The following is a 106,405-nucleotide window of genomic DNA, read 5'->3' as shown; positions in this document are numbered from 1 at the left end:
TCTCATTTTTTGTGACTTTCGCCGCTTACATTTAAAAGCTACTACTCGCCACGCTACATGATCATTTCTTTAAAGAACTCTCTCGCCGCCGCATCGCGCTTTGGCCTTTTATTTCGTACCCTCTCAGGTTTGAATTTCTTTTTGTTTACCCTTCCTCTCGGTTGGGATTGCAAAGGTAGGAAACTTTTCTAATCTTGCAAATTTTATTTGAAAATAATTTTGAAGATCTTCCCCTTCTGAATCCAGTCGTTTTCTAAGCCTATAGCCCCAAAAACTCCCTTTTTCCATCTTTTCACTACCGTTCCTCCCTTGCGGAGTGGTGCAAAGGTAGAAACCTTTTTCATTCCCGCAAAACCTTTTTTGCTTTTTGCTGTTACCAAAGCGCTAAAACGCTGTAAAGCAAGGAGATTTTTTTACTATTATTTTAGATCTAAGATCGACTACCTGCTTTCAACATAACCCAATGCTTTTGAAATTGCGTTCAGCAAAGCATGCGAGGTATTTTTAAAAACGGAAATCTGCACCTGATATTGTGCAGATTTCCGTTTTTTTATTTCGAACTTCTAGAAGTTTACTTGATATATTTCCCAAAATAGGACTCCACGCGATGAGGACTGAGCATCTGCCACAGCGAAGCCACTGTCCACCCTGGAGCAAAAATATCATTATAAAAGCCTTTTCCATTTTTACCATAATCCCAATTCGTATGTTGGACTACTTCCGGATAATAACCTTTCTTCCCAATATCGAACATAGATCCTTCTTGCGGCATCAACTGAAGCATGCTGGTTTTGATGACATCCGAGAAAGCCGAGAAGCGCGGTGCCTTCTTTTCTTTTGCTAACCAATCAAGCACTGTAGCAAATTCAAAGATAAACACATCAATGTGGTTGTTCTCCACGGAAACATTGCCCCAGCCGCGAGATTTGAATCCTACATCGCCTAGCATCTGCCCCTGCGCAAAAGGTACGTCCCACAAATAATACCATGATAAACAGAAATAGGCTGACTTCTCCGACAAATCGACATAGTGCGCACGTTCTTTTCCTTTTGTTACCATCGCCAAATAATACATTGCAGTAGACGCGTATAAGGAAGCTTCCTTATCTTCGCAATTAGCATCCAGCGTAGATGAAAAATAATCTGCCTTCGCGATAATCTCCTTTTCTAAATAATCTCCGGAAAGCTTAGCATCGGCCAAATACTTTTTGTTTTTAAAGTAAGCGTAGCCCATAGTTAATGGCAAAATAGCAGATGGCGTACTTCCGCCGGAAGCATCTGTAATTTTGAAATCGCCATCAAATTTCCGCGGATAGCTTCCATCCGGCTGTTGCAATTTCTCGAAATTCGTAAACAATTGTTTCAATCTGGTTTCCCATTCCGGATGCTTACGATTTTTTGTTGCTTCGTAATTCAGATAATTCAACACCGCAAATAAACCTTCAGACTGACGACGAATGCTGTATTCTTGGGTTTCCGACTTTTTACCGAAATCCACGAATTCTCTAAAAAAACCTTTTGCCGTAAAGCCGTTTTTCAAATAGGAATCAAATACCGCGTTCGCTTTGGTTACCAAATCCTGATTGCCGACCTGCTCACCGTATTCCAACGCATTATACGCATTCAACAAAACCCGGCCGACGAATCCGACCTCAGTTATATCGGTGCTTGCAGCATCATCCGTCCGCATGTGCACTCCGGAAAAGTATTTCAAATCAAACTTATCCACGTAGCTTTCTGTGAAGAAATTCGACAAAGCTTCCTTCGCAGTCGCATCATTCATTGCTCCTTCATAAACCTTCGGTTGAAACAAATCGTATGCGTAATTCCAAACATCGGCTACGAAAGTGGAGTAATCTTTCGCTTTTCCTTTTTTGATTTCCCATGTAAGGTGACGTGTTTGACCAGCATCCAACTTCTCAAATGCTTGTACCGATGGTGCTAACGTAAGTTTACGAACGTATGTTTTTGGCGTTTCGTGATACGGAAATCCAAAAACCAAGGCAGAATGACCATCTGCATTTCGGAATCCGGTGAATCCAAGCGATGTTTCGCCGGAAAGAATCACTTCACCCGTTTGGTGCGTTGCCAAACTTTCTTTTTCGAAATCATCCAAACGAACCACCGAATAATATTCAGCATTCGGCTCATTATAGATTCCGGTCAACGGAATGCTCAATCGATCGTCGCGCACTTGCCAGCTATCACTCGTAGCGAAAGATGGTGCTTCCTTTGGCGATCTTAAATTTCGGCGATACCAAAATCCGGGCATGAGAAACTGACATTCTTCGTGTTTTACCGTAGGGAGATTATACACTTCTTCCAAATTGTAATAAACAGTTTTATTCGCCGTGATATCAAAAGTGATGCGAACAACATCTCCCGATTCTACCGTTTTCCGAGAAATCGTAAGCGGAAGACTTTCATTGGCTTGTAATCTACCCGCACCGTCATCCGTCAACGTGTAATGCTGCGCTTTGTTGCCCGGACTTTTTAAGGCGATGCTCCACTTGGAATTAGCTGGCGGATTGCTAGCGAAGATATTCGTCGCTAGCAAAAAACATGTAATAATTAAAAAAAATACTCTTGTCATAAATTTTCGTTGTGTTGCTTTTTATTAATACATCGGATTTTGAACAACATTCGGATTATTGTTCACGTCGTCCGACGGGATCGGCAGGCTTCTGTGTCGCCCGATCACGAAATTCGCAAAATCATTATCGCGAGATTTCAACTCATCAATTCCGGCTTGGTTATCCACCAATCCCCAACGTTTGATATCCGCCCAGCGATGACCTTCGCTTGCCAACTCGAAAACGCGCTCCATCTGCAAACGCTTTAAGAACGCTGCATTGTCCGTTGTTGCCGAAGGATGATTAACGGCCAACGCGGGCATATTTGCACGCGCGCGAACACGATCCACCGCAGCAACCGCATCAGCAAGTCCACCTCCAGATTGTGCCAAACATTCTGCATACATTAACAATACATCCGCGAAGCGAATGACGCGAACATTCGTTGGATTGTAATAATCATCAAATCCACGATCTGTGGAAGCATATTTCCGGAAGAAAACACGCCCTTGATAATTATTCTGCGCCCATAAAGCCGCGTTACTTTCTGTTGTATATATCAAAGAGTTGTCCGTAAAGTCGACTTCCATTCCTTGGTAAAATGCCGTCGATTTTAAACGAATATCGATCGCATTATTCAAATCGGCTTCTTTCTTAAATTCTGAAACCACCCACGGACGCATTTCTCCATCATTCCAACCTATTCCCGGAGGCGCAAAAAATTGTCCTCTATGCAACCCTAAGTTAGGATCGACTGCATACACATCATCGCCGGCAGGCGCTTTATTAACATCCGAATATTGAATCTCGAAAACCGATTCAATATTATTTTCGTTAGACGATGTGAAGTTATCTGCATAGGTCGGCACCAAATCGTAATAACTTTTGCCTTCGCCATCTACCAACCAACGCAAATCGGCCAGCGCATTATCCCACTGACGCAACTGCATGTAGCATTTTGCGCGCAACGCCAATGCCGCGCCCTTTGTGGAGCGACCTTTATCGGCGCCCGTCCATACGGCTGGCAACGCCTTTTCTGCTTCCGTCAAATCCGCAATCGCTTGTTGGAAAACTTCTGTTTCCGTAAATCCTTGCGGCTGCAAATCTGGCGTTGATGGTTCTAGCACGATGGGCACACTCTTGTTATCGCTTCCCCAAAGCACCGCCAAGTTGTAATAATATAATGCACGAAGAAAATAAGCTTGTCCTAGCAACTGGGATTTTTTGTCTTCGCTGGCAAACTCGATGGTCGGCACATTGGTCAAAACTTGGTTGGCACGGAAAATCGCTTGATAACAATCGCTGTAGGTATGTGCATTGCCCTCGCCGAAGTTATAGTTGTTGTATGTAAAACGTGTCCATTCACGCAATTCTGCCCATGGACTTTGGCTAAAACCTTCGTCGGACGTCAAGTCGTGCCTAAACCACATCCATCTGGCGTAGGTTCCGGGCTTGTAAAACATATTGTAAATGGCATTTACGCCCTGCTCTGCATCCGATTCCGTTCCCCAAAAGTTTTCTTTGGTGATGGAATTTGGGTTTTCTACATCCACATCACACGAAGCTAGCAGACATAATGAACAAATGGTATATAATATCTTTTTCATATGTAACTGATCTATTTTTTAATAGTCATATGGAATGTCCTGATCATTGCTATTTGTATTCGGCGATCATCGACATTTCATCTTTTGTTGATTATAAATTAGAAGGAAAGCTGCGCTCCGAATGTGAAACCTCGAGGATTTGGAAACGCTCCGCCATCATACGTACGATCCCAAATACTGGTATTTAAGAATTCCGGATCCAAACCGCGATATCCTGTAATCGTGATCAGATTTTGCACGTTCGCGTAAATCCTCGCTCCGCGAATGAATTCGCCCGTAAGTGATTTCGGCAGGTTGTATCCCAAAGCGATTTGCTTGATACGCACGTAGCTTCCATTTTCTAACCAACGATCTTGATCGGGGCGCGCATTGCGTGAATCGCCAAAGATTGGACGAGGATCCGTAGCATTTGGATTTTGTGGCGTCCAAGCATCGTAATCTGCTCGGTAGTTTGAGTTGTCATCATAACGATCGTAACCTGCTCTCGGTCCATTGTAAGACATGTGTCCAAATGCGCCAGTCGCCTGAATCTGTAAATCAAAACCTTTATAACCCAAAGAAATATTAGCTCCCAGGTTGTATTTTGGAATGGTTGATCCCATATATTGCCGGTCCGCATCCGTGATTTGTCCGTCGTCATTATAGTCAATGTATTTCACATCGCCCGGCTTTGCGTTAGGTTGAATCAATTGGCCTGCGCTATTGCGATGCGCTTGTACTTCATCCGCCGAACGGAACAATCCATCCGTTTCGATCAGATACCATTCGCCAATTGGGCTGCCAACCATGGATTTGGTGTTCCACTGATTGAATTCATTTCTTCCATATCCCAGCTCAATAATTTTATTCTTCAAATACGAACCGTTCAAATCGACGCCATACGTGAATTCCTCCCCGATTTTATCTCGCCAGCTCAGAGCCAATTCTACGCCTTTATTTTCTAAGGTTGCGGCATTTACGAACGGATTTCCGCCATTATTCCCTGTAGAAAGTAAAATCTGCATCGGCGTAAGGACATCCTTCGTGGTTTTGACGAAATACTCGAAGGAAACATTGAAGCGACTATCGAATAAGGATGCATCAAATCCGGCATTCATTTGTGCTAATCGTTCCCACTTCAAATCGGCATTTGCCAATTGAACTTGTGTCATCCCGGTTACGGATGTACTGTTGTCACCAAAAGATGCTTGCGGAAATGAATTGATTAATGATACCCAATCCCAATATTCGATGTTGGAAGTTCCCAGCAATCCGTAGTTAGCACGTAGTTTTAAATCATTGATCCAAGAAACATCGAAAAATTGCTCGTTGCTAATACGCCATCCTAATGCTACCGACGGAAAATAACCGACGTTATGTTGCGGAGAAAACCGCGATGATTTATCGCGACGAACCGTTGCACTCACCAAGTAGCGCTCATCGTAATTGTAGTTTACTCGGCCGAATAGCGAATACAGTTTCGCTTGTTGTTTCAAACTTCCGGTTCTCGGATCACGAAGTGCGGCATCCAGCTCCCCGTAGTACGAACCCGTATTACTATTTGTCAACACGCCGTTTTTCGAACCCCAAAGTTGCTCAAATACATAAGGCTGATAACTCATACCGACTACCGATCCAACGGAATGTTTGCCAAACTGCTTGTTGAATTCTAACGTATTATCGAACACAAATTCTCTAGATTGTTGCTGGCGACGCATCAATGAAGACGGATCGACTGGCTGGTTAACCGTCCAAGAGCCCAACTTGCGCAGGTAGCTATGATTGTCGTTATTGAAATCAAAACCGAAGCTAAATTTGTATTTAAACATATCCCAGAAATCCAACGAAGCGTATGTATTACCGCGAACGCGTAGGTTTCTATTTCGCGTATCCGTAAAATCTTCTTTCGCAAAAGGATTCGTTCCGAACGTGATATCATAAGCGCCAGCGCCCAATCCGTAACCGCCATAGTTTCTGTCATCGTAAATCGGAATAGTCGGCAACATTCTGTACACATCGACGATCGGATTGCTATCCATTTCTTCGACATCATAATGACTCAATGTGATGTTTTCTCCGATGGTAAACTTCACGTTATCTCCGAAATCGCGTGTTGCGGAAGTGTTGGAACGCAATGTGAAGCGTTCGCTGCTCGTTCCGATTGTCGTTCCGGAATTGGATTGGTAGTTACCCGAAATAAAATAACGGCTATTCTTTCCCCCACCAGAAAAGGAAACGTTATGATCGTCCACCACACCGGTTTTGAAAACTTCCTTTTGCCAGTCGGTATTGCCATCGAAATGATTTGCCAAACCTTTTAGATCGGTATTCCCGTCAGCGATCGCATTTCCAAATGCCATATCGTTCAACTGAATCCATTGATCGCGGCCTGTCAAATTATATTTTGGCAACCATTGCAAAGAACGACGAGAAGACAAATCAATCTTCATCGGGCCATCTTTACCTTGCTTTGTCGTAATAATGATCACACCGTTACCTGCTCTCGATCCATAAATCGCTGCCGCCGATGCATCTTTCAACACCTGAATGCTCTCAATATCATTGAAGTTGAAATCGCGGTTTGCTCCGGAAATCACGCCATCCACCACATATAGCGGATTGCTATTTCCGAACGTTCCTGTTCCGCGAATTTCTACTTTACCTTCCGAACCTGGCGCACCAGCCGTTCTAACATTCACTCCTGGCACAGTTACCAACGCGTCACCAACCGTTCCGGTCACTGTCGTGTTTTTCATTTCATCCGGTTTGAAGATGGAAACCGCGCCCGTTAAATCCGCTTTGCGTACCGTTTGATAACCGATGACAACGACCTCTTCCAGTTTCTGGTCGTCGACCTGCATCTGTACGTTCACCGAAGTTTGTCCGGTATAAATAACTTGTTGCGGCGCAAGGCCGACTTTTTGAAAATACAGCGTATCGCCCGCAGAAGCTTGAATCGTAAATTCTCCGCTTTCGTTCGTCGAGGTTGTTTCTTGCGCACCTCGAACCGTTACGCTGGAAACGGGCAACTGGTCTTTGTCCGTTACCTTACCTTTTACTGGCGCTTGTCCGTAGACAGCGAGCGAGCAAATGGCAAATAGCATCATGAACATCGTTCTTATCATAAAATTATATTTGTTTTTGGTTTTGAGTTATTGCTAACCCATGTTGTGTTGATTTATTCAATTAATAGTAAATGTGTGTGGCTCGTTAAAAACTCAAAGAGTTTCATGTGAAACGAGCAGCTATACCATGGTAATACGATGAGTACCCAAGTCCGATGACTTACGTACCAACGGACAATTCAATCGCTTTCATTATGCGACATGTGCTTACCCCAACGTGGAGGCTAATCTTAACAATGCCACGCGATAGTGGAAAATCACTGATATTTTACTCTGGAAACTACCCACGGTAAAAATTTAACGCTTATAATATATTATGGCTGCATGCTGCGCCAGAAGGCGCATGAACAAATATAGATGTTGCCACATATTCCTGACTTGCAGATTAAGGTCAATAAATTGCATATTTGTATCACGCAGCCCGATTAAACTATCAGTAAGCAAAATTTCGTCATGCATGTGACCATTTTATTTGTAAGTTTAGAGGAGCTTGTAGCAATCAAAATCTAAAATGGAAATGGATATAAATGTGAAGAAGCTATTTAATATGCGCTCCCCATGTCCTATCTCTAATTCGCTTAACCTCGAACTAAAATGACGATTATTTATACGCTCGATTTATTAGGAACGATGATGTTTGCCATTTCGGGAGCCATGGCGGCCAACCGAAATAATGTGGACGTTTTTGGCGCTGGCTTCACAGGATTTGTGACGGCGATCGGCGGCGGATCCTTGCGCGATATTTTTTTGAATATTCGTCCAGTTTGGGTGGAAGACGGCAATTACATTATTGCTATATCTTTTGGCGTGCTGATTGCGCTGACATTCAACAAGCAAATTTATACGCTGGCGCGAACGCTTTCGCTGTTTGATGCCATCGGAATTGGCTTTTTCACCGTGGTTGGTGTAGAGAAATCCCTTAATTACGAGAGCAATGCTATCGCCGCAGTATTATTAGGTATGTTTTCCGCGTCAATGGGCGGTGTAATTCGCGATGTGCTGCTGAACCGAACGCCCTTGATTCTCCGCCGGGAGATTTATGCAACTGCTTGTATTGCTGGTGCAACGTTATTTGTCATATTGCATAATTTAGAAGTGGAACCAGCGGTTAATGCTTTCATCAGCGCTAGTTTGGTGTTTTTGATTCGCATTATTTCTGTTCGGTACAACCTTTCCCTTCCAGCCGTAAAGCAAATCAACAAAAAAGCTCCTTAAACAGGAGCTTCGTGATCGTGTATATCCAGGTAATAAATTTACCGCTTCTTCTTTTGCTGAGGGAAACGCATCTTATACGATGTTCTCACCTCCCCTTTAGATATCGCTTCCAACTTTGATTTCAACATCGTTTTCTTAATTGGGCCGAGTTTATCTAAGAAAAGCTTTCCTTCTATGTGATCGTATTCATGCTGTACCACACGCGCTGCCAATCCGGTTAGTTCCATCTCGTATTCTTCGAAATTCTCATCCAAATAATTGATGATAATATTCTCCTTGCGCATCACATCCTCATTGATGTGTGGAATGCTCAAACAACCTTCGTTGAAAGCCCATTCTTTCCCGCTTTCCTCTACCATAATTGGATTGATGAAAACGTGCTTAAAATCTTTAGCGGTTGCATCACCAGGACCATCCTCATCATCTTCGCCAAACGGCGACGCATCAATAACAAACATACGAACTGGCAAACCTACCTGAGGAGCGGCCAAACCAACACCACTAGCTGCATACATGGTCTCAAACATATCGTTGATCAATTCCTTCAAGTTCGGATAGTCCTCTTCTATTTCTTTTGCTTTCGTACGCAATACAGGATCGCCGTAGGCTACTATAGGTAATTTCATGCTGTTTTAATTTTCGTTCCAAAGTTACCAATTTTCTTGCCCAATCATCACGAAGAAACTTAAGTTGACACAAATGACCAATGATTGATCCGTTAGAAAAGCCCAGAAATAACGTAAGTTTGTAGGGTGACGGAGTTAATAACAGGTTTTATAAATGCGCTGGCAGGTTGCGAAGATATTTCCATTAAACAGGAACTACTGAATGATGCCGTTGTTCATATCACGCTGACTAAACCTGATTCTTCGCAGACGCATCTTTTGATTTATCCTGATTCAGCACTCCGTCGGATTTCTTACCCGCAAAGCGACGAAAAAGTAATACATATCGACGAGCATTTACTTTCGAACGACCTAACCAAATTGTTAGCACGCATTCAAACCGTTTTAGGTTACGGAAAACGAATCTATGCAAGACAAACTGTTGCCGCTCGTGTAGACAAACGCATTACCAGATTTTTTCTTGAGGAACATCATCTTCAATCGGCGATGACGGGCAAGTATCGCTATGGACTATTTTATCAAGGGGAATTGGTCAGCTTGGCGGTGTTTAGCGGCGGTCGCCGAATGCGCGATCAACCCGATGATTACCGATCTTTCGAACTCATCCGTTTTTGTCATAAAAGTAATTTAATTACCGTCGGCGGGCTTTCCAAATTGATCAAAGCATTTCAGAAGGATTTTGATCCCGGAGATTTGATGACGTATGTCGATCGAGATTGGACACAAGATTCCTCTTTACAAAAAATTGGGTTTCGAGAAGAAGGCATTTTAGCTCCACAGATCGTTGCCGTTCCAACATTAGATTACGGTAAGTCTGATACAAAGCTCGATGAACCAAAAGAACGCATCACAAAAACCAACAGCGGTAGCATAAAATTGGTGTTGCGATTCGCGAAGACGATTTAGTTTTCGTTATATTTAAACCTCAAAAAACTTGAACTACATGACACGTAAACTACGCATGGGTATGGTAGGCGGTGGCCAAAACGCTTTTATTGGCGCGGTACATCGCATAGCGGCCTTCATGGATGGCAAAATTGATTTGGTGTGTGGCGCTTTCAGCTCAGATCCGCAACGCGCGGCAGAATCTGGAAAAGCACTATTTCTTCCTGAAGATCGCGTATATCCAGATTATAAAACGATGATCGAAAAAGAAGCGCAGCTACCAGAAGATGTCCGCATGGATTTCATCAGTATTGTAACACCTAATTCCGTACATTTTGGCCCTGCCAAATTAGCGATGGAAAATGGATTCGATGTGGTTGTGGATAAGCCGATGACCGTTTCCGTAGAAGAAGCGAAAGAATTGCAGGAAATCGTTACCCGCACAGGACGCACTTTAGCGCTCACACATACCTACTCGGGTTATCCAATGGTAAAGCAGGCGAAAGCAATGGTAAAGGATGGTCATTTTGGAAAAATCCGTAAGATCGTCGTAGAATATCCGCAAGGATGGTTATCGCGCTTAACAGATAAGGAGCAAAGCGGCGGTGCCGAATGGCGTGCTGATCCGGCGAAATCTGGAAAATCACTTGTTATGGGCGATATCGGAACACATGCTGCTCATTTGGCTGAATATATCTCTGGCTTGAAAATTATCGATCTATGTGCAGACTTAACATCGTTCGTAGATGGACGTACGATGGACGATGATGGCTCGGTTTTGCTTCGTTTTACCGACGGCGCGAAAGGCGTATTAATGGCTTCGCAAATCTCGGCCGGTGAAGAGAATGCGGTTAGAATTCGCATTTACGGTGAGCTGGGCGGACTAGAATGGGCGAACGAAGATCCGAATAACTTGATTGTGAAAATGCTCGATCAACCAAGACAACTTTACCGCACTGGAAATGCTTACGTTGCTCCATATACACTGAGTTCTTTTGCGACGCACAATACAAGAATCCCATCTGGTCACCCGGAAGGTTTGCTGGAAGCATTCGCAAATATCTACCGCAATTTTGCGGAAACTGTATCAGCAAAACGCGACGGACAAACACCGTCGGCTGAAAGTTTGGATTTTCCAACGGTAGAAGATGGTGTGCGCGGAATGGCTTTCATCGAAACTGTCGTAAAAAGCCACGAAAGTAATGAGAAATGGACTAAGTTTGACGTGTGATCACATTGTCCGAAATAAAAGCACATATTATTCAGGCGAAAGAACATCTTTCGCCTGATTCGTTATGGATCATCTTGGGTCCAACGGCTTCAGGGAAGACACGCACAGCCGTCGAGTTAGCTAAAGCATTTGATGGCGAAATTATATCAGCGGATTCGCGACAGGTTTACCGCCACATGGATATTGGTACAGGAAAAGATTTGGAAGAGTATCAAGATATTCCACATCACCTCATCAACATTGCTGACCCAGGAGAGCGTTATCAGGTAGACCGATTTCGCCAAGATTTTTTCGCCGCATACGATTCCATCATCGCGCGCGGAAAACAAGCTATTTTATGCGGCGGAACCGGATCGTACATTCAAACGATTCTTCAGCAATCGATTTACGCCCAGATTCCAAAAGACCCAACTGTTCAAGCCGAACTTTCTCTATTTTCTAAAGAACAATTAGAACTAAAAATCAGAGAAATCGGCATACCAACCGATTTTACAATCGACTTCCATAGCCATAAACGGTTGGTTCGCGCGTTAGAAATTTTGGGATATATTCAAATACATAAACCCGATTTAAAGCCGTTGCGTACTATTGAAAATTACCATGCCATAGGCATAAATCCCAACGTAGAAAATCGACGTGCTGCAATTAAAAGCCGTCTAGTAAAAAGACTTGGACATGGCTTGATAGGCGAAGTACAAGGCTTACTCGATGACGGGTTGTCGTTCGCAGATCTCCATTATTATGGTTTGGAATATCGCTATGTTGGCTTGTATTTGCAGGGAGAATTAACTTACGAAGGCTTTGTGGAAAAACTAACTACGGAAATCAATCGCTATGCTAAAAGACAGATGACCTATTTCCGAAAGATGGAAAAAGACGGGATCAAGATTAACTGGTTTTGAATGTTTCTTTTTGGATAAATTCATGTTTTCGATGTCATACACCAATATACATTTTGAGCTATATTTAAAACTATTCAATTGATATAAAATCTACTTTAAAAAGAAGACAAATGGAAATACTTGCTAGCATCCTAACCGCCGTGGTGGCGATCGAACATATCTACATTATGTGGATGGAAATGTTTGCCTGGGAAACGGTAGGAAAGAAAACATTCGGCAGCTCGTTGCCGGCAGAACTTTTTACACCGACGAAATCTTTGGCAGCCAACCAAGGATTGTACAATGGTTTCTTGGCGGCAGGTTTAATCTGGAGTTTCTTTATCAGCGATCCGATTTGGATGTACAATATACGTTTATTTTTCCTAGGATGTGTGGCCGTGGCCGCAACTTATGGAGGCATCACATCGTCGAAAAGCATTGCCATTAAACAAGGTCTTCCAGCATATTTAGCATTAGCTGCCGTGTTAGCTGCAAAATATTTGATCAACTAACATACTAAATTTGATGTTTCAACAGTTATTTTAGAACAAACATTTATTTAAACACATGGCATTAATAGAAGATTTGAATTGGCGACACGCCTGTAAAGCATACGATCCGGCTAAAAAGGTCAGTCCGGAAGATTTGGAAAAAATATTGGAAGCAGCCCGTTTAGCTCCGACTTCCTCCGGCTTGCAACCTTTCAAAGTAATAGTTCTGCAAGATGCCGCTTTACGTGAGCAAATTGCTCCAGCAGCTCTGAATCCGGATTGTGTTCGCGAATGTTCACACATTTTGGTATTTGCCGCTTGGGATCGCTACACAGCGGATCGAATCGACAAAGTATATGATCTTACAACTGACGAGCGCGAGCTTCCAAGAGGCAGATTCGTTAGTTACACAGACAAATTGAAAGAAATGTATCTGCCAGAAGAGCCGGAAGCCAATTTTGCGCACATTGCTCGCCAAACGTACATCGCTTTAGGATTGGCGCTTGCTCAAGCAGCAGAACTTCGCATCGACAGCACGCCGGCGGAAGGTTTCGACAATGCAATCGTTGATCAGGTTCTCGGATTGGGAGAGATGGGATTAAAAAGTGTGAGTTTAATGTACATCGGCTACGCCGACAAAGAACGCGATTGGTTAGGCACCATGAAAAAAGTACGAATTCCACGGGAAGACTTTATTGTAGAAATGTAGTCTCACTACTAACATCAACCATAACAAAAAAGGTCGCTCCCTTCATCGGGGAGCGACCTTTTTGTAATGTCTTTATGACTACAACTTGATTTCTTCTTCTTTAGCGTTGAAGAAATGAAATTCCGTCAAGTGATAAGATGCTACGGCTTGAACCTTGATCCATTTTCCGTAGTTAAGTAACCATTTTATTCGCCTGGAGATAAAACCCTTTTTGATGTATGCATCAATATACGGATGCACACGTAAGGTAATACCTTTTTCGTTTTGCTCGCGCAAGATGAAATCTAAATTCTTTTCGATATCATCAAGAAGCACGATGCTAGATCGAATCTCGCCGGTACCATCACACGTTGGACATTTTTCGTTCGTTACGACACTCATTTCTGGTCGCACGCGTTGTCTGGTAATTTGTACCAATCCAAATTTACTTGGCGGCAGAATAGTATGTCGGGCACGATCGCCAGCCATACATTCTTTCAGGAACACAAACAACTCTTTGCGATTGGCCGCTGCATGCATATCGATAAAATCGATGACTACAATACCGCCCATATCGCGAAGACGGAGCTGACGCGCAATTTCTTTGGCAGCTTCTTTGTTGACAAGGAGGGCGTTGTCCTCTTGGTTTTCCTTGTTAGCTATACGATTACCGCTGTTAACATCGATAACGTGCAAAGCTTCGGTGTGCTCAATCACAAGATAAGCGCCACCATGTAGGTTAACCGTCTTGCCGAAGGATGCTTTGATTTGCTTTTCTACGCCGTAATGCTCGAAGATTGGTTCCTTGTGTTTATAGAGCTTAACAATGCGCTCTAAATCTGGCGAGATTTCCTGGACGTATGACTTCACCTCATCGTAAATACTCGAATCGTTCACGTAAATATGACTGAATTCATCGGTTAAGATATCACGAAGAATGGTCGAAGCACGATCCATTTCACCAAGCACTTTCTGTGCCGGCTCAACATCTTTCAGGCGTTTGGTAAATCGTTCCCATTTGGAAATCAAATCCTGTAAATCCTTTTGCAACTCTTCCACACCTTTTCCTTCAGAAACGGTACGGACAATCACGCCAAAATTGGGTGGTTTGATGCCTTCAACAATTTTTTTCAGGCGGTTACGCTCTGCGTTACCTTTGATTCGCTTGGAGATGGAAACGGAACTGGAGAAAGGGACAAGGACCGCGAAGCGGCCTGCGATAGATAAATCTGAACTCAGGCGAGGGCCTTTCGTTGAGATTGGTTCTTTGGCTATCTGCACGGGAATGAGTACATTTTTGGACAAAACATCCGAAATCTTCCCCGCCTTATCGATCTCCTTCTCCAACTTTAAACTATTGAGCAGTTTCTCTTGATAACTGCCGTTCTTCACTATTCGAGCAAGCTTAAGTAGCGACTGTACCTGCGGACCCAAATCAAGGTAATGTAGGAAAGCATCCTTTTCGTAGCCTACGTCTACGAATGCGGCGTTCAGTCCCGGCATGATTTTCTTGATTCGGCCTAAATAGATATCGCCTACAGCGTAATGATTATCTACTTTTTCCTTGTTCAGTTCTACCAACTGCTTGTCTTGTAGTAAAGCAATAGTCACCCCCTTATCGGGAGTTGAATCGATAATTAATTCCTTTACCAACAGCTATTTCAATTATGGACAGACACAAACTCGCTCTGTGTCCTTTACTCGTCCAATAAAACAAAACGTTTAATTTAAAAAACAACGATTCCTTTGCTCCGTGTAGAGCAAAAGAATCGTATCAAGAAGTTTCTTATTTCTTCTTGTGTCTATTTTTTCTTAAACGTTTTTTACGCTTGTGAGTAGCCATTTTGTGTCTTTTTCTTTTCTTTCCGCTTGGCATAGCTTAATGTTTTTAATGATTATAAAATAATATGTTAATTACTTGCTCAATTCCTCAATCCTACGATCGATGAACTGGGATAGAGTCGGGTCTGCAGCCATCTCCTTACTTTTTTGAAAAGCAGCAATAGCTTCATTCTTCAACCCAATATTTTCATAGCTTGTCGCTAGATAAAAATACGATTCTGCATCGGGTTTAATCTCGATGACTGTTAAAAAGCGTTCGATAGCACGATCGAACTGACGCGACTGCATAGAGAACGCGCCCAATGTTTTGTTCGCTTCCAAGTTCTTCGGATCCGCCGCGATTACTTCGCGCAAAATTGCGATTCCGGCCATTGGATTGTTTGTTCCCGTAACCATTGCAGCGCCTAATCCGGTTTTCGCATCTAAACTTGTTCCATCTAGGTCAACCGCTTGTTGAAATGCGTTGATCGCCATACGATTCAATTCAGTAGCCAACACCGTGTCTTGAAGATTTGTGTATGCTTTGCGGTAATTCTGCCCAGCTTGCAACCAATATTCAAACTTCGGCGTAGTGTTCGCCATTTCCTCGTAAACGAATCCTTGCGGAGCGAATTTCGCTAAATCGTCCCATTTGTCGGCAATCTGTTGCAAAATTGCAATACGATCTGCACCTTCCGAATCAGGCAATTTGCTTTCCAACTCCGTGATTTCCGCGGCGAGGCTGTTGTTAATCCCTTGTTTCGACATGGCAGAAACGTCCGCCATCGTGAACTTCGGCATCCCAGCACCTTCGGTAGTTTCGGCCACTTGGGGCTCCGTTACTAAACCTTTGATAGGCTGTGCCAACAGGAAGCCCATCACTAGGACTACTGCCAGCACAACCACTATCTGTATCTGTTTAGTACTTTTCAAGCTAAATTATTTCTTGTTTCCGCTTTTTACTTTCTCAACAAACACTTTGGCAGGTTTGAAGCTAGGAACAAAATGTTCCGGGATGATGATAGCCGTATTTTTAGAAATGTTACGCGCTGTTTTCTCCGCTCTCTTCTTTACCACGAAACTACCAAAACCTCTTACGTACACGTTCTCACCACCTACCATGGCACCTTTTACTACTTTGAAGAATGCTTCTACCGTTTCCTGAACATCTACTTTCTCTAAACCTGTCTTGTTTGAGATTTCTGCGATGATTTCTGCTTTAGTCATATTGTGTTATATACTGAATTTTCGTTACAACCCCAAGGCGCACAGCACTTTGGGGACGCAAAGGTATCGCTTTATATTGATGTTTAAAAATAAATGTCGTTTTTTAACGAGGTGAATTTCACCAATCTGTTCGTTCGACAATACCTGCAAACAACGCCTCCTCTTAAAAAGGAATCGCAAAGATAAAATTTTATATCTGTATATCAAACAGTTGTTTCGCTTTGCTACAGGTCGATTTTCTCCAAAAAGAAAGATTCACTCATCGCGAAGAAATACCTGCATTAATATAAAATTGTAAATTTAAAATCTAGGGGATGAAAATATAGGATCAATTCATCAATCAATGCGTCGCCATGTTTTACGTACAGCGTTGCAAAATTTTCAGAGCGCTCTTGCAATCCTCCGCCCGGAAACAACCGATCTTTCACTCGCTCAATTTGTATTAACCCATCCTGATGATTTCTTTTATCCGACTTTAATAGCTTCTTTTCTAAATTGTTGATCGCCTTTTTTAATCGAGCTTTAACCGCTTCCGTACTTGGCCCGAGACTCGGATCAATTTTGTGCGTACGCAGCTTCATTTTGCCGAAGATAGCATTGAGCTCCATCCATTCATCCCGCAGCGTTAAGCGATGTTTCGTATAGCGACGAACATATTCGTTCTTCAAATTATCCAACGGTCTGAAAATACTTTTCAGCGTTAGATCCAAACGAAAGATTTTCCCAACGGTTGTATCGTCGGTAACAATTGCAGAATTTCTGGGAATAAGAATGGGAAATGGTACTTCAAATTGATCGAAATTTGCCTTTAACTGCAGCCAATATACAATCTCTGCACCTCCACCTACATACGCTAAATTCGGCAAAATTATTTCTTGATAAAGCGGTCGCATGACCACATTTGGACTAAAACGCTCCGGATGTTCGGCTATCTCGGCTTTGATTTCGGATTCCGTGAAGAAGATATTCTGATGCAAAACCTCGAAATTTCCATCTTCCGTGCGCACTAAGCGCTCTCGAAATTCATCTGTTAGATAGAAAAAATTGATTTCGCGCGCGTTCACTTGCGTCGCGTAGCCAGCTGAATTCAACGCCGCGGACGTTTTTTCGATCGCTTGAAAACTACGCTCCTGCAATATATCTTGCTCGATGTAAGGAGCGAAATACGTCTTTAATTCCGGACGATCGGCATCTAGGATTAGCAAAGCGTAATCTTTAAAAAGCCCATGCACCAACGTGCGTGTAGCATCTGCCAAAGACAAATTCTTTAGGTAAGCCGATTCTACCAATTCTGCCAATTCTTTCGAAAAACCGGATAATCCCAACATACCGACATATTGCCGAACCACTTCTGCCATATCATCTGTTGGCATTCGACCCGTAGCAGCAATAGCCGAGCGATCCCAACTGACTTTCTTGCCATGAACACGTGTGTGATTGATCTCTGCGAAATCGTGATCTTCAGTAGCCATCCAGTACACCGGTACAAAATGCTGGTCTGGGTATGCCTTTTTCAAATCCTGCGCCAACCGAATCGCTGATACAATCTTGAAAATAAAATAAAGTGGACCAGTGAACACATTAAGTTGGTGGCCGGTAACCACTGTAAATGCATTGGGTTGAGCCAAAGCATTTATTTGTTCAGCGACCAAAGGTGCGTCTTCCAATAATCCAGCATATTGCTGATTTAACACTTCAACAAGTGTTTGCCGTTGCTCCGAGCTAAAGGAAGATTTTTCTTGAATTTGCTTTTGAAAGCTTTCTATTGTCGGTCGATGACCGTAAAATGGAGCCAGCTCCGCATCGCCATCTAAATACGCCAATAATGTTTTAGAAAAACTGTTGGTATCTCTATAATCGATGTATGTAGCTTTCATTTACTTCCCAAAAATTTACGATGCACAAAAGTAGCGCATTTGACTTTGTATTGATGGAACTCAAGAAGATTTGACAAAGATATGAAAGGGCCAGCCTGTAGTCCTTGCCTAACTATCTCACCAATGTACCGTACAAATCGAAATCTTCTGCGCGATCTATGTGAACTTGTACGAAATCACCAATTCTCGCATATTCCGATGTGGCATCAATAAGTACCTCGTTATCCACTTCTGGTGAATCGTATTCGGTACGACCAACAAAGTAATCGCCATCTTTTTTATCGATCACCACTTTGTATTCTTGGCCGATCTTATCTTGATTTTTATCGAAAGAAATTTCTTGTTGAATTTCCATGATTTGCTCTACCCGAGATTCTTTCACCTCCTCTGGCACATCGTCCACTAAGGTATGAGCGTGTGTTTTCTCTTCATGCGAATAGGTAAAACAACCTAAACGATCGAATCGTGTATCTTCTACCCAGCGCGCCATTTCTTCGAAATCCGCTTCCGTTTCGCCCGGATATCCACAAATTAAAGTTGTTCTAAGCGCAATATCAGGGACTTTGTCGCGAATTTTATTCACTAAATCGACTGTTTTTTGCTTATCGATTCCGCGACGCATAGATTTCAACATATTATCTGTGATATGTTGCAAAGGCATATCCAAATAATTACAGATATTGCTTCGCTCATTCATCACATCCAGAATATCCATCGGAAATCCGGACGGATATGCATATTGCAAACGAATCCAATCGATGCCATTGACATCAGAAAGATGGCGCAGCAAATCGGACAAGTTACGCTTACCGTAAATATCCAACCCGTAGTATGTCAAATCCTGCGCGATAAGAATTAATTCTTTCGTGCCGTTAGAAGCTAAGAATTTTGCTTCCTTCACCAAATCATCAATGGATTTGGAAACATGTTTTCCGCGCATCAGAGGAATTGCACAGAAAGAACAAGGACGATTACAACCTTCAGCAATTTTAAAATAAGAGAAATGTGAGGGCGTGGTCAGCAAACGTTCCCCAACCAATTCATGCCGATAGTCGGCACCGATTGTCGACAACAATTCGGGCAAATCGTTTGTTCCGAAATATGCGTCTACATTGCTAATCTCTGCTTGTAGTTCGGGCTTATAGCGCTCCGAAAGACAACCAGTAACAATTACTTTGTTGACCTTACCTTGATCTTTTAGTTCGGAGAATTGTAAGATAGTATCGATAGATTCCTGCTTGGCATTATCAATAAATCCGCAAGTATTGATCACCACAATATCATCCGCTTGGATGTTGGATGATTCGTGTACGACTTCCATGCGATTGCCTTTCAATTGCCCCATCAACACCTCACTATCATGGATGTTTTTAGAACAACCAAGCGTCACCACATTTACTCTTGGTTTCTTAATGCTCGGACTAACTTTAATATCTTTCGTTCTCATACTATCTCTCTGCTATCACCGCACATCGCTTAAAATTAGAACAACGTACTAATGATGATACATTTTATTCAGAAACTCCGTTACTTGAATAAGGAGTCTACAAAATCTTTTTTGTGAAACAACTGCAGGTCGCCGATCTTTTCACCAACGCCGATATATTTCACTGGAATTTTAAATTGGTCGGAAATACCAATTACGACGCCACCCTTCGCAGTACCGTCGAGCTTCGTCAATGCTAGTGCATTCACGTCCGTTGCTTCCGTAAATTGCTTACATTGCTCAATGGCGTTTTGCCCAGTCGAAGCATCCAAAACCAACAAAATCTCATGTGGAGCACCTGGAATAACCTTTTGCATCACGTTCTTGATTTTTGTTAGCTCGTTCATCAACCCAACCTTATTGTGCAAGCGTCCAGCGGTATCTATAATTGCCACATCATCACCGTTGGAAACCGCAGATTTCACGGTGTCGAATGCTACGGATGCTGGGTCTGAACCCATCGGTTGTGCAACAACCCGCACATCGACGCGCTCACCCCAAAGTTTGATCTGATCTACCGCAGCTGCGCGAAACGTATCTGCCGCACCCAACACCACCTTATTACCTGCTTCTTTTAATTGGTGGGCTAACTTTCCGATTGTTGTAGTTTTTCCAACACCATTCACGCCAACCACCATAATAACATACGGTTTATGGTCTCCGTATTCTAAGCGCTCAAAATCGTTGCTGTTATTTTCTGCTAATAGCGATTGAATTTCATCGCGCAATAATCCATTCAGATCATCGGTGCTAACATATTTGTCTTTCGCTACACGTTTTTGAATGCGCTCTACGATTTTTAAGGTAGTTGTTACGCCCACATCCGACGTCACCAGAACTTCTTCCAGATTATCCAACACATCATCATCAATGGTCGATTTCCCAACAACAGCTTTCGTAATTTTGGAAAGAAATCCATCTTTGGTTTTTTCCAAACCTTTATCCAGCGCTTCGTGAGCCTCTGGTGTTTCTTGCTTTTTCTTGAAAAAATCGAATAAACCCATTTTGAAATACGTTTGTGCTATTAGTGATCTTTCTGCTACCGTTTTCTTCTCCATCACACATTGGCGCAGCAAAGCCAAATATACTAAAAAAGCCCTTTTGGCAAGGACCAAAACGGCTATGAATCTTTTAAAAGGATAATCCTAAAAAAGTAAGGCGCAATGCTTATTTAGAAGCTGATGCAACAACCTCTTTCACTTTGTCATTGTGCACCATACTCTCTTTGAAAGTATATGCTCCAGTTTTTGCAGACTTAGCTGTAAGAATTACTTTGGTAAATTCTTTACCACCACCTTTTTGTAACGATGCAACTGCTTTCTTTGCCATGGTATGTTATATTTTATGCGACCCAGCTATGCCACGAAGAACGCGTATAGCTGCGAACACAGATTCTTACTTAATTTCTTTGTGAACGGTTACTTTTCTCAATACAGGGTTGAATTTTTTCAACTCTAAACGCTCTGTAGTGTTCTTTTTGTTTTTAGTCGTGATGTAACGAGACATTCCTGGCATACCAGTTTCTTTGTGCTCTGTACATTCTAGAATAACTTGTACTCTATTTCCCTTTTTAGCCATTTTCTTATGCTTTATTTAGACCCTCACGGGCTTGAAATTTCTAATAAATATTGACTTCTGATACAACAGGCTGTATAACAGTATCTGCTATACGTATCCTTTTTTAATGAATTTATCGATAACCGCTGTAATACCGTTTTTGTTGATTGTCTTGATAGCAGCAGTAGATACTTTCAATGTAATCCAACGATCTTCTTCAGGAATGTAGAAACGTTTAGTTTGTAAGTTAGGGTAAAATTTACGCTTTGTTTTAACGTTTGAGTGAGAAACGTTATTCCCTTTCAATGCAGCTTTGCCTGTTAAATCACAAATTCTTGACATGATATCTGATTTTTAATGTTGTATTTTATTCAATACTCTCTTTTCAAAGAGTTTGCAAATATCTAAATTTCTTTTCGGATATACAATACAACTTAGCAATATTTTTTGTTAAAATAAAGAGAATACGACGCCTATATCTCATTTTGGCACGTGATATGCAAGGTAAGAAGCGACCGAGTACAGATAAAGCCAAACCAGAAATGTTTCATTTAGCTGTACAAAACCGACACAAATTAACGTAATTTGTACGATAGTGTGGGTCGAATCGGCAACGTATAGTTTTCAACAATCCACAACATGAACAAACATTTACTACGCGGCTTGACGCTTTTAATTATCGGAGCAATAACTACGACCTACAGCCTCAATCTAATGCAGGCAGACAGTAATTTTTATAAAGTTATTATGACTGCTGGCGTTTTGTGCTTTGGAGGAGGCGTAATTATGACCATGAACAGCTTGTTTCGCAAGATTGACCGCAGTACGCTGCAGCGGTATCGCCGCGATCAGCAAAGAATTAAATAAGAAAAACGATGGTGCTTCGCACGCAGGGTTTAGCCCTAAAAATAACCCCGTATGCAGAAACCAGCATTGTAGCACAAATCTATACGTTGGATTATGGCTTGCAATCCTATTTAATTCAAGGCGCTAAAAATCCCAAGTCAAAAATCCCGGTTTCGATATTACAACCTTTTCATTTGTTGGATATGGTTGTTTATCATAAAAACAACAGCCAACTTCAACGCATCAAAGAAGCTAGGCAATACCCACTATTACGACAACTACCATTCGATATTCTTAAGAGCTCGATTTCACAATTTTTAAATGAGGTGCTTTATAAGGTGCTTCGTCATCAGGAAGCAGATGCTGCCGTTTTTTCCTTCGTAGCAGATTCCATCCAGTGGTTGGATCAAACTACAGCTAAGTTGGGCAACTTTCATTTGGTTTTTCTAATCAACTTGAGTCGATATTTGGGCTTTTATCCCATTCAATCCGACAAACCTTATTTAGATCTTGCAGAAGGGATTTTTACGAATATCATGCCGACTCATGCGCACGTTTTGGTGGAACCAAACACGAGCATGTTTCGCGCGCTGATGCAATGCACTTACGAAAACATGTCGAACGTAGCACTTTCTAAACAAGATCGGCGCTATCTTCTGGAGAAAACTTTGGACCTTTACCGATTGCACACCGAAAATTTCGGTGAAGTACGCTCATTGGAGATTTTAGAAGAAATCTTTGCTTAAGCTTCTACCTGAAACGTACAAAAGCCCGAGATCAATGATCTCGGGCTTTTCCACAATAAATATATATTTAAATCTATTCGTAGTCTTAAATAAGTTTTACATTTACCGCGTTTAGCCCTTTACGGCCTTGCTCTACTTCGTAAGATACGTGGTCGTTCTCACGGACTTTGTCTACCAAACCAGAAACGTGAACGAAAATTTCGCTCTCTCCTGAATTTGGAATAATGAAACCGAAACCTTTGGTTTCATTAAAGAATTTTACTGTTCCTTCTTGCATTGTGTATTAATGTTATTGTCCCATAAAGATATTGATAATTATCCAATATCTTTGGAATTATTTTAATTCATCTTAAACTAAAATAAAAATATAACGTCTTTTCTGTAACAACACATGAGTTTTTGACGTACACTATCTAAAAGACAAACACATGAAAAAAATCATTTACCTTATCGCCCTAATTGGAATAGTTTCTATCGGCCATGCACAAAACGTTTCCGTCGACCAAGCAAGAAGAGTGTCCACTAAAGGTTATGCGGAAAAAGAGGTAACGCCAGATATTATTTATCTTTCTGTTTCCCTCCGCGAATACTACGTAGATGGCAACACGAAAAAGAAAGTGGCTATTGAGACCTTAGAGAAGCAACTATTCGACGCGGCACTTAAAAATGGTGTGAAGCAAGAAGATTTGACCATCCAAAATATTTATAGCTACAACTACGAAACGAAGAAAAACAAGAATCAGGAATTATTGCAGGCACGCCAGTACCGTATCAAGGTAACGGATCTTTCCAAATTGAACAGCTTGTTTGACGAAGTTGATCCGCGCGGAATGCAAAGCACCTCAATTAGCGAGTACGACCATTCGCAAAAGCGTCAGATTGAGCGCGAATTGAAAACCGAAGCAGTAAAAGATGCACGCACGAATGCGGAAGTTTTGGCAACTGCTGACGGTCAAACTATAGGAAAAGCACTTTTGATTAACGATAACAGCTCGTTTAGCTGGAATGATGTCATGCCTACTGGACGCGTTTACGCGATGAGTGCAAAATTTGCCGATGCAGAAATGGCCGACGAAAGCAGTAACATCAATATATCTATCCGTCCGATTAAATTGGTCGCAAACGTAGACGCCGTTTTCGAATTGAAAGGCAACTAAATAACCATGAGTAAAACAAGAATTTTTGCATTGGTCGGGATAGTCATCATGGTGGTGGCTTTCCTGACCAATCCTAGTCGCGAACGCCACGAAGAAATATTACGCGCAAAGGCGGAAGAATTGCTAACTGCCCAACTTAATTACGAGCAAAAAGATGCTGTAGAATTGGGCATGATGCTGTTTGGGAATCGTGTTATCAACGAATTCATCGAGAACAATGTCAAAATTGATAACTATTATTTGTTTACAATTACGCGCATTCGTTGGGAAAATCAAGAGCATACCATTGGTGGGGGCGCTTTCGGAATGGTTTGGCTTAGCCCAAAAATTGATGAAGAAGCCAACAAAATCATCCAAACGTTACAAACCCTTTAATGCTTCTCGATATATTATACCAAGACGAGCATCTTATTGCCGTTAATAAACCGCATGGGCTGCTAGTACATCGTTCCCCCATCGCTAGTGATGCTAGCGAATTTGCTTTACAAATCCTGCGCGAGCAGATCGGACAAATGGTTCATCCAGCACATCGATTGGACCGCAAAACCGGCGGGGTCCTTTTGTTCAGCCTGAGTAGAGATATGGATGGTTTAATCCAACCGATGTTTGCCAACCGACAAATGGATAAGCAATATTTGGCTGTGCTTCGCGGCCACGCCGATCCGACAGGAACGATCGATTATCCGTTAAAAAAAGAAAACGGCGTAATGCAAGATGCCATAACGCATTATACAACACTAGGATTATCGGAAATCGATTTGCCATTCGGCAAACACCCTACATCGCGCTATAGTCTCATTCAAGCTGCTCCTGAAACAGGAAGAATGCATCAATTGCGCCGACATTTTGCTCATATCCTCCACCCAATCATCGGCGACCGCCCGCACGGTTGCAACAAGCAAAATAAGTTGTGGAAAGAAACGTTTAAAATGGATACAATGATGTTGCATGCTAGCTCATTGTCCTTCGTACATCCTATTTCTAACAAAGAAATTTACATCGAAGCACCGTTGCAGGGGGAATTTAAGCGCGTGTTGTCGATTTTAAATCTTAATCATCCTGAGTAATGAATTTTGTTCTAGAATTCTTTGTTTTGATAACTGGAATTGGCGCTGCTTCCGGTTTGCACTTGAAAGATGAGCAGTTATTTTTGATTTCCGATGACAGCAATTACCTGTACGAATATCATATCGAATCAAAAGACCTATCAAAGCATCTATTGGTCGGTATGAAAGTTAATGAAGGGGTCTCCAACAAGGAAAAATTGGATTTAGAGGCAATAACCTACTATCAAGATGTTTACTTTCTTTTCTCTTCTGGATCAAAGTCAAACCGCAACAAATCCTTTAATGCCATCATCGAGAATCGTCCTCAAGTAAACCAAATGGATATGACTGATGGATACGCACATTTTCGCAAGCAACTTGGTATAGCTTCTGAAGATTTCAATGTGGAAGGCGCGCTATTCTATCAAGACACTTTATTGCTATTCAACCGTGGGAACGGTCCTGAAGCACGCAACGGAATTATTAAAGTTCCAAAACATCAAGAAGATAAAAGCACATTTACGGCGATTGATCTACCGAAAATCGACGGAAAAGTGACCGGCTTTACCGATGCCATATTGATCGAAGACAAGATTTATTTTTTGGCAGCAGCTGAAAGTGGTGGATCAAGCTATGAAGATGGAAAAATTGGCGGTTCTCAGTTGGGAATTATCGATTTGAATACGTTTCGCGTCGAGCAAGTGCAAACCATCTCGAAAGAACACAAATTCGAAGGCATTACGTATTATCAATCCAATAGCGAAGAAATCAGCTTTCTACTTTGCGAAGATCCAGATAACGGTAGTCGAGAGAGTTCAATCTATCAATTAAAAATCAAAAAGTAATCGCGCTTTTTAATCCGTATAATTTCCCTAATTTTGGGGAAATCTGATATCCCTTCATAATATGAGTAAAAATACTGCTTTAACGGATCACCACATTGCGCTTGGTGCCAAGATGGTACCTTTTGCAGGCTTCAACATGCCTGTACAATATTCTGGTATTAACGACGAACACGAAACTGTCCGAACAAAAGTGGGTATGTTTGATGTAAGTCACATGGGTGAATTTATTTTAAAAGGCGATCAGGCTTTAGATCTTATCCAAAAGATTTCCTCGAACGATGCCTCAAAATTGTACGACGGAAAGGTGCAATATGGGTATATCCCCAACGAAACAGGCGGTGTTGTAGATGATTTCTTGACATACCGTATTGACGACAAAACCTATTTATTGGTTGTAAATGCTTCCAATATTGACAAAGACTGGGATTGGATTTCAAAATACAACACCTACGGTGTGGACATGAAAAACATTTCTGACGAAACTTCGCTTTTCGCAGTGCAAGGGCCTAAAGCAACGGATGCTTTGCAGTCGTTGACTGAAGTAGATTTGGCGCCGATGGAATATTACACGTTCGCTAAAGGCACTTTTGCTGGCGTAGAAAATGTATTGATTTCCGCCACTGGATATACTGGTGCTGGAGGTTTTGAGATCTACGTTGCGAATGAGCATGCACAGCAAGTTTGGGATGCTATTATGGAAGCTGGAGCGGAATTTGGCATAAAACCGATTGGTTTGGGTGCCCGCGATACATTGCGTTTAGAAAAAGGTTTCTGTTTGTATGGAAATGATATTGGCGACAATACGTCTCCACTAGCTGCTGGATTAGGTTGGGTAACGAAATTCACGAAAGAATTTGTGAACAGCGAAAACTTAAAAGCAGAAAAAGAAGCTGGTGTAAAACAGAAATTAGTTGGCTTTGAGATGATTGATCGTGGTATTCCACGTCATGATTACGTAATTGTCGATGCGGATGGAAATACAATTGGCCGCGTAACTTCAGGAACACAATCGCCGAGCCTGAAAAAATCGATTGGAATGGGATATGTGGATACTGCGTTCGCTAAAGAAGGTACAGAGATCTTCATCCAAATTAGAAATCAGCAAGTGAAAGCTGCGGTGAAGAAAGTTCCTTTCGTAAAATAGGCACTCTCTTTTATTATAGAAAGAAGCAGCGAAAATTTATCTTTTTCGCTGCTTCTTTGTTTTAGAACCGCTCGATTTGGATTTAGACAAATCACGATGCTCCCGCAATGTAGTCTTGCCGTACTTCTCTTGCACGTCGCGCTTTACGAACTTCAGCAATACCATTTTCAGATAAATCAATACGACAAGTAGCGCGATCGAAAGACCTAAAAACAACATGTGTCCGCTTTGGTAAGCAGCTACACCACTCATAATTAAGAGGATAATTCCTAAGTTAAGGACAACGTTTAAAATAACTTTTTTAGTCATATTGAAGGAGAATTTAGGAAATACCAAGCACTTTGCGACGAATCATGCTGAAATAAACGAATCCGCCAATTATATTCAAGAAAATAATAAAGACCGTTAAGCCCATTCTTTCGGTATTGTTGATAAATGGAGAACGAAGAATTTCGCGGATGACAAGTACGACCCAAATCATCGATATCAGCAATGAAATGCTAAACATCATGGGCGCGATTGGCAACCGAATGATAATCAATCCGATCGAAAGAATATAAAAAACCAGACTAAACAAGAAAGCTTGTTTAGTCTGGTGATGTATTTTTTGCATATGCAAATATAGGCTTTTACTACGGCCTACACTATGGGAAGATCCCTAACTCTTCATAGGCTACGCCGACTTTATTAATCGCGCATACGAATGCTGCTGTACGCAAATCTTCAATGTTTTGTTGCTTCCAAATATCCCAAACCTCTTTATAAGCGCCGATCATAGTATCTTCCAAACCTGAGTGGACTAAATCGATTTCATCTGGCCCGTGCAATAAGATCTTCTTCTCCATCTTCGACACTTTTTTATCCGTCATCGATTCGATGATATTGATAATCTCTGCATACATGTTGTCATCAAAACGCTTCTCCAAACGCCCATAACGCACATTACTCAAGTTTTTCAACCACTCAAAATAAGAAACAGTTACACCACCGGCATTCAGGTAAATATCTGGAATAATGAGCACGCCTTTTTTATTCAACACCTCATCCGCTGCCGGAGTTACCGGACCATTTGCTGCTTCACCGATGATTTTAGCTTGAATCTTATCCGCATTACCTTCATTGATCACGGCTTCCAACGCTGCCGGAATTAAAATATCACATGGATATTCCAATACTTCGCTAGATTTTTCTACGCTTTTCGCATCCTTGAAATTGAGGATCGATCCCGTTGTGGTACGGTGCGCAACTACTTCTTGTAGATCTAAACCATTTTCGTTATAAATTGCTCCTTCATATTCAATCAATCCTACAAGCGTTGCTCCAGCTTCTTGAAAGAATTTAGCTGCATGATAACCTACGTTACCAAGCCCTTGAACAATCACGCGCTTTCCTTCTATACCTACAGGCAATCCTAATCGTTGCATGTCTTCCTCCACCTTGCACGCTTCGCGAACTCCATAAAAGACGCCTAAACCAGTAGCTTCTACGCGACCGCGAACACCGCCTTGCGTGACCGGTTTACCCGTAACACAAGCGTTAGAGTATACTTCGTTTGGATTCAGTGAGCGATATGTATCTACAATCCAGGCCATTTCGCGCGCGCCTGTTCCGTAATCCGGAGCAGGAACATCTACACCAGGACCGATGAAATTTTTCTTTACTAATTCACTTGTATATCGACGTGTGATCTTCTCCAACTCATATTCCGAGTACTTCGTTGGATCAATACGAATCCCACCTTTTGCTCCACCAAATGGTACGTTCACGATCGCACATTTGTACGTCATCAAGGCCGCCAATGCCATCACCTCATCTTGATTTACTTCCATACTGTAGCGAATACCGCCTTTACATGGTGTGCGGTGATGAGAATGCTGAATTCGGTATGCTTCGATTACTTCCACATTTTCGCCAACGCGAACTGGAAACTTTACCTGCAATACAGAATTACATGCTTTGATTTGTTCTAAAATTCCTTTAGAGAATCGGGTGTATTTGGATGCCTTATCGAAGTTCTTCTCGACTCCTTTAAAAAATCCAAAATTGCTTGGTACTGTGTTACCCATAAAAATAGTTTAGAATGTGTTTATAACTGCTTTTTTGTTGTATCCAATAAAACGAGCATAAATCATGCCGCGGCACGATTAGTCCTTGAAAGAGATGACGGTGCACATCTTTATCAAGTTTGTCGCGGTAATTTTTGACATTATTTTGTTATAATAGCGAAATAAAAGATTCTTGATCATTCTCACGAAGGACATAATCAAATAACCTTAATTGACGGGCAATTACCAATCTAATTTTATGCACAAAACACAATCAGATACTTTGAAAAGCCTAAGATTCCCGTTAATTGTCGCGGTAGTTTTTATTCATTCATTTGATAATAACTTGTTGCATTTTGGTAGTCATCCGTGGTTTGCCAATGTTCAATATTTATTCTCTCAAGTCTTTGCTCGGATTGCAGTTCCTACTTTCTACTTTGTTTCCGGTTACCTATTTTTCTTTAATATTGATAATTGGACTCAGGAAATTTATCGACAAAAGCTCCAACGTAGATTGACATCATTGTTTATTCCATACATCTTTTGGATATCTTCTGCTGTATTAATTTTCTTTGTTGCACAGCAAATCCCGGCACTTCGTCCATTTTTTTCAGGAGTGAATAAACGGGTGGAAGATTACGCTATATTAGATTTTCTTCAAGCTTTTTGGGTGGTAAAGCCGTCGATCAGTCCGATCCTCTATCAATTTTGGTTTATCAGAGATCTCATAGTAATCATTTTACTCTCCCCATTGATTTACTATTTTTTGAAATACCTCAAATTCTTTGGCTTATTTATCTTATTTGCAATATGGTTTACTGCGCCACCTTACCTAATTGCCGGACTTAGTTTCCCTTGCTTATTTTTCTTCAGTCTAGGCGCTTTTTTCAGTATATATAAAATCAACGCTTTGGAGAGCTTCTATCAAATCCGACAGGTTATTTACATATATCCATTTATTGCATTTCTAGATTTTATGGTAAGAGGTTTTTACAAAAACCAATATATCCATAATACAGGAGTAGCTTTAGGAATGATTTCGTTTATTAATTTGATGTATTGGCTAACGGTAAAGAAGGAAATAAAGCCAATCGAGATACTAGCCAGCGCCAGCTTTTTTGTATTTGCATTTCATGAGCCTTGGTTATCATTGACTAAGAAATCGATAGCATATCTTGTTCGTCCAAACTCAGAAGCTGCATTTTTACTTATTTATTTTACTACGCCAATATTAGTCATTCTACTATCGCTAGCTGTGTACGTTGGTCTTAAAAAGACGTTCGCGACGTTCCTACGTATCATATCGGGCGGTCGATGAAAAGTCTGTTCAATTATATACGGAATCTAAAAACAAGCAACGCCACTTTATGAAGTGGCGTTGCTTGTTTTTCGCGGACTAATAAACGTCCAATTCTGGATCAATTTCATCTTTCCAAGCCAAAATTCCGCCTTTAAGGTTGGATAGATTTGTAAAACCTTCTTGTTCTAACAGCATAATTGCTTGTGCAGACCGTTTGCCTGAGCGACACTGTACAATTACTGTAACATCCTTCGAGATTTTATCTGCTTCGATCACGACGCCCGAAAGTGGAATATTCAAACCGTTTAGGTTTGATGTTTCGTACTCAAATGGCTCCCTTACATCAATTAATTGAAAATCCTCATTATTATCGATTTTCTGCTTTAACTCTTGTACTGTTACTTCTTTCATGCCTGATTATATTTAGTATCTGCTTGAGCAAATGGCTACAGATCTTTCATCCTAACTAGACAAGAATTGTACCATCGGCAGACTCAAATATAGCTTTTGTCTGCTAAAAGAACAATATCATGATGATCACGTTTCTTTTGCCTATTTTTACTTTCATGACAATTACCAGCTATCGATTAAAAAATGTCAGCCTTTGTTTGGGATTTTTGTTTTCCAGCCTAACATTATCAGCACAAGTGGCTGAAACGGCTGATTTGGAACGTATTCTAAACACGCTCGCTTCTGATGATATGCGAGGACGGCATTCGTTGACGCCCGATATTGCGAAGGCGGCAGATTTTATTTCTGATGAATTTCAATCGATTGGTTTAAAGCCGTATGCGGAATCCAATTATCGCCAAACTTTTAAGCTGAACAAGATTTCTCCTGCTAAACAGGAAGTTATCGTGAATGGTAAAACGCTTACCAACCACGATTTTCTAATTTTTGGACGGCCGGAAGAATTGTCATGGAATCAGCAATCAAATGTCCAAATTAGCGCCATCGAAGAAGAAGCTGATTTTTCGCAGGCATTCCGTTTTCATGCTTTGCAAGGAAAGGAAAACGAAATTATTTGGGTACATCCGGCACATCGGGATTTATTGGCGCGTTTCCGCAAAATGATTGGCGAGGAAACCTTGGTTCCTGCTTCGCAGGAACAAAATCAGGCTCCGACAAAAATTTTCATCATCCAAGAAACTGCTCCTACAGCGTTTGAAATCCAAGCGAGCAGTCGCAAAGAGCCTTTCGAACTATTTAATGTTGCGGGCATGTTGCCGGGTAAATCGAAACCGGAAGAATACGTGATTTTCTCCTCGCATTACGATCATATTGGGATTATTGATGCTGTTGGTCAAGATTCAATTGCCAACGGAGCAGACGATGATGCTTCGGGAACGACTGCTGTGATAGCGCTTGCAAAACACTTTAAAGAACTGGACAACAACGAACGAACATTGATCTTCGTTGCCTTTACTGCGGAAGAAATCGGCATGTACGGATCTAAAAATTTCGGAACCACCATTGATCCAGATAAAGTAGTCGCCATGATCAATATTGAAATGATCGGGAAGGATTCAAAGTTTGGTCCGAATTCGCTGTATATCACTGGTTATGATGCATCCAATCTCGGACAGTTGGTGCAAGAAAAAGTGAAAGGTTCTTCATTCACATTCCATCCTGATCCATATCCACAACAAAACCTTTTCTATCGCAGCGATAACGCCACATTAGCGGCGTTAGGAGTTCCGGCGCATACGTTTTCAACTTCGCAAATTGATAAAGATGAGTACTATCATACCGTGAAGGATGAGGTTTCGACCTTAGATATTAAGAATATCCAATCTAGTATCGAAGCAATTGCACATGGTGTGGTTGGTATTGTAAGTGGTGAACAGACGCCGACGCGCGTGGAGAAGTTGCGTGATTAATTAGTCAGCGAATCAACAAAATTTACAAGGATTTTTGCATCACGTAATCGTCCAAAACGTATCCGTGATAGGGGATATCCACCTCGCGAACAATGATAAAGCCTTGCTTTTTGTAGAAAAGCTGGGCTTTATTTCCTCGATTTACATTCAATTCCAAAACAGCTAATTTTTCATCGAACGCCTTTTCCGCAGCAAAATCGATTAGTTGCTTTCCAAAGCCTTTCCCTTGCGTTTCGGGAAGCAAGTACAAGCTCTCGATGCGTAGCACGCTTTGTTCTGATAAAGCAGTCAACGCAATATATCCGACCGCCTTTGCGCCTTCATACGCTAAGTAAAACATTCTTCCGGCATCCAGTTTTTCTTTCAACGCCTTTAAGGAATACATATCTTCCAGCATGAATTCAATTTGATCTTTCGATAAGATCGATGCATAAGTCGGGTGCCAAATCGCGTGCGCTAATTCAGAAATGATAGTAAGTTCAACGGATTGCGCTTTTCTAATACTCAACATCACAGTTCTTCCCCGATTATTAATGGTTCGCCGTTTTTGGAATTGATTCGTACAAATCCCGTTTGAATGGATTTATATAGGGTATCACTTATTTTCTCCAAATTCTCGGTATGGTAATCGGTATTGGTGTTCAAAATAATGATTTGCCGATCATCGGGCATCCATTTATCGAATGTTGGCTGAATGATATATTTCACTTGCTTACTGTACAACGCTACGACAAATTCTTTATGATACGGCAGGATGACATTTGGCTGAAAGCTGTTCCAAAGAATATGCACTGCAAATTGATTTCGGCTTCTCAAATACAGCATCACGTCAGTCAGGAAATCTTGACTACAAATAACTAGTACGCCATCTTGTTCTACATGAAGGTCCTGCTGAGCGGTAAGTATAACGTCAATCTTGATTCCCCTTGCCAGCAAAAAGTCCACGTGATGATCCGATGCAATAACGATCGGGCTCCATTCCAGCAATTGCCCTAGATATTCCTCGTCGAGCGCATCGACATCGAATATGAGAAGCGCAGGTTCTTGGTTTTCGCGAACAACGTGATGGGAAGACATAGCGATTAAGCTTCCAAGGATTTGATAGCAATGTATGCCATTAATCCGATGCTCGTTTCCAAGGCAGTTTCATCGATGTCAAAAGTTGGCGTGTGCACTGCTGATGTAATCCCGCGTTCTTTATTCCCAGTCCCCAAACGGTAGAAACAAGCATTTGTTTCCTGGGAATAATAGGCAAAATCTTCTGCGGCGGGCCACAAATCCAACTCCAAAACATTTTCTTTACCCAAAAACTCTTCTGCATAACTGCGCGCCGCTTCGGTGGTTTTCGGCTCGTTGATTAAGAACGGGTATCCTTTATCAATTCGGAAATCGCAGGTTGCACCCATTGCTTCCGCAATGCCTTCCACCATTTTCGTCATCTTTTGATGTGCATCCGCACGCCAGTTTTCGTCAAATGTTCGGAATGTTCCTTCTAGTTTAACTTCGTCAGGAATTACATTTGTTGCGCCGTTACCAATGATTTTACCCCAAGATAACACCGTTGGAATACGCGGATCTGCATAGCGACTGACCACTTGCTGCATCGCGGTGATGATTTGCGCTGTGATCGCTATTGGATCGATATTTTGATGTGGCTGCGCGCCATGCCCACCTTTTCCACGAAGGGTCAAAAACAATTCGTCGCAAGAAGCCATATATTTTCCGGAACGGAAACCCACTTTTCCGCTTTCTATTAAAGGCATCACATGTTGTCCAATAATAGCTTGTGGTGCAGGATTTTCCAACACACCTTCTTTGATCATCAAAGAGGCGCCTCCGGGAAGACGTTCTTCTCCAGGTTGGAAGATCAATTTAACCGTTCCACCAAATTTTGATTTTAAACTATTCAAGATTTTCGCAACGCCCAATAAGGAAGATGTATGCACATCGTGTCCGCAGGCATGCATCACACCGGGATTGTTGGATCCATAATCGCGACCATCTACCTCCTGAATGGGCAATGCATCCATATCCGCGCGAAGCGCAATAACTTTATCTGAAGGCAATTCGCCTTGAATCAAAGCAACAACGCCCGTATCAGCCATTGCTGTGTACGGAATTAACAACTTGTCTAGCTCCTGTTTTACAAAAGCGGACGTATTGTATTCTTGAAAAGAAAGTTCAGGATTTTGGTGCAAATGCCTTCTAATGCCTACCGTTTCTTCAAAAAAAGAAGCCGCTAAGCTTTTAATTTCCTCTTTCATCATAAATGGTGTTGAATCGTTTATTGCCAGATCCAAATATCTTCGACGAAAACGAAGACATTGCTGTATTGTCCGCGTAGTTTACGCATGAAGGTATTCGCTTCCGAGCGTGTTCGAAAATCGCCCACTTTCACACGGAAGTTTGGTTCTTCGTAATTGATGTACGCGCCCATATCATTGTATTGACGCAGAAATCCGTTTTGAGCGGATACGGCATCACTTCGATTAGGTCCGGAGAAGATTTGAACACGGAATCCTCGTGTGCGAACACGACGCATATTGCGTTTGTCCGTGGTCACTTTCTTTTCTCCTAAACTAACCGTTGGACGGCTAGCTGGATTGATTTCATGCTCGGCGCGGAAGGCTTGTAAAGCAGCGATCAATGGATCAGCGACTACATCTACGCGTTCCTGGGCATGTACTGCGGTGAATAATCCACACAGTATTCCACATAAAATCAATCCCTTTCTAACCATGGTTAATTATTTATTATTTACCGTGACAGTTCTTGTATTTTTTACCTGAACCGCATGGACATTCGTCGTTACGACCAACCGTTTGCTCTTTGCGAACTGGTTGTGTTACTTGTTGTGCTCTCGTATCGTCTACATCTTCCTCGCTTACGCCAGTCGGAGATGAAAGCTCTTGCTTAGAAGCGGTCACTTGCGCCGGTTGTGCCGGAATTGGACGAGCTTCCTTCACTTGCTGCTCTTGCTGACCTTGTTGTCCGGGAATTTCACCCTTGAACAAGAAGCTTACGATTTCTTTATTCATAGAAGCCAGCATTTCTTTAAACAAGTTGTACGCTTCCATTTTGTAGATCACGATAGGATCCTTTTGCTCATACACCGCGTTTTGTACCGACTGTTTCAAATCATCCATTTCACGCAAGTGCTCTTTCCAAGCTTCATCAATCAAAGCAAGAACTATACCTTTCTCAAAAGAACGGAACACTTCTCTACCTTCCGAAGCCACCGCTTTCTTCAAATTCGTAGCTACTTGAATGCCACGCGTTCCGTCAGAGAATGGCACAACCACGTTTTCGATCATATCGCCGCGCTCGGCCATTACGTTCGTCATTACCGGAAGCGTTTGTGCTGCCACATGGGTAGCTTTCTCTTGGTAATGTGCAATCACTTGACTGAACAACTTATCAGCAAGCGCCGTCGCAGGGCTTGATTTGTATTCTTCCTCGTTGATAGAGGTATCCAATGCGAACAAACGAATCACTTCAATTTGGAACTCCTCAAATGAGCCGCCTTCTTTGGAAGAAAGTACTACATCTTCAACTACATCGTAAATGGTGTTGTTCAAATCCACATCCAGACGTTCACCGAACAAGGCGTTTTTGCGTTTCGTGTAAATTACAGTACGTTGTGAGTTCATCACATCATCGTATTCCAACAAACGTTTACGAATACCGAAGTTATTTTCTTCCACTTTACGTTGTGCACGCTCAATGGATTTCGTCAGCATACTATGTTGCATCACTTCGCCCTCTTCCACGCCCATACGCACCATCATGTTGGAGATACGCTCTGAGGCGAATAAACGCATCAACGGATCTTCCAAGGAAACGAAGAACTGAGAAGAACCCGGATCACCCTGACGACCAGCACGACCGCGTAACTGACGATCCACACGACGAGATTCGTGACGTTCCGTACCGATGATAGCCAAACCACCTGCACCAGTAACTTCGGAACTCAACTTAATATCCGTACCACGACCAGCCATGTTTGTTGCAATCGTAACCTGACCAGGCTTACCCGCTTCCGCAACGATATCTGCTTCTTTCTGGTGCAATTTCGCATTCAATACGTTGTGCTTGATACCACGCATTTTCAACATACGGCTCAATAATTCAGAAATCTCTACGGAAGTGGTACCCACCAATACCGGTCTGCCCGCTTCTGTTAAAGTCTGAATTTCCTGTGCTACCGCGTTATATTTCTCACGCGCTGTGCGGTAAATAAAATCTTGTCTGTCGTCGCGTTGAATACCACGGTTTGTCGGAATTTCTACTACATCCAGTTTATATATCTCCCATAACTCGCCTGCTTCGGTAGAAGCAGTACCCGTCATACCTGATAATTTGTGGTACATACGGAAGTAGTTCTGCAAAGTGATCGTTGCGTACGTTTGCGTCGCATCTTCCACTTTTACATTTTCCTTCGCTTCGATCGCTTGGTGCAAACCATCTGAATAACGACGACCATCCATAATACGACCTGTTTGCTCATCAACGATTTTCACTTTACCTTCATCGACGATGTATTGATCATCGATTTCAAATAAGGTGTATGCTTTCAACAACTGGTTGATCGAATGAATACGCTCTGCTTTGATCGAATAATCGCGCAACAACTCTTCTTTCTGACGTGCTTTCTCTTCCAACGCATCGCTGGAATTTTCAATCGCTGCAATTTCCGTACCGACATCCGGAAGGATGAAAAAGTTTGGATCTTCTCCGGAAGCCGTGATTAATTCAATCCCTTTCTCGGTTAACTCAACCTGATTATTTTTTTCATCAATCACAAAGAACAACTCCGCATCCGCTTTCGGCATGTGGCGATTTTGCTCCGACATGTAGAAGTTTTCTACTTTTTGTAGAATCTGACGGTGATTGTTTTCACTTAAGAACTTGATTAATGCTTTATTTTTCGGCAAACCACGGTATGCGCGGAATAATGCTAAACCGCCAGCTTCTGCATCCGTATCGCCTGCCGCGATTGCCTTCTTCGCTTGGTTTAACACACCATTGACGTATGCTTTTTGCGCATTTACCAAACGCTCAATACGCGGTTTCAATTGGTGGAATTCATGCTGATCGCCACGCGGAATCGGACCGGAAATAATCAACGGCGTACGCGCATCATCAATCAAAACGGAATCCACCTCATCGATCATCGCAAAGTGAAGTTTGCGCTGCACCATAGCTTCCGGATTTTGCGTCATGTTGTCACGCAAGTAATCGAAACCGAATTCGTTGTTTGTTCCGTAAACGATATCCGATTGGTAAGCTTTGCGACGTTGTGGTGAGTTCGGCTGGTGTTTGTCGATACAATCGACACTCAATCCGTGGAATTCGAACAATGGACCGTTCCATTCGGAGTCACGACGAGCCAAGTAATCGTTCACTGTGATGATGTGAATACCATTTCCAGAAAGTGCGTTCAAGTAAGTTGGCAATGTTCCCACCAAAGTTTTACCTTCACCCGTTGACATCTCAGAAATCTTCCCTTGATGCAGCACGATACCGCCGATCAGCTGTACATCATAATGCACCATATTCCAGGTCACTTCCGTACCGGCAGCTAACCATGTGTTTTTCCAAACCGCTTGATCGCCTTGAATAGAAACATTCGCTTTTAGCGCTGCGATGTTACGATCAAACTCGCTAGCCGTAACCGAAATCTCTTTGTTCTCCGTAAAACGACGTGCCGTTTCTTTCACAACAGCGAAAGCTTCCGGTAAAATCTCGTTCAATACATCTTCCAGTTTCTTATCGCGATCTTTGGTTAGCTTATCCACCTTTTCGTAATGTGAAGTTTTCACTTCCATATCTTCGGTGGCTTCAGCCTGCTCTTTCAAGCTATTTATCTCGTCATCGATTTCTTTCAGGTATTCCGCAATGCGGCTTTTGAAATCGGCTGTTTTCCCTCTCAATTCGTCATTTGATAAGCCAGCAAGCTTCTCATACTCTTCCTTGATCTTATTTACAATTGGTTGTATTCCCTTAATATCTCGCTCGGACTTGCTACCAAATAACTTACTTAAGAATTTTAACATAATCTTTTAAATCTGTACTCACCTAATGCGCAATAATAAATCCAAAGTTCCTAAACAGACAATTTGGCACTAGTCGGGCAAATTTAATTATTCAAGGTGATAAGTAGCGTGTTATCTCCTTTTTTTTACCGATTTTTTTAAGCTATTTAACATCGATTTCCGGACAGCATTTAAGCAATTGATTTTCAACAGAAAAAACAATTAAAATTATTGTAATATCTTTATTGCTATGACATCACTACTGAAATCACTACTCGCCACCATCATAATATGCTTAACTGCCATGATGCCCAGCTTAGCGCAGGAATTGCCAAAAATACTGGTGTTTTCGAAAACAGCCGACTTCCGTCACGATAATATTGAAGTAGGCGCGGAAGCCATTCAGAAACTCGGCCGAGAAAACAGATTTGATGTAGAGCACTCGGAAGATGCACATTTATTCACCAAAGAAAGGTTAGCGCAATATCAGGTCATCCTATTTTTGAGTACTACGGGCAATATTTTCAGCGATGATCAAAAATCAGCTTTTCAAGATTACATACAGAACGGCGGAGGATTTGTTGGAATACATGCAGCCAGCGATACCGAACATCATTGGCCTTGGTATGAGCGCTTGATTGGTGGCTATTTCATGAGCCATCCGGAAGTGCAGTTGGCGGATATACATGTACACAATCACGAACATCCAGCGACGGTGCATCTTCCCAAAATTTGGAAACGTAAAGACGAATGGTATGATTTTGAGAAACTAAATCCGGATGTAAAACTGCTGATGACCTTAGATGAAAATAGTTACCAAGGTGGAAAAATGGGTAATTTTCATCCGATTTCCTGGTTTCACGAGTATGATGGCGGGCGCGTTTTTTATACCGCACTTGGCCATACCAAAGAAGCATTTCAAGAGGAAGATTTTTTAAAACATATTTTGGGCGGCATTCGCTACGCGCTAGGATTGGAAAAAGATTAACGACATTTTTCTTAGTTTTGTGGTCAATGAAGTATTGCTCAATTGCATCTGGAAGTAACGGAAATTGCTATTATGTAGCCAAGGATGACACGGCGGTGTTAATCGATGTCGGCATCAATAATAAGCACATGCAATTACGGATGGATCGTTTAGGAATTTTGCCTACGCACGTTAAAGCCATCTTCATTACGCACGAACATACAGATCATATTTGTGGGCTTTCTGTCTTCGCAAAGAAATACGATATTCCCATATATATAACACAAGGAAGTTACGACGGCAGCAAACTGCGTTTGCCAGAACATTTGGTAAACATTATCCAAAGTAATGAACGCGTGCGCATCGGATCGTTGGAAATTATTGGCATTCCAAAATACCACGACGCGAAAGAACCTTGCAGTTTTGTGGTGTCAGATGGCAAAACCAACATTGGCGTTTTGACCGATTTAGGGCGAGGATGTGATAATGTGAAACATGTTATTCAGCATGTTGATGTATTATTGCTGGAGAGCAACTACGATGAGGAGATGCTGGAGCATGGTCGCTATTCGTATTATTTGAAAAATAGAATCCGCGGCGGGTTCGGACACATTTCGAACATTATGGCTTTGGATTTATTTTTAACAAACCGAAGCGCTCGATTGAAACACCTTATTTTAGGCCACCTTTCTGGACAAAATAATACCGTCGAAAAAGTTTGGGAAACCTTTGCTTCCCATTGCGAAGATATTCGTTTATCCATCGCTACGCGCCATGAAGTTTCTCCGATTTTCGACATTGCCGATTTATACCGCAGTACGGAAACACCAATCAAAAGCATTTCTCCTGAGCAACCTATTCGGGAAGTGATTTAGGTTTATTCCAATAAAAAAAAGCGCCTGACAATCATCAGACGCTTTCGCATTTATATTAATTACTAATTATACAAACTTAGTTTTTGCGCGGTTCTAAACCTTTCGCAACCAATGCTTCAACATAATTACGAACTGCTTCGTTAGAGAAACGAGAAGTTACGTCAAAAGCAAATGCATGTACTAAAAGGGTACGTGCGGACTCCTCACCAACACCTCTTGCACGCAAGTAAAATAATGCCTGATCATCGAATTGTCCCATTGTACAACCGTGTGAACATTTCACATCATCTGCAAAAATTTCCAATTGTGGTTTTGTATATACCGTCGATTTATCGCCGATCAACATATTGTTGTTCTGCTGAAAAGCATTTGTTTTTTGTGCATCTAAACGAACGAAAATCTTCCCGTTAAATACCGCTGTGGAATTGTCCTGAGGAATATTTTTATACCATTCGTAAGATTCACAATGTGGCTTCAAGTGATCAACGATCGTATGATTGTCTACCAATTGTTTATCGGCCAACAAGTTGATACCGTACAAGTGGGATTCTACCTGTTCCGCATCCAAACGCACGTTGATGTTGTTACGCACGAATGTAGCACCTGGGAAAGTACAGTTATAATTGTTGTATAAACTGTATTTCTCTTGGTAAACTTCCGTATGATTCAAATAATTGCTGGTAGGCGCAGCAACTTGCAGGTAATAGTGTTGCATTTTAGCATTTTCTGCCAAAACGATTTCTGTTACTTTGTTGTGTAAGTTTTTCGCGCTTCCGTCTACCGTGATGAAAGATTCGATCACTTCGACTTGCGCATGCTCGCCTACAACGATCAAATTACGCGTTTGCGCAAAGAAAGATTCATTACCACTCGCTACGTGAATTAAGTGAATGGGCTTGCTGATTACCGCATTCTTTTTTACCTCGATAAACACGCCAGCAGTGTACAACGCGGTATTTAGATAAACCAACGCATTATCCGTTTTATCGGCATGCTGCGCAAAATGACGTAGAAATTGTGGATCGTTTGCTGCATCTTCGATGGGCTTCACCACCAATCCTTCTTCATCATCTAAGGTAGAAAATGCCACCGTGTATTGGCCATTCACCAACACCAAACGGTGTGCATCAAGATTTGGAATATCGGCTTGACTCAAATCAAGATCAGCCACTTCCACATCTGTATTCAAAATATAAGGTGCTTGCACCAAGGAATGGATGTTGGTGTACTTCCAATCTTCGTGCTTCACCGTTGGAAACCCTGCTTGCTCAAACTTCGCGAAGGCTTCCTGACGGATGCTTGCTAATGAAGCCGGCTCATCCACCTTTTCCAAATTCTGGAAAGTAGTGGTTAGTTGCTGAAACAGAGATTCTGCTGTTAATGTACTCATATTTTTTGTTGTCAATACACTCATAACCTTCCCTTCTTAATTTTGATTAGGCGGTTTGCGTATCTAGTTCTTTTAACCAATCGTATCCTTTTTCTTCCAATTCCAACGCCAATTCCTTCGGGCCAGTTTTCACGATGCGTCCGTTGTACAATACGTGTACAAAATCAGGAACGATATAATCTAACAAACGTTGGTAGTGCGTAATCACAACGAAAGCGTTGTCTTTCGAACGCAATTGATTCACACCGTTCGCAACGATACGCAAGGCATCAATATCTAAACCTGAATCTGTTTCATCTAAGATGGAAAGCTTTGGATTCAACATCGCCAACTGGAAGATTTCGTTGCGTTTTTTCTCACCACCAGAAAAACCTTCGTTCAAAGAGCGGTTCGTCAATTTTGCTGAAAACTCCACCAATTGCTGTTTGTCTTTCACCATTTGTAAAAACTCTTTCGCTTCCAACGGTGGCAAACCTTTGTATTCGCGAATGTCATTCAACGCCGTTTTCAAGAAGTTGATATTGGAAACACCGGGAATTTCTACCGGATATTGAAATGCTAAGAAAAGACCTTCACGTGCACGATCTTCTGGTGAAAGATCTAACAAATCCACACCATCTAACAATGCTTGACCTTCCGAAACTTCGTAAGAATCACGACCTGCTAGTACATTTCCTAAAGTGCTTTTTCCGGCACCGTTTGGTCCCATAATCGCGTGAACTTCTCCAGCTTTAACTTCTAGGTTTAATCCTTTTAATATGTGTTTGTCCTCAACTGAGGCGTGCAAATTTTCAATTTTTAACATGCTGTTATTATGTGTTTTATGCTATTGCAATAATTCGTTACCCTACTGATCCTTCTAATGAAATCGCCAATAATTTCTGTGCTTCCACCGCAAATTCCATCGGCAATTGGTTAAGCACTTCTTTCGCGTAACCATTCACGATTAATCCTACCGCTTTCTCTGGATCAATACCGCGTTGGTTCAAGTAAAATACTTGATCCTCACCAATCTTAGATGTGGTCGCTTCGTGCTCCAATTTTGCAGATTTGTTTTTGCTTTCGATGTATGGGAACGTGTGCGCACCACAACGATCACCAATCAATAAAGAATCACATTGCGTGAAGTTTCTTGATTGATCTGCATTTGGACCAATTTTTACTAAACCACGGTAACTGTTATGACTAAATCCGGCAGAAATACCTTTTGAAATAATTTTCGATTTGGTATTCTTTCCTAAGTGGATCATTTTCGTACCTGTATCCGCAACCTGTCTGTTACGTGTCATCGCTACGGAGTAGAATTCGCCCACACTGTTGTCGCCTTTCAGGATCACGCCAGGATATTTCCAAGTAATCGCCGATCCGGTTTCTACTTGTGTCCACGAGATTTTAGAGTTATCTCCTTTACAAATACCACGTTTCGTTACGAAATTGTAAATCCCTCCTTTGCCATCTTTATCGCCCGGGTACCAGTTTTGTACAGTAGAATATTTAATCTCCGCATCTTTCATTGCGATCAATTCAACTACCGCCGCATGCAACTGATTCTCATCACGCATTGGCGCCGTACATCCTTCTAGATAAGAAACATACGAACCTTCATCCGCAACGATCAATGTACGTTCGAACTGACCAGTATTTTGTGCGTTGATACGGAAATAAGTGGATAATTCCATCGGGCAATGCACGCCTTTCGGAATGTAAACGAATGATCCATCCGAGAAAACGGCTGAATTCAAAGCAGCGTAGATGTTATCCGTTTGTGGCACAACCGTACCTAAATATGCTTTTATTAAATCTGGGTGTTCTTGAACAGCTTCGCCGAAAGAACAGAAAATAACGCCTTTTTCTTTCAACTTCTCGCGGAATGTTGTTTTCACGGAAACCGAATCAAAAACAGCATCTACGGCTACAACGCCCGCCAAGATTTTTTGTTCATCCAACGGAATACCCAACTTCTCAAAGGTAGATAGCAATTCCGGATCTACTTCATCCATACTTTGCAATTGCTTTTTAGGCTTCGGCGCAGCATAGTAAGATAGGTCTTGGAAATCTACCTCGGGATTATCGAAATTTTGCCAAGTCGGCATATCCATATCCAGAAAATGACGAAACGCTTTCAGTCGCCATTCCAATAACCATTCCGGTTCGTTTTTCTTAGCAGAAATTAAGCGTACGGTATCTTCGGTAAGACCTCTCGGCGCGATTTCCATATCAATATCGGTAGTAAAACCGTATTTATATTCCTCGTGCTCAAGCTCTTTTAGTAATTCGTCGTCTTTGGTACTCATATCTCTTTCACCTTAATAAGATGGCACGGAGCCATCCCGATTTCAATTTGCAAATCTAGCATTTTAATAGGAATAACTCACTATCCACATCGGCTTTAAGTCAAGATTATGACAAAAAAAATGATATTCATCACATTTTACGCTTGAGTAAGCGCTCAACATTAACTTTCTGATAATAAATAAAATACAGCAAGCAACAATAAGATGGTAATCGATAAAACTGCACGGCATAACACCTAACAAAACACTGTTGCTACTCAAAAATCCCCTAAAAAGGCAAATAAAATTTTGTATATTTACCGTTCATAAAATTTTATTGCAATGCCTTACCAACCAGACAAGACAGACCTTAAAATTCTTAAGCTGCTGCAAGAAAATGGCCGCATCACGAATCTTCAATTAGCTACCAGCATCGGTTTATCGCCGGCACCCACTTTGGAGCGTGTACGTAAGTTGGAAAATTCAGGCTTTATAAAAAGCTACCACGCTTTTGTAGATGAAGAAAAACTAGGTTTAGGCATTAAATCATTTATTCAAATCAGCTTGGATTTCCATACGCAAGATGCTATACCACGTTTTGTAAGTGCGGTATTGGAAATTCCTGAAGTGACGGAATGTCATCACGTAACCGGAAACTGCGATTTCATTCTGAAAGTTTACGTGAAAGACATTAAAGCGTATGAAGGCGTTATTATGGAAAAGATTACCAAAATCCCATACGTGAAGACCTTCCAAACGATGGTAATCATGTCGACCAGCAAAAAGGAACCAATCGTCCCGTTACAATATTAAGTTAGTATTTCCGCTATGCACACCTTTGATGATCTCGCTATCATACTCACTTGGCCGGATGCCACCATTCGGGGTGATGAGAAATGGATGATGTTTTTCAAAAAAATTGGGTTAGTAAAGAATCTAAATTTTAAGGTTGGACATACCGGAGTTGTGATTGTAGAGCGCGCTACCGGGCATATGCGCTTTTACGATTTCGGTCGATACATATCTCCTCGAGGATACGGCCGCGCACGTTCGCAGGATTCTGATCCCCGGTTGGAAATTACGATTAAAGCACAGGTGAAAGCAAACGAAATCGTTAATCTGGAGCAGATAATTACGTATTTCGAGAACCTAAAATCGGCGATGTATGGAGAAGGTCGGTTGTATTTTTCCATAGCAAAGAACGTGAATTATGTTGCGGCAAAACAGTTTGGCGATCATTGGGTAGAGAAAGGCACCTATCCCTATGGCGCGGTTGCGCGCCGAAACAATAACTGTTCAAGGTTTATTACGCGCATGCTGATGCGCGCCTCCGCTTGCTATCATTATTGGCACGGCATCAATCTTCCCGAAACGATTAAAGCAAGTCCGATTAGCAACGTGGTAAATGCCGTATGCGACCGCATGATTTATTCTTTTGATCCACAAAATGGACTTCGCCATTTCCGCATGAATAGATGGAAATCGTTTTGGTTCTTGGTGAAGCAATTGGGCGATAATGTTTCTCAATCAAAATCGGATCTTTTGCCGAACGACCAGATTATCGGTGCGGTAGATTTCCGTTCAAAGCCGATCACCATTCCGAAAGATGCGACCTATTTAGGCGGTGTTGGCGATGGTGCTTGGTATGCAGTTACGCATTTAGAAAGCAGACAATTTATTGTCAAGCGGTATACAACCGCCGGGGAATTGGAATATGTTGTGCAAGGAGAATCAACGGTCGATGTCCGTTCAGATCGACCTTGGCAAGTGGTCTACGACAGTCATTTACTCTTTACCCATATTGAGCAAGATGACATTAAAATACGCATCAACCACACCAAACGCTTACAAAATGAAGATTATAAGTTCGAATTGGTTAAGGAATTATATGCTTAAAGCTTAAACCTGCCAATCAATTGGCGTTTCTCCTTGTTGTCGCAAATAATCATTTGTTTTGGAGAAGGGCTTCGATCCAAAGAATCCACGGTAAACCGATAATGGAGACGGATGTACCGAAGTAAGCACCAAATGCTTGTTCTGATCAATTAAAGCGGATTTTTTAATCGCATAACTTCCCCACAAAATAAACACTACGCCCTTGCGTTCGGCAGAAATCGATTGAATGATGGAATCGGTAAACTGTTCCCAACCTCTTTTTTGGTGCGACGCGGCTTCATGAGCGCGAACTGTCAAGGTAGCATTCAAAAGCAATACGCCTTGCTCCGCCCATTTCGTTAAATCGCCGGAAGTTGGATAAGTAAACCCTGGAATATCGGTAACCAATTCGCTGTAGATGTTTTTTAAGGATGGGGGCAGTGCTATTCCTGAAGGAACAGAAAAAGATAATCCATGCGCTTGCCCCACATTATGATACGGATCTTGACCCAAAATCACCACCTTCACATTCGGCAACGGGGTTAGTCTGAACGCATTAAAAACGAATTCCTCAGGAGGGAAAACGGTAGCTGCACGACGTTCTTGTTGCACAAACTGCGATAGCGCTCGCATTTGAGGTTGTTCAAATAACTTTTTGAAGATTGGCTCCCAGCTCTCATCGTATCTTTTCGGCATATTCAAATGTACAATTTTCGTCTAAATGTGGCATACAAATTGGATACCAGTATTAATTATCGGATATTTGCACTTTAAAAAGAAATCCACATTATGTCGAATTTAATACGCATTATCATAGCCAGTGTAATGGTTCTTGGCACAGCTACATTGTTCTGGTTTGGACTTTGGGGCTGGGGAATTTTGGCTGTTCTAGTAACTATCCTGACTTGGGTAACGGTATTTTTCAACGAGAAAATGCTTCTTACACAGTGGTTTTTGCGGAAAGAGAATATTGCCAAAGCGGAGCAATGGCTGAAAAGCATTAAAAACTACGAGAAGGAATTGACGCCAGCGCAACACGGTTATTACCACATGTTGCTTGGGCTAATCGAATCGCACCGGGCTCCTTTGCAATCGGAAAAATATTTCAAGAAAGCACTTTCTTTGGGATTGCACATGGATCACAATGTAGCTTTAGCAAAATTGAGTCTTGCCGGCGTAGCGATGGCGAAACGCGATAAACGCGGTGCAGAAAAGTTATTATCGGAAGCGAAAAAAGCCGATAAAAATAAATTGCTCGATGAGCAAATCAAAATGATGAAAGCTCAGATGGGCATGATGGATAAGCAGCAGTTTCGCTATTCGCGCTAACTACAGCTTCACCCGAATTTGCCGAAAGCGACCTGGTTCGCGGCTATCTTCAAAAACAACTTTAACGGCCTGCGGAGGGCCGTTTTCTTTTTTCCATCCCGCTACGCGAAATTTCAACGACGCGGGCTGATCCATAGAAAGCAAATAATTCAAATAGTTCTGACGATCTGCTAGATCAATACTTACTCGCCCCATTTGAATCTGCGTGTACATGTGATCATTCTCCTTTTTATCCACTACCGTGGAGGCATAGGTATTCATTTTAAATTCGCGTTGCTGGCGCAAAGATGAAATCACAAACAAATTGATTTCGGCCGTATCTCCGGACATATTGACCGATTGTACATCAAACTGCAAATCATCTAGAATCAATACCGTTGTATCCTCTTGCGCTGTCGCAAAGAATGGCAAACAAAGTCCCAAGAAGAAAATAATCTTTTTAAACATATTGGAAATTTTAACGTGCAAAAGCACGAAGTTGTTAACGCAAGCGATCCGCCGATTTAATCAATTTTTCATCATTGCGAATTCCACCGATTGCCATCGACAAAAAGATAACAGAAACAGGTAATAGGAAAAAACCAATCCCGATATTATCTGCACGTAGATATTGGTTGTTCGTGGATAAAACATTGTTTGCACTAACGTACATCCAAACGGCGAAAAGCACAATCAGAACCAACTGCAGATAAATCAGTTTCACTTGGCGTTTGCGATCTTTGAAAAGAAAAATCAACACCAAAGGCATCACCGCAATAAAAACGGCGCCAATGCTTTGTAGAATGAACGTATCTTGTTTAACGCTTTCATTGTTTACGGATGTGTAGATACCGGAAACATAAATTTGTTTGCCAAGGCCAACCAAATCAATATAACTGACGTACGGAAAGATAAATAAACCCATCAATACCAAACCTGAAAGCAAGAGCCAAACCGATTGTATACGTTGTATCATAATATAATGTGAAAAAGTGACTGTTCCGACAAATATACTATAAACGCATGGAAGAGCGCTTGGTTTGGTAGAGAAATTAGATGCTGCCTTTATTTTTTGCTTCGATCCAGCGCGACATATATTTTTTTGCTGCAAATTGTTCTTGCGCCAATATATTGCCGAAAATATTTCGTCGGCGATGCTGACTCAAATTTGTTTTTAGCGCATCAACCTTCGCAAGAAATTGTTGTTGAGCATTTCCGTCCGCTAACAAATTATGCAGCGCGCCATGGATTAAGCTTTGCTTCGCTTCCCAATTCGACTTATTTTGGTACAAATTGGCTACCGCCGTCGCAAATTTTTGCACATCATCCGCGATCGCTCCCGGCCATTGCTCCGCACCCATCGCTTCCGCCCCGATGCTGGAACTGACCGAGGGCGTTGCGCTTTGCATAGCATCCACGAACTTCCCTTTTAACCCTGCGCCGAAAGGAATCGGCGCCACCAATAAGCGATACTGCTGCAAGGTTTGCACCGCATCATCAGCTCGCCCTTTGATAAGAAAACCTTCGGCAGGTTTGTGCAGTTGATCCACTTTTTGTGATGCGTATGCACCGTAAATATGCAATTCAACGTGCGGAAGTTGCTGACGAATTGCTGGCCAATATTCATTTTTCAATGCCTGAACTGTTTTCCAGTTGGGTTCGTGCAAGAAATTACCAATAAATGCTACGTGTTGCCGTTCGTCGAAACTTGGAAACGCACTTAGATGATCGGCCGAGTCGTGATTCGCGAAAAATGGCAGATAATAAAGTAAAGAATCGGGGACGTTCAATTGCTCTGTCAGCAAACGACATTCCGCTTCGGAAATAATCAACGAAAGATCGCAGCGATAAATGGAAGCCAATTCCCGCCAAGCGGTCGGCGTGTACAACATATCGTCGGACCATGGCAATCCTTGTTTGTTCGCATCCTGCCTTGCTAATCGCAGAAAATGCAAATCTTCGGTGTCCAGAACACGTAATGCTTCCGGACATTGTTCCGCAACGCGCCATCCAAATTGCTCTTCGACCATAAAACGGTCGAAAAGCACGATATCCGGATCAAGCGCTTTCACAAAAACATCAAACGATGCATCATTCAACAAAATATCCTGACAAATAATTCCTAATTGATCTAGTTGATGGCTGAATGGCGATCGTGTTGCGGCGCAACCAAAGTGCACTTCAAAATCATGGTCGACAAATAATTTAAGCAGTTGAAGCATACGCCAACCGGCGGCAGAAGAAGTGGGCTCTGGCCAAACCTGACCGATTACGAATAGCTTTTTGCGCGACATAACGCAAGTTAGGATATTTAATCTTGGTAGTTTTAATTTTAGTAAATTTGTGGAAACGACATCACTATGTTAGGATTGAAATTATTGACGGATCCACGCTGGGCAAACATCGCGGAATCGAACTTAGAAGAGATATTGACGGATCACGCTTGGTGTGAGCAAAAAGCCGCTTCCAATGCGATCTCACTAATTACGCAAAACTCAGAACATGAAGATTTAGTACACGAATTGACCGCGATTGCGATCGAGGAAATGCAACATTTTCAAATGGTAATCGATATTATTCAAGAACGTGGTTACACGTTAGGTCGAGAACGCAAAGATGATTATGTGGGTCGATTGATGAAGTTTTCGAAGAAAGATGGATCGCGGAATCAAGCGTTTATCGATCGTTTGCTGTTTGCTGCGATGATTGAGGCAAGAAGTTGCGAGCGTTTTCGCGTACTTTCCAAAAATTTGGAAGATGAAAAATTGGCTCAGTTTTACCATGATTTGATGGTTTCGGAAGCGAATCATTATACCACATTTTTGAATTTTGCCCGCAAATACACAGAAGGTGTCGATGTGGAAAAACGTTGGCAAGAATGGCTGGCATTTGAGGGAGAATTGATTCAAAGTTACGGTACAAAAGAACATATTCACGGTTAACGTATTTACCTAAAAAAGAACCACGATGGAATTAGGAATTGGCATGTTCGGCGACTTGCAAATAGATGCAAAAACTGGGCAGATACAAGCACCGCAGCAGCGTTTGCAAGAGATTTTAGAAGAAATAAAATTGATGGACGAAGTCGGCATTGATATTTTCGGTATGGGCGAACATCACCGCGAGGATTATGCAGTCGCATCTCCAGAGATTATTCTTGCGGCAGCAGCATCCGTTACCAAACGTATTAAATTAGGAAGTGCCGTTTCGGTGATCAGTTCCAGCGATCCGGTAAAATTATATCAGGATTTCGCAACGGTGGATTTGTTGTCCAATGGCCGTGCTGAAATTATGGCTGGTCGTGGATCGTTTATTGAATCGTTTCCACTTTTTGGATACGATTTAAAAGATTACAGCTCGCTTTTCACAGAAAAATTAAACTTGCTGTTGCAAATTAATAACAACGAAACCGTGAATTGGACTGGAAAACATCGCGCTTCGTTGATCAATCAACCGATCTTCCCACGTGCCCAACGCAAATTGCCTATTTGGGTGGCAGTTGGAGGAACAACGGAATCCGTGATTCGCGCCGGAAAACTCGGATTGCCTGTTATGTTCGCGATTATCGGCGGTTCTTACGCCAGTTTTCAATCGTTATTTGAAGTTTACGAACAAGCCTATACAGATGCTGGTCACGATATGGCGAATTACCAAGTCGGCGTACATATGCATGCATTCTTCGGCGAAAATAATCAAGCAGTCGGGGAATGGTATTATCCGTTTTACGCGCAGCAAATGAATCGAATTGGCGCTTCGCGCGGATGGCCTCCGTACCAACGCTCGCAGTATGATTATGGACGCTCGACGCACGGACATTTATTGGTTAGCGATGCGAATCAGGCAGCGGACAAGATTCTACAGATTAAGGAAACATTTGGATTAACGCGTTTTGCTGCTCACATGGACGTTGGCAGTCCGGATCACGCACAGATGATGAAATCCATTGAAACATACGGAACGCAAATTATTCCGCAAGTAAAGAAGGCACTACAATCGTAGTGCCTTTGGTAATGTATTATTCGCTTTTCTTTACGCCTAGTTATCTTTCTCAAATCGATAGGTTCTACCATTTTGAACCAATACGAAGGCACCATCAGTCGGCTCGAATTTCAGCACAATTCCGGCCATATCGAATTTAAATTCATCTTTTGCCTTACCGTCCAATGGAAAAGCGGATTGTCCTGTCGCTTGCGCATATAAAACACCTTCTTTTTGAGTGATACTTATTTTCAACGGCATATCCTTAGATGAATAGTTTCCAACATATTGATCCAAATCTGCAGGATCATATACATAATTCGAGAACGAAGGCATATCATAGTTCTTTCCAAATACGACAGAAAGAACAACCTCGGAAATCAGCTTGTTACCGAAATTATCACCATTGGATACTAAAGCGTAAGAAATTTTCTCATCTGGAAAATTGACCAACAAAGAACTAAAACCATCAATTCCACCTGTGTGTCCGAGGCCAACTTTACCCGCATAGGGCAAACGTATCAGTCCTAGTCCATACGACTGAACCATTTCGCTCATTGCCGTTAGGCTCTCTTTCGAAAGTAATTCTCCGGCAAACAGCGCATCCGCGAATTTAGTGAGGTCTGTAGCGGTAGAAACGATAGCGCCTGCTCCTAATGGAATACTCATATCCGTTTCTGTTTCCTGCTTCCATCCGTTCGCAAACCGGTAGGATTTACTCTCTCGATTGGCTACATTTATTTTGCCTCCCAAATAGGTATCATTCAGATCAAGCGGGTTGGTGATATATTCTTTAACCAATTCTCCATAAGGCTTTTTAAAAACTGATTGTAGGATAAACGTCAGCAAAACGTAGTTCGAATTGCTGTAGCTAAACTTACTATTCGGTTTAAAATCGCTGCCACCATCTTCAATAATCTTGATCAATTCGCTTTCAGATTTTGGCTTGCTTAGCCAGCTTGGATACGATGGATCATCCGTGAAACTGTGAATTCCGCTACGATGGCTAAGCAGCTGCCGAATCGTTATGCTATCTGCATTTGTGATCGTGGGGAAAAACGATGATATCGTTTGGTCAAGCTCCACCTTTCCTTGTTCCACGGCTTTCATAATCAGTACCGCCGTAAAAGTTTTGGAGATCGAGCCAATTCTGTATTTCGTCAATTCTTCCCCGCGCAGACTGCTTTCTACATCGGCGTACCCGACTGACCGAGCATATAATATTTGTCCATTTTTAGAAACCGCAACATTTCCCATGAATTTTTGGTGAACTTCAAGAGAATCAAATAGCGTATTTAATGAGCTGGTATCTATTTGCTGCGAAAATAAAGGATTAAAGCAGAGGAAAAATGCAAAAACTGACGAAGTTAAGGATGTGCGCTTTAAAAAGGTCATATCAAGTTAAGTTGAATAATTACAGATTAATATGTCCTAAAGATAGGGTTTTACACCTAAACAGGATTATAACAAACAGGATATAAGCCGTTATTAATTTATTAACCATCAGATTTAAGCCTTTAATCATGCATCAAACTTTGAACTTAACAAGCGCTTTTGAACATTGAAATCAGTAGGAAACATTTCTGAACCACATCCATTATGGAAATCCGTAAAAATTTTACTAAATTTCGGAATATATTGGACACATGAAAGACAAAACTACAGCAGCGATCTTAGCTTTTTTTCTCGGGGGATTCGGAGTACATAGATTCTATTTAGGACAGGGAGGTTTAGGTTTTTTATACCTTTTATTCTTTTGGACATTCATTCCATTAATCGTTTCCTTTATCGACTTCATCATATTCCTAACGATGAGCAAAGAGAGCTTCGATTTAAAATATAATTCTGTGTATGCTTTAGGCGCACAATTAAATAACCAAGTTGTCAATAATTTTAGTCCAACAATCCAAAATGTCCCGGCGGAAAAGGATATTATGTTGGAAATAGAACGATTGCATTCTTTAAAAGAAAGAGGAATTATCACGCAGACCGATTTCGACGAAGCAAAACGGAAACTTCTTTAAACAACCCTACTCCCTCCAAACCGTCTTCTTGGCTTTCAAGGCTTCTTTCCAATTGTATGGAAATATTGCCTTTTCGTCATTTGATATTGCAACAATTGTTCCCTTTATGGCTTCCTGGATGGATTTTGGCGCGTCGTAGAACGCGGGATCGATGTTGGTGTGTCGTTCGTCGTCAAGAATGCCATTTTGATGGCGGATGTGGTAAAAAACATCTTTGTGTTGAACAGTGATTATTACTCGGCCGTCGTCGGTACCGTTGAGGGCGGACGTGCCGTAAACAAGAATAGGATCAATAATGCCATCCTTATCAAGATCGTCGAAGGATGCGTATTTCGTCCAAAACCAAATCGACTCCTCTTCGCTTTCGTTTCCTAAAATCTGATCGGATAGCTCGCCGTTCTTCTTCAAAAAGACTTCTCCCGCGTTGAATAGGAAAGCCTGGATTTTGTTGTTCGCAACATCGCCGTTGCTATCTTGTGCATCTTTGCTTTCGGTCAATACACAGAAATGTTTCCCCGATTCGTCAACGTAGCTATAAACGCGAAAAACAGGAAAACGAATTCCGTGCTCGGCTTTTACCGAAGAAGGAAAAAGTTTTTCCACTTCTTCCGAAGCAAGAACGCTCGCGCGAACCGATTTGTCCTGCGCAAGCGTTCTTGTAGCGCACCATAATAGTGCATATAAAATTAAGATGTAACGTATATTCATGGTTGACCGAAAGTAGATACTTCTACTCAAATCTACTAAAAATACGTTTTGATCAGATAACGATTGATACTACTTCACAATACCGCCAAAACTACGATCATACTGAACACGTGGAGCACTTACTCCGTTCATAAATGCTCGTTTTGTCGCATCATTTTCATGAAATCTCCAATCGGTTTCCTTATCAATGTTGAACCAAACAATCGACATAATTTTCGGAAAGTTTCGTTGCAACTGCAGGAACATATCGTTGATCCAAGCGACCTTATCTCCACCTTCCGACGAACAACCCATTTCCGCAATCAATATCGGTTTATCCGGATGGTTGGTTTCAATCCATTTATATAAGTTGCCGAAAGTTTGGGAGAAGCTTCCCCATTTCGACCAATCTTGCGATGTGCCAAAATTGTAGCCATCCATTCCAATAATATCAACAAATGCATCTCCCGGATAATACGTATCCAAAGTTTGCGGGTTCTTGCCTCCGTTTTCATTGTTCGGTGCCCAAATCCAAACCAAATTCGTTGCGCCCGCTTGCGTCAATTTATCGTGCACGTATTTGAATCCTTTCACATAAGTGGCTGCTGGAACAACTTGATCATTCATCACGCTCCACGGATACCAATCTCCATTAAACTCATGCGCAAAACGAAACAAAATCGGCTTACCGAAAGCTTTAATTGCGTTTGCGTATGCTGTCAAATCCGCATCGTATTTGCCGGATAAGATCTCATCCATTCCCATAAACGGCTCCAATGTAACAAACGGCGTGAAACCATTTGCATCTGCTTGCTGACAGAATGAAGTTGGAAAAGTACGGTCGCCATCGGCATACCAACCATCGAACATCATGTGTGTGCTTGGCTTGGTTCCCAAACCTTCGTAAAAAGAAGTTGGTGTGCCAGCATCGTCAAAAAATCCCCAAAAGAATGGCGTTGCTGCGTTCGCTGTTTCTTGGATTGGCAACACGATGGTTTGTGTTTGTCCGCCGAAGCTCAATGTGAACGTCGCATTTCCTGCCGCCGAAGGCGTGCCGTTAATGGCGAAACTTAAATGTCCAAGTCCATTTTTCAATTCGCCTGCTTTTAGTTTCGCAGATAATCCGGTTACTCCGGTGGAAGCAATCGATTCGCCTTCCGAATAGGTAGCACCATTTCCGCCAGAATATGGAATGTATAACTCACCTTCGTAAGCTTCATTGGCTACGATTGCCTTCGGTGTTAAGGTTTGCCAATCTGCATTTAACGCTGCAATGGCAGGTAAAGAGTTCGGTGCAGTGTCGCTTTTGCTACAAAATGAAAACAAAAAGCACATTAACGAAAGGCAAAAAGCATTTAAAAAATATTGTCTAAACATCATATATCGTTATTTAAAGTATTCTCCTGATTAAAAGTTGCTGTTTATTTGATGAACATCACATCGTCGAAATACACCGTTTCATCGTTCGGCACATTCCAGTTATTTAGTCTCCATCCGAATTTTCGGAAAGAGCTTCCTTTGCTCCACATTGGTGTTGCCGAGGTTTTGCCAATTGGAATTTTATAGAATGTCCATTCCGGACCGACCACGATTGCAGCTCCGGCAAAATCATTTCCGTAACCAGCAGGCATACCATCGCCCATTAACGACATTTGGATTCCTCCGTTATTGTTTCCGTTTGTTGTGCTTTTCGCCCAGAACACAATGTACTCATACCCCTGATCGATAAATCCAGCATTGTTGATTAAACCTCCCGGCGAATAGTTGTTTCCGAAATAGGTGATTGCCAAAGAACTAGTGCCACGACGTTTTGTGGTTGTACTCACACTCTGTCTTGAACCATAATCGTCTCCATCGGTATTTGCTGCAACGCCTTCACCGTAAGCATCCGCAAAAACTTGCAATGCCTGATCGATGTTGAAGATTTCAAATGCAGATTTTGTTGTACCAAATGGCGTAACCAAATCGATTGTTCCACGTGTAAACGCACCCAATTCCGGCATTTCCACGGTGATGCTGTTTGCTGATTGATTAGTAATCGGAATAGCGATTTCGGTTCCCGTCAATTTCAATTCCGAAACATCTTTCAGGTTCTGACCTTCGATCGTAATGATGGATCCACCACGAACAGCATAATCTGAAACACGTCTAGCAGAAGGAAATAAGCCGGCGATATGCAAATCCACAATCGTTACGGCATTGGATTCATGCAAAGCATATTTGCTTGGATTGCGTAAGCGAACCGCAGCGATCAAATGCTTATCGAAATATTCCGGATTGGTAATCACACTGTTCTGAATCGACAACTGAAAGGTAGCACGTCCGCTTTCCGGCACGTCAATATTTGCAGGTAACTTGAATAGATTTTCCGGCAATGCAATATAGTTTTCGCCTAAAGTTCCTTTGGATATAAGATCATTGATCGTGTCTTTGTCGGAAACAATTTCTACCGAATAAGCACTTGTATGGCTGCCTGACAGCATGACGCCTAGCAAAACATTTGTTGTTCCAGCTTCTGAATCTACAATGTAATTATAGCCGGTCGAACTTTCATAATTGGACGAATTCGGCACGGGAAACAGCGCATTCAGACCCAGCGAAACATTAACGCTTTGCGGCATATATATGCTTGAAATACCATATTCTTTGGCTTGGTCTTCCTGCTCGCAAGAACTCATAAACATGCCCAACATCAACGCGCATAATCCTGCGCCAAGCTGTTTTATATTGTTTCGTAATTCCATTTTCTTAATCATTTAAAATAGGTTATAACCGAACTTACCATCCTGGATTCTGTGTCAACGTTCCGTTGGAAATTTGAATTTCGCGTTGCGGAAACGGATAATAGTTCATTTTTGGCGCGATGAATTTACGTTGTTGAACTTCCTTGGTTTGATATTGAAAAACACCCGCCGCTGTTTTGCTCACGCTTACTCCAGTGATGGTTTGGTTTTGAACCGTTGCAGCATCTCCCCAACGAACCACATCCCAGTAGCGATAATTCTCAAAGGCAAGTTCTACTTGACGTTCTCCTTTTATCGCGGAGCGCATTTGTTCTTTTCCCGCAGCCACTACCGCCGGCATTTCCACCGATGGTCGAGAGCGCACCAAATTGACAGCTTCGCGTGCTGTCCATGTCTGTCCATTGGATTGATCCGGTCCGTAGGCTTCATTCATCGCTTCCGCATAGGTCAACACTAATTCCGCGTAGCGGAAAATCGGCCAATGATGCGTATTGGTAGCATTATTAATTAAATCCACCTGATCGTTTACGAACTTTTTCAAATAATATCCCGTTCTACTTGCATTCTGTCTTCGCGCATCATCCGATTGACCAGCCGATTGATCGATAATTCGACCATTCCAATTGCTTCCGTTGGTGACGATGCTCATTTCCAAACGAGGATCTCTGTTTGCGTAAGGATTATTTGGATCGGCGGCGCCTTTCCATTCGTATGCGCCAACTAAATTCTGCGTTGGCGTAATTCCGCTATTTCCGCCAGCCGTTCCAATTGGATAATTAGCACGCTCCAACGCATTATCTGGATCAAAACGCACCGCCATAATGGTTTCTGCACTGGTCAGTGTATTGCTACCTAAAAAGTAATTGCGGTAATTATTATCCAATTGATTGTTTCCGGTTTGACGAGCAAACTCCAAGGCTTCGTTTGCGGCATTCGCGGCAGCAATCCATTTTGCTTGATCGTTGCTCGCATTGTGCAACGGACTGGCTGCATATTGCAACACGCGTGCCTTCAATGCTAAAGCCGCACCTTTGCTAAAGCGACCGTCCTGATTGGCAAAAGCAGACGTTTTCCAGTTTGGCTGCAACGCATTTTGGTAATCGTTGATTTCCTTCACGATGTATGCTGTAACTTCATCGAAAGATGATGCAGCGATTTGTGGAGATGTGTTCGCCGGAAAAGTTTTATTGACCAAAGGCGTTCTTCCATATCTTTTGATCAGCTCGAAATAGTAGTATGCACGGATCACGTGCGCTTCGGCGATTGACCAACCCATCAGCGCGACATCATCTAGAAACGCTTTTCTCGTGTCAACGGTAATCGTATCTCGGTTGACCGCCAATAGCGAACGATAATCGCCATCATGTTTGTCCAAATACTCCAAAAAGTAGTTAACCGCGTTGATGCCAGCGTAGTAATAGCTGTAGCGATCGTCTGGATTATTGAATGGGCTCCAAACGCCATTGTTAAACAAATACACATTGCCCACCGTATTGGTTTGTACTGCTTCATCGCTCACAGGCGCCGACAAATTCCCGTCTAAAGCGGTGAACTCATTGATGTTGCGCATGTAGGCGTATGGTGTGTTGGCCAATTGCTTGATCGTGGTATAGCTACTTTCGATGTTCTCGTCGGTAGGCATCGTATCCAATCGGGTGTCCAAAAAATCTTTCCCACAACTTCCGATCATTATAAGACCGGGAAGCACCCATATTAGTTGATATAATTTAGATAATTTCATGTTGACCGATCCTTAAAAGTGTAACATTACGCCCGCAGTGTACGATTTGACAGCAGGATAGCCTGCCGGCGTTTCTGGGTCGAGTTTATAAGTACGTTGGAAATCCGACCAAACGAACGGATTGACCGCCGTTAGCATAATTTTCGCTTGCTTCAACTTCAGATTTTCGATCCACTGCTGTGGCAAATCGTATTGTAACTGCAATGATCTCAAACGCAGGAAATCTGCATTTTTTATCCAAAAACTGGAATTGATATAGTTGTTTTCGTTAGCTACCGTAGTCAATCTTGGGTAGGTTGCATCGTTGCGATTATCGATTCCTGCTTCCGGATAGTATGCCCACGCATTTTCAGCAACCGGATAAGCGGTTCTGTTTCCTACGAATGGGACGAACAAATCATAAGAAGCACCTAGAAGGTTTACACTTCGGTTCGCAGCACCTTGAAACAATGCCGAAAGAGAAAAGCCTTTGTATCCAACGCGCACATCCCAAGAATAATAGAATTGTGGGTACGTTGAATAACCAATACGACTCATATCGTTGTTATCGATTTGACCATCGCCGTCCAAATCCACGTATTTGATATCTCCAGGTTGTACCGGACCAAATGTTGGTGCAGCAATTCCACTTTTCAAGGAACCATCTGCATTGAAATCTTCCAGTTGATATAGACGATCTGCTGTTAATCCAAATGGCGTTCCGATTGGATTTCCTGTCAGATTAGAAAAAGCATTCTTGTTGGGAACTTCTGCCTGATAATCGATATTGTTTTTTGCGTACGTTCCAGATAATAGGATGCCGTAGCTTACGTCACCAACGCGATCATGGTAACCCAAATTCAGCTCAAATCCGCGGTTCGTTACCTTGCCGATATTTTCCAATGGCAAACGTTCACTCCCTGTGTAGCCCAAGAATCCCGGGATCAAATTGTTTTGCGTGATAATTCCGCTTCGCTTATCATCAAACCATGTTGCTTGTACGTTAACACGATTCCATAACGTTGCATCAACTGAAAGCTCCTTCTTCAAACTTTCTTCCGCAATAATTCCTGGCGATGCAATTCTTCCTAACTGCAAACCTCCGTTGTAGATCAAATTGTTTACACCTGTCAAAATACCGCCAGCCTGCTGGTAGTATTGTTGATAGAGGTATCTGCCTTGCAAGGTTTGATCGTTCGCCGATTTACCGATTGATGCATATACATTTAAGTCATCAAGCCAAGAAACATCTGATAGAAACGATTCATTAGAAACCGTCCAACGGAATCCTGTTGCAGGGTAGAAGCGCCAACGGGATGCCGGAGCATAGTTGTCCGAGCCACTGTAACCAAACGCTAAATCCAAGCTATATCTGTCTTTGAAAGCGTAGTTAGCGCGTGTTCCCAAGTTTTGGAAGCGATGACGAATGTTCGCCGCATTTTCGTTGGCATCCGGAAGCATTTCGCTGGTGTAAAAATTAGTCGCTGCGGAAACGCTATGATCTCCGAATGTACGATCATATCCGGCAATGAAGTTCGTTTGGCGCCATGTAAGTTGTCCGTAAGATTGGCTCGGTCCAAAGTTGATCGATTCGGTACGATCCGCCGTTGCTTGTTGACCATTGAAAAAACGAGCGTAAGAAGCCGTTTTCTCTTGAATAACGCGCGTCCACGTATTAAAGGAAACCGATTGGCTTAAATACAATCCTTTAGTAATCATATCCAAACGTTCGCGCAAGCTAAAATTACCTTGCAACGTGCGCTCATTGCCGCTGTATGTTCCGATTGCGTTCAATTGCGCTACCGGATTGTTCGGATACAAACTGTTTCCCGACCAATTACCTGTAGCAGGATCCGTTATTGGATAAATGCTGTTCGGATAGGTTGTCAGTTCTCGCCAATAATTGTTCGCGTTTTCGAAATTATTCTGGCTCATCGGATGCATATGTCGATCCACGCGTCCGCCCAAATCAATCTTCGCGTCGAAGATATCAAAGAAATGCAAATCGACGTTCGTACGCATGCTGATGCGGCTTAATTGGCTATTGCTGGCAAAGCCAGATGTATTTGGAACATCATACAATCCGCCGTGGTTCATGTAGTCCAAGAACACATAATATTTCGCTGTTTCATCAATACCGCCTTTGAACTGTACGTTCGCATCTGTGTAACGACCAGCATCACGCATTGCTGCGTCTAACCAATCCACATTCGTTCCCGTTCCATTTTGGAAATTCGCTAATTCTTCATTAGAATATTGCGGAGCCCATTGGAATTGATTTCCATTTAACGCGTAGCGATCGTTGCTAATTGCCTGATTAAACAAATTCGCATATTGATAGCTATTCAATGGTTTCAACAAACTGGTAGGTTGCTGAATCCCGGAATGCACGCGCGCTTGGATATCCAACTTATTGTCAGTTGATCGCTTCGTGGTTACCCACAAAATTCCGTTCGCGCCCTTCATGCCGAAAGTTGCTAAGGAAACCGGATCTTTCAACAATCTGACATTCTCAATCTCGCCAGCCGACAGATAACTGAAATACAACGCTATGTCGACTTGAAATCCATCCACATAACAAACTAACGACGACTGATCGTATGTCCCCATACCGCGTACGTACATAGAAGCCTGATCGTAGCCCGGTTGACCGCCGTTTTGCATGGTCATCAAACCGTTCAATCTTCCATACAACGTATTCGTAATATTCGGAACGGTCGTATTCGCCAATGTATCGCCCCAAGTTATGCTGTTTGAATATTTATGTCCACGGTTCCATACAGGCACAATCGATCCATTTTGGTAATGGCTTACGGAATCCTGATCTACCGTTGAGCTTTCTTGCGCTGATACAGACGTTGAACCTAACGCCCAAAGCAGCAAGCACGCAGCTCCTATTTTCTGATAAATGTTATTACTAATCATACACTTAAATCTCTTAATCTTGTTAGGTTTCCGCCTAATAACCTGGATTTTGTAATAAATAACCTTTGTTCACTTCCGACTGCGGGAATGGATTCAGAAATTGTCTTGGATGCCAAAATCCGTTATAACGCACAGACGTCGTATAATCCGTATTTTCCGTCACTTTGGAATCGCCACCGCCATTAAATGCCAAGAAGCGGATCTGACCACCGATAATTCCGGAACCAATGTTCGGATGTTTCCAGTGTTTTAGGTCATTGAAACGGTATTTCTCCTGTATAAACTCGATCGCCCATTCGCGTTGAATAATGCGACGCAATTCATTTTGATCCGTAGTCGTAACGCGCGGCAACCCTGCACGTTGATGGATGACATTCAAGCGATCCAACGCGCGTGTAGTTTCTCCCATTTCATTATAGGCTTCCGCGGCACTTAAATAATATGCCGCAAGGCGGAACAATGGAAAGTCAAACCATTCGCGGCGACCAGCCTGATAATAGAATTTCGTTGGCTGACCGGCTCCAAAGTGATTGACATCTTTAAAGTGTTGATTCATGTGCCATATTGGGTCGCTCGGATTGTTATCTGCTTGCATTTCCCAACCATTGAAATCGGCACGTAAACGCGGTTCCATTTGGCGGAAAGCTTCCAAATAATTGCTGAACGGACGTGTTTCTCCAACAGCCGGCCACGATTGGTTGGTGCCATCCGCTTTATGATATTGCTCCAGCATGCTACTGGACAACACCGCTCCATTTGCTTGATAATGGAAATTAACCACATTGAAAATGTTGTATGGTCCGGCACCGCCGCTCGAAGGAACTTGTTGTTTGAAAGCCAGAATGACTTCCTTGTTGCTTGGCGTCGATGTTGCGTTACCGTAATCGGCCAGCGGATTTCCGGTGTTGATAATCCGTAAACCACCCGCACCTTCCGCTTCTTGGATAACGGCTTCACTTGCTTGTGCAGCCAGATTCCAGCGATTAGCATCGTAACTTCCAAAGCTGATCAAGGCTTCATTTCCGCTCATGGACATATATGGCGTTGCCGAGTTGAACAATGGTCTTGCACCATACATTAAGGCTTTCGCTTTTATAGCCAAAGCTGCACTTTTGGTCATGCGACCTAGCGAAGCTGCTGGCCAAGCCGAAGGCAAGGTTTGCGCTGCAGCATCACACCAGTCGACAATCGAATCGGACACTGCTTGCAAGGTTGCACGCGGAATATTCAATGTTTCCAAATCATTCAACGCAGTTAACGGGAACGCCGTCGGAATGATCGGAACGCCACCGTACATGATGAACATCTGCGTGTAACGATACGCGACCAACATTTGCATTTCTGCTTTGATGATTGCTTTTTGTTCCGCGCTCAAATCCGGAACTAAATCGATGTTTTCTTTTACCAAATAGGCTTTACGAATGCATAGGAAATTGTCGGTGTAACCGTCGTTTCCATAACCACCGTTCGATCCCATATCTTGGCTATTCCAGTTCGGCGTAAAACCACCTCCTTGAATAGCTACCGTTGCAACGTTGCCGGGGTTTTGCACCCAGAATGCTTGACTTCCGGCCAATTGATCATCAGTGTGCGGCGCGTAATAGCCTGTCCAATTCAGACCTTGACGCAAACAAGCATGATATGCTGCTGCAATAGCACCATATGCATTCGTTGCGCGGTTAAAAACCGTATCTACCGTCGGGTTTCCTCCCGGCGGAATTTGTAGAAAATCACGCTGACAAGCAATTTGGGTCAACATGAATAACATCACCGCAAAACCGATGAATGCTCGTAATCCTTTATCTCTTAAATTCTTTCTCATGATCCAATCCCTCATTAAAATGTTAAGTTGACACCCATGTTGTAGGTTCTTACGAGTGGAAAAATGTATCCATTACTGTTTTGGCTAGTCGATTCCGGATCGATTCCATCCACTAAGCCTGTCCAAGTCAACAAGTTGTTACCGCTGACGAACACACGGAATCCTTTGATGCGTGCGCGTTCCATAAAACCGTGGGAAGCAAAATTGTAACCCAACATTACGTTTTTAAGGCGTACAAAATCGGTCGAACGCAACCAAAATGTACTGCTCAACCGAGAAGATTGTGATGCTCCATCAATAGCATTAAAAGCTGGATAATCGATTTGCTCGTTCGCAGCATATTTTTCCGGCGTCCAACGACCTTCGTTTACAGCAGCAATGATGCGATCGCCTCCGTAATAAGTATTACTTAAATCATACGATCCTTTCGCTGTTCCGATAATAAGCGCTGAAAAATCCCATTGCTTGTAGTTTACGTTAACTCGCGTATTGAAGCTGATTAATGGGAATGTTGGATATCCAATTGGCACTTGATCCTTGTTATCGATCAAACCATCTCCGTTGATGTCTTTATAACGAATATCTCCCAAATCAACCACCGGACTAAAGCTATTATGCGGACGGTTCGCTAACTCTTCTTGCGTGTTGTAGAAACCGTCAGCAATCAATCCTTTCGGTTGACCAATCATAAAACCGGTTTGATTCATCCATGGAAAAGGAAATGGTGCCTCCGCCATGTAATCGATTTTATTGCGCGTGTAGGAGAAGTTCGATTTAATAGAATATGACAGATCATTATTGATACGATCATTCCAACCCAACTCAAATTCCCAACCTTTGTTGCTAACTTCCCCAACGTTGGAAGCCGGAACGCCAGCCACACCTAAATTCGCTGAAATGATTGTTGGTTGTACTAAAATATCACGGCGTTTCTCATCGAAGTACGTTCCCGATAAAGTTAATCGATCACGGAAGAAATTCAAATCCATTTGGATGTTCGTTTTCTTTGCTCGCTCCCAAGTAACCAATGGATTTCCGACTGCTGATTCAAAAGCTCCACCAATTAATGGGTTAGTTGCTGATCCGTCGGTACTACCAAAGTAATAGCCATTTCCCGGATTGCCCATTGCCCATGAGTTTGGCAAATACAGATAGCGTAGGTTGCCGATTTGGTCATTACCAACTTCTCCATAGGATCCGCGGATTTTAGCGAAAGTAAACCAATCGTTTTGCTTAAAAAACGACTCGTTTGAGATTATCCATCCGGCAGAAAACGCTGGAAAGAAACCAAAGCGGCGCCCCGGAGCAAATTGTTCCGTACCATTATAAGCCATGTTACCTTCTACCAAATAGCGCTCATCGTAGTTGTAGGTTGCTCTACCTACGGCGCTCATCAATCCAGACGGCGTACTATATTGCAAACCATTGTCAAGATAACGCTGCGCATTTCCCAATAACAAACCGGAGATGGCGTGTTTATTGATGTTCGTGCTATAATCAACGCCTGCTTCATAATAGGTTCTTCTATAGTTCCTATTGAATAGATAATCGGTCAATGTATTGCTTACCGGCACATCACCACCTACATAAACGATCTCGTTCGGATTACTTGGGTTGCGATAAGCCGCGTATGTAGGAATTCCCGGTGTTACCGCATAGCCTTTCGTATAGCTATCGTCGTAAGCTACCGTAAAATGTGTTTTCAATCCATTCGTCAGATAATCCAAGGTATGATTTAAGCGAATTTGAGAGCTTAGGTTTGTTCCTTGTGAAACACCATAACCGCGGGTAGCGACATTTAACGGGTTGAAAACCTGACTCGGAAATCCACCGTTACCACCACGAATTGTACCGACTGGATTTGTCGCACTGCGATCCGCTCCTACGAAATGCAAAACGATACGATCGTCAACAATTCCGGGAGAAATAAACGGACCAAAGCCCAAGCTGTATAAAATAGCCTGATAGCGCGAAGCAATATTTGAGGATTCTACATCGCTGAAGTTATCCGATTTCGGATTTGCTGTGATGTTATTGATAAACTGCGCACTTAGATTGAAATTCACATCCAAGTTTCTAGTTACTTTAATATCAAAATTGTTCCTGAAATTATAGCGCGTGTATTTTGGTTCTTTGCCAGCATTTCCCAACGTTGTATAGGCTAAAATTCCGGTTTGATCGAAATAACCCAATGAACTGGCGTATTTGAATTTTTCGCGTCCGCCATTCACATTTACGTTGTATTGATTTTGGATACCCTGCTGACTGAATAACTCTTTATACCAATCGCGGCTCGTGAAATACAAAGCTGGACTTTCGCGCAATTGTTGTCTTTGTTGCTCCGTCAAAATCGTCATCGCATCGATTTCTGCGGATGTATAATCGCGGTTGTTCTGAAACTTCCACAATTCATCATCCGAGAAAAGCATATTGTTGAAAGATCCGTTGCCTGCTTGTTGCAACTTCATAATCGATTCGTTCCGACTTTTAGCAAACTCGTAGGAATTCGTCATTGGAATAAGTGCAGTTGGATTCGTCAAACCGCGGTTTGCAGAAACATTGAATGTCGGAGGACCAGTAGCACCGCGCTTCGTCGTTACGATGATTACACCATTCGCTCCGCGAATACCGAAAACTGCCGTTGCCGAAGCATCTTTCAGAATACTGATGTTAGCGATATCATTCGCATCGATCGCATCAAACATTGCAAAAGGATTTTCTGCGGGTTGTTGCACCCCATCAATCACTACTAGCGGATTTGCACCATTTAACGTTGCTGTACCACGAATACGTAACGTCGTGGAATTCTGCCCAGGTTCACCGCTATTCTGCATGCCGGTGATTCCGGGTGCCATCCCAACTAACATGTTGGAAACATTCGCCACCGGCGTTTGCACCAAATCTTTCCCTTCGACCACGCTGATAGATCCGGTCACGGTTGGCAATTTCTGCTTACCAAAACCAACTACGACCACTTCTTCCATAGCAAAGCCATCATCCGTCATCCGCACTTCCAATTCATTGAAAGACGTCACTACGATTTCTTGTGAACTGTACCCGAGGTACGAAAACACCAACGTATCTTGCAAAGAAGCCATCAATGAGAAATGTCCGTTGTTATCGGTGGATGTGCCTTCGCCCGTTTTCTTCAAACGAACGCTGACGCCGACAATCGCTTTCGCATTCTCATCAACCACCTTCCCGGATACCAACTCCTGCGCGTAACCCGTTGCGACGATTCCCCATAGCAAAAATACCAGGAGAAATGCCCGATTACATCGTCTCGCCCGTTCAATGCATGTACGACACGACATTTTTGTCATCCCAAAAGCCATAAATATTTCTTAGGTTAATTTATAATTGTTTGTCAGCCATTACAGCCCCGTAATCCACCTCGTTCATCATCATTTGAGGTGCGTGAATGCAATAGCAATGAGGACAAAGGTATCTTACTCGGCCAATATTTGAAGAGGATTTTTGAATCTTAATAGGGGTAAAAATGTTTCAAAATCGCGCTAAACGCGAATGAAGCATTATTTATTGGTACTTTCCTGAAATTTCGATGGCGTAATCTGATAAGCATCTCGAAACACACGTGTGAAATATTTCGGATCACTAAAGCCCACCGCATAAGCGATTTCCGCGATCGATAGATCGCTGTTTTGCAGCAATTGTTTGGATCGTTCTAAGCGCATGAAGCGAATAAATTCCACCGGACTTTTCCCAGTCGTATCCATCAATTTCCGGTACAGCGTTGCGCGTCCTAAATGTAGTTGCTCGCCCAATTCCTTCACGGAAAACTCGGCATTTTCCATGTTTTGTTCGACGATCCTCAAACAGCGTTGGATAAAAACGTCGGCTGCATTATCTGCAATCGGTTCCGACGGAGCTACGCTGACACGCTTTTGGAAAAGTTCCTGCGATTTATCTTGCTGAAGTAAAAGCGTGCGCACTTTGGAAAGCAATAAGGAAAGGTTAAACGGCTTTGTAATATAATCTACCGCACCAAGATTCAACCCCATAATTTGGGATTCTTCGGACTTCATCACGGTAAGAAACACAAACGGAATCATGGCGGTGCGCTTATCGCCTTTTATCTTTTCGCAAAAAGCGATTCCATTCATCTTCGGCATATTGACATCGCTGATAATCAAATGCGGATGTGCAGCCAGCGCTTTCTGCCAACCATCCAATCCATCCTCCGCTTCCGTCACTTGAAAATGCGCACGCAGGCTTTCACAAAGGAAAGTTCGCAGATCGTAGTTATCTTCCACCACTAAAATCCGATGTTTTCGCGTAGTGCTTTTTATATGTTGATCGGGTTCAGGTTTTTCAGAAAGCGATTCATCGGTCGTATGCGCTGTCAAATGCGGATTGTTGAAAGGAATCTTAACAACAAACTCGCTTCCTTCTCCCAATGTGCTATTCACCTGAATGCTGCCGCCATGCAGCTGTACAAAATCTTTGCAAATCGACAATCCAATCCCACTGCCTTGATTAATCAATTCATCATCGGTATCCACCTGATAAAAGCGATCAAATATTCTGTCTTGATCTTCGGTAGCAATGCCAATTCCGCTGTCCTTGATCCGTACTTGAATCTCATCGTCATCCATCTCCAAACGCAGGGAAACCTGACCGCCCGAAGGCGTAAACTTCACCGCGTTGGACAATAAATTGTAGAGAATACGTTCAATCTTCACCTGATCAAAATCCGTCACCAATGTTTCGGCTTCGCTATGGAAATCAAATCGGATATCTTTTTGAGAAAACGCTATGGCGAAGGATTGGAAGATTTCCCGACAGAACACCACGAGATCGCCAGCTGCTAAATTAAGCCCCATCTCATCCTTCTCCAACTTTTTGAAATCGATAATTTCGTCCACCAAATGCAACAATTTCTCCGCATTGCGCTGTATCATTTTCAGATGCGCACCATCCTGCTTAGCTGGCTGCTGAGCGAGTAAATGTTGAACCGGCGATAAAATTAACGATAGTGGCGTTTTGAGTTCATGACTCACATTGGTATAGAAATGCACTTTCATGGCTTCCACCTCATGCTGATGACGTGCTTCCTGAAAAGCTTTTTCTTGCTCAAAACGTTTTTGATTTCTTCGCACAAACCTGCGGCGTAAATAAAAAATCCCTACAGCAATTAACATTACATATATGGTAATCGCCCACCAAGTTGCCCATATCGGCGGAAGAATTTCTATAGAAAGCTGAATCGGTTCGGATGCCCAAGCGCCTTCGCCATCAACGGCACGTAAGGTCAATTCATAGCTTCCTGCGGTCAGTCCGGTAAATGTTATTTTGCCATAATTATCTTCGATCGGCGCCCAATCTTCATTCAATCCTTTCATGGTGTACTTAAACCGCAACTTCTCCACGTTCAGCACATTCAGCGCAGCAAAATCCAATGTAAAAGAATGCGTGCTTGCCGGCAGCGTAATCGATTTGGTAAACAATACGCTTTGCGATAAAACTGTCGTACCATCGTAATCGCGGCCGATGGTAACCGGCTGGTGATCGAGATGTAAATCCGTGAAAGCAAGGGTTGCCTGCGGTCGTTGCTCTTTGATCAATTGCGGATCAATAACATTAAATCCGTTGCTGCCGCCAAAAATCATTTCGCCTCTGCGCGTTACGACAGCAGCAGCTTCGTTGAATACGGAACCTTGCAAGCCATCCGATTCGCCGAAGTTTTCGACTTGAATTTTATCGGTGTCGCTGCCGTAGCGGATATGACTGATTCCATTGGAGGTGCTAATCCAAATACTTCCGGGCGTTCCGGATATGATTCGGAAAACCGTACTACTCGGCAAACCATCTTGCGTTCCATAACGACGAACCGTCTTGGTGGATTTATCGTAGCGATTTAATCCATCTCGGGTTGATATCCACACATTGTTTTCCAAATCTGGAAACAGATCGAAAACCATGTTATTGCTCAAGCTGTTGTGTTTGCCTTTTTCGTATTTAAGCGTACGCACTAGCTTGCCTAACGGATCGTAAACCTCTAATCCGGCTGATCCAGCTGCCCAAATCCAACCTTGTTGATCTTCGAAAATGGCATTGATAGAATACGCAAACGGATAACTTTGTCGGAAACTGCGGAATTGCTGTTTTTCACGATCATATTGCTGCAGTCCGTCGGTCAACGTACCTAACCAAAGTTTCGATCGGCTGTCTTCAAAAATTGTCCAAACGCTCGCATTACCATCCGCAGACACGTTTTGCTTGTGCCTTCGAAATGTCTTTCCATCAAAGCTGTTCAAACCACCGAAATACGTTCCGATCCACAAAACATCCTGTCGATCGATGTATAAACTGGTAATTACATTGCTCGAAATGCTTCGCTCATTTCCGGGCAGGTGCGTGAAGGTTTGGTACGTACCTCGAACGCGATCGAAATAGAGCAGTCCGCCACCATTCGTTCCAATCCAAATATTCCCGCTTTTATCCTCCGCAAAACAATTCACATCATCATACGGCAAGCTATTTTTGTCGGTAATCTGATGTTTATGCAAGGAAATCCATGATTTATTCGGACTATAATAGCTTGCTCCGGATTTCACCGTACCTAACCAAACGGTGCCGTTACCATCTTTATAAATGCTCTGTATAGCATTGTCAGGATTGCCATAATCGGTTTGAATGGATGGAATATATCGTGTCGTTTTATTCTTTTTATTAATCAAATTAATACCGCCATGATCGGTAGCCACCCAAAGGATTCCTTGATCATCCTGCGTAATTCCATTGACAATATCATTGTTCAACAAATATGCGGAAGCGGCATTATGGCTGTGCACTAACCTGCGTTGGGCAGCGTCGTAATACCACAATCCCATCTTTCTTCCCGGCACATAAACCCAAGGATCACCATCCTGATCGGTGAAAATTTCGTACGGTTCCTCGGAGCTATTTATTAGGTCAAATTGCGCTAAAACTTTTAAATCTTTCGGGTTCCGACGTTCCGCTCTACCTTCGGTATATACAATCCACAAGAATCCGCGTCGATCAAAACTGACCGAAGAAACGTGATTAGAGAAAAGAGGATTATTCTTTTGGTCGGCATGAATGTGTTCCGTTTTACCGGATTTTTCGTAGAAAACGTAAATACCTTCTTCCGGGTAAATAAACCAATAATCTTCGTTTATGCCGCGAACGATGGTTTTGAACCACTGGTGCGGAACACCAATCGTGCGCAAATAATCTTGTGGATTGGAAGAGAATTGTTCTTTTTGTTGGTTGTATTTGTTCCAGCCGTTCGGTGTGTATGCCCAAAGCGCTTTCGAAGGGCCAATAATGAGTTTATCGATGTAATTTTCGTTGATACTTGTGCTATCGGCTTCATCGTGCGTAAATACTTTGAAGCGAAAACCATCGTATCGATTCAATCCAGAAGCGGTGCCGAACCAAAGGAAGTTTTGCTCATCGCGGATAATGGCCGTAACCCGCGTATTGGAAAGTTTGCTGTCTTTTCCAATGCGATTAAAGCGATAAGCTTGCGGTTGCGCGTGCGAAACATTTGCAAGTTGCAAACACAGGCAACTTAACAGAATGTATTTTAAAAATATAGATAAATACGCGCAGTAGCTCATTACTTAAGATCTGTCTTCCAACAATTACCAAGCTTCAGCAGCCGAGTAAACAACGGTTTATAAGGTTCGATTTATTCTGCGAATATAGGGCTTTTTAGGAAATGGGGATTGTTGAGGCAATAGAAGAATTCTTGTCATCAACTTAAGACCCAACCCCTTCCTTTATCGCTTTCCATGTTTCTGCGGAAAGCACCGATTTAAAATTTATGCCTTTTCCTTGTCGGTATTTGCGGACATATTTTGCTCGTTCCTTAGATTCAGGGTGTGTACTTATCCAAGTCAGGTATTTAGACAACTCACTTTCACTGTCGGACAGCCTATGCAGAAATTTGCCAAACGGTTCAGGATCAATATTCGCTTTCAGCAAATAGTCGACCGCTTTTATATCCGCTTCCTTCTCGAAACTCCGATCAAACGCGGTGGAGGAAATCGTTCTTGCTGTTTCTCTGATCACTTCCGTGCCTACGTTTCCAGTTGTCATTGCGATCAGCGCGGACAATCCAATTTCTTTACCGAGCTTTTTCATAACATGATTCAGCTCGATATGCGCCATTTCGTGTCCGATTACGCCCGCCAATTCCTCTTGGTTTTCTGCATTATGAATCAACCCGGTGTAAATCACCAAATGACCGTCCGGCAACGCGAAAGCGTTGATTTCACTATTCCACAATACGTGGACTTTCAAATCTTCGCGAGAAATATTGTTCGCATCACAAAGATGGGTGACAAGACTATCTATCGATTCTAAGACCCTTGCATCTTTTACTTCCTTCCATTTTTATTAAGTTAATTTATTAATTTGATGATTATTATGCTAAGGAATTATGTCCAATCCGTTCATTTTGTAGAAATGAATTTTCGGTCAGCCTACCAATAATACGACAATGCTGGGAATTTTCAAAATATCATTTTTTGAAAAGTACGACGATTAGCTTCCGAATTACTCACCAATTTTAAGTGACAAACTATATCGCTTTAATTCTTAAACTCCACCAGCTCCTCATTCCCCAAATCGTACTCGAAAATTTTATGGTTTTCTACATCAATATAAATCCACTGCATGATTGAAAAATGTCTTTCCATAGATGTACGACCGATTCCGAGCACATCGTAATGCCGGCCATTTTCTTCGCGTTCTTCAATAGAATATTCTATTTGCTCACTACTTTTTAATGCCGATACAATAAGCTTATTTTTCGAATTGGCAATATAATATTCAGCCGATAAGTACAAATGATCGAGGTATTCCTGCGAATAACCTTCATTGGTGTAGTGATATTTTAAGGATTTACCATATTTCTTCCTGAAACCGGATGCGGCGCCGTCTTTAACTTTTTTGATTTTCAGCAACCAATCCGCTATCTCCGGCGTGTCGCCATCGCCGGCAATATAAATGGTATCCTTCGTCCAAATTATTTCACAAACATCTCCTCGTAACAGACTACGATCTTCATTTTTATCATTGATAAAAACGGATGGCTCTTTCCCTGCTTTCGTGTACAACAACATGTAATCGCCTTGATCATTATAAGCCTCAAATTCGAATGTATCGATAAAGTTGGTAGTTTTTCGAACTGCAGGTTTTGTTGCTTTTGATTCCTCAGCAAATGTCGCGGTATCCAGTGCTACTGATTTGCCTTCAACCGCTTTCGGAGCATTGTTGGCACATGCCTGTGCAATTAAGACGCTGGCAAATAATGAAATGATGTAATAAATTTTCATCTTAAATTATAAAAAACGAACAACCTAAATCAACGTGCTAATCCACCAATATAATGTTCTCCGACAAGGAATAATTGAAATTTAAAATTTTATTCATTTCCTCGAAATTGGATGCATCCTGCGTATCCGACGAAGTGACATCCCCATATATAAACAAATGTGAGTTCTTGTATTTACAATATTTCAAAGTGAACATCGACCCGAGAATGGGTTTATCTGCTTCAAAATCATAGCTCACTCTATATCCAACTATTCTATCATCTTCTTGCTTTATGAGCACCATATCGCTAGCATCCGCGATATATTTTTCCAAATCGAATGCAGAAGAATCACTGGATACCCAAATCGTTAACTGTTTCAATCCATAATCCTGAGCATGTTCTACATCGTAAACACGAGAATTATCTTTTATTGAGCCGATCTTTATACTTCCGAACACCTCATTTTTAAGATCCCCCGTTTCCCATAAATCTATTTCTTCCGGAATTTGCAATTCGATATCATAATCGAATTTGTCGTCATAAATAATCGCTTTTTTTGTCGGCAACTTTTCAGCTGAATTTAGTGTTATAGGTAAGTTTTTAGCAAGTTCATTTTTAAAAGCACTTATCTTTTGCGCAACCTGCTTTTGATATTCCAGTTCATCTGCAACGTCCTTTTGGTATTCTTCTTTTCCAACTCGCTTAAACTCCATAATGGTATTTTTTGAAGAAGAATTCGTTGCGTTATCTACAAACTTGATCAAAAAGTTATCGCCATCAAAAACAGCCTCATACATCTCATAATAATCTCGATCTTCAACCTGAAGTTGACGCAAACTTTTGAAGTCTTTTACGTTCAAGCTGAACTTTTCAGGTATTTCAAAATGTAGGCTATCGTTATGTTTCACGAAGTGAAAATTACGATCAAAAAGATCCTGCATCAACGCGCCGGTCATTCCGATAAACGGCTGATCATCTTCTCGATGAATTCGTTCTATTTTCCAATACGTTTCTGCATCTTGACCGCAAGATGGAAGCGAAAGAACAGTAATTAGGATGGATAACATGACGGAGATTTTTCTCATTTCAAATCTTTATTAACAAAGTATAAACCAATAAAATTTATGACAGCGAATGCCATCCAGAATGGCGCGGCAAAGAAAATGGCGAAGAAAAACAGCGGCACAATGCCTTTCAATCCAGCAATCAAGATGTTATCTGCTGATTGTCGGAGATCGATTGCGGTGAAAACACAGGCAATCATCATCGACAGAAGGCTTAACGCAACTGACAAACCAACAACGCGCACCGTTTTAATTTTCCGGTCTTTCTTTCGGAATTGGTACGTGCAAATGGCATAAAGTAACATCACGCAAATGCATGTTAGCAAAACGTAAAAAACAGAAACTTTGAACATAGCCAACAGCGCTACTCCTCCAATCAGGATTTGTAGAGAAACACAGCAGATCACAAGCATTATATTTCGCGTTCGCATAGGTCGATTAATTCATTAGTGTTGTTCCATTTGACTAAACAGACTTCCTATTTGGATCATTTGACCCTTAAAACATTTCAAAAATAGTTTTCCCTTTTATTTGAAAAAACTCCTCCAACATCTTCCAAGAATCTAGCACCTTTTTGAAAAAAGGCATGCCTATCAGCAACGCAGAAACAGCCGGAGCCATATATTGATTCACACCGAGCGCCAACAAAATAGTTAGCACGACCAATGTACCAGCATTAAAAAGCAACACATCTTTACCCGAGAAAAATTTCTCAATATTCTTTTGAGCTAGATAGGGAATTAATGCCATCGAGTTAATCATGATTCCTACAAATGACGCTAAGATCAATTTATCTACAAACGATATGGTTTCCGCGTAAGATTTATCAAAAACCAGAAGGCTCATAGGCATGGCAACAAACATGAATAGATACGCAATAGTCCTAAAGAAAAAGACACTAAACAATTCTTGCCTTGAACTTGCATCACTTCTAGATAGTTTCCATAGACGGAAATCTTGATAAGCAAGTACCAATCCCATTGATATGATCACTCCCCAAATTATCCTCAAAAAATGCTTATCGAATTGCAGACGCTCATCGCCAATCAAAAGTTCGAATTGCGCATTGGGATTCTCGGCCAAAAATCTGGTTTCGAAGTAATACCGGTAAAAAAGATCGACAACAGTATCTATAGACAAAAAGACTCCCAAACTCAACATGAGTATAATTAGATTTAAGGAAGATATTTTTCGAATCATATTGCAAAGTTCATTTAACAAATCTTCTTGAAGATAATACACGCTTTCATTAGACGTAATACTGGTTTACAATTCATTCCAATCCGTTTACAATTCGCTATAAAATTATGTGCAGTCATCAGTTAATAAACATGAAAAGCATTCAAATTGTAAATGCATAATTGCGAATCATAAACGATCGACAGATTTTACCATCGCTTCGCGTACATTGAGCTCAGATTAAAGCAATTAAAATGAGTCATTTGTTTTTTGTCCGTAGGTTGTTATGCGCCGTGTGCGTTTTAATCTGTTCGTTTTGCGCGCTAGCGCAAGAAAGCGAAACGGAAGAGAAAACGCGATTAGCATTGCTCGCTTACACGGATAAAGAATACGATAAAGCGGCAGAGCTTTATGAAGAGCTTTTGGAAAAAGATTACAAAAACACATATCTGCTATCGCAATGTGGATTGAGCTATTACCATCAAAAGAAATACGAGCAAGCGAGAGAAAAGTTGCGTTTGGCCACTTTGTACGGCGATGTGAATGACAAATCGAAAATGGCCTTATACTATTCCAATCTTTCGGCCGCTTATTCCCATTTAAACGATGATGAAAAAGCTTTTGAGAATGCCGTAAAAGCTTATTACATGGACAAATCATCACAAAACCGATTGTGGAACGCGGCATCCATGGCACAAAACCTAAGCCGATATGATGATTGTTTAAAGTTGATGAATGATGCCGAAACCGGATCGCTGAACAATGCGTTTCAAACATTATATGCGCGATCGTATTATGGCAAACAAAACTTCGAGTTAGCTTATCAATATTACGTTACTTTCTTCGATCACTACGACCAAAACGACGATTACGTCCCGCTCATTATCAAAGATGAGCGAAACAATTTTTGGAATGCTTCGCTGCTACTTATTGCCGCGACTGACGATGAACAAAAGCAAAATCAGATTATAGATCAGGTGTTGCGCATAAAAAAGGCTCATCCTTCAATCATGTTTCGCCAGGATTTGCTTAATGGCTTTACATCGGAAAACAACTATTGCAAAAGATTTAAACTCCACTGTGCCAGCTGCGAAAAAGTTTTCCGCGCTTGGGTGAATGATCCAAATATCTACGACGAACTTCGATTTAACTTCTACGCGCTGCATCAATACGAAAAAGCGCATCAATGGAGCACGGAGTTTTTAAAGGAGGATTTGGGTGAGCTGCAGAGCGAAATCCAGCAAGTTCAATTTCTTTCCGCGTTGCACATCTATTTAGCAGATTACAAAAAACGTGGCAATGCAGAGGATGCTAAAAAGACAAACGAATTACTGGCCGACTTCGACAATTTCTTCGACTCCAACACCACATATACCGATGAACAATTCGGAAGTATTCCGGGAATTGAAGATTTGTTATTCGGCGTGAATGAAGCTTTCCAGAAAAATTTTGAAAGTATTGCAGAGCAACGGAATGTTGCACATTTATATAGAAAATTCATGGAAAGAATCCCCATTGATAGCATCAGAAATCAGGTAATCGATATGCTGGATTTGGAAATCAACAATGAAGTAAAACCACAATCATGAGAAAAGAAACAGAAGATAATAACGGTTCGAAATCATTCTTATACATCATCGTAGCAATCGTCATTCTCACAGTAGCAGCGTTCGGCGTTTACCGATATCAGAAGCCAAAATCAGAGCCAACACCTTTCGCCGTGTTGCCGGATTCCACTAAAAACTTACCGATGCAAAGCAAAAAAGACAGTTTGCCACCGGAAGATTCCTTATCAATTCCCTCGACGCTGCCGATTGATTACGATGGGGACAACGGCCCGTGGGTAGCTTACCGCATCATCGGCCATTCCGATGATTTGACGGCGCGAAATTTACGATTCGGCGACAAGGTTTGGGTGGATGACAACCAGTCGGATGAATCCCACAAAGCCGTGCTCATGGGAGCAGCTCGCAATCAAGGCAGCAACTCCTTGATAAGATTGAATGCGGATTTACTGATCGAAGAATATCGTTTCGAAAAATACAAAACCAATTTTTCTCTAGCGCCATTTGCAACGCTTTCATCTGGCGTTAAAAAAATACTTTTAGACGACAACTATAGCGATGGAAATACATACAGCTTAACGCAAAATGAAGCACGAGCAAAATCGGCCGTCGCGTTTGGTGATTTCGACGAAGATGGACTGGAAGATGTGGCTGTGATTATTGATAACAACGAAAAGCAGATTAGCCGACTGCTTATCCTATGCATAAATAAGGTCACGCAGCAACCATATATCGCGTTCGCTGAAAATTACGCTGATAAAATGCGTGTCCGATCTTTCAAGAAAAATGCGAAAATCTACATGAACACGAGTGAATTCGTTCCTGCACCGCGAGAGGGCATTATTGCAACCGCTGAAGATGTGGTATTAGCGATCCTTTATGATATGCAAGCGCAGAAATTTAAAACGTATTTCCAAGAATAACAGTATCCAAAAACAACGTCGTGAAGCACTTTATTAACATAGAAATTCAAAACCTTAGAACGCTTAGAAAAATCGTTTTAAGCATATTGCTACTCATCAATTTTGGATTGCTCGGATTCTTTATTTATTCCATGTACGACGCGTATCAGGATCGTAATTTACTTCTCGGCTTCCTCTCGCACAGCCTTCCGTCCATTTTATACATACAGCTTGCGCTTGCGCTGTTATTTGCTCCTTTAATATGGATTATTAATCGCCGATTTCGCTTTATTCTATTTGAAATGAACGACTTAAAAGAAGAATACGCCATGCTATATCAGGATTATTGCAATAGCGTTCCGCGCATGTTTTCGACTTTGCCACAATATCTATTTTCCCAAAAAGGACTACTTGTTTTTAACAACTTAAAGCGCGTAACGATCCTTCCGAAATCCATCGAAAGCATATCGATTCGGAGAATGGATATGGGACGTTTCGGCAAAAAATGCGATGTACAAATTCTAGAAAGCAACAGCCGAACAACGAAAATGAGTTTTGCTTCCATATATCCAGAAGAAGTGGAGTTTCTTAAACAGCATATTCGATTAGTCAACACGCGAATTGCAATTTACGAAGAAGCGTAAATGACAATAAATATGGGTTCGATTTTCAAAATATTGATAACGATTTTTATGCTATTTGGCCTATTTGCTTGTAAAAAACAAATCAGCGATTCCTCGGAGCACTATTATTCGAAAAGCGGAGAAATTTATTTTATTCCCGAAGGAAATAGCTTCGAACGCGGTCAGCGAAAAGTGGATGCCGATCCAGAAACGTTTTCTGTGATCAAAAACCTATTTGCACGCGACAAATCCACTCTTTTTTATGAAGGCTGCCCACAAACGATGGTGGATTTAGAAACATTTCGGTTAAGAAATAATATCCCGATGGATAAAAACCATGTTTATTTTGGAAAGAACTCGGTTTCGGTCAGTGCCAATTGCGCAGAACAGCAACTGCAAATCGTTCCAAATGCTGACCCGAATAGTTATGAGAAAATAGATGATGTAAAGGAATTTTGGGCGAGAGATAACGCGCATTTTTTCTATCATCACACCATTGTGGACGTCGATTACCCGTCGTTTGTCTTGCTGAGCACTTATTTCGCGGAAGACAAAAACAAGGTTTATGCTATTGCAAGCAAATCGCTGATTCCATTGAATTACCGATTCGAAAAAGTCGAATTACTCGGAGCACACTATTTGCTTTTGGATCGCAGCAAACTGCTTTATTATGATCGTTATCAGGAAATTGGTTTACGTGAATGGGATGTTGTCACTACAAATGATGTGGAGTTGTTGGATAAATTTACGCTACGCATTGATCATAAAATTATTTACAAAGGAAAGTCTTTTGCGGCGAGCAATGTCGATCCAATAAGTTTTGAGGTGCTGACAAAAAATTCCAATTACAGTTTTTGGGCAAAAGATGCTTCTCACGTTTTCTACAATGAAAAACAATTGCCGAACGCCGATCCGGCCACGTTTGAAGTATTGCATTACGCTATCGCAAAAGATGCAAACCATGTTTACATCGAAGACCGCATCGCTGAAGGAATTGATGCCGCTTCGTTTAAAAAAATTGCCGAAATAGAAAGCCCGAAATACGATTTCATTGATGGAACTGGACGGAAATATCGTTATAAAATTGCAGATAAGAAGCCTTCTCTCGTTACTGTTCCTTAACTTATTTTAGCATTCTCATCATCAATACATATGTATAACTACCTTATTTATCCAGATCCAAAATCCGAAAAATCACTAACGGATCTTTTAGCAGATTTGAAGAATCATTTCGCCAGCAAGAAATCAATCCCCAACGGGTTTTTAATAACCGCCGATAAAATTACGCTGCGCTATGGCGATTACAATTTCTACATCCACGAAAATCAGCACGATTTTATCAGCGAAGAATTGTTGGATTTGATGGAGCGATTTGATCGAAAGGATTTCGCAGGAAACGATATTGATTTAGTCAAATTTTCGAAAGCAAAGAAACGCTACGAACTGCATGGCGACAATGATTTTGAGATGAATTACTTTAACGAAAGCCTTTTTATTATTGAGTTTTTCGAAAAGAACGGTAATTACCTGATTTTTCAAACCAATTAGGTAGATCTGGAATGAATGCAGGCGAATAACCATACCATAAAGGAATGGCTTCATTACAATTAAAAATATCATGAAAATTAGATTTGAACCGATGCGATACTTTTGGATGCTTTGTACAATGTTCATTGGATTTTCTCTTCAAGCTCAAGAATCTATCGACGAAAAAGAGGAAGTAGCTTCAGCGTATTTAGATAATGGAAATTTTGAGGAAGCTGCAAAACGATATGAAGAGCTTTTAAAAATGGATCACAATAACGCTTATCTACTCAATCAATGTGGATTGTGTTACTTCTACCTCGATTCATTTGAGAAATGCAAGGAAAAATTTCGATTAGCGGTATTATATGGCGACGTAAATGATTCGGAAACCATGGCATCATATTATACCAATCTCTGCGCGGCATACTCCAATCTAAATCAGGATGAGGAAGCTTATGAGTATGCCATGAAAGCGTATCAATTGGATAAAACGCAATTGTGGAACGCCGCTTCCATGGCACAAAACATTAGCCGCTATGACGAATGCCTTAAGCTAATGAATGACGCGGAGAACGCTCCGCTAAATAATGCGTTTCATTCGCTCTACGGAAAGTGCTATTACAGCAAAAAGCAATACAAGCGAGCTATGTACCATTACAGAACATTTCTCGAAAACTACGATGCGGAAGACGAACTTAGTGTAAGGATTAATCTGAAAGATCAAGAAAATTACTATTTATACAGCAGTCTAAGCCTCCTCGGAGAAACGATTGAAGAAGGCGATCAGGATGAGATTATCAACGAAATTGTAAGCTTGTTAAAAAGAAACTCAAATACAGAAGACGATATGATCGCCGCCTTTTTGGGCATCGAAAATATTTGCGACATGTACGGGATGAATGCTAGCGCCTGCGAAAAATTATTCCATGCCGTTATTACGAAACCCTCGCAAAAACAAGAGATCTTAGCGACATTTTATTCGATAAAAAACTATCAAAAAGCAAATCAGCTAGCCAGTGAGTATCTAGCAAGGAATGCGGAAGAATCTCCAGTTGACATTAAACAGATACAATTTCTATCGTCACTACAGCTGTACACGATCAATAAAGACAATCTGAAAAAAGACTTAGAAAATGAAGATTTGAAAGCATTATTGCAATCTTTCGACCTGCTATTAAAAACTGGAGAAACCAATTCTGATGAAAAATCCGAATCTATGCAGGAGATTCCCAATCTTCTAGACAACATGGTTCGTATTTTCAAACGAAGCTATCCAACGTATCTGGAAAATAATGACGCAACTCCATTAATGCTCCGTTTTATCAGGCGTGTTCCAAATGAAGAGTCCCAAAATCAACTCATACGAATGCTAGCTATTGAGTATGAGTAGTCATTTAGCTTTATATTTAAGCGATTTAACCGACATCTAGCATGAAAAATTGGGCAATTTACATACTGCTTTTGTTATTAGCGACAGTCCCGGTTGGTGTTAGAGCCAATATGGCGCAGCCTTATTTTGACGGCGACTTGAACGCGGCAATGTATGGTAACAAGGCGTATTCCGTTGTCCATGAAATCATCGATATTGAAATTCATAAAGATTCCCTTTATCAAAATCTTTATGCCATTTTCAAAATCCACTACAAGATTTATTCACCTAATAAAGCGGATTTGCCCTTGTTATTTTTAGCGTTTCAAATCCAAGATTACCCAAAAATAAGCGTTAACGGAAGAAGCGTTTCCGATCAACCGCTTCACTCGAAAAATGTCAAGCAATTTCCGTTTATATCTGAAACGAAGGAAAATGGAAAAACACTAACTTACAGCGTTTCTTACGCGGAGAATGAATATGTGCCCGTTGATTTAGACGATCTGATCTATTTTACCGCTCCGCTAAATACCGGGGAAAATGATATCTACGTAGCATATCGCGCTCACTTTGGCTTCGACACATACGGTTTCCTCAGGAATTACACCTTAAAGTATTCCTTATATCCATCTCAGTTTTGGAAATCCTTTGGACCGATACAAGTGAACTTGCACTTGAACGAATTAGCAGAAATTACAAGATCGAATCTCGGAAAAGCGAACATGGAAAATGGCATTGCAAAATGGCGTTTAGATTCTACGGATAAGGATATTGATATCGTCATCAATCACAAGACGAGCTGGTTTAGTAAGGTGCTATTGTTTATAGATCCTGCCGGGATCGGAATTTTGACTTTCATCGCATTGGTTCTTCTCCACTGGCGCTTTTTTAAGTCAATGCCGAAATATCGCAATTGGATTTATTGGTTGGGAATAATTCTACTTCCTGCACTTGCTTTCTCGCTTTCGATGTTTTATTTTGATTTCGTAGATTGGGTATTGGGATATCATTCGCGGCACGGTTATGTATTATTGTTATACATTTTCCTTTATCCATTTTCGGTATTAATCTATGCTGTGCTTTTATCTTTTTGGCTGCGGAAAAGATTACCATAAAAAGTAATTTATCATGAAAAAAGCTTTCACTTATCTAGCCGTCATCATCGTCCTATTTGCTATTGGAATATACACCGTGAAGAACGTCAATCTCAACCGTGAACTTCAGGTTGGTGATCGAATTGATAGTTTAAACGGTGTTTATGTTTACTATAATGGCGGTGTAAGTCATTCCGGAGAAAGAAATACCGCGGCAGATGGATACAATATTGGCATCACGTATCAATGTGTTGAATTCGTGAAGCGCTATTATTATGAATACTACGATCATAAAATGCCCGATAGCTATGGCAATGCGAAAGATTTTTTCGACAGCAAACTGGCAGATGGCGCATGGAATGAAAAACGTGATCTCCTGCAATTTACCAACCCGAGCTCAGAAATCCCACAGCAAGGCGATTTACTGATATATACACCAACGCTTTGGAATCGCTACGGCCATGTAGCTATCGTGTCGTTTGTAGGTGCGGATCACATTGAAATCATTCAGCAAAACCCCGGTCCGTTCGCTTCTTCCCGAGAACGCTATCCACTCAAAAAGGATGGTGAAAAATGGCTGATCGAAAACGAGCGCGTTTTAGGTTGGCTTCGGATGAAAAGTAAAGTAATGCTAGATGAACAAAGTTAAAATAGCTAGAAACTGCATTTTCGGAGCTTTGTTATGCTTAATTGTTGTGCAAATTACCCTGATTATGCCTCCGTATTTTGCCTGCAGAAATGCTTTCGAAGGAGAAATGGTTAGCACATTTTGGGGAAGCTACACAACCTGCCATGGCGAATCTACCGATATGATTTTTGGGTTTTATCAATTGTTTAATATTGGTATTGTTATGTTGCTCGTGCTATTCGTTTCTTTTCAAATCTTATTGACCAAAAAAGATCGATCAAAACCAAAAACTTGTAAAAATTAGCGAATTTAAAACCTCCTTTTGCGGATTGTAATTGCTTTGCCATTACTTGGATAGATTGCATTATAATTAGTCATTCTTAAATTTTTAACAACAATTTATAAGGATGGCCAAACGAGTTACCGCTTTAAAATGCCCGCAATGTGGAAGTGTGAAAAAGCAATCCATTAAGGAAGATCATTATATCTGCAACCATTGCGATACGGAGTATTTTTTGGACAATGACGACATTAATGTCAACATTAACCATCACCATAAACGTACCAGTTGGGGAAACACTAAAGAATTGACCCCTACAACTATTGGTGTGGGTATTGGGGCAGTTCTTATCCTTATCTTCTTCGGGTTTTCCGAATTTCTATCTAATTCTACTGTTCGTCCTCAGCCAAAAGAAGATAACTATAGCCAATACGCTAGAGAACAAATCTTATACAACGGATCGGACGGATCTCCCAAAATTTTGTTAACCGTTGATAGACGTTATGTTGGTCAAGGTAACAGGAAGTCGGAATACCTTTTCCTATTCTATGATCCCATAGCCGAACGCACGATAAATACACAAAAGGCTCCTGCACAATGGGGTGATAATCCAACCTTGTACCTCCGAAAGTTTTCAGACGGTGTTGTTTACTTCATTGCAGACAAAATGAATCAAGTATACAAATTGGATACGCTGCAAAATCAAATGGTAGAAATTTCGGGCGATTTATTTTCTTCAAAGCCTGAACTGTCATCAGGCGTAGCTACTGTAAAATTTGCAAATGACATATATGGTGATGGATTTAAAATCATGACCAACGACGGCAAAGATTTCTCCTACTACCCAATCGCTGACCTCATTTATGCAGATGACAAAAAGTTCTTTGAGGATGCTGAACAATTGCATACGCTCCCTGCTGGAGCTAAAGACAAAAATTATTACATTTTTTCAAGAAAGAGTAGTTCTTATCCCGATGAACCGCCCGTTCAGCTGATAAAGTACGCTTACAAAGAAAAACCGGGCTACCCGATCCGACTTCCTTACAATGCCGAATGGGACGACATCAGCGATTATGACAAAGGTCCGTTTGCCAAGAAAAAATCGCTTTTCAGGTACAGCGACCACCGAATAAGTTCTTATAAGGATCTAACGCCCGGCCGCGCATACTTTGATCCAGATATTATGTACCAGGAAGAAAACAGGCTTTACATAAGCGCGTTACCTAATGCCAACCCAAACAATTCTAGGCAAATACAAAAAATAGACACCGAAACGGGTAGCGTAATCTGGACCTACAAACCGGGTTCTACCCAATCTAACATAAACGATTTAACGGTAGCAAACGGGATGGTAGGATTTCACTATTCGGGATCACAGTCAGAACGCTTTTATAAATACCTGCTATTAAATGATAAAGATGGTACACTCATCAAAGAAATCGATTTAGATAATTTTAGACTCAAATAATTATGCCCGTACTAAATTTTTTCAAGAAACAACTTTCGACTGTTATCGAATGGAATCCACAACACGCGGATTTGCTGTTGTGGAAATATCCGGCAAAAACTGATGAAATCAAAAATGCGAGCAAGCTTATCGTGGCGCCCGGTCAGGGATGTATTTTGGTTTACGAAGGAAAAGTGACCGACGTGCTCGATCAGGAAGGAACGTACAACATCAAAACCGACAACCTGCCGTTTATCACTTCTCTGCTGAAAGTAATGCAGTTTTTCGAAAGCGAACATAAAGTCGGCTTATATTTCTACCGAAAGTCGGAGGTGCTGAATCAAAGTTGGGGAACATCATCACCGATAAAATACGTGGATGCTGTCTACAAAATTCCGGTGAAGATGAGTGCATTCGGAAACTTTTCGTATCAGCTTGCTAATCCACAAAAGCTGTTTGCCGAAATAGTAGGCGCGGCAAAAAGTTATAATACGGAAGCTTTTCGGGACATTATTCAATCGCGCATTCCGCAGTTGCTGATTACCTATTTGGCCACGAATAAATTGCCTTATACGGAAATCGACACGCAGTTGAATACGATTACCGCCGAGATGCGCGGACAGCTTATTTCGGAGTTTGAGAAATTAGGCGTGCGCATTACGGATTTCCGATTGGAAGGCAACAGCTTTGATGCGGAAACCGAAGAGCGCATTGGTCGCGTTGCCGACGTAACGGTGGATGCGATGGCTGCTGCCGAAGGCGGATTGAGCTATGCGCAGTTAGAAAAACTACGCGCGCTTCGCGATGCAGCGCGAAACGAAAGCGGCGTAGCAGGAGCCGGCGCAGCGCTCGGAGCTGGGCTGAGCATGGGCAATCTTTTCAGCCAATCCATTGACGACGTAACGGCGCCAACGAAAGCTTCCGATCCAATCGAACAGCTTCAGAAATTGAAGTTATTACTCGACGAAAACATCATCACGCAAGAAGAATTCGATCAGAAGAAGAAAGAATATCTAGAAAATTTATAACCACAACGATGATATGGACATTCCCTTATCATCATTAAAATTAAATCATACAACATGAAATATTCCATTGTTGCCCTTTTTATTCTGTCGCTTTTGAGTGTATGCTTTTTAAGCTTGAACTACATCTGGGATTGGTTCGCGATTGATTATAGTCAAGTTATGAAACTGACTTTTTCAGCATTGATTTTATTGCTGGCTATAACGGGATTGGCCATGATTTTCAGCGGAGCGAATAGCAAAAATCCGAATCAACCCAACGTCGGCAAGCGGTAACCAAATTCGAAGAGGAACATGAAGAAAGCCTTCCTTTTAAGCATAATCGTATTTATGGTGATCACCTTTTTATTTTCGTGGTGGTTTATCCATGTATTCGGTCAAAATGCGAAGTTGGGCATTACCACGCTTCGCAACATCGTGGTAGATCGAGCTTTCCTCATCAGCATACCGATTTCAATCGCTTACTTCAGCATTCATATGTTGGTTATCAAGCAGAAAAATAAATGGATTTTGGCAGCGATTATTGTACTTATTCTGATTGGCTTGTATGCTGTGTTGGCCTATTTTTATTTATTCAACGTCATTATTGTCAGCTTACTGGAAAATCCATTCGTGGATTAAAAGTGCTTATTCAATTTTAAAAATAATCAACATGATAAAACTCGTTTTCTTTTGCACCATCTTTCTGAGCGCATTTATCATCCAAAATTGCAGCTCCAACGCCTATCAGCCACCGCTGAAAAACAGACCGCGACCGGATTGGCTGGCTAGCGAATTCAAAGAGGTGATGATGATCGAGCGTTCGAATACTGCAGAAAATGATGGGTTTTTCTTAGTAAACCAATGCCCTTCTTTTTCGAAAGATGTTGTGCCAGTATTTTTCATATCGGCACATATTCCGTTAACATTACTTAAAAATCCCGAAAGCTTCTATCCGGAGTTGGATGAGTTCATATTGATCATTCCCGATTGGGAATTCTATGACAAGGTAGCCGCGGACGCGAGCGAAAGTGGAATTTCGGTGGAACCTGCTACATCAAACTATTATTATCGCTTTCGTTGGATCGATGGAAAAGTTGAAATCGATGATTATTATATTTCCGGTAATGGACATCCTACCATCGATTTTAAAAATCCGGAAGTACCAAAAACTGCGTTAACCGTTTTTCGAAGAGAACAATATGGATCCGTCTGCTGTCCGCGCGATGAAAAACATGCGCTTTCTTCACAAGATGCTGCATTTATTAAAAACTACGAGCAACAACATAAGGTGAAAATTGATGGCACATTTCGGGAGAATAATGGCAAAGAAGGAGAGCACATCGTGTACTATACGCTCCGTGGCCTCAATGCAAAACAAAAGTTAGATTTCCTTTTAGCAAAAAATAAGCAATGGCAAATCAACGGCAAGCATCTTTTCAATCCTAACGAAAAACGAATTATCACGCCAATTGCTGTGCCTATTCAAACCGAGGGATTTAATAAATTTCAGGCTGTAGCATATTAATAATACATGCAGCATTTCTTCGCTAAACTATGATTGCTCATCTATTTCCTCGATTACTCATTGCGATTATCGGCCTCGTAATTTTGGGTTTGCAAAATATCCATGCGAACAAAGGAGGCGGAAACAATGGAATGGATGTTAAGCTGTGGCTCTTCTTGGCGCTGGCAATCTTGCTTTTTGAAGGTTTATATTTATTCTTCGAAGCCCTTTATTTCCTCTACAAAAGCCGATACCGATTTGCTACTATCAATTTGGTAATTTTGGCTGTCGGGATTACTATTTTCCTTATCTTGCTTATGCGTTCATAACACGGTTTTACCAATTATTTAAATATCTGATCATGAGATTTCTATATCTTCTATTCTTAGTTTTTGTCCAAATATCGATTTCAAACGCACAAGAGTTTGCTCAGTTTGAGGTGATGGATGCTAACAAAATACGTTTCGATGGCAAGTTATCGCGCTTTTTTACTGTTCAAGAATTCGAGAAAACGTTTGGCAAAACGGACAGCACTGCCTTGCTGATGGACATACAACCATGCAACTATATTTTCGAATACGAAGACGGCAGCAAAGATGCGGACGATGAATATTGGTACAAGGATGGATCGCGTTTCGAACGTAGCAAAGACCGTTTAGCGGTCGATGAATTCCGATTTTCCAATGGTCATTTCATTTTGTACGACACCATTAAACTGGATGCTTCAACCACAACAGCTGATTTAGCGAAGCTTTTTCCCAATGCAACAAAAGCCATTGATGACATAGATGTACACGGTGAAGGAATACTGCAGTTGATTATTCTGCGCGAAGATGACCAAAACTTTTCCGACGGACATATTTGTCTTTTCGTGAAGGATGGAAAGTTGTATTTTATGCACTGGTGGTTTCCATGCTAACCACCATTAATATCTATTTCCGACGCAGGATTTTTCGGAAAATGATGTTAAATTGGAATAAGCATTACCGACGAAAATTTCATCAATCCAAAACCAATGAAAAGCAAGCTGATTCAAAATGCAGGTTTTGGGCAAACTTGGCCATCATCAAAACATCGCTAATCCATGATCAAAGTAGCCATTATTGAAGACGAGCCTGCCGTTCGCAAAGAAATTACTTACCTCGTACGACAGGAAGGCGATGTGGAATTGCTCGGCTGGAGCGACAATGTGAGTGATGCAGCAACATTGATAGAAAAAAAGGCGCCGGATATCATTTTGATGGATATTCAGCTACGCGACGGCACAGCTTTCGACGTATTGAACAAGCTGGCAGTCATTCCACAAAACATCATTTTCGTTACCGCTTATAACCATTTTGCGATCAAAGCGATCAAATATGGCGCGCTGGATTATTTGCTGAAACCAATCGATCAAACGGAGTTGAAAGAAGCGATCGACCGTTATCGCCGTCGGAAAGAAAACAATCCGCAATGGATGCAACAACTTACGCTGGCGCAGCAATCCGCAGGAAATAATAATCTACCCGAAAGCATCGCCCTGAATGCCGTGAATAATATTCGAATAATTCCGGTCAGCGATATTCTGTATTGCAAGGGCGACGGTCCTTACACACATTTTCATTTGAAAAATAGGAAAGTTGAACTGACTTCCAAACCGTTGAAATATTTCGAAGAACTGCTTCCACAGCCTTACTTTTTGCGCACGCATCAATCCTATTTAGTCAATCGACAGCACATTTCCGGCGTAGTTCGTTCCGAGTTCCTGCTATTGAAAAATGAGGTAGAAATTCCCATTTCTCTTCGGAGAAAAAACTTTATTCTCGAACAAATTTTGCCCGCCAAATAATGCGCAACATCTTTTACGCTCTCGCTCTTCTTATTTCCATTTTTGCTTCCTGTCAGGATAGTCATCGAGCAGCGCTACAAATAACAGCGCAACTGAGCGAACGAATCGCCAACCTCGAAAAGGAGGGCATCAATCCACAAAATCATGATTCCTTGAAACAAGTTTGGCAACAGTTATACGTCAATCCAATCCTGCCATCCGACAGTGTGCTTTATACAAAAGTCAACTATCAATTAGCACGTTTGTATGGCATGCGCGGAGAAGATTCTGCTGTTTTTCATGTGAAGAAAGCATTGGATTTCATCGAGCCTACAGAAGGAAATTTAGACGAAAAAGCACTCGTTTACAATGGAATGGGCAATATTTTGAGTTTGCAAGCGAAAGCACATGAAGCCAGTTACTATTATAACCGCGCGGCGGCCATTGTGCTGTCGGATAGTTTGGTAGAATTGTCGCCGGAGGCGAAATCCGTGATGCTGTTATCGGCCGCACAAAGCAATAATCGAACTTTCCAGCTATCGCTCGCGGAGCGCATGATCCGTCGCGCAATTCCCATTTGCGATTCATTGCCCGAAGGCCATATCAGTCATCAACGTGTTTTGGTGCAAATGATCCAAACATTACGTGCGCTGAAACAACCAGCAGATAGCATTGCGCCCTATTTAACGAAGTTGGAGTCGCTTCATCAAAAGCATCCCGACAAGTACAACCCCGCCTATTTGTACGAATCCAAGATGTTTTATTTCGAGAAAACGAATCAAAACGACTCGCTACTGCATTATCAGCTCTTGAAAACGCGAATGGATGAAGCCGGATTGCTCGTTGGTATGAATAATTCGACGGCGATGAACAACCTTTACGTGGATTATTGTAATATCGCCACCACCTACATGTTGCTGAACCAAATTGCTCCAGCAGAAAGATATCTACGAAAAGCTTCGGCACTCAAGAAAGAGCAACAAAACAAATTGTTGAGCGAAAATGACATCTATTACCAAAAAGCGCTGGCAACACTTTACAGTAAGAAAGGGCAAAAAGATGAAGCAATCGAGCTGTTGAATAATGCGATGCAGCTGGAAGAAAGTATTTATCAGAAACAAAATACGCAGGCTGTGGCGGAAATGAATGCGCTATACCAGCTTCAGGCGAAGGATCGCTCTATTCAAACCCTCAACGAAAACATTAAGATTAACGTACTGCAATTGCAAAAAAACCGATTGTGGCTTATTGTGTCTTTTTTGACCTTGGGGCTGCTTGCTTTCGTGATATTCTTCTTGTTCTATAGCCAAAAGCAACGTCGGATTAGACAGGAAAAAGAAAAAGTTGTGCTCCAGCAACAGTTGTTACGAACGCAAATGGAACCGCATTTTATCTTCAACACCTTATCGGCATTGCAAAGTTTTGTGCGCTTTGATCAGAAAGAACGTGCCATCAAATACCTAAATCGCTTCAGCCGACTGCTGCGTAGCAGCCTAGAGCTCAGTAGGGAACGTTTGGTTCCGCTGGATGAAGAAATAGAAACGTTGGAGAATTACTTGAGTTTGCAACAGATGCGTTTTGAACAAGCTTTCGCTTACGAAATTATTTCACCGGATGAGCAGGATTTATCGGCTATCAGGGTGCCACCCATGCTGATTCAGCCTTTTGTGGAAAACGCCATTCTTCATGGCATTGATATGGAATCTGAAAGCGGGAAAATTTCCATTACTTTCGACCTAAAAGCCGATATGTTAAATGTTGAAATCCGCGACAGCGGAAAACCAATTAATGAAAGTACAAAGCCGGATCACCGTTCCTTGTCCGGCACGATAAGTCGAGAACGTCTTCACTTTCTTGGCAAGAAAGCGAAACTGAGATCAATTACTTCCGCCGAAGGCGGCGCCGTGGTGTTGCTTAGCATTCCGATTGAAGGATTTTGATCATGTATGTTTGGAACGCTATAAATATATCATATATAGGTAAAAATCACTTTTTTGCAAAACAGAACACTAAAAAGTGATGTAATTTTTCTTAAATTCATCTGTAAACGTTGACTTAAACCTCAACATCTAAAAACCTAAGATGATAGCACGATGAATAAATCGCTCCAATTTGCTTTTGCATATATCTCGATCGCTCTTATCGTATCTATTTTTGTGGATTTACGCTTTTACAAAATACAATCTCCACGAAGGACGCACCAGCTTTTTCGAGCAATACATTCCGTTTTCGAGCCCAGCATTTGAAATCTTGCTGATCGCTTTATCAGTATTCTCTATCATTGTATTTGCAAGAAGTTTTTCCGGTTTCGGCAAAGTTTTATCCTTCATTCAGATAGCTGTTGCAGCCTTATTGGTTTGGCAGGTTTTGTGATGGCGAAAACTTATCGCCTATAAGCATTCGAGCGACGTAATTTCCTTTTACCTACTTCTTGGCGGCAGGTTAACTCTTTGAAGTTGAAAGATAAAAATGCCAAAGGATCATGGTCGCAACTGTCCGATAAGGTTTCCATGAATCTGCTATTCTCAAAAGATTTTCATTAGACATATTTTGACCTAGATTTTTTAATTTTTTGATAGCTGTGACTATAGCTAAATCCCCAATTGGAAAGATATCGCTGCGTTGCAATACTAACATTAGATAGATATCGATTGTCCAGTTGCCTATACCTTTCAACTTAATCAATTGCCCTCTTACTTCATCATCCGACAGCTTACTCAAAGTATTTAAATCTAACTCCCTATTTAAAATTGCGCGCGCTACACCACGGATATATTTCGCTTTTTGTCGACTGATAAAGTTGTTACGCATCTCGTCGTCGGTTAGTGCTAATATTGATGAAGGTGTGATTTCTCCAACCCGCTCTTTTAATTTATTAAGGTGTGCAAGAGCGGAAGCTAACGAAACTTGTTGTTCTAATATAATATGAACGATTGCTTCGAATGTATTGTCTCTTTTCCATATAGGAGGGTATCCATAACGGGTTATGACATTTCGAAAATTATTATCACGCTCTGCCAATAGATCGCAGATAGTATTGAAATTTTCGCCCTCAAACGAGATAGGCGATTCCATTATTTTCATCATATAATTTGGTTTAGAATGATATGTGTAGACTCAAAATCGATAATTGTAAACAAATATCCGTCCCTTTACCTTTAACACCATCTATTCACATCAACTATAGTTCTATTCCCTGAAACTTCCATTTGGTATTTGTGGAAGAAAACAGATGGTTTTGAATAAGTTAACATAGAAACATCTTCTAAACGATCTATATTTTTCATCAAGATTAGCTTAAAACAAAAAAGCTTGCAAGAAATTGCAAGCTTTTATCGATTCTTGGTAGCCCGTAGGGGAATCGAACCCCTGTTTCCAGAATGAAAATCTGGCGTCCTAACCCCTAGACGAACGGGCCGTTTTTCTGTTTCGGTGTGCAAATATAGAATTATATCTAAAAACATCAAAATATTTTTTAAAAAATTGCACCTCCATCTTGAAAACCCTATTTTTAGAGAACCAACATAACATCAATGAAAAAGATAAGCCTAGCGTTTTGCGCATATATTTTAGCGGTCGGTGTCGGACAAGCTCAGGAAGCCGTTCATTTGCATTGGCGCTTTTCCAATCAAGATACGACAGGAAAACAGTTTGATCTAACCGTAAAAAACAACGGGGGAAAAGCCATCGACTTTGGGGAATATGATTTATGGTTTAATTCCAATTATCATCTAAAAGATCAGGTACACGGCAAGTACAAAATTACCGATCAAAACGGTAATCTATATCGTGTGAGCTTCCAAGAACCTGTTCAATTAGCCGGAAAAGATTCTTTGGTAATCACATACGTGACCGATCATCCGATTACGCACACCTCGTTTGCGCCCAATGGATTCTACCTGCAATCGAAGCAGGATGCTAACAAAGTAATTGCATTGAAAAATCCTTCGATTACGGTTCCGCAGGTATCTGACGCAAAAAACAAGGAAATGTTGGGTAAGTTGTTCGATAAGAATGCACTTTTCAACGGATCAAGTGACACGCAATTCATACTGCCAACGCCACAATCCATCACTAGAAATAACGGACAATTTGTGGTTAAAAACGGTTTTAATTATTTCATCGATCCGTCGTTGACGAAGGATTTATCCAATTCATTTGCCAGCCTAAACAAAGAATTTTCATCTTGGAAAGCGAAGCCCGTTAAAGACAAGAAGCAAGCGCAACTTTCTATTCAAAAAGTCAGCGGTTTAGCAGATGATGCGTACAAATTATCCGTAAATGAAAAAGGCATCCGCATCGAAGCAAGTCATGCTCAAGGCGCATTTTACGGTTTGCAATCGTTAATATCGCTCATTCCGGGCAATTTGAACGCCATGCAAACAGCAAGCATAGCCATTCCTTTTGTAGAGGTAAACGATGCTCCTCGCTACGGTTATCGCGGATTGATGTTGGATATATCAAGAAACTTTAAGGATTTATCGACGCTAAAGCGCTACGTGGACGTAATGGCACGATACAAACTCAACAAACTGCATTTACATTTTATTGATGACGAAGGTTGGCGATTGGAAATTCCTTCTTTGCCTGAGCTAACTGCGATAGGAGCGAACAGGACGCCACAATATACAGACGGAAACAGCATTCAACCTTCGTACGGATCGGGAGCTGGTTTAACAGGAAAGCAATACTTAACTAAAACCGAATTTCAGGAATTATTGCGTTACGCTGCGGATCGTTTTGTAACTGTAGTTCCGGAGGTCGAAACTCCCGGCCATGCTCGCGCTGCCGTTAAAGCTATGGAAACGCGCTATCATCGATTGATTAAAGAAGGAAATAAGAAAGAAGCAGAACGTTTCTTAATGAACGATTTCGCAGACAGCTCTAAATATTATTCCGCGCAGTATTGGCAGGATAACGTAATGAATCCTGCAATGCCCGGCACTTATCACTTCATCGCACACGTATTGGATGAAATTAAAGCGATGTATCAGGAAGCTGGATTGGAACTGAAAGTGATTTCCATCGGCGGGGACGAATTACCGAATGGTTCTTGGGAAGGTTCGCCGCTCGTTCAAGCATTAATGAAAGAAAAGGGCATGACTTCCGTGCATGAAGTTTGGCCGTACTACATCGCTCGCGTACACGAGATTTTAGCGGAAAAGCAGTTAACAATGGCCGGATGGGAAGAAGTTGGGATGGTAAATCGCGGAAAGGGCATGGAGGTAAACGAGAAGTTTGCCGATAAAGGCTTTATGTTGGATGTATGGAATAATACCATCGGTGGCGGACAGGAAGATCTAGCCTACAAATTAGCCAATGCCGGACATAATACCGTATTCATCAGTGCCAGCAACTTCTATTTCGACATGGTTTGGGATAATCATTTCGAAGAGCCCGGCTTAACATGGGCATCTAAAACGGATTTATACCACGCATATTCATTACTACCGGAAACGTATTTTGCCAATATTTTGTATACCGATCGTGGAAAACCTTTGGGAGAATCTTATTTCAAGGATAAAACAAGATTATCGGCAGAGGGAGTCAAACATTTAGTTGGTTTAAAAGGTGCGCTTTGGCAAGAAACGGTGTTGGACGAGGAAGCGATGGACTACATGATCTTCCCTAGATTTTTTGCCTTGGCAGAACGTGCTTGGGCACCGCAAAGAGAATGGGAAAGCGAAGAAAAATTCGACAAGAAAGCTTTCGATAAAACATACACCGCTTTTATAAACAAAGTCGGTAATCACGAATTGCCGAAATTGAAGCATTTTGCAGGCGGCTTTCATTATCGCCTTCCGGCGGTTGGTTTGAAAGAAGAAAATGGCAAATTGCATGCTAATGCGGAATATCCGGGATTCCCCATTCAGTACAAGTTAAATGGAAGCGCGAAAGGCTTCCCGAAGGAAGGATTGAACTTAAAGGCAGGAGAACGCGTCGAAGTGTACACGATTGATTCAGATGGAAGAACAGGGCGTGTGAGCAACTACGCGAAATAAAGAATTACTTACGAATGATGGCAACGGTCAGGCGCGACACACAAGTCAGCCTACCTTTTCCATCTTTTATTTTTATATCCCAAACGTGTGTTTTGCCACCAATATGCAATGGCATACAGATTGCGGTCACCTCGCCCGACAATACAGGACGTAAATGATTAGCATTCACTTCCAAACCGACACCGATATATTTTTCAGGATCGACAATTAGATTTGTAGCTACGCTTCCGACTGATTCTGCCAACACCACGGAGGCGCCACCATGCAACAAACCGTAAGGTTGTTTCACTTTATCGGTTACGGGCATGCGCGCAACAATAGAACCTTCTGTGATCTCAATCGCTTCGATTCCTAGAAATCCAGTCATGTTCTTTGCGAACAATTTATTGATTTCTTCTAAGCTATATGACTTATACCACATGAAGTTTTTGTTGATCGTCTTCATCCTTTAAATACCGACTACGCAAAATAGTACGATGATGGTTAAGATGTCCTGCGACGAAATACACCAATGCATGCACAGTAATTAGTCGATCCGAAGCCATTCCTCGTCGATTTAGCTCCGTATCGTTAAAGGTTTCAAATAAATAGATATTAGATCTTCTTAGTACAAGAAATTCCTCAATAATATTGTCAAAGCTGCGTTCATTATGGCGCGCATTCGCAACAAACTCATCTTGCTCAAAAGAGGCCAATGCCGTCATATCGTTTCGGGCAAAACGCAGGGCACGATAAGCCATAATTCTCTCTGCATCCAAAATATGGCACAAAATTTCTTTTATTGTCCATTTGCCCTCAGCGTACGCATAAGTGCCCATATCTTCAGGGATGGCTCGAATAAACGCTGGAAATGATGTCAATTGTTCGATTAGCTCATCCATCACAGGGCCAGTTACGCTATCTACATAATCCCTGTAAATCGCCGGATAATCATCCGATTTGAGTTGGTTCATACTGCAAGTTGCTTTTTAAAATTATTCTGATTGTAGTTCCTTTACCTACTTCCGATTCCTTTACAAAGATCTGGCCACGATGCAGCCGTACCATTCTTTTAGTGAGACTAAGCCCAAGTCCCCAGCCGCGTTTGCGCGTGGTAAAACCTGGTAGGAAAATAGTTTCCCAGTTGGATCGCGGTATACCGCGTCCGGTATCACTAAGGTCGATAAAAATTTCTTCTTTGGCAATGTTCTCAAACAGATGAATATGCACCTTGCCTTCCGATTCTATGGCGTTTACCGCATTTTTCAATAAGTTTTCTATAATCCAATCAAAAAGTTGCACATTAAGCATCGCTTCCACGTGTTGATCGCCTTCCAATTCAAAAGAAATTCTTCCACTCGTCCGTACCCGAAAATAATCGACATAATCTTTGATGACATCATAGATATTATGATTGGATAAATGCGGATCCGAACCGATTTTGGAGAAGCGATCCGCGACTACCTCCAACCGGTACACGTCACGCTCCATCTCATCAAACAGCATGGTATCTTCCGATTCATACGTGGCGCGTGCCAACTCCAACCAGCCCATGAGCGAAGAAATTGGCGTTCCCAATTGATGAGCCGCCTCTTTGGCCATACCTACCCAAACCAGATTTTCTTCCGAACGCTTAATAGAATTAAAGACCGTATAGGCAATAACAATGAAAATGGCAATCAGCGAAAGCTGAATGTAGGGAAAAATCCGAAGTTGCCTCAGCGCGCTGGAATCCTTGTAATACACCAGCCAACGCTGCCCTGTTTCCAACTCGATCACAATAGGATCATGCCGCCTACGCATATAAGCCAATTCACTGGCAAAATATCCGGGATCATAAATCAACGATTGCGCTAAAGTATCCGCCGGATCAGAAGCAATGTTGGTCCGCGTGCTGTCCAAATCTCGCCAAAAGATAATTTCTCCTTCCTCATCCGTAATGATCGCCGGCAAGGAAAGGCTGTCGCGCACCGCGTAAATGAAGCTAATAAATTCATCATTCACATCGGGCATGGAAACAATACTACGCGTACTCATCGCCCAAACTTCCGCTTTCGTCCGCTCGGATTTCGATAAGCTTTTCGTCAGGTAATTCGTGTACAAAAGCGATGCTGCCGCAATTAATGCTGCAAACAAGAACAAAAAAAGCTTCCAATGTTGCCGATGATGGCGGTAGGGATTTCGTTGCATAGTATCTTTATCGCGCTACAAAATAGGCATTTTCTGCTTACTGCAAAGCCTTTTCGCTCCCGCTGATCGGGAAATAATATGTAGTTTTGTTGTTATGAGTTTGGAAAATAAAGTTCGGGTGCGTTTTGCACCTAGTCCTACTGGCGGACTACATCTTGGAGGCGTTCGCACTGCCTTATTTAATTATCTATTCGCCAAACATCACGGCGGCGAATTTATCCTACGTATAGAAGATACCGACCAAACACGTTTCGTGGAAGGTGCGGAACAGTATATCAACGATTGTTTAGCATGGTGTGGTTTGCAGCCTGATGAAAGTCCGGAAAAACCGGGCGCTGTAGGACCGTACCGCCAAAGCGAGCGTAAACCATCCTACCGCCAATATGCGGAACAACTTGTTGCTGCCGGAAATGCATATTATGCATTCGACACGGCGGAAGAATTGGACGAGAAACGTAAAGAAGAACCAAACTTTCGTTATAGCCACGAAAACAGATTACAACTTCGCAACTCCTTAAGCTTGAGCGAAGAGGAAGTGGCGGAATTATTAGCATCCGGACATCCACATACGGTTCGCATTAAAATGCCGGCGGATAGCACCGTATCTTTTGAAGATATGATTCGTGGCCGCGTGGCATTTGAAACGGGATTGATCGACGATAAAGTATTATTGAAAGCGGATGGTATGCCGACGTATCATTTGGCAGTCGTGGTGGACGATCATGCGATGCACATTTCGCACGTATTTCGTGGAGAAGAATGGTTGCCATCGGCACCGGTGCATATCTTGCTTTGGGATTATTTGGGTTGGAAAGAGGAAATGCCACAATGGGCGCATTTACCATTGATTTTGAAACCTGATGGAAACGGAAAGTTGAGCAAGCGCGATGGCGATCGCTTAGGATTTCCAGTTTACGCGATGAATTGGACAGATCCAAAATCGGGTGATACAACCGTTGGTTTCCGTGAAAACGGCTTTTTGCCGGAAGCATTCGTCAATATATTGGCGATGCTAGGCTGGAACGATGGCACCGATCAAGAACTATTCTCGATAGAAGAATTGATTGCTAAATTCTCCATTGATCGTATCAGCAAAGCGGGAGCGAAGTTCGACTTCGAGAAAGCAAAATGGTTCAATAAAGAATGGATTCAGCACACACCAAATGAAGCATTGATTCCATCATTGCAAACCGAACTCCGAGAAAAAGGCGTTCAAGCGGAAGATGATCATGTTGCACATATACTTTCTTTGGTAAAAGATCGTATGACATTTGTTTCTGATTTTTGGGAACACGCCGGATTTTTCTTCCAAACGCCGACAACGTTGGACAGTGCGGCAGTAAAACCAAAATGGAACGAAGATAAATCAGCTTTCTTTCAAAGCATGGCAGAGACATTCGGTGCGCAATCGGATTGGTCGGCTGCTGCTCTAGAACCTTTGTTTAAAGGAAAAATTGCAGATTCTGGGCTAAAAATGGGCGAGTTGATGTTGCCATTGAGAATCATGTTGGTAGGTGGGAAATTCGGACCTGATGTTTTTGTTATTGCTGAAACGTTAGGAAAAGAGGAGGTAATCAAACGGATTCAAAACGGATTGCAAATCATAGAAAACTAATCACAATAAACATATCACTATGAAACTACACACTACAATGCTGCAAGCAGCGTTGGTCGGTATGCTTGCATTCACGACCGCATCTTGCGACAATTCATCTTCTTCCGCTAACAAGGCAGAAGAAAAAAGTGATTCTACCACGACAGCAACAACGGATTTTCCGGAAGAAAAATTAGGTTGGAAATTGGGCGCGCAAGCTTATACATTTCGCTTATTCTCCTTCGAAGAAGCCTTAGAAAAGATCAAAGAAGCAGGCTTGAGGCACGTGGAAATGTATCCAGGACAAGATTTGACGAAAGGCAGTTCCGAGAAAACTGGCCATCAGCTAAGTGCTGAAGGCAGAAAAACAGCAAAAGATTTGTTGGATAAACATGGAATTACCGTGAATGCATATGGCGTAGTAGATGCAAAAGACGAGGCGGAATGGCGTGAAGTTTTTGATTTTGCGAAGGAAATGGGCATTCAGGTGGTCGTTTGCGAACCTAAAGAAGCACATTTGGATATTCTATCAAAACTTTGCGACGAATTTGATATCAAAGTTGCCATTCACAATCATCCAGATCCTTCTACATATTGGGATCCAAACGTAGTCTTGAAAGCGATCGAAGGAAGAAGCGACAAAATGGGTGCTGCAGCTGATGTGGGTCACTGGACGCGTTCAAAACTGAATGTGATTGAATCAATGAAGAAACTGGATGGCAAAATCTACCATGTGCATTTCAAAGATTTGAATGTAGCGAATGATAAAAAAGCACATGATGTACATTGGGGAACGGGTGTTATCGGAATGGCTGATGTTATTACTGAATTGAAACGTCAGAACTACAAAGGTATGATCTCCGCAGAATATGAACACAACTGGGAGAACAACATGGAAGATGTGAAAGCCAGCGTGGAGAAATTTAGAGCGAGCTTGTAATTTTTTAAGCGTTTATACTAAAAAATGGTTTGTGATTATTACTTCACAAACCGTTTTTTAGTTGTTATATTTCGCTCAGTTTCCGAATCGAAAGATGCCGTTTGGCATTACTAAAGCATCCAACGGAATATCCCAGTCATCTGCAGGAATCACATCCGTCAAAGGCGGAAAATGCGAAACGCCAATTTTTTGCACGTCAGATCGGCATTCCTTTAGAAAGCGATCATAAAACCCTTTTCCGTAACCAATTCTATTGCCCGCGCTATCACAAACGAGCAATGGAATAAATACCAAATCCACATTTTTTGGATTCACGGATTCTGTATTCGCACGCAAAACCAATTCGGGAATTCCCCAATGGTTTTCCGCGATTGCTTCGTCGTTCCAAACGTGATGTTGCAAGGTTCCGTCGGAGATATCGCTCGTAGAAACCACTATCTTTTTGCTCGTATAATTTGCACGGATCCAATCCACAAAAGGAAAACTATTGAATTCGTTCCACTTCGAAATTGGCAGGAAAACATGGAGATAATCGCATTCTGATAATTCCTCGACAAGCTCCTTCAAGAATCCTAAAATCTGTTGATCCAAAGCCAACTTTTCTTCCGCCGGAATCGCCAATCGCTTCCGTTTAAATGCTGCCCTAAGTGATTCTTTCGTTGATAACATAGTCGGTGTTCATCCTATCATTCTTAATCCTACAACAAGCAAAAAGCGATCTGGATTTTCATCAGATCGCTTTTATATTTCTTTTCAGCAAGCAAGCTGCCAGATTATATTTTATTTAACACGCTCGATATAATCTCCAGAACGTGTATCCACTTTCACGCGATCGCCTTGATTCACGAATAAAGGAACGCGGATTTCTACACCCGTTTCTACAGTAGCACTTTTCAATGCGTTTGTCGATGTATCGCCTTTTACTGCAGGTTCTGTGTAGGTAATTTCCAATTCCACACTCGTAGGTGCTTGCGCCATGATAGGTTCTTCACTTTCGAAAGCAACTATCACATTCATTCCTTCTTTTAAGAAACGCGCACTGCTACCGAACAAGGCTTTAGGCACGTTGAATTGCTCATAGCTATCATTATCCATGATCACGAAGAACTCGCCATCTTCGTACAAATATTGATAATCGTTGGTTTCCACGCGAGCAATTTCCACCTCTTCATCCGTTCTAAAACGGTATTCTACCAACTTACCAGTTTTTACGTTACGCATTTTCGCTTGGTAGAATGCACGTAAATTTCCTGGTGTACGGTGGATGTATTCGTCTACACTTACCAATTCACCGTTGAATCTTAATATATTTCCTGATTTTACGTCTGATGCTTTCGCCATAATTATTCTTTTATTTCGGACTCAAAAATAGAAAAATCCGTTGTTATTTAAAATGCTTGTATTGTTGGATATCCACTTGTTCATCGCAAAAAGCGTATTCTTTCGGCTGATTTGATCCGACGACTAAAATCCGAGAAGCATCAATCGTTTGATCGATAAGCTCCTGATACCAGGATTCCCCTTTCGCATCCAAATTGGAGGTAGGTTCATCCAAAAACACGATATCGCTTTGCGCGCAACAGGCCAACACCAATTTGAGCCGTTGCTTCATGCCGGATGAAAAGTGCTTCACTTCCTTATCACGCGCATCTTCCAGATAGCTTAACGACAACAAAGACTCTTTGTTGAATCCGTCTAGATATTTCTTATGCTGAAAATGGAAATCTATCAGTTCGGACAGCGTAAATTCTTCGATCAGCTCCATGTAAGGCGCTGCAATAGTGATATGATTATACACCGCATCCACAGCAACTTGCTTTTGCGCGAACGTTTCGTAAGTCAAATTACCTTCGCTAACCGAAAGGCTGCCCGTCAGAACTTTGATTAAGGTTGATTTTCCCGCGCCATTCGGTCCGAGAATCGCATACTTCTTTCCAGCAGAAAAGGTATAACTTAAGCGTCTAAATATCCACTCTCGGTTATACCTTCTCCCAACGTCTTGCAGTGTGATGATCAAGCCCGTATATTTTAATGTGCTAACTTATAAGCTCGCTTTACCTTGTCCGAAACCCTTAACAACACCGCGATTCGAACTGCGTACAAAGCCCAAAATCTCATCGCGAAGCTCCGTTGCTTCAAATTCGGTTTCTACGATATCCAACGCTTTACTCAAGTTACTGTGTTTCACAAAAAGAACACGGTAAATATTCTGAATCTCATTGATCTGCTCGTTGGTATATCCGCGACGGCGTAAACCTACCGAGTTAATTCCAGCATATGTAATTGGCTCGCGCGCTGCCTTGATATAAGGAGGCACATCTTTACGTACCAACGTACCGCCAGTTACGAAAGCATGTGATCCAATTTTACAAAATTGATGCACCGCGACCATCCCTGCCAAAACCACATAATCACCTACGGTAATGTGGCCAGCTAACGTGCTCGAGTTAGAGAAAATACAATTATCTCCTACAAAACAATCGTGCGCAATGTGACTGTATGCTTGAATTAAACAGTTTTTACCGACAACCGTCCGGTAGCGATCCTTTGTTCCACGGTTAATGGTTACACATTCGCGAATAGTTGTATTATCACCGATTTCAGCGGTTGTAATTTCTCCTTCGAATTTTAAATCCTGCGGCTCTCCGGATATGATCGCACCCGGAAAAATTCGGCAGTTCTTACCAATACGGGCACCGTCCATAATGGTTACATTGGAACCTATCCATGTTCCCTCGCCAATTACTACGTCTTTATGGATCGTAGTAAAGGGCTCAATCACCACATTTTGCGCAATTTGCGCCTCCGGGTGGATGTATGATAATGGTTGTATCATCATGTTTAAATTAATCTTTTACCCGAACGATTTGAGCCATTAGCTCCGCTTCGCTCACAATCTTCTCACCTACCATGCCCACACCTTTCATCCGAGCAATACCACGTCTGATTGGCTCCAATAATTCGCAGGTAAAGATAACAGTATCACCAGGACGAACTTGGTTTTTAAATTTCGCATTTTCGATTTTCAAGAACAATGTCAACCAGTTTTCTGGATCTGGCACGGTATTCAATACCAAAATTCCTCCAGTTTGTGCCATTGCTTCAATCTGCAATACACCCGGAAAAACTGGTGATCCCGGAAAATGCCCCATAAATAAATCTTCATTCATGGTAACATTTTTCAAACCCACAACGTGACGTTCAGATAATTCTAAAATTTTATCGACCATCAAAAACGGCTGACGGTGCGGCAAAACTTTCATAATCTGCACCGTGTCGTAAACTGGTGTCATGTTCGGATCGTACGTCTTAATATGCTTACGCGAACGTTCTTTCTTGATCTGTGCTTTGATGCGTTTCGCAAAAGCCACATTCGCCGCGTGCCCAGGGCGTGCTGCCATAATATGTCCTTTGATCGGACGCCCGACTAATGCCAAATCTCCAATCATATCCAACAATTTGTGTCGAGCAGGCTCATTCAAATGACGTAATTGTACATTGTCCAAAATTCCTTCGCTTGCTACTTCCACCTTCTTATTAAATACGTGTTCTAGCTTGCTCAATTCCTCTTTTCCAATTTCCTTATCTACTATAACGATCGCATTTGACAAATCGCCACCTTTTACCAAGTTTTGTTGCACCAACATTTCCAATTCGTGCAGGAAGCAGAAGGTACGGGAAGAAGCGATCTCCTTATGGAACTCAGTAATATTGCTAATCGAGGCATGTTGGCTACCTAAAACGGGCGAGTTAAAGTCAATCATGCAAGTCAAGCGATAGCCGTCTAAAGGCATCGCTACGATTTCCACTTGACGCTCCGGCTCGTTGTAATGAATATTGCTTGCTACCTCGAAGTATTCGCGATCTGCATCTTGATCTACAAATCCCGCTTCGTGAAGTTTCTCGACGAAAATAGCCGAACTACCGTCTAAAATTGGCACTTCAGGGCCATCAATTTCGATAAGAATATTATCTAACTGCAAACCTACCAACGCAGCCATCAAATGTTCGATAGTACTTACGGAAGCACCGTTTTGAGAAATAGTGGTTCCACGAGAAGTATCGGTCACGTTGTCGGCATCGACATTTACCAAAGGTTTACCTTCCAAATCGACACGTTGGAATTTATACCAGTGATTTTCCGGCGCTGGCTTAATTGAAATATTAACCGGATGGCCAGTGTGCAGTCCAACTCCCGAAATTTGGACTTCGGATTGGATAGTTCGCTGTTTTACATTCATATCTAGCATTCTATTGACGTCAAGTAAGTTTTGATATAGCTGTTATTTATTTTGATTGATGAGCTTTTCAAGTTCCGCAATTCGCTTTTCAAGCTGAGGCAACTTTGTATAAAGTACTTGCGACCTCAACTCCCCTTGATAAGGAAATGCCGGACTTCCGCCCCATTTCGTATTTTTTTCTGTAATTGAACGGTTTACGCCGGATTGCGCTTGCACTTGAGCACCATCAGCAACGGTAATATGTCCGACAACACCAACTTGTCCTCCCAAAATTACCTGAGAACCCAACTTAGTGCTACCCGAAATTCCTGTTTGAGCAGCCACAACCGTATTTTGTCCGATCTCCGCATTGTGTGCAATTTGTACCAAATTATCCAGCTTTACGCCTTGGCGAATAACCGTTTGCCCAAGCGTAGCACGATCGACTGTCGTGTTGCTTCCAATTTCAACCCAATCCTCAATTACCACATTTCCTATTTGCGGAATCTTCGTATATGTACCATCTTTTTGAGGCGCAAATCCAAATCCATCGCTGCCAATTACTGCACCCGCGTGAATGGTTACATGTTTACCTAATACGCAATCGTGATAGATTTTAACGCCAGGGTAAATCGTTGAATTGTCGTCAATACGCACATTGTCACCAATATACGTATGCGGATATATTTTAACATTTTCACCCAAAACTACGTTTTGACCAACATAAGCGAACGCCCCAATATAGTGATTTTCACCTAGTTTAGCTGTTTCATGGACAAAGCTGTATTCCTCCCGACCAGAACGATCAGATCGAATCTGATCATAAATTTTTAATAACTCAGCGAAAGCTTGGTACGCATCTGCAACACGAATCAACGTAGGCTTTACGTGGCGATTGGAATCCAAAGTCTGGGATTCATTGATAATCACAATTGCAGCTTGGCTGTCGTACAGATATTGCTCATATTTCGGATTGGAAAGAAAAGATAAACTTTCACTGTCGCCTTCCTCAATCTTGCTCAAGCGAGAGACCAACACTTCCGGATTTCCTTCTATCGTGCCTTGCAGCAGAGTCGCAATCTGTTGAGCTGAAAATTTCATTACTGATATAATACTGTTTAATTATAAATTTCCTTTGGATAAACAATTGCGTATTTCATAACGGTTTTGGAAAGCGCATCTAAATTGGACAAGTCCGAAGCGGCAGTAATATCCAATAAGGTTCCGTTTTTACTAAGCACTTTTATCCCGCTTTTAGACGGATCGTATGCACTGTTTCGAATTGTCTGCGTGTATACAAAATAGTCTACTTCATGTTCTTCTAAACCGAACGTTTTTTTCGCACGATGTTGTACTTCTCGAAACTCTTCGTCTGAGAACGGCTCGCTACGCATTTCCGTGCGAAAAAGTTCTCGATTCGTCAGCTTAGAGCACAACAAGCTCAATATTTTATCTTCGTGTGTACTCCAAGCTTTTATGGCAGACATAATATCCGTGTCATCTAACCGTGTAAAACGCGAGAGATGCGCACTGTCTGACATAAAATTTTCTTTTGTAACACGCTGTTGTAAAAAATACAATAATGCTTCACTCGCAAAAAGTGGACTTCCTTGCTGTGCCAACTCCTTTGCTCGACGCAATGCTTGTAGCAACATTTGCTCCGCAGCAATTACCGTCTTATGCAAATAAACCTGCCAGTACATCAATCTTCGGGCAATTAGAAATTTCTCTACTGAATAAATCCCTTTTTGCTCGATAACCAACTGGTCATCAACAACGTAAAGCATTTTAATAATCCGATCAAAGGAAATAACACCCTCCGAAACACCCGTAAAGAAACTATCTCTATTAAGGTAATCCATACGATCCGTATCCAATTGACTGGAAACCAATTGATGCAGAAATTGTCGTTCGTATTGATCGTTGAAAATACAAATAGCAAGATCCAAACGTCCGTCGAAAGCTTCGTTCAATCGTTGCATTAGTACAGACGACAACATCTCATGGGAGACGCCCTCGATGATGGTTTGTTCCAACGAATGCGAAAACGGACCATGACCAATATCGTGAAGCAAAATGGCTACCAGAGCGGCTTCCTCTTCTTCTTCGGAGATTGCAATGTCTTTATTACGCAATGTATTGATTGCTAGACTCATCAAATGCATAGCACCAATAGCATGTTGAAATCGCGTATGCAACGCACCAGGATAAACCAAATGGCTCATACTCCCTTGCTTGATGTACCGTAGCCTTTGAAAGAACGGATGTTGAATAAGGTCGTAAATAAATGCAGACGGAATGGTTACAAAACCATAAACCGGATCATTAATTATTTTTTTCTTATTCAATTCTTGTTGCGCTATTAATATACTATTCCAGACTAATTGTCTTACTTTTGAGTGTAAAACTGCTCGAATATAACGGCAAAGATACACACATGCACGTTAATTCCTGTTAAAAAAGCACAACGAATTGACCAAATCATTTTTAAGGTTCAATTGTTGAGCCTATAGATTTCCTATAATACAACCATGCAGAAGACACGTATACTCTGGGCAGACGACGAGATCGACTTCCTGAAACCACATATCCTATTACTCGAACAGAAAGGCTATAAAGTAAAAACCGTGAACAATGGTTATGATGCGGTCGATGCCTTCAAAAGCGATCCGTATGATTTGGTTTTTCTGGATGAAAATATGCCTGGACTTACTGGCTTGGAAACACTGAGCATACTTAAGTCGGTAAATGCATCCATTCCAACCGTTTTGGTCACAAAAAACGAAGAGGAACACTTAATGGAAGATGCCATTGGTTCCAAAATTGACGATTATCTCATAAAACCCGTTAATCCTAAACAAATTTTATTGACCATCAAAAAGCTGACAGAAAACCGCCGTTTAGTAAGCGAAAAGACTTCGTTGGCATATCAGCAGGATTTCAGAAATCTGGGCAGCATCATGAATGACGCGCTTGATTACACACAATGGGTAGATGCGTACAAAAAGTTGTTGTATTGGGAACTTTCGTTGGAAAAGCTGGAAGATAGTGGCATGCACGAAATTCTGACCATGCAAAAATCAGAAGCCAATGCGCTATTCGCAAAATACATTGAAAACCATTATTTAGGTTGGCTGAAAGACCCGGATAGTGGCCCGATACTTTCCCACCATATTTTTAAGAAAAAAGTATTTCCTACGCTTGAAGATGGTCGCCCAACGTTTTTCTTCCTAATTGATAATTTGCGTTATGATCAATGGCGAATGATCAACG

101 protein-coding genes and 1 tRNA gene (1 of these 102 cut by a window edge) are annotated in these 106,405 nt (G+C 41.8%); 45 read left to right on the top strand and 57 right to left on the bottom strand.

The features are described 5' to 3' along the window. Nucleotides 1-203 precede the first annotated feature (203 nt). The 4 genes from ACFSQ3_RS06080 to ACFSQ3_RS06065 all read right to left on the bottom strand — a co-directional run bounded on the left by ACFSQ3_RS06080 (nt 204) and on the right by ACFSQ3_RS06065 (nt 7,284). Nucleotides 204-380 (bottom strand): hypothetical protein, encoded by a 177-nt coding sequence (locus tag ACFSQ3_RS06080; protein WP_380868450.1) that lies wholly within the window; start codon nt 378-380, stop codon nt 204-206. A gap of 191 nt (nt 381-571) precedes the next feature. Continuing rightward, nucleotides 572-2,593 carry a hypothetical protein gene (locus tag ACFSQ3_RS06075; protein WP_380868449.1) on the bottom strand — a complete coding sequence of 674 codons (2,022 nt, stop codon included), beginning with the start codon at nt 2,591-2,593 and terminating at the stop codon, nt 572-574. A gap of 24 nt (nt 2,594-2,617) precedes the next feature. Continuing rightward, nucleotides 2,618-4,180 carry a RagB/SusD family nutrient uptake outer membrane protein gene (locus ACFSQ3_RS06070; RefSeq protein WP_380868447.1) on the bottom strand — a complete coding sequence of 521 codons (1,563 nt, stop codon included), beginning with the start codon at nt 4,178-4,180 and terminating at the stop codon, nt 2,618-2,620. 98 nt (nt 4,181-4,278) lie between these two features. Next, nucleotides 4,279-7,284 carry a SusC/RagA family TonB-linked outer membrane protein gene (locus ACFSQ3_RS06065; protein ID WP_380868445.1) on the bottom strand — a complete coding sequence of 1,002 codons (3,006 nt, stop codon included), beginning with the start codon at nt 7,282-7,284 and terminating at the stop codon, nt 4,279-4,281. Nucleotides 7,285-7,878: 594 nt separating this feature from the next. On the opposite strand from ACFSQ3_RS06065, the gene ACFSQ3_RS06060 reads away from it, so the two are divergent. Further along, nucleotides 7,879-8,499: a trimeric intracellular cation channel family protein gene (locus tag ACFSQ3_RS06060; protein WP_380868444.1), complete on the top strand. Its 621-nt coding sequence runs from the start codon at nt 7,879-7,881 to the stop codon at nt 8,497-8,499. Between the two features lie 38 nt (nt 8,500-8,537). On the opposite strand, the gene def is transcribed toward ACFSQ3_RS06060, so the two are convergent. Then, entirely contained in the window at nt 8,538-9,125 is a 588-nt protein-coding gene (def, locus tag ACFSQ3_RS06055) for a peptide deformylase (protein WP_380868442.1), read from the bottom strand. Between the two features lie 126 nt (nt 9,126-9,251). On the opposite strand from def, the gene ACFSQ3_RS06050 reads away from it, so the two are divergent. The 5 genes from ACFSQ3_RS06050 to ACFSQ3_RS06030 all read left to right on the top strand — a co-directional run bounded on the left by ACFSQ3_RS06050 (nt 9,252) and on the right by ACFSQ3_RS06030 (nt 13,322). Then, complete coding sequence (locus ACFSQ3_RS06050; RefSeq protein ID WP_380868440.1) at nt 9,252-10,031, top strand: hypothetical protein; 780 nt, start codon at nt 9,252-9,254, stop codon at nt 10,029-10,031. A 37-nt stretch (nt 10,032-10,068) separates the two neighbouring features. After that, nucleotides 10,069-11,241 (top strand): Gfo/Idh/MocA family protein, encoded by a 1,173-nt coding sequence (locus ACFSQ3_RS06045; protein WP_380868438.1) that lies wholly within the window; start codon nt 10,069-10,071, stop codon nt 11,239-11,241. Next, complete coding sequence (gene miaA / locus ACFSQ3_RS06040; protein WP_380868436.1) at nt 11,238-12,143, top strand: tRNA (adenosine(37)-N6)-dimethylallyltransferase MiaA; 906 nt, start codon at nt 11,238-11,240, stop codon at nt 12,141-12,143. The genes ACFSQ3_RS06045 and miaA overlap by 4 nt, the downstream gene beginning before the upstream one ends. Before the next feature lie 110 nt (nt 12,144-12,253). Next, complete coding sequence (locus ACFSQ3_RS06035; RefSeq protein WP_380868435.1) at nt 12,254-12,634, top strand: DUF1304 domain-containing protein; 381 nt, start codon at nt 12,254-12,256, stop codon at nt 12,632-12,634. Between the two features lie 55 nt (nt 12,635-12,689). Beyond that, a complete protein-coding gene (locus tag ACFSQ3_RS06030) occupies nt 12,690-13,322 on the top strand; it encodes a nitroreductase family protein (protein WP_380868433.1) in 633 nt (210 codons plus the stop codon). A gap of 78 nt (nt 13,323-13,400) precedes the next feature. Here ACFSQ3_RS06030 and ACFSQ3_RS06025 read toward each other — a convergent pair whose 3' ends face one another. The 9 genes from ACFSQ3_RS06025 to rpmB all read right to left on the bottom strand — a co-directional run bounded on the left by ACFSQ3_RS06025 (nt 13,401) and on the right by rpmB (nt 21,611). After that, nucleotides 13,401-14,954: an Rne/Rng family ribonuclease gene (locus tag ACFSQ3_RS06025; protein WP_380868431.1), complete on the bottom strand. Its 1,554-nt coding sequence runs from the start codon at nt 14,952-14,954 to the stop codon at nt 13,401-13,403. Nucleotides 14,955-15,215: 261 nt separating this feature from the next. Next, nucleotides 15,216-16,055, bottom strand: coding sequence for a tetratricopeptide repeat protein (locus ACFSQ3_RS06020; RefSeq protein ID WP_380868429.1), 840 nt, complete (start codon nt 16,053-16,055; stop codon nt 15,216-15,218). A 6-nt stretch (nt 16,056-16,061) separates the two neighbouring features. After that, nucleotides 16,062-16,349, bottom strand: a complete 288-nt coding sequence (locus ACFSQ3_RS06015; protein ID WP_066755808.1) for an HU family DNA-binding protein — start codon at nt 16,347-16,349, stop codon at nt 16,062-16,064. A 281-nt stretch (nt 16,350-16,630) separates the two neighbouring features. Further along, nucleotides 16,631-18,226, bottom strand: a complete 1,596-nt coding sequence (gene bshC, locus ACFSQ3_RS06010) for a bacillithiol biosynthesis cysteine-adding enzyme BshC (protein WP_380868428.1) — start codon at nt 18,224-18,226, stop codon at nt 16,631-16,633. Between the two features lie 112 nt (nt 18,227-18,338). Beyond that, nucleotides 18,339-19,673 (bottom strand): 30S ribosomal protein S12 methylthiotransferase RimO, encoded by a 1,335-nt coding sequence (gene rimO, locus ACFSQ3_RS06005; RefSeq protein ID WP_380868426.1) that lies wholly within the window; start codon nt 19,671-19,673, stop codon nt 18,339-18,341. Nucleotides 19,674-19,753: 80 nt separating this feature from the next. Beyond that, on the bottom strand, nt 19,754-20,716 hold the full coding sequence (gene ftsY / locus ACFSQ3_RS06000; RefSeq protein ID WP_380868483.1) for a signal recognition particle-docking protein FtsY: 963 nt from the start codon (nt 20,714-20,716) through the stop codon (nt 19,754-19,756). Between the two features lie 163 nt (nt 20,717-20,879). After that, nucleotides 20,880-21,041, bottom strand: a complete 162-nt coding sequence (locus ACFSQ3_RS05995) for a DUF4295 domain-containing protein (RefSeq protein WP_380868424.1) — start codon at nt 21,039-21,041, stop codon at nt 20,880-20,882. 66 nt (nt 21,042-21,107) lie between these two features. Continuing rightward, nucleotides 21,108-21,290, bottom strand: coding sequence for a 50S ribosomal protein L33 (gene rpmG, locus ACFSQ3_RS05990; protein WP_380868422.1), 183 nt, complete (start codon nt 21,288-21,290; stop codon nt 21,108-21,110). Nucleotides 21,291-21,377: 87 nt separating this feature from the next. After that, a complete protein-coding gene (gene rpmB, locus ACFSQ3_RS05985) occupies nt 21,378-21,611 on the bottom strand; it encodes a 50S ribosomal protein L28 (RefSeq protein ID WP_066755822.1) in 234 nt (77 codons plus the stop codon). A 297-nt stretch (nt 21,612-21,908) separates the two neighbouring features. Between rpmB and ACFSQ3_RS05980 the strand changes: the two genes are divergently transcribed. Then, entirely contained in the window at nt 21,909-22,136 is a 228-nt protein-coding gene (locus ACFSQ3_RS05980; protein WP_380868420.1) for a hypothetical protein, read from the top strand. A gap of 8 nt (nt 22,137-22,144) precedes the next feature. Continuing rightward, a complete protein-coding gene (recO, locus tag ACFSQ3_RS05975) occupies nt 22,145-22,861 on the top strand; it encodes a DNA repair protein RecO (protein ID WP_380868418.1) in 717 nt (238 codons plus the stop codon). Nucleotides 22,862-22,946: 85 nt separating this feature from the next. Here the strand turns inward: recO and ACFSQ3_RS05970 are convergent, their stop codons facing one another. Beyond that, on the bottom strand, nt 22,947-23,138 hold the full coding sequence (locus tag ACFSQ3_RS05970) for a cold-shock protein (RefSeq protein ID WP_066755833.1): 192 nt from the start codon (nt 23,136-23,138) through the stop codon (nt 22,947-22,949). Between the two features lie 151 nt (nt 23,139-23,289). On the opposite strand from ACFSQ3_RS05970, the gene ACFSQ3_RS05965 reads away from it, so the two are divergent. The 5 genes from ACFSQ3_RS05965 (at nt 23,290) to gcvT (ending at nt 27,053) form a co-directional block, all read left to right on the top strand. After that, nucleotides 23,290-24,018 (top strand): SIMPL domain-containing protein, encoded by a 729-nt coding sequence (locus tag ACFSQ3_RS05965; RefSeq protein ID WP_380868416.1) that lies wholly within the window; start codon nt 23,290-23,292, stop codon nt 24,016-24,018. Nucleotides 24,019-24,024: 6 nt separating this feature from the next. Next, nucleotides 24,025-24,393 (top strand): hypothetical protein, encoded by a 369-nt coding sequence (locus ACFSQ3_RS05960; protein WP_380868414.1) that lies wholly within the window; start codon nt 24,025-24,027, stop codon nt 24,391-24,393. After that, nucleotides 24,393-25,085 (top strand): pseudouridine synthase, encoded by a 693-nt coding sequence (locus tag ACFSQ3_RS05955; RefSeq protein WP_380868412.1) that lies wholly within the window; start codon nt 24,393-24,395, stop codon nt 25,083-25,085. The genes ACFSQ3_RS05960 and ACFSQ3_RS05955 overlap by 1 nt, the downstream gene beginning before the upstream one ends. Beyond that, nucleotides 25,085-25,909: a DUF6929 family protein gene (locus tag ACFSQ3_RS05950; RefSeq protein ID WP_380868410.1), complete on the top strand. Its 825-nt coding sequence runs from the start codon at nt 25,085-25,087 to the stop codon at nt 25,907-25,909. The genes ACFSQ3_RS05955 and ACFSQ3_RS05950 overlap by 1 nt, the downstream gene beginning before the upstream one ends. 61 nt (nt 25,910-25,970) lie before the next feature. Continuing rightward, nucleotides 25,971-27,053 (top strand): glycine cleavage system aminomethyltransferase GcvT, encoded by a 1,083-nt coding sequence (gene gcvT / locus ACFSQ3_RS05945; protein WP_380868408.1) that lies wholly within the window; start codon nt 25,971-25,973, stop codon nt 27,051-27,053. A 36-nt stretch (nt 27,054-27,089) separates the two neighbouring features. On the opposite strand, the gene ACFSQ3_RS05940 is transcribed toward gcvT, so the two are convergent. The 3 genes from ACFSQ3_RS05940 to ACFSQ3_RS05930 are packed head-to-tail and all read right to left on the bottom strand — an operon-like array spanning nt 27,090 to nt 29,119. Then, the gene (locus tag ACFSQ3_RS05940) at nt 27,090-27,362 is read right to left on the bottom strand and encodes a DUF6358 family protein (protein WP_380868406.1); all 273 of its coding nucleotides are present in this window, start codon (nt 27,360-27,362) and stop codon (nt 27,090-27,092) included. 13 nt (nt 27,363-27,375) lie between these two features. After that, nucleotides 27,376-27,666 (bottom strand): hypothetical protein, encoded by a 291-nt coding sequence (locus ACFSQ3_RS05935; protein WP_380868405.1) that lies wholly within the window; start codon nt 27,664-27,666, stop codon nt 27,376-27,378. Between the two features lie 31 nt (nt 27,667-27,697). Beyond that, entirely contained in the window at nt 27,698-29,119 is a 1,422-nt protein-coding gene (locus ACFSQ3_RS05930) for a Glu/Leu/Phe/Val family dehydrogenase (protein ID WP_380868403.1), read from the bottom strand. 262 nt (nt 29,120-29,381) lie between these two features. Between ACFSQ3_RS05930 and ACFSQ3_RS05925 the strand changes: the two genes are divergently transcribed. Then, the gene (locus ACFSQ3_RS05925) at nt 29,382-30,416 is read left to right on the top strand and encodes an acyltransferase family protein (protein WP_380868401.1); all 1,035 of its coding nucleotides are present in this window, start codon (nt 29,382-29,384) and stop codon (nt 30,414-30,416) included. A 78-nt stretch (nt 30,417-30,494) separates the two neighbouring features. Here the strand turns inward: ACFSQ3_RS05925 and ACFSQ3_RS05920 are convergent, their stop codons facing one another. Further along, entirely contained in the window at nt 30,495-30,809 is a 315-nt protein-coding gene (locus ACFSQ3_RS05920) for a rhodanese-like domain-containing protein (protein WP_380868400.1), read from the bottom strand. 119 nt (nt 30,810-30,928) lie between these two features. Here ACFSQ3_RS05920 and ACFSQ3_RS05915 point away from each other — a divergent pair, with 119 nt between their 5' ends. Further along, nucleotides 30,929-32,278 carry a M20/M25/M40 family metallo-hydrolase gene (locus tag ACFSQ3_RS05915; RefSeq protein WP_380868398.1) on the top strand — a complete coding sequence of 450 codons (1,350 nt, stop codon included), beginning with the start codon at nt 30,929-30,931 and terminating at the stop codon, nt 32,276-32,278. A gap of 22 nt (nt 32,279-32,300) precedes the next feature. On the opposite strand, the gene ACFSQ3_RS05910 is transcribed toward ACFSQ3_RS05915, so the two are convergent. Genes ACFSQ3_RS05910 through secA form a run of 5 tightly spaced genes read right to left on the bottom strand, consistent with a single transcriptional unit; the run spans nt 32,301 to nt 38,334 of the window. After that, on the bottom strand, nt 32,301-32,789 hold the full coding sequence (locus ACFSQ3_RS05910; RefSeq protein WP_380868396.1) for a GNAT family N-acetyltransferase: 489 nt from the start codon (nt 32,787-32,789) through the stop codon (nt 32,301-32,303). Further along, the gene (locus ACFSQ3_RS05905; protein ID WP_380868395.1) at nt 32,789-33,355 is read right to left on the bottom strand and encodes a hypothetical protein; all 567 of its coding nucleotides are present in this window, start codon (nt 33,353-33,355) and stop codon (nt 32,789-32,791) included. The genes ACFSQ3_RS05910 and ACFSQ3_RS05905 overlap by 1 nt, the downstream gene beginning before the upstream one ends. 5 nt (nt 33,356-33,360) lie before the next feature. Continuing rightward, on the bottom strand, nt 33,361-34,545 hold the full coding sequence (locus ACFSQ3_RS05900) for a M20 metallopeptidase family protein (RefSeq protein WP_380868393.1): 1,185 nt from the start codon (nt 34,543-34,545) through the stop codon (nt 33,361-33,363). A 17-nt stretch (nt 34,546-34,562) separates the two neighbouring features. Continuing rightward, nucleotides 34,563-35,018 (bottom strand): SPOR domain-containing protein, encoded by a 456-nt coding sequence (locus tag ACFSQ3_RS05895; protein WP_380868391.1) that lies wholly within the window; start codon nt 35,016-35,018, stop codon nt 34,563-34,565. Nucleotides 35,019-35,031: 13 nt separating this feature from the next. Beyond that, nucleotides 35,032-38,334: a preprotein translocase subunit SecA gene (gene secA / locus ACFSQ3_RS05890; protein ID WP_380868389.1), complete on the bottom strand. Its 3,303-nt coding sequence runs from the start codon at nt 38,332-38,334 to the stop codon at nt 35,032-35,034. Between the two features lie 229 nt (nt 38,335-38,563). On the opposite strand from secA, the gene ACFSQ3_RS05885 reads away from it, so the two are divergent. Beyond that, the gene (locus ACFSQ3_RS05885; protein ID WP_380868387.1) at nt 38,564-39,301 is read left to right on the top strand and encodes a ThuA domain-containing protein; all 738 of its coding nucleotides are present in this window, start codon (nt 38,564-38,566) and stop codon (nt 39,299-39,301) included. Between the two features lie 26 nt (nt 39,302-39,327). Further along, nucleotides 39,328-40,155: an MBL fold metallo-hydrolase gene (locus tag ACFSQ3_RS05880; RefSeq protein WP_380868385.1), complete on the top strand. Its 828-nt coding sequence runs from the start codon at nt 39,328-39,330 to the stop codon at nt 40,153-40,155. A gap of 76 nt (nt 40,156-40,231) precedes the next feature. On the opposite strand, the gene sufD is transcribed toward ACFSQ3_RS05880, so the two are convergent. The 3 genes from sufD to sufB are packed head-to-tail and all read right to left on the bottom strand — an operon-like array spanning nt 40,232 to nt 43,839. Beyond that, nucleotides 40,232-41,545, bottom strand: coding sequence for a Fe-S cluster assembly protein SufD (sufD, locus tag ACFSQ3_RS05875; protein ID WP_380868383.1), 1,314 nt, complete (start codon nt 41,543-41,545; stop codon nt 40,232-40,234). Nucleotides 41,546-41,591: 46 nt separating this feature from the next. Then, entirely contained in the window at nt 41,592-42,350 is a 759-nt protein-coding gene (gene sufC / locus ACFSQ3_RS05870) for a Fe-S cluster assembly ATPase SufC (protein WP_380868381.1), read from the bottom strand. Nucleotides 42,351-42,387: 37 nt separating this feature from the next. After that, complete coding sequence (gene sufB / locus ACFSQ3_RS05865) at nt 42,388-43,839, bottom strand: Fe-S cluster assembly protein SufB (protein WP_380868379.1); 1,452 nt, start codon at nt 43,837-43,839, stop codon at nt 42,388-42,390. 321 nt (nt 43,840-44,160) lie between these two features. Between sufB and ACFSQ3_RS05860 the strand changes: the two genes are divergently transcribed. Continuing rightward, on the top strand, nt 44,161-44,631 hold the full coding sequence (locus ACFSQ3_RS05860; protein ID WP_380868377.1) for an Lrp/AsnC family transcriptional regulator: 471 nt from the start codon (nt 44,161-44,163) through the stop codon (nt 44,629-44,631). Nucleotides 44,632-44,646: 15 nt separating this feature from the next. Beyond that, on the top strand, nt 44,647-45,714 hold the full coding sequence (locus tag ACFSQ3_RS05855; protein WP_380868375.1) for a DUF6695 family protein: 1,068 nt from the start codon (nt 44,647-44,649) through the stop codon (nt 45,712-45,714). Nucleotides 45,715-45,717: 3 nt separating this feature from the next. Here ACFSQ3_RS05855 and ung read toward each other — a convergent pair whose 3' ends face one another. Continuing rightward, nucleotides 45,718-46,389 carry a uracil-DNA glycosylase gene (ung, locus tag ACFSQ3_RS05850; RefSeq protein ID WP_380868373.1) on the bottom strand — a complete coding sequence of 224 codons (672 nt, stop codon included), beginning with the start codon at nt 46,387-46,389 and terminating at the stop codon, nt 45,718-45,720. A 93-nt stretch (nt 46,390-46,482) separates the two neighbouring features. On the opposite strand from ung, the gene ACFSQ3_RS05845 reads away from it, so the two are divergent. Further along, nucleotides 46,483-47,022 carry a DUF2892 domain-containing protein gene (locus ACFSQ3_RS05845; protein ID WP_380868372.1) on the top strand — a complete coding sequence of 180 codons (540 nt, stop codon included), beginning with the start codon at nt 46,483-46,485 and terminating at the stop codon, nt 47,020-47,022. On the opposite strand, the gene ACFSQ3_RS05840 is transcribed toward ACFSQ3_RS05845, so the two are convergent. The 3 genes from ACFSQ3_RS05840 to ACFSQ3_RS05830 all read right to left on the bottom strand — a co-directional run bounded on the left by ACFSQ3_RS05840 (nt 47,023) and on the right by ACFSQ3_RS05830 (nt 49,295). Beyond that, nucleotides 47,023-47,469 (bottom strand): hypothetical protein, encoded by a 447-nt coding sequence (locus ACFSQ3_RS05840; RefSeq protein ID WP_380868371.1) that lies wholly within the window; start codon nt 47,467-47,469, stop codon nt 47,023-47,025. Between the two features lie 34 nt (nt 47,470-47,503). Next, entirely contained in the window at nt 47,504-47,977 is a 474-nt protein-coding gene (locus tag ACFSQ3_RS05835; RefSeq protein ID WP_380868369.1) for a DUF4293 domain-containing protein, read from the bottom strand. 76 nt (nt 47,978-48,053) lie between these two features. After that, the gene (locus ACFSQ3_RS05830) at nt 48,054-49,295 is read right to left on the bottom strand and encodes a glycosyltransferase (RefSeq protein ID WP_380868367.1); all 1,242 of its coding nucleotides are present in this window, start codon (nt 49,293-49,295) and stop codon (nt 48,054-48,056) included. Nucleotides 49,296-49,361: 66 nt separating this feature from the next. Between ACFSQ3_RS05830 and miaE the strand changes: the two genes are divergently transcribed. Together miaE and ACFSQ3_RS05820 are read left to right on the top strand one after the other, a co-directional pair. Beyond that, entirely contained in the window at nt 49,362-49,943 is a 582-nt protein-coding gene (gene miaE / locus ACFSQ3_RS05825) for a tRNA-(ms[2]io[6]A)-hydroxylase (protein ID WP_380868366.1), read from the top strand. Between the two features lie 25 nt (nt 49,944-49,968). Further along, nucleotides 49,969-51,000, top strand: coding sequence for an Atu2307/SP_0267 family LLM class monooxygenase (locus ACFSQ3_RS05820; protein WP_380868364.1), 1,032 nt, complete (start codon nt 49,969-49,971; stop codon nt 50,998-51,000). A gap of 36 nt (nt 51,001-51,036) precedes the next feature. Here ACFSQ3_RS05820 and ACFSQ3_RS05815 read toward each other — a convergent pair whose 3' ends face one another. Then, entirely contained in the window at nt 51,037-52,374 is a 1,338-nt protein-coding gene (locus ACFSQ3_RS05815; RefSeq protein ID WP_380868363.1) for a serine hydrolase domain-containing protein, read from the bottom strand. A gap of 251 nt (nt 52,375-52,625) precedes the next feature. Here ACFSQ3_RS05815 and ACFSQ3_RS05810 point away from each other — a divergent pair, with 251 nt between their 5' ends. Then, nucleotides 52,626-53,003: an NINE protein gene (locus ACFSQ3_RS05810; RefSeq protein ID WP_380868361.1), complete on the top strand. Its 378-nt coding sequence runs from the start codon at nt 52,626-52,628 to the stop codon at nt 53,001-53,003. Between the two features lie 6 nt (nt 53,004-53,009). Here ACFSQ3_RS05810 and ACFSQ3_RS05805 read toward each other — a convergent pair whose 3' ends face one another. The 13 genes from ACFSQ3_RS05805 to ACFSQ3_RS05745 form a co-directional block, all read right to left on the bottom strand. Continuing rightward, nucleotides 53,010-53,711, bottom strand: coding sequence for a M949_RS01915 family surface polysaccharide biosynthesis protein (locus ACFSQ3_RS05805; RefSeq protein WP_380868359.1), 702 nt, complete (start codon nt 53,709-53,711; stop codon nt 53,010-53,012). 69 nt (nt 53,712-53,780) lie between these two features. After that, on the bottom strand, nt 53,781-55,070 hold the full coding sequence (locus ACFSQ3_RS05800; protein WP_380868357.1) for a glycoside hydrolase family 26 protein: 1,290 nt from the start codon (nt 55,068-55,070) through the stop codon (nt 53,781-53,783). A 41-nt stretch (nt 55,071-55,111) separates the two neighbouring features. Beyond that, on the bottom strand, nt 55,112-56,434 hold the full coding sequence (locus tag ACFSQ3_RS05795; RefSeq protein ID WP_380868355.1) for a BT_3987 domain-containing protein: 1,323 nt from the start codon (nt 56,432-56,434) through the stop codon (nt 55,112-55,114). 34 nt (nt 56,435-56,468) lie between these two features. Further along, a complete protein-coding gene (locus ACFSQ3_RS05790; protein ID WP_380868353.1) occupies nt 56,469-58,175 on the bottom strand; it encodes a RagB/SusD family nutrient uptake outer membrane protein in 1,707 nt (568 codons plus the stop codon). A 12-nt stretch (nt 58,176-58,187) separates the two neighbouring features. After that, complete coding sequence (locus ACFSQ3_RS05785) at nt 58,188-61,079, bottom strand: SusC/RagA family TonB-linked outer membrane protein (RefSeq protein WP_380868351.1); 2,892 nt, start codon at nt 61,077-61,079, stop codon at nt 58,188-58,190. Between the two features lie 34 nt (nt 61,080-61,113). Further along, nucleotides 61,114-62,901 (bottom strand): RagB/SusD family nutrient uptake outer membrane protein, encoded by a 1,788-nt coding sequence (locus ACFSQ3_RS05780; protein WP_380868349.1) that lies wholly within the window; start codon nt 62,899-62,901, stop codon nt 61,114-61,116. Between the two features lie 14 nt (nt 62,902-62,915). Next, complete coding sequence (locus tag ACFSQ3_RS05775; RefSeq protein WP_380868347.1) at nt 62,916-66,152, bottom strand: SusC/RagA family TonB-linked outer membrane protein; 3,237 nt, start codon at nt 66,150-66,152, stop codon at nt 62,916-62,918. A gap of 282 nt (nt 66,153-66,434) precedes the next feature. Continuing rightward, a complete protein-coding gene (locus ACFSQ3_RS05770) occupies nt 66,435-70,448 on the bottom strand; it encodes a hybrid sensor histidine kinase/response regulator transcription factor (RefSeq protein ID WP_380868346.1) in 4,014 nt (1,337 codons plus the stop codon). Between the two features lie 202 nt (nt 70,449-70,650). Then, nucleotides 70,651-71,247: a M48 family metallopeptidase gene (locus ACFSQ3_RS05765; protein ID WP_380868482.1), complete on the bottom strand. Its 597-nt coding sequence runs from the start codon at nt 71,245-71,247 to the stop codon at nt 70,651-70,653. Between the two features lie 236 nt (nt 71,248-71,483). Continuing rightward, nucleotides 71,484-72,230, bottom strand: a complete 747-nt coding sequence (locus ACFSQ3_RS05760) for a hypothetical protein (RefSeq protein ID WP_380868345.1) — start codon at nt 72,228-72,230, stop codon at nt 71,484-71,486. 37 nt (nt 72,231-72,267) lie between these two features. After that, nucleotides 72,268-73,296 carry a hypothetical protein gene (locus ACFSQ3_RS05755; protein ID WP_380868343.1) on the bottom strand — a complete coding sequence of 343 codons (1,029 nt, stop codon included), beginning with the start codon at nt 73,294-73,296 and terminating at the stop codon, nt 72,268-72,270. Next, the gene (locus tag ACFSQ3_RS05750; RefSeq protein WP_380868342.1) at nt 73,293-73,688 is read right to left on the bottom strand and encodes an ABC transporter permease; all 396 of its coding nucleotides are present in this window, start codon (nt 73,686-73,688) and stop codon (nt 73,293-73,295) included. The genes ACFSQ3_RS05755 and ACFSQ3_RS05750 overlap by 4 nt, the downstream gene beginning before the upstream one ends. 85 nt (nt 73,689-73,773) lie before the next feature. Further along, nucleotides 73,774-74,475, bottom strand: a complete 702-nt coding sequence (locus tag ACFSQ3_RS05745) for a hypothetical protein (RefSeq protein WP_380868341.1) — start codon at nt 74,473-74,475, stop codon at nt 73,774-73,776. Nucleotides 74,476-74,708: 233 nt separating this feature from the next. Here ACFSQ3_RS05745 and ACFSQ3_RS05740 point away from each other — a divergent pair, with 233 nt between their 5' ends. From ACFSQ3_RS05740 to ACFSQ3_RS05655, 18 genes are all read left to right on the top strand, one after another. After that, nucleotides 74,709-76,043, top strand: coding sequence for a tetratricopeptide repeat protein (locus tag ACFSQ3_RS05740; RefSeq protein ID WP_380868339.1), 1,335 nt, complete (start codon nt 74,709-74,711; stop codon nt 76,041-76,043). After that, complete coding sequence (locus ACFSQ3_RS05735) at nt 76,040-76,942, top strand: hypothetical protein (protein ID WP_380868337.1); 903 nt, start codon at nt 76,040-76,042, stop codon at nt 76,940-76,942. Before ACFSQ3_RS05740 ends, ACFSQ3_RS05735 begins: the two co-directional genes overlap by 4 nt. A gap of 20 nt (nt 76,943-76,962) precedes the next feature. Beyond that, nucleotides 76,963-77,565, top strand: coding sequence for a hypothetical protein (locus ACFSQ3_RS05730; RefSeq protein ID WP_380868335.1), 603 nt, complete (start codon nt 76,963-76,965; stop codon nt 77,563-77,565). 12 nt (nt 77,566-77,577) lie between these two features. Continuing rightward, nucleotides 77,578-78,666, top strand: a complete 1,089-nt coding sequence (locus ACFSQ3_RS05725; protein WP_380868333.1) for a DKNYY domain-containing protein — start codon at nt 77,578-77,580, stop codon at nt 78,664-78,666. A 30-nt stretch (nt 78,667-78,696) separates the two neighbouring features. After that, on the top strand, nt 78,697-79,092 hold the full coding sequence (locus ACFSQ3_RS05720) for a hypothetical protein (RefSeq protein ID WP_380868332.1): 396 nt from the start codon (nt 78,697-78,699) through the stop codon (nt 79,090-79,092). A gap of 70 nt (nt 79,093-79,162) precedes the next feature. Further along, nucleotides 79,163-80,461, top strand: a complete 1,299-nt coding sequence (locus ACFSQ3_RS05715) for a tetratricopeptide repeat protein (RefSeq protein WP_380868330.1) — start codon at nt 79,163-79,165, stop codon at nt 80,459-80,461. A gap of 41 nt (nt 80,462-80,502) precedes the next feature. Further along, complete coding sequence (locus ACFSQ3_RS05710) at nt 80,503-81,555, top strand: hypothetical protein (protein WP_380868328.1); 1,053 nt, start codon at nt 80,503-80,505, stop codon at nt 81,553-81,555. 13 nt (nt 81,556-81,568) lie between these two features. Next, nucleotides 81,569-82,183 (top strand): CHAP domain-containing protein, encoded by a 615-nt coding sequence (locus tag ACFSQ3_RS05705; RefSeq protein WP_380868327.1) that lies wholly within the window; start codon nt 81,569-81,571, stop codon nt 82,181-82,183. Beyond that, the gene (locus ACFSQ3_RS05700; RefSeq protein WP_380868325.1) at nt 82,170-82,466 is read left to right on the top strand and encodes a hypothetical protein; all 297 of its coding nucleotides are present in this window, start codon (nt 82,170-82,172) and stop codon (nt 82,464-82,466) included. The genes ACFSQ3_RS05705 and ACFSQ3_RS05700 overlap by 14 nt, the downstream gene beginning before the upstream one ends. A 103-nt stretch (nt 82,467-82,569) precedes the next feature. Then, the gene (locus ACFSQ3_RS05695; RefSeq protein ID WP_380868323.1) at nt 82,570-83,910 is read left to right on the top strand and encodes a hypothetical protein; all 1,341 of its coding nucleotides are present in this window, start codon (nt 82,570-82,572) and stop codon (nt 83,908-83,910) included. 2 nt (nt 83,911-83,912) lie between these two features. Then, nucleotides 83,913-84,917: an SPFH domain-containing protein gene (locus ACFSQ3_RS05690; protein ID WP_380868321.1), complete on the top strand. Its 1,005-nt coding sequence runs from the start codon at nt 83,913-83,915 to the stop codon at nt 84,915-84,917. Between the two features lie 54 nt (nt 84,918-84,971). Beyond that, nucleotides 84,972-85,190 (top strand): hypothetical protein, encoded by a 219-nt coding sequence (locus tag ACFSQ3_RS05685; RefSeq protein WP_380868320.1) that lies wholly within the window; start codon nt 84,972-84,974, stop codon nt 85,188-85,190. Between the two features lie 18 nt (nt 85,191-85,208). Beyond that, a complete protein-coding gene (locus ACFSQ3_RS05680) occupies nt 85,209-85,535 on the top strand; it encodes a hypothetical protein (protein ID WP_380868318.1) in 327 nt (108 codons plus the stop codon). A 31-nt stretch (nt 85,536-85,566) separates the two neighbouring features. Beyond that, complete coding sequence (locus ACFSQ3_RS05675; RefSeq protein WP_380868316.1) at nt 85,567-86,421, top strand: hypothetical protein; 855 nt, start codon at nt 85,567-85,569, stop codon at nt 86,419-86,421. 29 nt (nt 86,422-86,450) lie between these two features. Next, on the top strand, nt 86,451-86,729 hold the full coding sequence (locus ACFSQ3_RS05670) for a hypothetical protein (RefSeq protein ID WP_380868315.1): 279 nt from the start codon (nt 86,451-86,453) through the stop codon (nt 86,727-86,729). 32 nt (nt 86,730-86,761) lie between these two features. Next, a complete protein-coding gene (locus tag ACFSQ3_RS05665; RefSeq protein WP_380868313.1) occupies nt 86,762-87,319 on the top strand; it encodes a hypothetical protein in 558 nt (185 codons plus the stop codon). A 165-nt stretch (nt 87,320-87,484) separates the two neighbouring features. Further along, a complete protein-coding gene (locus ACFSQ3_RS05660) occupies nt 87,485-88,228 on the top strand; it encodes a LytR/AlgR family response regulator transcription factor (RefSeq protein WP_380868311.1) in 744 nt (247 codons plus the stop codon). Beyond that, nucleotides 88,228-90,147 carry a histidine kinase gene (locus tag ACFSQ3_RS05655; RefSeq protein WP_380868309.1) on the top strand — a complete coding sequence of 640 codons (1,920 nt, stop codon included), beginning with the start codon at nt 88,228-88,230 and terminating at the stop codon, nt 90,145-90,147. The genes ACFSQ3_RS05660 and ACFSQ3_RS05655 overlap by 1 nt, the downstream gene beginning before the upstream one ends. A gap of 502 nt (nt 90,148-90,649) precedes the next feature. Here ACFSQ3_RS05655 and ACFSQ3_RS05650 read toward each other — a convergent pair. Together ACFSQ3_RS05650 and ACFSQ3_RS05645 are read right to left on the bottom strand one after the other, a co-directional pair. Continuing rightward, the gene (locus ACFSQ3_RS05650) at nt 90,650-91,294 is read right to left on the bottom strand and encodes a DNA-3-methyladenine glycosylase family protein (RefSeq protein ID WP_380868307.1); all 645 of its coding nucleotides are present in this window, start codon (nt 91,292-91,294) and stop codon (nt 90,650-90,652) included. Between the two features lie 256 nt (nt 91,295-91,550). Beyond that, a tRNA-Glu gene (locus tag ACFSQ3_RS05645) sits at nt 91,551-91,625 on the bottom strand. Nucleotides 91,626-91,740: 115 nt separating this feature from the next. Between ACFSQ3_RS05645 and ACFSQ3_RS05640 the strand changes: the two genes are divergently transcribed. Further along, nucleotides 91,741-94,209 (top strand): family 20 glycosylhydrolase, encoded by a 2,469-nt coding sequence (locus ACFSQ3_RS05640; protein ID WP_380868306.1) that lies wholly within the window; start codon nt 91,741-91,743, stop codon nt 94,207-94,209. A gap of 4 nt (nt 94,210-94,213) precedes the next feature. Here the strand turns inward: ACFSQ3_RS05640 and ACFSQ3_RS05635 are convergent, their stop codons facing one another. From ACFSQ3_RS05635 to ACFSQ3_RS05625, 3 genes are read right to left on the bottom strand one after another with little or no spacing between them, the layout of a single operon-like run. Further along, entirely contained in the window at nt 94,214-94,654 is a 441-nt protein-coding gene (locus ACFSQ3_RS05635) for a hotdog fold thioesterase (RefSeq protein ID WP_380868304.1), read from the bottom strand. Continuing rightward, on the bottom strand, nt 94,620-95,162 hold the full coding sequence (locus ACFSQ3_RS05630) for a DinB family protein (RefSeq protein WP_380868302.1): 543 nt from the start codon (nt 95,160-95,162) through the stop codon (nt 94,620-94,622). The genes ACFSQ3_RS05635 and ACFSQ3_RS05630 overlap by 35 nt, the downstream gene beginning before the upstream one ends. After that, complete coding sequence (locus ACFSQ3_RS05625) at nt 95,140-96,378, bottom strand: sensor histidine kinase (RefSeq protein WP_380868301.1); 1,239 nt, start codon at nt 96,376-96,378, stop codon at nt 95,140-95,142. Before ACFSQ3_RS05625 ends, ACFSQ3_RS05630 begins: the two co-directional genes overlap by 23 nt. A 94-nt stretch (nt 96,379-96,472) precedes the next feature. On the opposite strand from ACFSQ3_RS05625, the gene gltX reads away from it, so the two are divergent. Together gltX and ACFSQ3_RS05615 are read left to right on the top strand one after the other, a co-directional pair. Continuing rightward, nucleotides 96,473-97,993, top strand: coding sequence for a glutamate--tRNA ligase (gene gltX / locus ACFSQ3_RS05620; RefSeq protein WP_380868299.1), 1,521 nt, complete (start codon nt 96,473-96,475; stop codon nt 97,991-97,993). A gap of 19 nt (nt 97,994-98,012) precedes the next feature. Beyond that, a complete protein-coding gene (locus ACFSQ3_RS05615) occupies nt 98,013-98,912 on the top strand; it encodes a sugar phosphate isomerase/epimerase family protein (protein WP_380868297.1) in 900 nt (299 codons plus the stop codon). A gap of 75 nt (nt 98,913-98,987) precedes the next feature. Here the strand turns inward: ACFSQ3_RS05615 and ACFSQ3_RS05610 are convergent, their stop codons facing one another. The 7 genes from ACFSQ3_RS05610 to ACFSQ3_RS05580 all read right to left on the bottom strand — a co-directional run bounded on the left by ACFSQ3_RS05610 (nt 98,988) and on the right by ACFSQ3_RS05580 (nt 105,480). Continuing rightward, entirely contained in the window at nt 98,988-99,581 is a 594-nt protein-coding gene (locus ACFSQ3_RS05610; protein WP_380868295.1) for a 5-formyltetrahydrofolate cyclo-ligase, read from the bottom strand. Between the two features lie 111 nt (nt 99,582-99,692). Then, nucleotides 99,693-100,253, bottom strand: a complete 561-nt coding sequence (gene efp / locus ACFSQ3_RS05605) for an elongation factor P (RefSeq protein WP_380868293.1) — start codon at nt 100,251-100,253, stop codon at nt 99,693-99,695. 43 nt (nt 100,254-100,296) lie between these two features. Then, nucleotides 100,297-100,929 carry an ABC transporter ATP-binding protein gene (locus ACFSQ3_RS05600; RefSeq protein WP_380868291.1) on the bottom strand — a complete coding sequence of 211 codons (633 nt, stop codon included), beginning with the start codon at nt 100,927-100,929 and terminating at the stop codon, nt 100,297-100,299. A gap of 24 nt (nt 100,930-100,953) precedes the next feature. Next, on the bottom strand, nt 100,954-101,748 hold the full coding sequence (gene lpxA / locus ACFSQ3_RS05595) for an acyl-ACP--UDP-N-acetylglucosamine O-acyltransferase (RefSeq protein ID WP_380868480.1): 795 nt from the start codon (nt 101,746-101,748) through the stop codon (nt 100,954-100,956). Nucleotides 101,749-101,758: 10 nt separating this feature from the next. Further along, nucleotides 101,759-103,153, bottom strand: coding sequence for a bifunctional UDP-3-O-[3-hydroxymyristoyl] N-acetylglucosamine deacetylase/3-hydroxyacyl-ACP dehydratase (locus ACFSQ3_RS05590; protein WP_380868289.1), 1,395 nt, complete (start codon nt 103,151-103,153; stop codon nt 101,759-101,761). A gap of 42 nt (nt 103,154-103,195) precedes the next feature. Next, a complete protein-coding gene (lpxD, locus tag ACFSQ3_RS05585) occupies nt 103,196-104,233 on the bottom strand; it encodes a UDP-3-O-(3-hydroxymyristoyl)glucosamine N-acyltransferase (RefSeq protein ID WP_380868288.1) in 1,038 nt (345 codons plus the stop codon). A 17-nt stretch (nt 104,234-104,250) separates the two neighbouring features. Then, complete coding sequence (locus ACFSQ3_RS05580) at nt 104,251-105,480, bottom strand: HD domain-containing protein (protein ID WP_380868286.1); 1,230 nt, start codon at nt 105,478-105,480, stop codon at nt 104,251-104,253. Between the two features lie 183 nt (nt 105,481-105,663). On the opposite strand from ACFSQ3_RS05580, the gene porX reads away from it, so the two are divergent. Continuing rightward, a protein-coding gene (porX, locus tag ACFSQ3_RS05575; protein ID WP_380868284.1) for a T9SS response regulator signal transducer PorX crosses the window boundary here: on the top strand, nt 105,664-106,405 show its start. It continues 812 nt past the right edge of the window; 742 of the gene's 1,554 nt are visible here — the first part of the coding sequence; its start codon is at nt 105,664-105,666; its stop codon lies off the right edge, out of view.

This window comes from Sphingobacterium corticis, from assembly GCF_042684745.1.
GTDB lineage: Bacteria > Bacteroidota > Bacteroidia > Sphingobacteriales > Sphingobacteriaceae > Sphingobacterium > Sphingobacterium corticis.
Note: the sequence above shows the minus strand (reverse complement) of the source record. Positions and strands in the feature narration are given on the sequence as shown.

Bases quoted from the DNA above. Each gene is read 5' to 3' on its own strand.
- ACFSQ3_RS06075 (WP_380868449.1), bottom strand. From the start codon at position 2,593: ATGACAAGAGTATTTTTTTTAATTATTACATGTTTTTTGCTAGCGACG.
- ACFSQ3_RS06070 (WP_380868447.1), bottom strand. From the start codon at position 4,180: ATGAAAAAGATATTATATACCATTTGTTCATTATGTCTGCTAGCTTCG.
- ACFSQ3_RS06065 (WP_380868445.1), bottom strand. From the start codon at position 7,284: ATGATAAGAACGATGTTCATGATGCTATTTGCCATTTGCTCGCTCGCT.
- ACFSQ3_RS06060 (WP_380868444.1), top strand. From the start codon at position 7,879: ATGACGATTATTTATACGCTCGATTTATTAGGAACGATGATGTTTGCC.
- def (WP_380868442.1), bottom strand. From the start codon at position 9,125: ATGAAATTACCTATAGTAGCCTACGGCGATCCTGTATTGCGTACGAAA.
- ACFSQ3_RS06045 (WP_380868438.1), top strand. From the start codon at position 10,069: ATGACACGTAAACTACGCATGGGTATGGTAGGCGGTGGCCAAAACGCT.
- ACFSQ3_RS06035 (WP_380868435.1), top strand. From the start codon at position 12,254: ATGGAAATACTTGCTAGCATCCTAACCGCCGTGGTGGCGATCGAACAT.
- ACFSQ3_RS06030 (WP_380868433.1), top strand. From the start codon at position 12,690: ATGGCATTAATAGAAGATTTGAATTGGCGACACGCCTGTAAAGCATAC.
- ACFSQ3_RS06015 (WP_066755808.1), bottom strand. From the start codon at position 16,349: ATGACTAAAGCAGAAATCATCGCAGAAATCTCAAACAAGACAGGTTTA.
- bshC (WP_380868428.1), bottom strand. From the start codon at position 18,226: ATGAAAGCTACATACATCGATTATAGAGATACCAACAGTTTTTCTAAA.
- rimO (WP_380868426.1), bottom strand. From the start codon at position 19,673: ATGAGAACGAAAGATATTAAAGTTAGTCCGAGCATTAAGAAACCAAGA.
- ftsY (WP_380868483.1), bottom strand. From the start codon at position 20,716: ATGGGTTTATTCGATTTTTTCAAGAAAAAGCAAGAAACACCAGAGGCT.
- ACFSQ3_RS05995 (WP_380868424.1), bottom strand. From the start codon at position 21,041: ATGGCAAAGAAAGCAGTTGCATCGTTACAAAAAGGTGGTGGTAAAGAA.
- rpmG (WP_380868422.1), bottom strand. From the start codon at position 21,290: ATGGCTAAAAAGGGAAATAGAGTACAAGTTATTCTAGAATGTACAGAG.
- rpmB (WP_066755822.1), bottom strand. From the start codon at position 21,611: ATGTCAAGAATTTGTGATTTAACAGGCAAAGCTGCATTGAAAGGGAAT.
- ACFSQ3_RS05980 (WP_380868420.1), top strand. From the start codon at position 21,909: ATGAACAAACATTTACTACGCGGCTTGACGCTTTTAATTATCGGAGCA.
- recO (WP_380868418.1), top strand. From the start codon at position 22,145: ATGGTGCTTCGCACGCAGGGTTTAGCCCTAAAAATAACCCCGTATGCA.
- ACFSQ3_RS05970 (WP_066755833.1), bottom strand. From the start codon at position 23,138: ATGCAAGAAGGAACAGTAAAATTCTTTAATGAAACCAAAGGTTTCGGT.
- ACFSQ3_RS05965 (WP_380868416.1), top strand. From the start codon at position 23,290: ATGAAAAAAATCATTTACCTTATCGCCCTAATTGGAATAGTTTCTATC.
- ACFSQ3_RS05960 (WP_380868414.1), top strand. From the start codon at position 24,025: ATGAGTAAAACAAGAATTTTTGCATTGGTCGGGATAGTCATCATGGTG.
- ACFSQ3_RS05955 (WP_380868412.1), top strand. From the start codon at position 24,393: ATGCTTCTCGATATATTATACCAAGACGAGCATCTTATTGCCGTTAAT.
- ACFSQ3_RS05950 (WP_380868410.1), top strand. From the start codon at position 25,085: ATGAATTTTGTTCTAGAATTCTTTGTTTTGATAACTGGAATTGGCGCT.
- gcvT (WP_380868408.1), top strand. From the start codon at position 25,971: ATGAGTAAAAATACTGCTTTAACGGATCACCACATTGCGCTTGGTGCC.
- ACFSQ3_RS05940 (WP_380868406.1), bottom strand. From the start codon at position 27,362: ATGACTAAAAAAGTTATTTTAAACGTTGTCCTTAACTTAGGAATTATC.
- ACFSQ3_RS05935 (WP_380868405.1), bottom strand. From the start codon at position 27,666: ATGCAAAAAATACATCACCAGACTAAACAAGCTTTCTTGTTTAGTCTG.
- ACFSQ3_RS05930 (WP_380868403.1), bottom strand. From the start codon at position 29,119: ATGGGTAACACAGTACCAAGCAATTTTGGATTTTTTAAAGGAGTCGAG.
- ACFSQ3_RS05920 (WP_380868400.1), bottom strand. From the start codon at position 30,809: ATGAAAGAAGTAACAGTACAAGAGTTAAAGCAGAAAATCGATAATAAT.
- ACFSQ3_RS05915 (WP_380868398.1), top strand. From the start codon at position 30,929: ATGATGATCACGTTTCTTTTGCCTATTTTTACTTTCATGACAATTACC.
- ACFSQ3_RS05910 (WP_380868396.1), bottom strand. From the start codon at position 32,789: ATGTTGAGTATTAGAAAAGCGCAATCCGTTGAACTTACTATCATTTCT.
- ACFSQ3_RS05905 (WP_380868395.1), bottom strand. From the start codon at position 33,355: ATGTCTTCCCATCACGTTGTTCGCGAAAACCAAGAACCTGCGCTTCTC.
- ACFSQ3_RS05900 (WP_380868393.1), bottom strand. From the start codon at position 34,545: ATGATGAAAGAGGAAATTAAAAGCTTAGCGGCTTCTTTTTTTGAAGAA.
- ACFSQ3_RS05895 (WP_380868391.1), bottom strand. From the start codon at position 35,018: ATGGTTAGAAAGGGATTGATTTTATGTGGAATACTGTGTGGATTATTC.
- secA (WP_380868389.1), bottom strand. From the start codon at position 38,334: ATGTTAAAATTCTTAAGTAAGTTATTTGGTAGCAAGTCCGAGCGAGAT.
- ACFSQ3_RS05885 (WP_380868387.1), top strand. From the start codon at position 38,564: ATGACATCACTACTGAAATCACTACTCGCCACCATCATAATATGCTTA.
- ACFSQ3_RS05880 (WP_380868385.1), top strand. From the start codon at position 39,328: ATGAAGTATTGCTCAATTGCATCTGGAAGTAACGGAAATTGCTATTAT.
- sufD (WP_380868383.1), bottom strand. From the start codon at position 41,545: ATGAGTACATTAACAGCAGAATCTCTGTTTCAGCAACTAACCACTACT.
- sufC (WP_380868381.1), bottom strand. From the start codon at position 42,350: ATGTTAAAAATTGAAAATTTGCACGCCTCAGTTGAGGACAAACACATA.
- sufB (WP_380868379.1), bottom strand. From the start codon at position 43,839: ATGAGTACCAAAGACGACGAATTACTAAAAGAGCTTGAGCACGAGGAA.
- ACFSQ3_RS05860 (WP_380868377.1), top strand. From the start codon at position 44,161: ATGCCTTACCAACCAGACAAGACAGACCTTAAAATTCTTAAGCTGCTG.
- ACFSQ3_RS05855 (WP_380868375.1), top strand. From the start codon at position 44,647: ATGCACACCTTTGATGATCTCGCTATCATACTCACTTGGCCGGATGCC.
- ung (WP_380868373.1), bottom strand. From the start codon at position 46,389: ATGCCGAAAAGATACGATGAGAGCTGGGAGCCAATCTTCAAAAAGTTA.
- ACFSQ3_RS05845 (WP_380868372.1), top strand. From the start codon at position 46,483: ATGTCGAATTTAATACGCATTATCATAGCCAGTGTAATGGTTCTTGGC.
- ACFSQ3_RS05840 (WP_380868371.1), bottom strand. From the start codon at position 47,469: ATGTTTAAAAAGATTATTTTCTTCTTGGGACTTTGTTTGCCATTCTTT.
- ACFSQ3_RS05835 (WP_380868369.1), bottom strand. From the start codon at position 47,977: ATGATACAACGTATACAATCGGTTTGGCTCTTGCTTTCAGGTTTGGTA.
- ACFSQ3_RS05830 (WP_380868367.1), bottom strand. From the start codon at position 49,295: ATGTCGCGCAAAAAGCTATTCGTAATCGGTCAGGTTTGGCCAGAGCCC.
- miaE (WP_380868366.1), top strand. From the start codon at position 49,362: ATGTTAGGATTGAAATTATTGACGGATCCACGCTGGGCAAACATCGCG.
- ACFSQ3_RS05820 (WP_380868364.1), top strand. From the start codon at position 49,969: ATGGAATTAGGAATTGGCATGTTCGGCGACTTGCAAATAGATGCAAAA.
- ACFSQ3_RS05815 (WP_380868363.1), bottom strand. From the start codon at position 52,374: ATGACCTTTTTAAAGCGCACATCCTTAACTTCGTCAGTTTTTGCATTT.
- ACFSQ3_RS05810 (WP_380868361.1), top strand. From the start codon at position 52,626: ATGAAAGACAAAACTACAGCAGCGATCTTAGCTTTTTTTCTCGGGGGA.
- ACFSQ3_RS05805 (WP_380868359.1), bottom strand. From the start codon at position 53,711: ATGAATATACGTTACATCTTAATTTTATATGCACTATTATGGTGCGCT.
- ACFSQ3_RS05800 (WP_380868357.1), bottom strand. From the start codon at position 55,070: ATGATGTTTAGACAATATTTTTTAAATGCTTTTTGCCTTTCGTTAATG.
- ACFSQ3_RS05795 (WP_380868355.1), bottom strand. From the start codon at position 56,434: ATGGAATTACGAAACAATATAAAACAGCTTGGCGCAGGATTATGCGCG.
- ACFSQ3_RS05790 (WP_380868353.1), bottom strand. From the start codon at position 58,175: ATGAAATTATCTAAATTATATCAACTAATATGGGTGCTTCCCGGTCTT.
- ACFSQ3_RS05785 (WP_380868351.1), bottom strand. From the start codon at position 61,079: ATGATTAGTAATAACATTTATCAGAAAATAGGAGCTGCGTGCTTGCTG.
- ACFSQ3_RS05780 (WP_380868349.1), bottom strand. From the start codon at position 62,901: ATGAGAAAGAATTTAAGAGATAAAGGATTACGAGCATTCATCGGTTTT.
- ACFSQ3_RS05760 (WP_380868345.1), bottom strand. From the start codon at position 72,230: ATGAAAATTTATTACATCATTTCATTATTTGCCAGCGTCTTAATTGCA.
- ACFSQ3_RS05755 (WP_380868343.1), bottom strand. From the start codon at position 73,296: ATGAGAAAAATCTCCGTCATGTTATCCATCCTAATTACTGTTCTTTCG.
- ACFSQ3_RS05750 (WP_380868342.1), bottom strand. From the start codon at position 73,688: ATGCTTGTGATCTGCTGTGTTTCTCTACAAATCCTGATTGGAGGAGTA.
- ACFSQ3_RS05745 (WP_380868341.1), bottom strand. From the start codon at position 74,475: ATGATTCGAAAAATATCTTCCTTAAATCTAATTATACTCATGTTGAGT.
- ACFSQ3_RS05740 (WP_380868339.1), top strand. From the start codon at position 74,709: ATGAGTCATTTGTTTTTTGTCCGTAGGTTGTTATGCGCCGTGTGCGTT.
- ACFSQ3_RS05735 (WP_380868337.1), top strand. From the start codon at position 76,040: ATGAGAAAAGAAACAGAAGATAATAACGGTTCGAAATCATTCTTATAC.
- ACFSQ3_RS05725 (WP_380868333.1), top strand. From the start codon at position 77,578: ATGGGTTCGATTTTCAAAATATTGATAACGATTTTTATGCTATTTGGC.
- ACFSQ3_RS05720 (WP_380868332.1), top strand. From the start codon at position 78,697: ATGTATAACTACCTTATTTATCCAGATCCAAAATCCGAAAAATCACTA.
- ACFSQ3_RS05715 (WP_380868330.1), top strand. From the start codon at position 79,163: ATGAAAATTAGATTTGAACCGATGCGATACTTTTGGATGCTTTGTACA.
- ACFSQ3_RS05710 (WP_380868328.1), top strand. From the start codon at position 80,503: ATGAAAAATTGGGCAATTTACATACTGCTTTTGTTATTAGCGACAGTC.
- ACFSQ3_RS05705 (WP_380868327.1), top strand. From the start codon at position 81,569: ATGAAAAAAGCTTTCACTTATCTAGCCGTCATCATCGTCCTATTTGCT.
- ACFSQ3_RS05700 (WP_380868325.1), top strand. From the start codon at position 82,170: ATGAACAAAGTTAAAATAGCTAGAAACTGCATTTTCGGAGCTTTGTTA.
- ACFSQ3_RS05695 (WP_380868323.1), top strand. From the start codon at position 82,570: ATGGCCAAACGAGTTACCGCTTTAAAATGCCCGCAATGTGGAAGTGTG.
- ACFSQ3_RS05690 (WP_380868321.1), top strand. From the start codon at position 83,913: ATGCCCGTACTAAATTTTTTCAAGAAACAACTTTCGACTGTTATCGAA.
- ACFSQ3_RS05685 (WP_380868320.1), top strand. From the start codon at position 84,972: ATGAAATATTCCATTGTTGCCCTTTTTATTCTGTCGCTTTTGAGTGTA.
- ACFSQ3_RS05680 (WP_380868318.1), top strand. From the start codon at position 85,209: ATGAAGAAAGCCTTCCTTTTAAGCATAATCGTATTTATGGTGATCACC.
- ACFSQ3_RS05675 (WP_380868316.1), top strand. From the start codon at position 85,567: ATGATAAAACTCGTTTTCTTTTGCACCATCTTTCTGAGCGCATTTATC.
- ACFSQ3_RS05670 (WP_380868315.1), top strand. From the start codon at position 86,451: ATGATTGCTCATCTATTTCCTCGATTACTCATTGCGATTATCGGCCTC.
- ACFSQ3_RS05665 (WP_380868313.1), top strand. From the start codon at position 86,762: ATGAGATTTCTATATCTTCTATTCTTAGTTTTTGTCCAAATATCGATT.
- ACFSQ3_RS05660 (WP_380868311.1), top strand. From the start codon at position 87,485: ATGATCAAAGTAGCCATTATTGAAGACGAGCCTGCCGTTCGCAAAGAA.
- ACFSQ3_RS05655 (WP_380868309.1), top strand. From the start codon at position 88,228: ATGCGCAACATCTTTTACGCTCTCGCTCTTCTTATTTCCATTTTTGCT.
- ACFSQ3_RS05650 (WP_380868307.1), bottom strand. From the start codon at position 91,294: ATGATGAAAATAATGGAATCGCCTATCTCGTTTGAGGGCGAAAATTTC.
- ACFSQ3_RS05640 (WP_380868306.1), top strand. From the start codon at position 91,741: ATGAAAAAGATAAGCCTAGCGTTTTGCGCATATATTTTAGCGGTCGGT.
- ACFSQ3_RS05635 (WP_380868304.1), bottom strand. From the start codon at position 94,654: ATGAAGACGATCAACAAAAACTTCATGTGGTATAAGTCATATAGCTTA.
- ACFSQ3_RS05630 (WP_380868302.1), bottom strand. From the start codon at position 95,162: ATGAACCAACTCAAATCGGATGATTATCCGGCGATTTACAGGGATTAT.
- ACFSQ3_RS05625 (WP_380868301.1), bottom strand. From the start codon at position 96,378: ATGCAACGAAATCCCTACCGCCATCATCGGCAACATTGGAAGCTTTTT.
- gltX (WP_380868299.1), top strand. From the start codon at position 96,473: ATGAGTTTGGAAAATAAAGTTCGGGTGCGTTTTGCACCTAGTCCTACT.
- ACFSQ3_RS05615 (WP_380868297.1), top strand. From the start codon at position 98,013: ATGAAACTACACACTACAATGCTGCAAGCAGCGTTGGTCGGTATGCTT.
- ACFSQ3_RS05610 (WP_380868295.1), bottom strand. From the start codon at position 99,581: ATGTTATCAACGAAAGAATCACTTAGGGCAGCATTTAAACGGAAGCGA.
- efp (WP_380868293.1), bottom strand. From the start codon at position 100,253: ATGGCGAAAGCATCAGACGTAAAATCAGGAAATATATTAAGATTCAAC.
- lpxA (WP_380868480.1), bottom strand. From the start codon at position 101,748: ATGATACAACCATTATCATACATCCACCCGGAGGCGCAAATTGCGCAA.
- ACFSQ3_RS05590 (WP_380868289.1), bottom strand. From the start codon at position 103,153: ATGAATGTAAAACAGCGAACTATCCAATCCGAAGTCCAAATTTCGGGA.
- lpxD (WP_380868288.1), bottom strand. From the start codon at position 104,233: ATGAAATTTTCAGCTCAACAGATTGCGACTCTGCTGCAAGGCACGATA.